Raw genomic sequence first — 85,850 nt, 5'->3', positions numbered from 1 at the left:
CCGGCCGACGGCTCGGCCACAAGCCTCCCACCAACCCGCACGAGTCGAGAGTGAGACCTGCACCCCCATTAGGCTGGTGCGGGTGAGCGTGCGCAGCGGGCAGGACGAGCAGCAGGCGACGACCCCGACGGGGGAGAGCGCCCTTGCGCGGACCAGGCGGGCGCGTCGGATGTACCGCCTGCTGCACGAGCGCTACCCGGACGCGGACTGCGAGCTCGACTTCGGCGATGCCTACCAGCTGCTGGTGGCCACGGTGCTGTCCGCGCAGACGACGGACGTCCGGGTCAACAGGGTCACCCCGGCGCTCTTCGCCCGCTATCCGGACGCCCGCTCGCTGGCGGGCGCCGACCGGGCCGACGTCGAGGGCATCATCGCGCCGACGGGCTTCTTCCGCGCCAAGACCGAGTCCCTGCTGAAGCTGGGCGCGGCGCTCGTGGAGCGCTTCGACGGCGAGGTGCCCGGTCGCCTGACGGACCTGGTGAGCCTGCCGGGAGTCGGTCGCAAGACGGCCAACGTGGTGCTCGGCAACGCCTTCGGCGTGCCCGGGATCACGGTGGACACGCACTTCGGCCGCCTGGTCCGCCGGTTCGGCTGGACGGCGGAGGAGGACCCGGTGAAGGTCGAGCGAGAGATCGGCGAGCTCTTCCCGCGACGTGACTGGACCCAGCTCTCGCACGTGCTGATCTTCCACGGCCGCCGGACCTGCCACGCGCGGCGTCCGGCCTGCGGGGTATGCCCGGTGTCGCGTCAGTGCCCGTCCTTCGGTGCGGGGGAGACGGACCCGGAGCGGGCCGCCGGCCTGGTCCGCACCGGGCCCAGGGCGTGAGCGGTGACCATGGGCGGCCGGCCGCGCCACCGACCTGGCTGACCGACCTGGCGGCCCTGCTCCCCACCCTGCCGGGGGAGCGGTTCAGCCGGTTCCTCCCGCCGCCGGAGGGCGGGCGCCGCCACTCTGCGGTGCTGGTGCTCTTCGCCCCGGGTGCGGCGAGCCAGGGAGAGGACGACACGGCCGGCACGACGGTGGTCATCACCGAGCGCGCGCACTCGATGCGCTCGCACGCCGGGCAGCCGGCCTTCCCCGGCGGGGGGACCGAGCCCTCCGACGACGACGCGACGGCGACGGCGCTGCGGGAGGCCGAGGAGGAGGTCGGCCTGGACCCCGCGACGGTCGACGTGCTGGGACACCTGCCCACGCTGCACATCCCGGTGTCCGGCTACGACGTCACGCCGGTGCTGGCCTGGTGGCGCGAGCCGGAGCCGTCAGCGCTGTGGGCGAAGGACGAGCGGGAGGTCGCCCGGGTGGTCCAGCCCGCGGTCCGTGACCTCACCGACCCGGCGCAGCGGTTCTGGGTGCATCACCCCTCCGGCTTCGTGGGTCCGGCCTGGGAGGTGGAGGGACTGCTGGTGTGGGGCTTCACCGCCGGCATCCTGGACCGGGTGCTGGACCTGGCGGGGATCGCGCCGGCGTGGCCGGATGCACCCACCCGGGAGCTGCGGCTCTGACTCAGGAGTGCGAGGACTCGATCGCGGTGGCCCGCTGCTGGCCCTGGGCGGCCGCCTTGATCGTCTTGACGGTCTCCTTGCCCTCACGGATGGCCCGGTCCGGCTTGCCGTGGACCTTCTGCCGCTCGCTGTTGCCGATGAGGGCGAGGATGCCGGCCACGAGGAAGAGCACCCCGGCCATGATGAGCAGACCGGCCCACCACGGCAGCCAGATCGCGATGACCCCCGCCAGACCCAGCCACAGCAGCCCGAGACCGTAGAGGCCGAAGAAGGCGGCCCCGGCGAACATCCCCGCGCCCTTGCCCGCGTGGGTCACGTCCTGCTTGATCTCGGCCTTGGCCAGTTCGATCTCGCCGCGCATGATCTGCGAGACGTCCAGGGAGACGTCCGACACGAGTTGGCCCAACGACCGCTTCCCGGTCTCGCCCGTCAGCGACGTGGTGTCAGTCTTCGCAGGAGTTGCCATGCCCGCGATGGTATCCCCTGACCACCTCGGTCGCAGCCGTTGCCCGCCGCGGCGTGCGTGCCGGTCCTTCGGCCGACGTCGTCGGCGTGGTGGCCATGAGCGGAGGACAGTTCCCGGACAGCACGGTGCCCGCCCGGCACCCCCTGTTCAGTGCCGAGCGGGCACCCGTGTCGACGAACCGGTCCCGTGACAGCCGGCGGAGCCGCGCCCTCCGGAGAGGGGGCTCCTTGAGTCGATGAGTCAAGTCTGCCAGCCGCTCCGGGGTGCTCTGCGCCATTTTTGGCAAAGATTTGTTAAAGACTTCTGGGTAACCACGGTCGGCCGGCCGCGCGGTCGGGCGGTGCCCTGCGGAGCCTGCGCGGCCGCACCCTAGGGTGGGGTCGATGAGCAGGGCGGTGGAGCACGCGGTGAGTGGCCTCGCCGACCTCCCCGGGGTGCGGGAGGCCGTGGACGCCGCGCGCGCCGCGTGCACCGAGCTCCGGTGGCACGAGGGGCTGCGGCGCCGCACCCCGGAGGCCGCGGCCGAGTCGCGGGTGCGGGGCGCGACCGCCACCGCGCTCCTCGAGGGTGCCGAGCCCGCAGGCTCGGTCGGCAGTGTCGACCTGGTCAGGGATGTCATGCGCGGTGCGCTCCCCTGGGACGTGCACGAGGCGGATCCCCTGCGCCGCACCGTGGTCGCCGCGGCCCGCGTCACCGCGGCGACCGAGCGGGTGCCTGCCGCGCAGCTGAGGGCCCCGGCCCAGCTGCTCGCCCGGTTGCACACCGCGGCGGCGGCGGGCCTGGTCCCGCACGACCAGCTGGGACGCCCCCGCCGTGACGCGGAACCCACCGTGGGCGACGAGGTGCTCGGCCCGGCCCCACCGGCGGCGACGGCCTTCGCCCGGCTCGGCCTGGTCCACGAGCTGCTCCAGGAGGTGCCGACGGGCCGGGTGCCGGCCCTCGTCGTCGCGGCCGTCGCGCATGCGGAGATCGCGGTGGCGCGCCCGTTCGTCGGGGCCAACGGTCTGGTCGCCCGGGCCCTGGAGCGGATCGTGCTCCAGGTGTGCGGTGTCGACCCGACCGGCGTGGCCGTGCCGGAGGTCGGTCACGCCGATCGTGCCGGCACCGACTACCGGGGCGCCCTCGGCGCCTACGCCACGGGAGGTGGCGACGGTGTGCGGCTCTGGCTGCAGCACTGCGCCGACGCCGTGGTCCGCGGGGCGGCCGAGGGTGGGCGCGTGGCCGACGCGGTGCGTGCCGGGCGGCTCGACGCGGGGTCGGCAGCGGCTCCCGAGAGGCCCCCGGGATAGCCTCGCCGGGGCGCCGGATTCCGGGCCCTGCGTCGCCGGGACGGGTGCTCTCCCGGTGCCCGGAATGTCCAGCACCCGGGGTGTCGGGTATCGCTTGCATTGCCCCCGGCGAGTGGGGCATACTTGATGACCAGCGCTCCTCGAAAGAGTTGTAGCGCGGGTGTTCAGGGTCATCCCCCCCTGATCCTGGACACCGACGGCCCCGGCTTCCCCCCCCGCCGGGGCCGTCCCCTTTTCTGGACCGTTCACACGGTCGCCGCGTCCGGGTGCCGGACCGTGTCCACATCCCGCCAGCGGAGCGTGTGGTCGTCCACAGATCGCGCGGCGGCTCTGGTGCGGTGGTGGGCGACCGGGTCACCGTCGTCGTCATGACCACCTCATCCGCCGACTCGGCTCTGGACCAGCCTGACCTGAGAGCCGCCTTCGGTCCGTTGGCGTCCTTGATCGAGGACCCCGCCGTCACCGACGTGCTGGTCAACGGACCGGACAGCGTCTGGTGCGACCGTGGGGCGGGAGCGCACCGCACCCAGGTCCGGCTCGCCGACGACCGCAGCGTGCGACGGCTCGCGGTGCGGCTGGCCGCCCTGGCGGGTCAGCGTCTCGACGAGTCCAGCCCGTGGGTGGACGGCCTGCTCCCGCGGGGGCTCCGGCTGCACGCGGTCCTGCCCCCACTGGTGGAGGGCGGGGCTCACGTCAGCCTGCGGGTGCCGCGCCAGCGGGTGCCGTCCCTCGACGACCTCGCGGAGTGGGGCGTGGTGGACCGGCTCGGCCTCACGGTCCTCGACGCCGTCGTGGCGTCCCGTGCCTCCTTCGTGGTCAGTGGGGGGACCGGCACCGGCAAGACGACCCTCCTCGGTGCGCTGCTGTCGCGGTGCGATCCCGGTCAGCGCATCCTCGTCGTCGAGGACGTCAGGGAGCTGCGGGTGGTCCACCCGCACGTCGTCCACCTGCAGGGTCGCGCCCGCAACGTGGAGGGGCGCGGCGAGGTGACGATGACCACCCTGGTGCGCCAGTCCCTGCGCATGCGTCCGGACCGGGTCGTCGTGGGCGAGGTCCGCGGGGCCGAGGTGAGGGAGCTGCTGACAGCGCTCAACACCGGTCACGAAGGTGGCTGCGGCACGGTCCATGCCAACACCGCAGGCGACGTCGTCCCGCGCTTCGAGGCGCTGGGTGCCCTGGCGGACATGTCACGCCACGCCGTCCACGCCCAGCTGAGCAGTGCCATCGAGGTGGTGCTGCACCTCGCCCGGGACGCCCAGGGGAGGCGACGGCTGCGCGAGGTGGCACTGCTCGGGGCGGTGGCCGACCGGGGCGTCGTCGTGCGACCGGCGCTGTCCGGCGGGCCCGGCGCGTGGAGCGCGGGGGGAGCGCTGCCCGACCTGCTGGAGCGCATCGGGCTGTCACCAGAGGCCCTGCCGTGGTGACGACGCTCGAGCAGATCGGCACCGGGTGGTTGGTCCCCGCCCTGGCGGTCACCGCGGGTGCCGCCGTGCTGGTGCTGCTGCGGGGTGCGCCGGACCTGGCTCGGGAGCAGGCGGGCGCCTCCGGCCGCCCCGGCGCTCCCGGCCGCCCTAGGGCTGGCGCCGGCGCTCTCCTGCGGCGGGTGCTGCCCGGGACCGCCGCACGGGCTGGCCTCGACCGGCGCACCGCCGAGGAGCTCGACGTCGTGGACACCATCGCGGCCGCTCTCGAGACGGGCCTCCCGGTGCCACGAGCCGTGGCGCTCGCCACGGACGGTCGGCCACGCGCGCACCCTGGGCGGGCGACGGACTGGGAGGCCCTCGCCCGCGCCTCGCTCGACGGACAGAGCCTGGTCCCGACGTGGGAGCGGGTCGCCCGGAGCAGCGACAGCCCCACGCTGTCCAGCGTGGCACGGGCGTGGCAGGTCGCCTCGCGGACGGGTGCTCCGCTGGCGGCGGCCCTGCGGGTCAGTGCGCATGCCGCCCGGGAGAGACAGCGGCTCGAGCGTGCTGTCGACACGGCCAGCGCGGGGGCGCGGGCCACCGCCACCGTGCTGACCTGGCTCCCGCTGGCGGGCATCGGTCTGTCGGCAGTGGTGGGCATCGGCCCGGCCTCGCTCTACGCCACACCCGTCGCGTGGGCCTGCCTCGCGGCCGGAGCGACGTTGCTGCTGGTCGGGCAGGTCATGGTCCGCCGCCTCATGGTCACCGTCCTGCAGGACGTGCGATGAGAGGGTGCCACCTGCGCCGAGGTCGACGATGAGCTCCGGGATGCTGCTGACCCTGGTGACGCTGACGGCGGCCCTGATCCCGCTCGCCGGGTGGGGCGCCCCGGAGCGCGGGTGGACGCCGCGGCCCCGGAGCGCACGCGGGCGACGGGGCGTGGGGTCGAGCGCCGCCGGGGTCGCCGAGGCGATGGACCTGCTGGCGCTCTCGCTGGAGGGCGGCGCCGGTCTCGGCGCCGCGACCCGCACCGTCGCGGCGACCTTGGAGGGTCCGCTCCGCGAGGAGCTCGACGGGGTCGGGAGGTCGCTGCAGGAGGGCGTCGACGCGGGGCCGAGCTGGGAGGCCGCCGGGCCACGATGGTCGCCGGCCCGACGCTCCCTGGAGCTGGCTGCGCTCGCCGGGGTGCCGCCCGGCCCGGCCCTGCGACAGGCTGCCACCGATCTTCGCCGGGAGACCGTCGCGCGGGTCGAGGCCGCCACGGCCCGCCTCGGCGTCCGCCTGGTCGTGCCGCTCGGGCTGGCCTTCCTGCCGGCCTTCGTGCTGACCACCGTGGCGCCGCTCGTCCTCGCCTTGGTCCAGGACCTGTCCTGGTGAGGCCCCAGACCCGGTCGCGACGCGGCCGTGACGCGTGCCCCCGACCGGGGGTGCGCCCATCCACAAGGAGGGGAAACATGAAGAAGTCCACCATCCACCTGCGCCGAGCCGTGCGCGAGCTGCGCGAGCGGGGCGACGCCGGGATGACGACGGCGGAGTATGCCGTCGGCACCATCGCGGCCTGCGCCTTCGCGGCGGTGCTGCTGGCGATCCTGAAGTCTGGTGCGATCAAGGGCGTGGTGACGTCGGTGATCACGACAGCGCTGTCGGTCTCGCTGTGAGGGCTCGCGGGCGCCTGACGCGGGAGGGCGGCATGGTGAGCGCCGAGCTGGCCCTGACCATCCCGTCGATCCTGCTGGTGCTCGCGATCTGCCTGACCGCGCTCAGCCTGGGCGTGGACCAGGTCCGGTGCGAGGATGCGGCGCGCGTCGCGGCGCGCGCCGCATCCCGTGGCGAGCCGACGGAGACGGTCCAGGACCTCGCGAGGTCCAGAGCCCCCGTCGGGGCACGGGTCAGCGTGCTCGCGGACGACGAAGGAGCACGGGTCGAGGTCCGGGCCAGGCCGCGCGTCCGCCTGCTGCCGGCTCTGCCCGGTGCGCGGGCCAGCGCCAGGGCGCTGTGGGAGCCGGGGGTCGGTCCGTGAGGAGGTCGGGGGAGGCCGGCTCGGCCACCGTGCTCGCCGTCGGGGTCATCGCCGCGGTGATGACCGTCCTGCTCGGAGGCCTGGCGGTGGTGGCGGTCCTCGTGGCCGGCCAGCAGGCCAGGACCGCGGCGGACCTGTCCGCGCTGGCGGCTGCCGGCGCGGTGGTCGAGGGTGCGGACGAGGCGGGTGCGTGCGCCACGGCCCGGCGGGTCGCAGACCGGCACGGAGCGCAGATCGTGACCTGCGCGCTCACCCGCGCCTCGGACCGACCCTGGCCCGAGGTGGCGCTCGAGGCGGCCCGACCGGTAGCGGACACACCGTGGACCCTCACCGCCCGGTCCCGTGCAGGGATGGTCCCTGCTCGGACCACTCCCAGGAGATCTCGAGCCGCCTCGCGGCAGTCCGCTGGTCCACCATGTGGGCGGCGTGCTCGGCGTTGACGGTCAGCCCCCGCTGCGGCTCGTCCCCGGCCCGCCCGAAGCATCGAGCGGGCACCCTGGACCGGTCGAAGACCGCGGTGATCAGTGCCGTCGTCGCGCCCTGCGGGATGAACCTTCCGTGGCGGTGCCGCACCGCAGCGGTCCGGTCGACGACCTCGTACTCCACGACGTGGTGCTGACCGAGGAGCAACGGTGCGGTGAAGAGCAGCTCGGCCACGATGACCGGTGCCGACGGGTGCCGCCGCACCCGGCCGACCCGACAGCCCCAGACGGCCCGCAGGCCGAGCAGGCTGCTCGAGGTCCCGTCAGGACCCACGTAGACGGCGGTGTAGCGGTCGGGGAACCCGGCGCTGGCCTCCACCACGATGCGGGTGCGGATCGACTGGAGGTGACCGCGGGCGTCCACGGTGACCGTCTCGTCGACAGCCCGGGTCGTCAGCACCCCCGCCGACCGCTGCATGAGCGGCATCAGGGTCTCGGCCACGCTGCCCGACGTCGGCCGTCCGACCGCCGCCAGCAGGGCGGCCGCTCCCGGGTGCGTCCACCTGCCCCGCGGTCGGTGCGGCCCGAGCAACGAGACCAGGCTGCCGGGTGCCAGCCCGGCCATGCGCTCGATCTCCCGGACGGCCTGCAGGGAGGTGGCCCGCTCCGGCCGGCTGCGCCCGGTCTGCCAGTGGCTGAGCGTCGACAGACTCACGGACAGGCCACGTCGGCGGAGCCGCTCGCGCACGCGCTCCAACGTCAGTCCGCTGCTGACGAGGGCGTCGCGCAGGGCCGCGTCGAACGGACCCGTGTGCCCGACGCCGCGCGCCGGTGGTGGTTGCGTCCCTGTCATCCCCGACCTCCTCCCAGTGAGGGGCCATCGTGGCGCTCATCTGCGAGTGCCGCCAACGCTCAGCCGTGAACTTTCACAGTTGGCGGGGAGGTGCCGGGCGAACCGCCGAGTCCCGGAACGGCTCGGCGTTCGAGCGTGCGGCCCTGCGGCGTGCCCGAGAAGTTTCACAGTTTGCTGGCGGGCGGATGGCATCTCCTGAGCGCGCGAGGTCTCGTGGCTTGACCTCACCCCGGAGGGTGGGGTGAAGTCAGGTCGTCACCGGAGGCACGGGTGGGACGTTCCAGGGGCGGGGCGATCCCGACGCGTGGGACTCGACTGCAGGGGGGTTGAGTCCGCCACCTCTGGTTCCACCGTGGCCGGCGCCGCCGCCGAGGGCAGTCTCGACCCCCGCCGGTGCTGACTGGCGTCAGTCAGCCGTGGTCGGGGGACTGCCCACCCGGTCCGGCGCCGGCCGCGCCACCCTGGCCGCGGCTGCCGGTCCTGGGCAGCAACGGCCCGTCCTGGGTGCTGGTGCTCGCGGCCGGGCGGTCCGTCGACCCGGACGTCGTCGCCGAGCCGCCGGAGCTGGACTGACCCAGGCGGGCGGCGTCCCGGTCCCGCTCGGCACGACGGTCGGAGTCCTTCGCCTGGCGGCGCAGGTCGCGCACCTCCCGTGCCCTCCGCGCCTTGGCGCGGGTGCCGACGGCCAGCAGCCAGAGGCCGCAGGTGGCCGCGGCCAGCGTGATCCCGCCGACGGTGAACAGCCAGATCGGCGTGATCTCGACATTCAGCACGCCGTAGGAGATGGCGATCGGGTCCATGCCGCGGGTCGCGAGCCACATGTAGACGACCACGGCGGCGGCGACGATCAGCAGGATCAGGGCGAAGACGACCATGGTGGACCTTTCTGAGCTGCGGTGCTCCGCACCGACGGCCGACGTGGACGGGGAGGCCAGCCCCTCGGGCCGAGACTAGCGCAGAAGGGGACCCTCGTCGCCGCACCTAGCCCGTCGGCACGACGACGTGGCGCTCGCTGAGCAGGTGCTCCAGCACGGCGACCGCACCCGGCTTGTCGAGCGGCTCGTTGCCGTTGCCGCACTTGGGGGACTGGACGCAGGCCGGGCACCCCGCCGCGCACGGACAGCGCTGCACCAGGTCGCGGGTCGCCGCCAGCCAGCGGACCACCTCCTGGAAACCCCGGCGGCTGAAGCCCGCGCCGCCCGGGTAGCCGTCGTAGACCATCACGGTCGGCGCTGCCGTGTCCGGGTGCGCCGGCGTCGAGACCCCGCCGAGGTCCCACCGGTCGCACGTGGCCAGCAGCGGCAGCATCCCGATCGAGGCGTGCTCCGCGGCGTGCAGCGCCCCGGGAACGTCCTGCTCGCCGACCCCGGCCAGGGCGAGCTCCTCGAGCGGAAGGGTCCACCAGACGGCCTGCGTGAGCAGGGTGCGCTCGGGCAGTGCCAGGGGGTGCGTGCCGATGACGGTGCCGTCCGGGAGCACGCGCTGGAAGGAGGTGACCCGGGTGGTCACCTCCACCCGACCGCACGCCACCGTCGCGGCGCCCCACCTGAGCTGCTCCCGGGTGTCGCGGATCGTGAACGTGCTCTCGCTCCGTGCGCGGGTGGTCCACCCCGGGTCCCCCGCCACGACCAGGGCGGTGGCCCCCTCGACGTCCAGCTCGGTGACCACGTGGGGCTGGCCCTGGTGGACGTAGACGGCCCCCTCGTGCACGGTGCTGTGCGCCCGCGACTCGTCCACCGTGCCCAGCACCCGCCCGCTGCGCGCGTCGACGATCTGCACCGTCGTGCCCACCCCGCGCAGCTGCACGTGGTCGCCGGCCCGGTCCGGCCGGGCCCAGTACCACCCGGTGGGTCTGGCCCGCAGCACACCGCCGACGACCAGCTGCTCGGCGATCCCGGGCAGACCCGGCCCGAACCACCGCTCGTCCTCCCTGGTCAGCGGCAGCTCGGCCGCGGCGGCGGCCAGCTGCGGACCGAGGACGTAGGGGTTCTCCGGGTCCACCGCGCAGGTCTCGACCGGCGCGTCGAAGATCAGCTCCGGGTGAGCCAGCAGATAGCTGTCCAACGGGTCGTCCGCCGGCACGAAGACGGCCAGCGACGGTGCCCCGCTCCGACCCGCACGACCCACCTGCTGCCAGAACGAGGCCCGGGTGCCGGGCCACCCGGCGATGACCACCGCGTCCAGACCGGCGATGTCGATCCCGAGCTCCAGGGCGCTCGTCGCCGCCAGCCCCATGACGGACCGGGACCGCAGACCGGACTCCAGCGCGCGGCGCTCCTCCGGGAGGTAGCCACCGCGGTAGCCGGCCACCCTCGGTGCCGGGGCGGAGGGATCTGCCGGGTGGGCCTCCAGCGCCTCCCGCGCCCGGGAGGCGACCTGCTCGACGCCGACGCGCGACCTCGCGAAGGCGACGGTCTGGACCCCGGACCGGACCAGGTCGGTCAGCAGGTCGGCCGCCTCGCCCACGGTGCTGCGTCGGCGCCCGTCACCGGTCTCGCCGGGCTGCCAGAGCGCGACCAGCGTCTCCCGCCGGGGCGAGCCGTCCCTGGTGACCGCGACGACGTGCTGCCCGACCAGCGCCCGGCCCAGCGCCTCGGGCTCGGCCACCGTCGCGGACGCGAGGATGACCGTAGGGGTGGCGCCGTAGCGCGCCGCGACCCGCAGCAGCCGGCGCAGGACGGCCGAGACGTGAGCGCCGAAGACACCGCGGTAGACATGGCACTCGTCGACGACGACATAGCGCAGGGCCCGCAGGAAGGGTGCCCAGCGTGCGTGGCCCGGCAGCAGGGTGTGGTGCAGCAGGTCCGGGTTGGTCAGGACGTAGTGGGCGTGCTCCCGGATCCACCGGCGCTCCTCACCAGGGGTGTCCCCGTCCAGCCTCGCCACGCGGATGCCCGGCACGGCGAGGGAGCGCAGCCGCGTCTCCTGGTCGGCCCCCAGCGCCTTGGTCGGGGCGAGGTAGAGCGCCGTGGCGCCCCTGCCGGTGAGCGCCTCCCCGCCCTCGCAGAGGGCGGTCAGGACCGGGAGCAGGTAGCCCAGCGACTTGCCCGAGGCGGTCCCGGTGGCGACCAGCACGTGCTGGCCCGAGCGCGCGAGCTCGGCGACGGTGGCCTGGTGCTCCCACAGGGCGTCGATGCCCTCCCCGGACAGGGCGGCCGCGACCGGTGGCGCGCACCAGGACGGCCACGGGACCACGCTGCCCTCGCGCGCCGGGACGGTCCGGGCATACCGCAGCCGGTCGCCCCGCGGCCCTCGGGCCAGGCGGTCGAGGGCGGCCTGCGGGTCGAACGGGGCGGCCTGGGTGTCGTCCATCTCGCGCCCACGCTACGCCGGGCGACCGACGGACCCGGCAGCACGCGCTGGGCGGGGCGGGCTAGGTCTGGACGCCGCGCATCACTACAGTGACGTCATCCGACCGATGTCCCGCGGCTCGTCCGCGCCGTCGCCCGCAAGGACGCGGGCAGCCCCAGGAGGCACACATGTCCCCAGTCGCCGCCGCGAGCGAGGCCTCGCTCTCCGGAGCTGACACCTCGATCGTCATCGTGGTGCTGTGCATCGCCCTCGTCGCCCTCGTCATGGGCTTCATGTTCCGCAAGGAGGTGCTGGCGGCCTCTCCGGGCACCGACTCGATGCGCGAGATCGGCGGCGCCGTGCAGGAGGGCGCGTCGGCCTACCTCGGCCGGCAGTTCCGCACCCTGGGCATCTTCGCGGTGGTGGCGTTCTTCCTCCTCATGGCCCTCCCGGCCGACGACCTGATGATCCGGATCGGGCGGTCGGTGGCCTTCATCTTCGGCGCCGGCTTCTCCGCCTTCATCGGCTGGCTGGGGATGAACCTCGCCACCGCGGCCAACATGCGCGTGGCGGAGGCGGCCCGCACGACCGGTCGGGACGACGGCATGCGGATCGCCTTCCGGACCGGCGGCACGGTGGGTATGGCCACGGTCGGGCTCGGTCTGCTCGGTGCCGCCATGGTGGTGCTGGTCTACCAGGGTGACGCGGCCAAGGTGCTCGAGGGCTTCGGCTTCGGCGCCGCCCTGCTGGCGATGTTCATGCGTGTCGGCGGTGGCATCTTCACCAAGGCGGCCGACGTGGGCGCCGACCTGGTCGGCAAGGTCGAGGCGGGGATCCCCGAGGACGACCCACGCAACGCCGCGACCATCGCCGACAACGTGGGGGACAACGTCGGCGACTGCGCCGGCATGGCCGCCGACCTGTTCGAGTCGTATGCCGTCACCCTCGTCGCGGCCCTCATCCTCGGCACCGCGGCGCTCGGCTCCGAGGGCGGGCTGACCTTCCCGCTCGTCATCCCGGCGATCGGCGTGCTGACCGCCATCCTCGGCGTGTTCATCACCAAGGCCCGCGCGGGCGAGAACGGCCTGCGCGCCATCAACCGCAGCTTCTACATCTCCGCCGGCATCGCGGCGGTCGCCTCGGTCGTCGCGGCGTTCGTCTTCCTGCCGGGCGAGCTGTCGGTCGACAGCGGCTTCGAGCTGGGCCTCGGCACCGAGGCCGGCACGGTGAACGCCGCCATGGGGGCGGCCACGGCCGTCGTCATCGGCATCGTGCTCGCGGCCTTCATCCTCTGGCTGACCGGCTACTTCACCGGCACCGAGACCAAGCCCACCAACGACGTGGCGCGCACCTCGCTCACCGGCCCGGCGACCGTGGTGCTCTCCGGGATCGGCGTCGGTCTGGAGTCGGCGGTCTACACCGCGGTGACCATCGCGGCGGCGATCTTCGCGATCTTCACCCTGGGCGGCGGCTCGCTCATCCTGTCCCTGTTCTACGTCGCGCTCGCCGGCTGCGGGCTGCTGACCACGGTCGGCGTCATCGTGGCCATGGACACCTTCGGCCCGGTCTCCGACAACGCGCAGGGCATCGCCGAGATGTCCGGCGACGTCGACGGCGACGCCGCCCAGATCCTCACCGAGCTGGACGCCGTCGGCAACACGACCAAGGCGATCACCAAGGGCATCGCCATCGCGACGGCGGTGCTCGCCGCCACGGCGCTGTTCGGCTCCTACCTGGACGCCATCCTGCAGGCCCTGGAGCAGGCCGGGGACGTCAGCGGCGACGTCCTGCAGTCCTTCCTCGTCTTCGACCCGCGGGCGCTGGTCGGCGTCCTCATCGGCGGCTCGGTCGTCTTCCTCTTCTCCGGGCTGGCGATCAACGCGGTCACCCGCGCGGCCGGGGCCATCGTCTTCGAGGTGCGGCGGCAGTTCCGCGACAAGCCGGGGATCATGGACTACACGGAGAAGCCGGAGTATGCCCGGGTCGTGGACATCTGCACCCGCGACTCGCTGCGTGAGCTCGCCACCCCGGGCCTGCTGGCCGTCTTCGCCCCGATCGCGGTCGGCTTCGGTCTCGGGGTCGGCGCGCTGGCCGGCTACCTGGCCGGCGCGATCGGCACCGGCGTCCTCATGGCCGTCTTCCTCGCCAACGCCGGTGGCGCCTGGGACAACGCGAAGAAGATCGTCGAGGACGGCAACTTCGGCGGCAAGGGCACCGCGGCGCACGAGGCGACCGTCATCGGTGACACCGTCGGCGACCCGTTCAAGGACACCGCGGGCCCGGCCATCAACCCGCTGATCAAGGTCATGAACCTGGTGGCCCTGCTCATCGCCCCCGCCATCATCGGGCTCACCTACGGCGAGGGCGCCAACGACGTCATCCGGTGGGGCATCGCGATCGTGGCCTTCGCCGTGATCGTGGCCGCCGTGGTGGTCTCCAAGCGCCGGGACATCGCGATCGGTGACAGCGAGCCGGTGGCGGCGGTGGAGAGCTGAGCCTTCCGCCGCCGGCCTCCGGGCCGGAGCACGCGGCAGCGCTCGCGGGGCTGCGGGCCGACCTGACGCAGGTCGACTACACCGTCGACCGGCTCGCGCAGGTGCTCGGTCCGGTGGCGGTGGCCGCCCTGCACCGGGAGCAGCCGCTGCCGGCGCTGCGCGCCACGGCCGACGCGACCGATCCGGTGGCGGTGCTGTGCCGGCTCTTCGCCCTCGGTGTGCCGGTGCAGCCCGCGCTCCTCGACGCCGCGCTCCCGCGCACCGGGGCCGCGGGACTGCGTCGGCTGGGCCTCGTGGCCGAGCGGGAGGGCGCGGTCGTCGCCGCCTGCGACCTGCGCCCCTATGCCACCGAGCAGGACGGCTGGTGGGTGGTGTCGGACCGCTCCGAGCTCGCGACCGCGGGCCCGTTGCCGACCGACCACGTCCTGGGGATCGGCGGTGCCTCCGCCACCCTGGCCAGCTGGACCCCCAGGCCCCGGGTCGAGCGGGCGCTGGACGTCGGCACCGGCAGCGGCGTGCAGGTGCTGCACCTGGCCGGGCACGCGGCATACCTCGTCGCCTCCGACCTGTCCGAGCGCGCCCTGGACTTCGCCCGGTTCACGCTGGCGCTCAACGAGATCGACGCCGACCTGCGGTCCGGCAGCCTGCTCGAGCCGGTCGCCGGGGAGCGGTTCGACCTCGTGGTCAGCAACCCGCCCTTCGTCATCACCCCCCGCCGGCCGGGGGTGCCGCGCTACGAGTACCGCGACGGGGGTCGCGCGGGTGACGCCCTCGTGGCCGGGCTGGTCCGCGACCTGGCCGCGCACCTGCGGCCCGGCGGGATCGGCCAGCTGCTGGCCAACTGGGAGCTCAGGGCCGACGAGGAGTGGACCGAGCACGTGGCGACGTGGTTCGACGGGACCGGCCTGGACGTCTGGGTGGTGCAGCGGGAGGAGCAGGACGTCGCCGACTACGCCGAGACGTGGGCGCGGGACGGCGGGCACCAACCCGACACCCCCGAGTTCGAGGCGCTGTATGCCGCGTGGCTGGACGACTTCGCCGAGCGCGGGGTGGAGCGGCTCGGCTTCGGCGTGGTGACGGTGCAGCGGCCGTCCACCGACCGCGAGCCGTGGACCGACCTGGTGGACGTGCGCTCCCCGGTCGCCTCGCCCATGGGTCCGGCCGTGCTGGCCGGCCTGCGCGCCCGGACCTGGTTGGCCGAGCACGACGACGAGGCGTTGCTGGACACCCCGTGGCAGGTCGCCGACGACGTCACCGAGGAGCGGATCGGTGCGCCGGGCGCCGCGCACCCGAACGTCATCCAGGTGCGCCAGGGGACGGGTCTGCGTCGCACCGTGACGCTGGACACCCTCGGCGCCGGGTTCGTCGGGGCCTGCGACGGAGAGCTGACCGCGCGGCAGCTGTGCGCCGGGCTCGCCGTGCTGACCGAGCAGGAGCCGCAGGCCGTCGCGCAGGTGGTGCTCCCGGTGCTTCGGGACCTGGTCAAGGACGGTCTGCTGCGGTGAGCGGGCGCCTCACTGCAGGGCACCGAAGCGGTAGGCCGCCCGGGCGATGAAGATCTGACGGCCGAGGTCCGTGCTGCGGCAGGTGACACCGTCCTCCGCCGAGAGGCAGGTGGTGCCGCCGACCTGGAGGGTCAGGCCGTACTCCAGCACGGAGGCGTCGACGTCGCCGACCCCCGTGGTCGGTGCGTCCACCTGCTCCCCCCACCAGCCGCCGCTGCTCGCGGCGGCCGTCGGGGCGAGCGGCTCCGGCGGGCAGGTCCAGGCCCCGCCGGCATCGCTGATCACCATCGCGTCGGCGGCGTCGATGCCGCAGTCCCCGGTGGTGCTGTCCAGCAGGTGGTCCGGGTTCGCCGTGTAGGTCTTGTCCAGCAGCTGGCAGGTGGCGCTCGGGCCGTTCATGACGCAGACGATGTTGCCCGAGGGCGTCACGAACGCGGCGCGGCGCTCGCCCTCGACGGTGATGGTGCCCCCGTCCTGACTGGCGCTGCGGTCCCCGACGGCGAGGTCGATGTCAGCAGGCTCGGTGGGCGGCGGGGCCGGCTCCGCCGGGCTGCCACCCCCGTCGTCGCCCCCGCCGGCGTCGCCGGTGCTGGCGCCGACGTCCTCGGTCCCGTCGGTCGGGCTCGAGGTCGCCGCGGTGTCGGGCTGCTCACCCCCGCCGTCGCACCCGGCGAGGAGGACGGCCGCCAGCACCAGCAGCGGGGCAGCCGACCGTGCCCACCGGGCCCGGGGCATACCTGCCGTCCGTGTCTGCGTGCGCGCCGCCATAGGTGGTCAGCGTAGCCGTCCCGCGGTCATGGGCTACGGTGACGCCCGAGGTCCCCGTGTCGGAGGTCGCGACGAATCCGCGGCACACGGGGCGAAGGAGCGCATCCCGTGGCAGCAGGCAGCAAGTTGGTCATCGTCGAGTCCCCCGGAAAGGTCGGGACGATCGGGGGATATCTGGGCCCGGAGTACCGGGTCGAGGCCAGCGTGGGCCACATCCGGGACCTCCCCAACCCCTCCGAGCTCCCGGCGGACATGAAGAAGGGGCCGTACGGCAAGTTCGCGATCAACGTCGAGGACGGCTTCGACCCCTACTACGTCGTCGATGCCGACAAGAAGAAGAAGGTCACCGAGCTCAAGCGGGCGCTCAAGGACGCCGACGAGCTCTACCTCGCGACCGACGAGGACCGCGAGGGCGAGGCCATCGCCTGGCACCTGCTCGAGGTGCTCAAGCCGAAGGTCCCGGTGCGCCGGATGGTCTTCCACGAGATCACCAAGGAGGCGATCCAGCGGGCCGTCGGTGACACCCGCGAGCTGGACACCGACAAGGTCGACGCCCAGGAGAGCCGGCGGATCCTCGACCGGCTCTACGGCTACGAGGTGTCGCCGGTGCTGTGGCGCAAGGTCCGGCAGGGCCTGTCCGCGGGGCGGGTGCAGTCGGTCGCGACCCGGATGGTCGTGGAGCGCGAGCGCGAGCGGATGGCCTTCAGGGTGGCCTCCTACTGGGACGTGGAGGGCGAGTTCGCCCCGGGCGGGCACAGCGGGCAGGCCTTCGAGGCCAAGCTCACCGCGGTCGACGGCGCGAAGGTCGCGAGCGGGCGCGACTTCGCCGACGACGGCACGCTGAAGACGACGAACGCGGTGCAGCTGGACGCGGGCGCGGCCGAGGCGATCGCCGACGGCACCCGCGAGGCGCAGGTCGCGGTCCGCGAGGTGTCGGAGAAGCCCTACACCCGGCGCCCGTCCGCACCGTTCACGACGTCGACGCTGCAGCAGGAGGCGTCGCGCAAGCTGCGGATGAACAGCCAGACCACGATGCGCACCGCGCAGCGGCTCTACGAGGGCGGCTACATCACCTACATGCGGACCGACTCGACCAGCCTGTCGAGCGAGGCGGTGGGCGCGGCCCGGCGCCAGGCCCGGGACATGTACGGCGCGGACTACGTGCCGGAGAGCCCGCGGGTCTACGGGAAGAAGTCGAAGAACGCGCAGGAGGCGCACGAGGCGGTGCGCCCGGCGGGCGACTCGTTCCGCACCCCGGCCCAGGTCGCCGGGGAGCTGCGGGGCCAGGAGTATGCCCTCTACGAGCTGATCTGGAAGCGCACCGTGGCCTCCCAGATGGCTGACGCGAAGGGCTCCACCGCCAGCGTCAAGCTGACCGCGACGCTGCCTGAGGGCACCGGGGCAGGAGGCACGGCCTACTCCAGCGCCGAGTACTCCGCCTCCGGCACCGTCATCACCTTCCGCGGGTTCCTCGCGGCCTACGAGGAGGGGCGCGATGAGAGCCGCTACGGCGAGGACTCGCAGATGGGTATGCGGCTGCCCAGGCTGAGCGAGGGCGTCTCCCTGGAGACGCTGCGCGCCGAGGCGCAGGGTCACCAGACCAGCCCGCCGGCCCGCTACACCGAGGCCACCCTGGTCAAGGCGCTCGAGGAGCGGGGGATCGGACGGCCGTCGACGTATGCCGCCACGGTCGGGACGATCCAGGACCGGGGCTACGTGCGGACCAAGGGGTCGGCGCTCGTGCCGACCTGGCTGGCCTTCGCCGTCACCCAGCTGCTCGAGCAGCACTTCCCCCGGCTGGTGGACTACGACTTCACCGCGAGCATGGAGGAGGACCTGGACAAGATCGCCCGGGGCGACGAGCAGCGGGTGGCCTGGCTGCAACGGTTCTACTTCGGTGACCAGGCGGCGTCCGGAGAGGGGCTGCGCGACCTCGTCGCCGACCTGGGCGAGATCGACGCCCGGGCCGTCTCCGCGGTGCAGACGTCGGACGGCACGATCGTGCGGGTCGGCCGGTACGGCCCCTACGTCGAGCTGCCCGGTGAGGACGGCGAGACCCCGCGCCGGGCCACCGTGCCGGACGACATCGCCCCGGACGAGATGACCGGTGCCAAGGCGCAGGAGCTGCTCGCGGCCGCCGCCGACGACGGCCGGGTCCTCGGGACCGACCCGGAGACCGGCCGGGAGGTCGTGGCCAAGAACGGCCGCTACGGCCCGTACGTCACCGAGGTCATCGAGGAGGACCCCGGCGACACGGCGAAGGGTGCGAAGAAGAAGGCCAAGGTCAAGCCGCGCACCGGCTCGCTCTTCCAGGACATGGATCTGGCGACCATCGAGCTGGACACCGCGCTGCGCCTGCTGTCGCTGCCCCGCGTGGTCGGGCAGGACGCGGAGGGGGTCGACATCACGGCGCAGAACGGCCGCTACGGCCCCTATCTGAAGAAGGGCACCGACAGCCGCTCGCTCGAGACCGAGGCGCAGATCTTCGACATCACCCTGGACGAGGCACTCGCGATCTACGCCCAGCCCAAGCAGCGCGGCCGTGGTGCGGCCAAGCCGCCGCTCGCCGAGTTCGGAGAGGACCCGGTGTCCGGCAAGAAGGTCGTCGTCAAGGACGGCCGCTTCGGTCCGTACGTCACCGACGGGGAGACCAATGCCACCCTGCGCAAGGGTGACGAACCGGAGTCGCTCACCGAGGAGCGGGCCTTCGAGCTGATCGCCGAGAAGCGGGCCAAGGGCCCGACGACCCGCAAGCGGACCACCCGGAAGGCACCCGCGAAGAAGGGCCGGAGCAGCGCCAAGAAGGCCTGAGGGCCGGCGGCCCCACGGGCCGCGCGGTCACCGGTGGGCCGGCTCCAGCAGCTGCGACGTAGCCGTGCCCGCTCCTCGACCTTCGGGCACCAGCCCGCCCGTGGTGGCGGCCGCCTCCAGCAGGGCGGCGTCCAGGTCGGCGATGAGGTCCTCCGGGGCCTCCAGGCCCACGGACAGCCGCAGGATGCCGGCGCCCGGCTTGGCCTCGTCGGCCACCGGGCGGTGGGTGAGGGCGGCCGGGTGCTGCAGCAGGGAGTCCACCCCGCCGAGCGAGACGGCGTGGGTGATCAGCCGGCAGGATCCCGCCACTGCGGCGGCCCGCTCGTAGCTGCCCACGTCGAAGGCCAGCACCGCACCGGGCCCGGCCATCTGACGGCCGATCAGCCGGCGCGGGTCGCCGTCGGTGCCGGGGTAGTGGACCCGCTCGACGCCGGGGTGGCCCCGCAGCCAGCGCGCCAGCACCTGCGCGCCCTCCTGCTGCGCACGCACCCGCAGCGGCAGCGTCTGCAGCCCCCGGTGGGCGAGGTAGGCCGAGAGCGGGTGCAGGACCGCGCCGGTGATCGCCCGCACCGGCCGGATCCGCTGCGCCCACGCCTCGCACGTGACGACCGCCCCCGCGAGCACGTCGCCGTGCCCGGCGAGGAACTTGGTCACCGAGTGCAGGACGATGGTCGCGCCGAGCTCGAGCGGCCGCTGCAGCACCGGGGTCGCGAAGGTGTTGTCCACCAGGACGGGGACGTCGCCCGCGGCGGCCACGACCTCCTGGAGGTCGACCAGGTCGAGGGTCGGGTTGGCCGGGGTCTCGACGATCACCAGGCCCGTGTCGGCCGTCAGTGCCTCGGCCACGCCGTCGGCGTCGGTCCAGGTGACGCGCGTGCCGAGCATCCCCGTCGCCAGCAGGTGGTCCGAGCCGCCGTAGAGCGGGCGCACGGCCACGACGTGCGGTGTGCCCGCCCCCACGCAGGCGAGGAGCACCGCGCTGAGCGCAGCCATCCCGGACGCGAAGGCCACGCCGGCCGCTCCGCCCTCCAGCTCGGCCAGCGCCTCCTCGAAGCGGGCCACGCCGGGGCTCCAGAGCCGCTGGTAGACGGCCGTCTGACCCTCCTGCCGCGGGCCGCCGCCCGCCATCTGGTCGTAGGCCTCACCCCCGGCCTCGACGTCCGGCAGCGGGTAGGTGCTGGACAGGTCGATCGGGGGGACGTGCACCCCGAGGGCGGTCAGGTCGGCGCGTCCGGCGTGGACCGCGCGGGTGTCGAGATCGGGATGCTGCGACGTCATCCACCCATGATGCAGAACCTGCGGTCGGGAATCAAGAAAGACTCAGAATCACCGGGGAAAAGTGGCTTTGACGACGGGTCGTGCAACGACGACGGCCTGCTGCCGCACCGCTGGTGCTGCAGCCTCACCTCGCCCTAGAGTCAGGGCCACGCGGGCAGGGGACACAGAGGAACAGGGCAGGGGACATGAGCGATGTCGACGACCTAGCGCGGACCACCGGACGCACCGTGGTGATCGTGGTGGCCGCCACGCGGTGCGAGCAGGAGCGGTTGCTGGGCCTGCTGCCCGACGACGTGTGCGTGGTGCTGGCCGGGACCCGTGAGCGTGCGCGAGAGCTGCTGGACTCCGGCGCCGCCGACTCGGTCTGCGCCGCGGTCGGTCCCGGGGTCGACCTGGACCCGGAGGCCCGCGTCCTGCGCTGGCGGGGGCGCAGCCTGCGCCTGACCCCGCTGGAGTTCGAGACCCTCACCCTGCTCAGCTCGGACCAGAAGCACGTGTGGTCCATCCCCGAGCTCACCCGGGACGTGTGGGCGACCGGCTTCGTCGGTGACGGCGCGCAGGTCCGGTCGGTGATCAAGCGGCTCCGGCGCAAGCTGGCCGAGGCGGGTATGCCGGTGGACATCCGGACGATCCGCGGCGTGGGGTTCCAGGCGACGGACCGGCCCGACGTCGCCACGGTGCTCACCCGCATTGCCCCATAACTGCCCCATCCAGGCCCTGTCGGCCGTGCGTGGGCCTCCCTAGGGTTTCGTCCTACCCGACGGTGGGTGGACCGAGGCCGGGAGGCGGACGACATGGTTGCAGGGGCATGGCGCAGGGTGGTCGCCGGGGTGTGCGGCGTCGGGCTGGTGGTCACCGGGGCCGTGGTGGCCGCCCCGGTGCAGGCCGCCCCCGGGCCGGAGGCGCGGGAGAAGATCCAGCAGGGTCTGTCGGCCGAGTTCGACGAGGTCGGTCGCACCGACTTCTGGGTGCGGCTGGGGGAACGACCCGATCTGAGCGCCTTCGAGGGGGTGCGCGACTGGGGCGCGCGCGGGCAGGGCGTCTACGACGCGCTCACCAGCACCGCCGAGGCGAGCCAGCGGGAGGTCGTCGCCGAGCTCGAGGCGGCGGGTGCGACCTACCGGAGCTTCTGGATCACCAACGCCGTGCACGTCACCGGTGGCACCGAGTCCCTCGCGCTGGAGCTGGCGGGGCAGGACGAGGTGGAGGGGATCTATCCCACCATCAGCTACGAGACGCCCGAGGTGGAGCCGGTCACCTCGGACCTGGTGGGGCCGGCGGCGGTCGAGTGGGGCGTCTCCGACGTCAACGCGGACGACGTCTGGTCCGAGTTCGGCATCACCGGTGAGGGCATCGTGGTGGCGACCATCGACACGGGGGTGCAGTACGACCACCCGGCCCTGGTGGGGGCATACCGCGGCAACAACGGTGACGGGTCCTTCGACCACGACTACAACTGGTTCGACGCCGCGGGCTTCTCGCCGGAGGAGCCGGCGGACTTCGACGCCCACGGGTCGCACGTCACCGGCACCATGGTCGGCGACGACGGTGGCGACAACCAGATCGGTGTGGCCCCCGGGGCGCGGTGGATCGCGGCGAACGGCTGCTGCCCGAGCGACCAGGCGCTGATCTCCTCGGGCGAGTGGATGCTCGCCCCGACCCGGATCGACGGCTCCGACCCGGACCCGGCGATGCGGCCGCACGTCATCAACAACTCGTGGGGCACGGGGCTGCCGTCGAACGACCCCTTCATGGAGGACGTGTCGCTGGCCTGGGCGGCCGCGGGCCAGTTCGGGGTCTGGGCCAACGGCAACATCGGTCCCGGGTGCGAGACGTCGGGCTCGCCGGGCAGCCGGATCGTCAACTACTCGGTCGGCAACTACGACGCGGCGCACGAGATCAACCCGGACTCCAGCCGTGGCGCCGGGCAGGACGGCGAGACCAAGCCGAACATCTCCGCCCCCGGCACGGCGGTGCGCTCGTCGGTCCCCGGCAACGACTACGCCTACTTCTCCGGCACCTCGATGGCGTCCCCGCACGTGGCGGGGGCGATCGCGCTCGTGTGGGCCAGCTCCCCCCAGCTGGTCGGTGACATCGAGGGCACCCGCGCCCTCCTGGACGGGACGGCGACGGACAACCCGGACGACCAGTGCGGCGGCACGGACGAGGACAACAACGTCTTCGGGGAGGGCAGGCTCGACGCCCTGGCGCTGGTGCAGGCCGCACCCCGGGGAGACGTGGGGTATGTCGAGGGCACGGTCACCGACGCCGCGTCCGGCGACCCGCTGGCGGGGGCCAGCGTCGAGCTGGCCGGACCGCTGGAGCGGGTGCTCTCCACCGGTGCCGACGGCACCTACCGCGCGCTGGTGAGCTCGGGCGACTACACCGTGACCGCGTCCCGGTTCGGCTGGGTCTCGGCCTCGGCGGCGGTCAGCGTGCCGGTCGACGACACGGTCACCCAGGACTTCGCCCTGGATCCCGCGGAGACCGGGACGGTCAGCGGGACCGTCACCGACGGCTCGGGTCACGGCTTCCCGCTGTATGCGCAGGTGGCGGTCGCCGGGGAGTCGCTGCTCACCTTCACCGACCCGGTGGACGGCAGCTACTCCATCGACGTGCCGGTCGGCGCCGACGTGACCATGGAGGTCGTGGTGCAGTACCCCGGCTACCTCGTGGTCGAGGAGGCGGTGACGGTGACCGGCGACGCGGTCGTGGACGTGGCCGTGCCGGTCGACGCCGCGTCCTGCCTGGCACCCGGGTACGAGGCGACCGCCGACGCCGTGCTCGCCGAGAGCTTCGACGGCGGGGTGCTCCCGGCCGGCTGGGAGGTCGACGACAACCTGGACAACGGCCAGGTGTGGACCATCGACGAGGGCGACGCCGACCCGCCGAACCTCACCGGGGGCGAGGGCCCGTTCGCCATCGTCAACTCCGACTCCTACGGGCCGGAGGGGGAGCAGGACACCTCGCTGGTCTCGCCCGTGCTGGATCTCAGCGCCTACGCGGACCCCAGCCTGAGCTTCAACCACTTCTACCTCCCGCTGGGCGAGAGCGCCGACCTGGACGTCAGCGTCGACGGTGGTGCCAGCTGGACCACGGTGACCACCTACACCACCCCGGTCGAGGGCGCCGAGGCCGTCGTGCCGCTGCCGATGGCGGCGGGGGAGAGCCAGGTCCGGGTGCGGTGGCACTACTACGACGCCTTCTACGCCTGGTTCTGGGAGGTGGACGACGTCTTCGTCGGCAGCCGCTCCTGCGTGCCCGTCGGTGACGGGGGGTATGTCGTGGGCAACGTCTCCGCCACCGCCGACGGGTCTGCCGTCACCGGTGCGACGATCACCAGCCTCGACGTCCCGGAGGACACCGGGGTCAGCCGGGCGACCCCGGCCGACGAGGGCCAGGAGGACGGCTTCTACTGGCTGTTCAGCAGCGTGTCCGGGGACCACCCGTTCGAGGCCTCCGCCCGCGGGTTCGCGCCGGCCGCCCAGGACGTCGCCGTGGTCGGTGGCGGCGCCGTGCGGGCCGACTTCGTCCTCGACGGGGGCCTGCTCGAGCTGGACCCGCAGCGGATCGAGACCGAGGTCACGCTCGGCGACGACGCGGAGACCGCGGAGCTGACCGTGACCAACACCGGCACCGGTCCCGCCGAGGTGACCCTGGAGGAGGTGCGCGGCGGCGTGGAGCTGCTGCGCGCCGACGGGAGCCGCGTCACGACCCTGGGCGAGGGGCAGGCCGCAGGGGCCCCCACCCGGACGGCGGACGTCGACCCGTTCGTGGGCGCATACCTGTCGCCGCAGCGGTCCGAGGACGGGCCCGCCGACCGCCGGCCGCACGAGGAGCCGTGGACCGAGCTCACGCCGCTGCCGACGCCGATCGTGGACAACGGCGTGGTGAACCTCGACGGCACCTGGTACACCTTCGGCGGCTTCGACGGCAACGAACCCACGCCGGCCACCCACCGCTACGACCCGGCGACGATGGAGTGGGTGCAGGTCGCGGACCTGCCGCTGCCGCTGATGGCGCCCACCGTCGGAGCGCTCGACGGGAGGATCGTGGCCGCCGGTGGGTGGGACAGCAGCGGGGTCGCGCAGACCGGGACCTACGCCTACGCGCCGGAGGCGGACGAGTGGACCCAGCTGGCGGACGCGCCCGTCGCGGTGACGTGGGCCGGTCAGGCGACCCTCGGCGGTCTGCTCTACTCGGTCGGCGGGTGCACCACCGACATGTGCGACCCGACCTCGGCGACCACGGCCGCCTACGACCCGGCGACCGACTCCTGGACGACGCTCGCCGACTACCCGCAGCCGATCGCCTACCCCTCCTGCGCCGGGATCGACGGCCGGGTGATCTGCGCCGGCGGCGTGGGTGACGGCGAGGTCTCCACCTCCGCGACCTACGCCTACGACCCGGACGCCGACTCGTGGACCCAGGTCGCCGACGCCCCCGTGGACGCGTGGGGCGCGGCCTACGCCGGAGCCAACGACCAGCTCGTCCTCACCGGCGGGCTGCAGGCGGGTGCCGTGACGAACGACGCCTTCGCCTACGACCCGGCGGCCGACACGTGGAGCGACCTGCCCAACCCCAACACTCCGTCCTTCCGCGGTGCGGGCGCCTGCGGATTCGCCCTCGTCGGAGGCCAGAGCGACCAGGGCTTCAGCGACGTGGTCGAGCTGCTGCCGGGCTACGACCTCTGCGACGACGCGGGCGCGGACGTGCCCTGGCTCTCGCTGAGCCAGACCGAGCTGTCCCTCGCCGCCGGTGAGTCGGCGACGGTGGAGGTCACCACGTCCGGCGAGGTGGCGCAGCCGGGCACCTACACCGCCGGGATCGAGGCCGGGGGCGGCATGCCCGGCACGGCTCCGACCACCGAGGTGGAGATGACCGTGCTCCCGCCCGCCACGTGGGGCAAGCTGACCGGCCTGGTCACCGGTGCGGACTGCGAGGGTGCCGGATCGCCGCTGCCGGGCGCCACGGTCGACGCGGCGCCGACGCGGATGGAGGACCCCCGGTGGCGCTGGGTCACCGACGTCGAGGGCCGGTATGCCCGGTGGATCGACACCCGTGTCGGTGAGCTGGAGCTGATCGCGTCGGCGGGTGGCTACCGGCCGGAGCAGGCCCTGGTGGACCCGCTGCGCGGCCAGGTGGTGGAGACCGACTTCGCCCTGCTGGACGCCGGGTGCGAGCCGGACCCCGGCCCGATCCACCCGGAGGTGGTGCGGATCGCCGGGGAGGACCGCTACGGCACGGCCGTCGAGCTCTCCCAGCGGTATGCACCCGGTGTCGAGTCGGTGCTGCTGTCCACCGGGGCGGACTTCCCGGACGCGCTCGCCGGCGCGGCGCTCGCCGGGAGCGTGGAGGTCCCGGTGCTGCTGACCGAGCCGGACGTGCTCCCGGCCGTGACCTCCGCCGAGCTGCAACGGCTCAACCCGGCCGAGGTCGTCGTGCTGGGCGGCGACGGCGCGGTCGAGGACGCGGTCGTGGAGGCTGCCGCGGACGCGGCGCAGGCCCCGGCGAGACGGTTGGCCGGCACCGACCGGTACGGCACGGCGGCCCGTGTGGCGGCCGAGTTCGGGTCCGCCGGGACGGCCTACGTCGCGACCGGGCTGAACTACCCGGACGCCCTGGCGGGTGCCGCCCGCGCGGGTGCCGTGGACGCACCCGTGCTGCTGGTCCGCCCGGGCTCGGTGCCCGCGGCGACGGCGCAGGCCCTCACCGACCTGGGCGTCGAGCAGATCGTGCTGCTCGGGGGCACGGGGGCCGTCGAGGAGAGCGTCGCCATCGCGTTGGGCGCCTACGGCGAGGTGACCCGGGTCGCCGGTGACGACCGCTTCCACACCGCCGCGCTCCTCGCGGAGGACCACCCGACGGCGGCGGACGTGTTCGTCGCGAGCGGGCAGAACTGGCCGGACGCCCTCGCCGGCGCCGCCGTGGCGGGCGCGCAGGACGCGCCCATGCTGCTGGTTCGGCAGGACTCTGTGCCCCCCGTGACGTGGACCGCGCTGGAGCGGCTCGAGCCCGGGGTGGTCCACGTGCTCGGAGGGGACGCGGCCATCGACGACGACGTGCTCGACCTGCTGCGCACGCTGGAGTAGCCCCAGGCCCGCAGCCCGGTCGCGATCCCCTGCGCGGCCGGGCTGCGTCATCTGCGGCGGGTGCGGGCATACTGTCTGTCGTGCCGAAGAATCCTCGTGACGAGAAGCCGCTGGACGAGACCGACCTGGCGCTGGTGCGGTTGCTCGAGGTCGACGGGCGGATGTCGAACGCCATGCTCGCGCGGGAGGTGGGGATCGCCGAGTCCACCTGCCTGGTGCGGGTGCGTTCGCTCCGTGAGCGGGGCGTCGTCCGCGGGATCCATGCGGACATCGACCCGGTGGCGGTCGGTCGACCCGTCGAGGCCATGATCGCCATCCGGTTCGGCGGCCACCGGCGGACCAACTTCGAGGAGTTCACCCGTGAGGTGCCGGAGCTCCCGGGAGTCCTGGGGGCGTTCCACGTGTCCGGCGCGATCGACTACTACGTGCACGTCGCCGTGCCGAGTGCCGACGCGCTGCGCGACTTCGTGCTCGACCACCTGACCAACCGGCCGGGCGTGCTGCACGCCGAGACCTCGCTCATCTTCGAGTCGCTGCGGGGCAGGGGCACGATGACGTCCGCCGAGGGCGGAGGTCCCGAACAGGCTTGACCCTCACGCGCCGTGAGGCTCCATGCTCGGGAGCGTGATCGAGATGACGGATCTGCAGCGCTCGACCGTCGGCCAGGTGGCCGAGCAGGTCGGCGTCAGCGTGCGCACCCTGCACCACTACGACGAGATCGGACTCGTGGTGCCCAGCGAGCGCAGCTTCGCCGGCTACCGCCTCTACACCGAGGACGACCTGATGCGGCTGCAGCACGTCGTCGTCTACCGCCGGCTCGGCTTCGGGCTGGACCAGGTGGCCGAGCTGCTGGAGCAGGATGCCGACGTCGTCGAGCACCTGCGCCGTCAGCGGGACACGATCACGGACCGGATCGGCGAGCTCACCGAGCTCGTGCGGTCGATCGACGCAGCGATGGAGAGTGAGATGAGCGGATACAGGATCACCCACGAGGAGCAACGAGAGATCTTCGGTGACAGCTTCACCGACAACTTCGACGACTACCAGGCCGAGGCCGAGCAGCGGTGGGGCGAGACCGACGCCTGGAAGGAGTCGAACCGGCGGACCAAGGGCTACACCAAGGAGCAGTGGGAGCAGATCAAGGTCGAGCAGGACCAGGTCAACGCCCGCTTCGTGGAGCTGCTCCAGGGCGACGTGGACGCCACGTCGGTGGCCGCGATGGACGCCGCCGAGGAGGCGCGGCAGCAGATCTGCCGGTGGTTCTACGACTGCCCGCGGGAGATGCACGCCAACATCGCGCAGATGTACGTCGACGACCCGCGGTTCTCCCAGACCTACGAGGACATCGCGCCCGGTCTGGCGCAGTTCGTGCGGGACGCCGTCGTCGCCAACGCCGCACGGGCGTGAGCCGCGGACACCATCCCTGACGGCCCTGACCCACCGGGGGCAGGGCCGTCAGGTGCGGCTGTGGAAGGGCCGCGGCCACCGTCACACCCGTCCCGTAGGCTGCCCACGTGACCGACCAGCCGCCCGCCGACGCCCCCCGAGGTGGCAGGCGGGGGCTGTTCCTCGCGGTCGAGGGCGGGGACGGGGCGGGGAAGTCGACCCAGGCCGACGCGCTGGCGCGCTGGCTGGGAGAGCAGGGGTATGCCGTCCGCCGCACCCGGGAGCCCGGCGGGACCGGGCTGGGGCGCTCGCTGCGCGAGCTGGTGCTCCACGGGGAGGACGGGTCGGTCACCGCGCGGGCGGAGGCGCTGATCTTCGCCGCGGACCGCGCGCACCACGTCGCCACCGTGGTCCGGCCGGCGCTCGAGGCGGGCGAGATCGTCATCACGGACCGCTACCTCGACTCCTCCGTGGCCTACCAGGGCGCCGCCCGGGAGCTCGGCCACGGGGAGGTGCGGGATCTCTCGCTCTGGGCCGTGGAGGGGCTGCTCCCCGACCTGACCGTGGTGCTCGACGTCAGTCCCGAGCAGGGCCGGCTGCGTCGTGGCGCGACGCACGACCGGGTGGAGCGGGAGGGCGACGACTTCCACCTCCGGGTGCGCCGCGGCTTCCTGGACCTGGCCGGGCAGCAGCCGGAGCGCTACCTCGTCCTCGACGCGCAGGAGCCGCAGCCGGCGATCGAGTCGGCCGTCCGGGAGCGCGTCCGCGAGCTGCTGGAGCGCCGATGAGCGTCTTCGACCAGCTGGTCGGGCAGCCCCGCGTGGTGTCCACGCTGCGGCGGGCGTCGACGGAGCCGGCAGCGATGACCCATGCCTGGTTGTTCACCGGACCACCGGGCTCGGGCAGGTCGGTCGCGGCCCGCACCTTCGCCGCCGCCCTGCAGTGCGAGGGGGCGGGCGGCGTCCAGGTCGGCTGCGGGGAGTGCCAGCCGTGCCGGATGGTGATGGCCGGCAGTCATCCCGACGTCCGCGTCGTCGACACCGACCAGACCTTCATCAAGGTCGGCGAGGCGCGGGAGCTGGTCCTGGAGGCGCAGGCACGACCCAGCCTGGGACGCTGGCGGGTGATGGTCGTCGAGGACGCCGACCGGCTCAACGACCACTCGGCCAACACCCTGCTGAAGTCGCTGGAGGAGCCCACCGCCCGCACGGTCTGGATGCTGTGCGCACCCTCGCTGGAGGACGTGCTCGTGACCGTCCGGTCCCGGTGCCGTCACGTGCGGCTGGGCACCCCCTCGCCGCACGCCGTCGCCGACCTGCTCATCTCACGGGACGGGATCGACCCGTCCATGGCGCACTACGCCGCCCGCGCCGCGCAGAGCCACATCGGGATCGCCAGGAGGCTGGCCACCGACGAGCACGCCCGCGCGCGGCGCCGCGAGATCACCTCGATCCCGACCGGCCTGGCCTCGCTCGGTGACGCCCTGCGCGCGGCGCAGGACCTGGTGGACGAGGCCGGCGAGGGGGCCAAGGCCACGTCCGCGGACCACGCCGAGGAGCAGCGTCGCGAGCTGCTGACCCAGCTCGGTGCCGACCTCACCGCCCGCACCCAGCCTCCCTCGGTGCGGGCCCACCTGCGCCGGCTGGACGACCGGCTCAAGGCGGAGGCCAGGCGGCAGCAGCACGACAGCATCGACGCCGCCCTGACCGACCTCGCCTCGGTCTACCGGGACGCCCTGCTCGTCACCGCCGGGTCGGGGCTGGACCGGGTCAACGCGAGCGAGCCGGAGCAGATCCAGCTGCTCGCTCGTTCCTTCTCTGCGGAGCAGCTGTTGCTCGCGCTGGAGACGATCGGCGAGGCGCGGCAGCGGCTCATCGCCAACGGCGCGCCGCTGCTGGTCCTGGAAGCGATGATGATTGGGTTGCTCTTGCCCCGGGGGTGAGACGACGAGCGAGGGAGGACATCCGACGTGCGGATCTCGACGACGGCCAGGCTGGTGGCCGGCCTGAGTGCGCTCTCGGTGGTGGTGGCCTGCACGCCCGGGGCTCCGGACACCGACGAGCCGGCGGACGGGCAGGCGACGTCGGAGGGCGGGTCGGCCGGGCCGACCGCGACCTCGACCCCGTTGGCCGACGGTGCGCCCGAGGGGCTCGAGGACTACTACTCGCAGCGTCTGACGTGGAGCAGCTGCCAGGGCGACTTCGAGTGTGCCTCGCTCACCGTCCCGATGGACTACGCGGAGCCGGACGGGCAGACCATCGACCTGGCGCTGCTGCGCTCGCCGGCCTCGGGTGAGGCCACCGGCTCCCTGGTGGTCAACCCCGGGGGCCCGGGGGCCTCGGGCGTGGACTACGCGATGATGTCGGGGATGGCCATCTCGGGCGAGGTCCGGGAGGCCTACGACGTCGTCGGCTTCGACCCGCGCGGCGTCGGGCGCTCGGCGCCGGTGACCTGCTTCGAGGACGAGCAGATGGATGAGTTCCTCTCCTCCGACCCCTCGCCGGACGACGCCGCCGAGGAGGAGGCCTCGACCCAGCTGGTCGAGGACTTCGCCCAGGCCTGCGGCGAGAGCGCACCGGACCTGCTGGGTCACGTCTCGACGGTGGAGGCCGCCCGCGACATCGACGTCCTGCGCGCCGCGCTGGGCGAGGAGCAGCTCGATTACTACGGCGCGTCCTACGGCACCTTCCTGGGCACCACCTATGCCTCGCTCTTCCCCGACCGGGTCGGAGCCCTGGTGCTGGACGGTGCGATCGAGCCGGACCTGAGCGAGCTGGAGATGGGGCTGGGCCAGGCGGCGGGGTTCGAGCGGGCCACCCGGGCCTACGTCGAGAACTGCGTCGCGAGCGGCGAGTGCCCGCTCGGCAGTGACGTGGAGTCGGCCATGGCGCGCATCCCGGCCTTCCTGGACGAGCTGGACACCGCGCCCCTCCCGGTCGAGGGCGACGCCGCGCCGGAGCTGACCGAGGGCTGGGGCATGTACGGCATCATCGCGGCGATGTACACCGAGCAGTACTGGCCGCTGCTGACGCAGGCCTTCGAGCGGGCCTTCGACGGGGACGGGACGATCATGATGTTCCTGGCGAACCTCTACGCCAGCCGCGGCAGCGACGGCAGCTACGACGGCAACACCATGCAGGCGATCTACGCGGTCAACTGCCTGGACCGGCCCGTGGACGCCGACGGGGAGGACCTCGACTCCGCCGCGGTGGAGCAGCAGTTCGAGGAGGCGTCCCGGACGTGGGGCCGGTACCTCGCGGGTGAGGGGGCGTGCGCGTTCTGGCCGGCCGAGGCGGTGGAGACCGTGGAGGACTACTCCGCGGCGGGCGCGGACCCGATCCTGGTCATCGGCACGACCCGTGACCCGGCGACCCCCTACGAGTGGGCCGAGGGTCTCGCCGAGACCCTGGACTCCGGCGTGCTGCTGACCTACGACGGTGACGGGCACACGGCCTACGGTCGCTCCAACGACTGCATCGACGACGTGGTCGACGCCTATCTGCTCGAGGGCACCGTGCCCGAGGAGGGCACCACCTGCTGAGAGAAGCACCGACGCCCCCGCGGGATGCGAGGGCGTCGGTGTGCTGCTGTGGGAGCCGCCTGGGGGAATCGAACCCCCGACCTATTCATTACGAGTGAATCGCTCTGGCCGACTGAGCTAAGGCGGCGCGCTGCCCGGAGGGCAACCCGACGAGGATACCGAACGAGGTGGGCCCGCCCCAAACCTGCGTCGGACCGGAACGGGCGAGCGGCCCCCGGCACAGGTGCCGGGGACCGCTCGCGGACGTGCGCGGCGCTGCGGACCGTGCCGCAGCGCCTCGTCCTCACTCCTCGTCGGCCACCATCCGCATGGTGAAGCGGCCGTCGCCACCCTCCTCGACGACGTTCGAGACGCCGATCGCGGCGAGCTTCTCCAGCGCGGTCCGCGCCTTCTCGTCGGTGACCTGGGGCAGGTAGAACTCCTCGAACGGTGCCACGTCGACGTAGAAGGTCGACTGGGCGTCCGCCGCGTCGGCGACCGCCCGGGTGAACAGGTCGCTGTCGCCCAGGGTGTCACCCCCGCCCTCGGCGACCCGGTCGACGTAGGACTGATCGGTGCCGAGGGTCAGGGTGCCGTCGTCCTCGCGGGTGACGAGCACACCGGCGCCCATGCCGTTGTCGTTGAGCAGCTGCTGTGCCCGCTCGGTGTCGGTGGTGACCCGGTAGGCCAGCGGCAGGGCCGGCACGCTCGGGTCGGTCTGCGACATGTTCATGACCGCGCCGACGATGTCGGGGCCGACGGCCAGGCTCATCGACTCACCGAGCGCGACCTTGAGGTCGTCCGGCAGGGAGAAGCCCTCCGCCTCGGCGGCGGCCGCGGCCTCCTGCAGCTGCTCGGAGTAGTCCTCGGAGTAGTAGTCCCACATCGACTGCACCATGCTGCTGCCGCTCTCCAGCGAGAGCGCCACGGCGGTGTCCGCCGGGAGCTGGGTGATGAGGGAGTCGGTCTCGCCCGCGGGGCTCATCTCCACCCCGGCGACGTCCCGGCTGACGCCGTGCATCTCGATCGCGTCCGGCGTGAGCCGCACGGTGGCGGCCACCCGACCGGTGATCTCGGGCTGCTCCGCGCCCATCCCGAGCTGCTCCTCGGTCATCTCCAGGCTGGGGTTGAGGCTGCTCGGGTCGATGTCGTCGAGCATCGACATGTCGGCCCACATGGCCATGATCCCGGCCTCGCCGAGCGCCTCCATGTCGGAGGTGAAGGACTCGTTGTCCGCGAGGCTGCCGGCCTCGGCGGCCGAGCGCACCGCATCCAGGGTGCTCGCCTGGCTGAAGACGACGTAGTCACCCTCGAGGTAGTAGCCGACCTCGTCGGCCTCCTCGCTCAGGTGCTCGTCGAGGAAGGCGATCGCGGCGTCGCCGTCCTTGACCTGGAGCGCCACCGCCATGGCCGGCTCCTCGCCCTCGCCGGCGGGCAGCATCGCCAGGCCGGCCCGGTCGCCGAGCCAGGGCTCGATGTCCTCCTCGAAGGACAGGTCCGCGGGGACCTCGCCCTCGGCCTCGATCTGCTCCCAGACCCACTCGCGCCACTCGCCGTCGGCCAGGCGCTGCTCCAAGTCGCTGTCCAGGCCCTGGAAGAAGCGGACCGCAGCCACCTTCTGTCCCGCGGCCGGGTCGAGGTCGATCTGGGCGTAGGCCGCCACCTCACCCGGCAGCACGCTGTCCGGTCGGTCCCCGCCGCCGCCCATCATCAGGGCGGCCGCGGTGCCGCCCCCGATCACGGCAGCAGCGGCGACACCGCCGCCGATGAGCAGCCACGGCGTCTTGCGACCCCCCTCGGTCACGTCGTCGGCGGTCGTCTCGGTCGCGCTCGTCATATCGGTTCCCCTTGCTTGTGGCGCGTCGTCCCGCGCCCGTCGTCACCACCTCGGCCGGTGGCCCTGCGCCCTCAAGCCTAGCGCGGTGGCGGCGGGGCACGTGTCCCCGCTCACCAGTTACGACGGCGACCTGCCCCGTCCGGTTCCCGGGCGCCGAGGTCACGGCGCCGCGGGAGGAGCGAGGTCAGTGCTTGGGCATCGGCCAGCGCGCGGTGGAGACGCCGTGCTCCTGCGCCCGCCTGACCGCCTCCTGGTAGCACTGCTCGGCCTCCTCGCGGCCGGCCCAGTGGGCCCCCTCCACGGACTTGCCCGGCTCCAGGTCCTTGTAGACCTCGAAGAAGTGCTGGATCTCCAGCCGGGTGTGGGTGCCGATGTCGTCCAGGCTCTGGATCGCCATCTTGCGCGGGTCCTCGGCGGGGACGCAGATGATCTTGTCGTCGCCACCCGCCTCGTCCCGCATGTGGAACATGCCGATCGGTCGCGCCAGCACGAGGCAGCCGGGCCAGGTCGGCTCGTCCAGCAGCACCAACGCGTCCAGCGGGTCGCCGTCCTCGCCGAGGGTCTCCTCGATGTAGCCGTAGTCGGCCGGGTAGCGGGTGGCGGTGAACAGCATGCGGTCCAGCCGGATGCGCCCGGTCTCGTGGTCGACCTCGTACTTGTTGCGGCTGCCCTGCGGGATCTCGATCGTCACGTCGAACTGCATCTGCTGCTCTCTCTGGCTCGGGGACGGCATAGGCTCGACCCTCAGTGTCCCTCATCCTGGAGGGTCTTGACGACGGAGGTCGAGCACGCCCGTGACGCACCCGCGCCGCACGCACCGACGCCGACCACGGTATGCCCTGGCGGCGGTCTCCGCGGTGGCGCTGCTGAGCGGGGCCGCGGTGCCCTCGGTCGCCGTCCCGCGCGCGGTCGACGACGACGCGACCACCTCCACCTCGGACGCGGTGGAGAGCACCGCCGAGGCGCCCACCAGCCCGGCGGAGGTGCGTCCCCGCGTGTCCGCCCCGACGGGTGTGCTGGGTCCGGTGTCCGCCGGCCCGGTGCCCGACCCGGAGCGCCTCGCCGACGAGATCGACGACGAGCTCGCCAGCACCTGGCTCGGGGGTACCAACCGCCGTGCCGTCGCCATCCGGGACGCGCTGACGGGGGAGGCGCTGGCCGACCGCAACGCGGGGCGACTGGTGACGCCGGCCTCGACGACCAAGCTGCTGGCGGCCGCCGCGATCGTCACCGGTCTGGACGGCGACCACACCTTCACCACGAGGGTGGTGTCCGGCGCGGAGCCGGACGAGGTGGTCCTCGTCGCGGGCGGCGACATGCTGCTCGCCGACGGGGCGGGGGACCCCGAGGCCGTCGCCGGGCACGCCGGGATCGCCGACCTGGCGGCACAGACCGCGGCGGCGCTGACCGACGCCGAGACCCCGGTGCGGGTGAGCCTCGACCTGTCCCACGTGCCCGGCCCGCACGAGATGCCGACCTGGTCCGAGCACTGGGTGCGCGAGGGGTGGAGCGGTCGGATCGTGCAGCTCGGGCGGTCCGGCGACCGGGCCACCCCGTTCAACCCCTCGCCGACCTCGCCGGAGCAGCAGGTGGCGCGGGTCTTCCGGGACGCGCTGGCCGAGGAGGGTGTCGAGGTCGTCGGCGCCGGGGACGGGGACACCCGGGCGGACGAGGTGCAGGCGCCGCAGGACGCGACCGAGCTGGCCAGCGTCGAGTCCGCGGCGGCCCGCGACGTGCTGGCCCTGGCCCTCGCGACCAGCGACAACGCGATGGTGGAGCAGCTCGCCCGGCAGGCCGCGACCGCCGACGGCGGGAGCGCCGACCAGGAGGCGGTCACGACGTGGATCCGGCAGACCATCGCCGAGGACTACGGGATGGACATGGCCGGGGTGCAGATCGTGGACGCCAGCGGCCTGTCCGACGGCACGCTCATCCCGGTGCAGGTCGTCGCCGACGTGCTCGTGGCGGGCGCGGACGGGTCCCACCCGGAGCTGCAGGAGGTGCTGGCCGCGGGAGGGCTGCCGATCGCCGGCTACACCGGCACCCTCGCGACCCGCTTCCACCTGGACCGGCACGACCCCGCGGTGGGCACCGCTCGCGCCAAGACCGGCTCCCTGCCCGGGGTCAGCTCGCTCGCCGGGACGGTGGTCAGCCGGGACGGCCGGCTGCTGGTGTATGCCCTCACCGCCGACGACATCGAGGAGGGTTCGGCCGCGATCGAGGCGGCGTCGGTGCTGGACGAGGTCGTCGCCGAGCTCGCCCGGTGCGGGTGCTAGCCGGGACGGACGTGGCGGGGTGACCACCCGCCGTCGCCCGCCGGACGGCCCGGGTCGCCGCAGCGGCGGGCCACGGCATACCGTCGGGGGATGAGCGAGGACGTGACGCGGGCCGCCGACGAGCCGCTGGACGAGGTGCGCGGCAGCGCGCTGGTCGACTGGGACTTCGCGGCCGCTGCCGCGTCCCGCCTGGCGCCGGCCGGGCCGAGGGCGAGCCGGGCTGAGATCGCCGGGCTCGTGGCCGACCTGCGGTCCGCGGCCGCGCGGGCCGTGGACCCGGTCGCGCGGACCGCCCGGCTGTCGACGCCACCGGGTACCCCGGACGCGCTGGTCGTGGACCGTGCCGGCTGGATCCGGGCGAACTCCGCCTCGATGGGGGCGATGCTGGCACCCGTCCTCGACGAGGTGGTGGCCAAGAAGCGGGTCGCCGACCGCGCCCGCGCCGAGCGGGCCGGGCGGGAGCTGCCCGAGCTCGGTGCCACCTCGCAGTCGATCTCGGCGAAGGTGACGGGCACCGAGGTGGCCGGGCTGCTGTCCTGGATCTCCACCAAGGTCCTGGGGCAGTACGACCTGGCGCCGCAGGGCACGCCCGCGCTGATGTTCGTGGCCCCCAACATCCTCGCGGCCGAGCGGGAGCTCGAGGTCGACCCGGGCGACTTCCGGCTGTGGGTCGCGGTCCACGAGGAGACCCACCGGGTGCAGTTCACGGCGGTGCCCTGGCTGCGGGAGCACCTGATCGAGCGGGTGCGCGGCATGGGGGCGCGGGTCATGCCGGAGCCGGAGGAGCTGGGGCAGCGGATGGCCGAGATCGTGTCCGCGCTGCCGGGCGTGATCCGCGGCGAGCAGGACATCACCCAGGTGGTGGCCACGCCGGAGCAGCGGGAGAAGCTGGCCGAGGTGACCGCGATCATGTCCCTCCTCGAGGGGCACGCGGACGTGGTGATGGACGAGGTCGGTCCGGAGGTCATCCCGACGGTGGCGGACATCCGTCGGCGCTTCACCGAGCGCCGCAAGGGGGCGGGCAACGTCGACAAGGTGCTGCGCCGCCTGCTGGGCATGGAGGCCAAGATGCGGCAGTACAAGGACGGCGCGGCCTTCGTGCGCGGGGTCGTGGACCAGGTGGGGGTGGACGGCTTCAACCGGGTCTGGACCGCGCCGGAGACCCTGCCCCGACCCACCGAGATCGCCGACCCGCAGGCGTGGGTCGCCCGCGTGCACGGCTGAGGCCGACGTCGCATGCCGGGGCCGGCACCTGCGGTGGCGGCGGCACGGGTCGCCGTCCGTCGCTGGGTCGACCGGGCCGGGCTGGGTCCCGACGCCCTGGTGCTGGTGGCCTGCTCCGGGGGTGCGGACTCGCTCGCCCTGGCGGCGGCCACCGGGTTCGAGGGCCCGCGGCGGGGGCTGCGGGTCGGGGCCGTCGTCGTCGACCACGACCTGCAGCCGGGCTCGGCCGAGGTCGCGCAGGTCGCGGCCGACCGGTGCCGGTCGCTGCTGCCTGCCGGCGCCTCGGTCGAGGTGACCCGGGTCGGGGTGCGGGCGACCTCGGCCGGCCCGGAGGCCGACGCGCGCGAGGCCAGGTATGCCGCACTCGCCTTCTGGGCGGACCGGCTGGGGGCGGCCGCGGTGCTGCTCGGCCACACGCGGGACGACCAGGCCGAGCAGGTGCTGCTCGGCCTGGCGCGCGGGTCCGGCGCGCGCTCCCTGGCCGGGATGCCGGACCACCGGGTGCTGACCGGTGACGTCGTCCTCGGCCGCCCTCTGCTGGGGCTCACCCGGGTCCAGACGGCCGCCTGCTGCGACGCGCTCGGGGTCACGCCGTTCGCCGACCCGCACAACCAGGACGAGCACTTCGCCCGGGTGCGGGCGCGCCGTGCGCTGACCGAGCTCGACAGCGTGCTCGGCCCCGGCCTGGTGGCCAACCTGGCGCGCTCGGCCGACCTGCTCCGCGGCGACGCCGACGCCCTCGACGACCTGGCGGAGCAGGCATACCGGGAGATGGGGGATCAGCCGTGGGACGTCCACGCGCTGCGCCGGCTCGCCCCGGCCGTGCGGACCCGGCTGTGGCGACGGCTGGCGCGGGAGGCGGGCAGCCCGGGGACGGACCTGTCCAGCGAGCACCTCCTGGCCGTCGACGCGCTGGTGTCCGACTGGTCCGGGCAGGGCCCGCTGCACCTGCCCGGCGGGGTCCGCGCGGGGCGGGCCGGAGACCGGGTGTGGCTGCGGCGCGAGGCGTAGTTGAATGGGGGCCGTAGAGCAGGGCGCGGCGGGGAGCCGTCGCGCCGGACGAGTCGCCGGACGATCGATGAGGAGCAGGCTGCGTGGACGCCGAGCACATGGGTGAGGACCTGGCCACCGTGCTGTACACCGAGGAGGACATCCAAGGACGGCTGGCCGAGCTGGCCGAGCAGGTGTGGGCCGACTACCACGACAAGGACGTGCTGCTGATCGGCGTGCTCAAGGGAGCGATCCTCGTCATGGCCGACTTCATGCGCGCCCTCCCGGGGTCGGCGGAGATGGACTGGATGGCCGTGTCGAGCTATGGCTCGGGCACCAAGAGCAGCGGGGTGGTGCGGATCCTCAAGGACCTCGACACCGACATCACCGGGCGCCACGTGCTCATCGTCGAGGACATCATCGACTCCGGTCTGACCCTGTCGTGGATCAGCGCCAACCTGCGCTCACGGGGGCCGGCCAGCCTGGAGATCTGCACCCTGCTGCGCAAGCCGACGGCGGCGAAGGTGGAGATCGACACGCGCTACGTCGGGTTCGACATCCCGGACGAGTTCGTCGTGGGCTACGGACTCGACTACGACGAGAAGTACCGCAACCTGCGGGTCATCGGCACCCTGGCCCCGCACGTCTACAGCTGAGCGCCCGCCCCGGACCTGACCAGCTCGGCGGCCCGCCCCAGGAGGGGGACCGCGTCCAGCAGCGCGGGTCCGCCCTCCGGTGGCGCGCCGCGGCTCGGCACCACCGTCAACGCCACCCGGTGGGCGCCTCCCCGGGAGAGCCGGCGGACGAGGTCGGCGATCTCCTCGGCGTCCGTCTCCGGGGTGACCGTCCCGAAGACGAGCACCTCGGGCTCTCCACCCCGGCCGCTCGCCTCCCTCCCGGCGCGGACCTGCGGGACCGCGTCCAGGAGGTTCTCGGGCTGGTCGACGACGACGCCGTCACCCAGCTCGCCGGCCAGCGCCAGGGTCTTCGGCCGGTAGGCACCGACCAGGACGGGCGGGACCTGCTCCGGCGGCCAGTCGAGGGCCACGGAGTCCAGCTGCACGTAGCGCCCGGACACGGTCACCTCCTCCCCGGCGAGGAGCGCCTGCAGCGCGTGGAGGTACTCGCGGAGCAGGGTCATCGGCGACTCCACCCGCGCCCCGGCCTGCCCCATCCAGTCCAGGACGCCGTGCCCGACGGCCGGCAGGAAACGTCCGGGGAAGAGGCGGGCCAGCGTCGCGACCTCCATCGCGGTCAGGGTGACGTTGCGCAGCGGCACCGGCAGCAGCGCCACCCCGACCCGCAGCCGTGAGGTCCAGGCCAGGGCGGCGGACGCCGCGGAGATGCCCGCCTCCTTGAAGCAGTCCTCCCAGAGCCACAGCTCGTCCAGGCCGGCAGCCTCGGCCGCCTGCGCCACCTCGCGGAGCCGCTCCGGCGGCTGGTCGGGCGGGAAGATCACCCCGATGTGCGTCATACCGGCCAACCTAGCCGCCACCGCTGACACGTGCGTCGGACGGCGGGGGAGGGCCGCAGCAGACGCCTCGACCTCTCGAATTCGACGACGGGTTCTCTCGCCATGGCGACGGAAAGCACAGTCGAAATCCGGCGGGACGGGTCCCCTGCGGGGGTGCCGTGGGGCGCAGGCCCCTGGTGAGGTGGAACACTGACCTTCTGCCGCGCGTTGAGCGGCAGGAAGAACCACTGCCGGATCACCGACCAGGAGGACCGGGGGAGTCCCGTGCGCCCCCCGAACGTCACTGACATGAGCACCGCCCCGAACAACAGGCCCAAGTCCAAGCAGCGGCCCAAGCCCAGCCCGTGGATGTGGGTCTTCCTCTTCCTGGGCCTGGGCATCCTCTGGTACTCCCTGCTGGCGCAGAGCCCGTACAGCCGCATCGACACGGCCGACGCGCTGCAGCTCATCGAGGACGGCCAGGTCGCGGAGGCCGTGGTGACACCGGACCGGCTCGACCTCACGCTGACCGAGCCCTACTCCAGCGACGAGGTCCGGGAGACCGACCAGGTGCAGGCCTTCTACGTCGACGCCCGAGGACCGCAGGTCATCGCCGCGCTGGACGAGAACCCGCCCTCGGAGCGGTGGACCGACGACCCGGCCCGGCAGAACGTCTTCGTCTCGATGCTGCTCAACTTCCTGCCGCTGCTGCTCATCCTCGCGCTCTTCCTCTGGCTGATGACGCGGATGCAGGGCGGGGGCCGCGGCGTGGCGCAGTTCGGCAAGTCCAAGGCCAAGCTCGCCACCAAGGACATGCCCAAGGTCACCTTCGCCGACGTGGCGGGCTCGGACGAGGCGGTCGAGGAGCTGCACGAGATCAAGGAGTTCCTCTCCGAGCCCCGGAAGTTCCTCGAGGTCGGTGCCAAGATCCCCAAGGGCGTGCTGCTCTACGGCCCGCCCGGCACCGGCAAGACCTTGCTGGCCCGCGCCGTGGCCGGCGAGGCCGGGGTGCCGTTCTACTCGATCTCCGGCTCGGACTTCGTCGAGATGTTCGTCGGTGTCGGCGCCTCGCGGGTGCGTGACCTCTTCGAGCAGGCGAAGGAGAACGCCCCGGCCATCATCTTCGTGGACGAGATCGACGCCGTCGGCCGTCACCGTGGCGCCGGCCTTGGCGGCGGCCACGACGAGCGGGAGCAGACGCTGAACCAGCTGCTCGTCGAGATGGACGGCTTCGACGTCAAGACCAACGTCATCCTCATCGCGGCGACCAACCGCCCGGACATCCTCGACCCGGCCCTGCTGCGCCCCGGCCGGTTCGACCGGCAGATCGCGGTCGAGGCGCCGGACATGCTCGGCCGGCTGCACATCCTGCAGGTGCACGGCAAGGGCAAGCCGCTGGACGACGGCGTCGACCTGATGGCCGTGGCACGCCGGACGCCGGGCTTCTCCGGTGCCGACCTCGCCAACGTGCTCAACGAGGCCGCGCTGCTGGCCGCGCGCAAGAACCAGCAGGTGATCATCGACGGCGACCTGGACGAGGCGATCGACCGCGTCATGGCCGGGCCGCAGAAGCGCACCCGGGTGATGAGCGCCAAGGAGAAGAAGATCACCGCCTACCACGAGGGCGGGCACGCCCTGGTCGCCGCGGCGATGAACCACACCGACCCGGTGAGCAAGGTGACCATCCTGCCCCGTGGCCGCGCCCTGGGCTACACGATGGTGCTGCCCTCGGACGACAAGTACTCCACGACCCGCAACGAGCTGCTGGACCAGCTCGCCTACGCCCTCGGTGGCCGGGTGGCGGAGGAGCTCGTCTTCCACGACCCCACCACCGGTGCCGCCAACGACATCGAGAAGGCCACCGGTCTGGCGCGCAAGATGGTGACCCAGTTCGGTATGTCGGAGCGCGTGGGGGCGGTCAAGCTCGGCAGCGGCGGGGGCGAGGTCTTCCTCGGTCGCGACATGGGGCACGAGCGGGACTACTCCGAGAACCTCGCGGGGGTGGTGGACCAGGAGGTGCGCCGGCTCATCGAGGCGGCCCACGACGAGGCCTGGCACGCCCTCAACGACAACCGCGACATCCTCGACGCGCTCGTGCTCGAGCTGCTGGAGAAGGAGACGCTCAACGCCGAGGCGATCGCCGAGGTCTTCCAGGACATCCGCAAGCGCCCGGTCCGGCCGGTCTGGCTGTCCTCGGACGCCCGCACCATCCACGAGGCGGGCCCGGTGCTGACCGACGCGGAGAAGCGGGCCATGTCCAACGGACACCACCCGCTGACCGAGACCGAGGACGACAATCCGCCCGCCGAGGTGGTCCAGGTGCCGGAGGGCGGCCATGTCGACCCCGGGCACGCCTGACGCCGACGCGGGCGAGGCGCCCGTGGTGCGCACCATCGACCATGCCCGCGTGGAGGCGGCGGTGCGGGAGATCCTGCTCGCCGTCGGTGAGGACCCCGACCGTGACGGCCTGCAGCTCACGCCCGCGCGGGTGGCCCGCTCCTACGCCGAGATCTTCGGCGGCCTGGGGCAGGACCCGTCCGAGGTGCTGGGGACCACCTTCGACGTCGACCACGACGAGATGATCCTGGTCAAGGACATCGAGCTCTACAGCGTCTGCGAGCACCACCTGGTGCCCTTCCACGGGTCGGCGCACGTGGCCTACATCCCTGGCCCGGGAGGTCACGTCGTGGGACTGTCCAAGCTGGCCCGCCTGGTCGACGTCTACGCCCGCCGCCCGCAGGTCCAGGAACGCCTCACGACGCAGGTCGCGGACGCCCTGGTCGACCACCTGGCGCCGCGGGGCGTGCTCGTGGTGGTGGAGGCCGAGCACCTGTGCATGTCGATGCGCGGGGTGCGCCGGCCGGGGGCGCGGACGATCACCTCGACGGTCCGGGGTCAGCTGCGCAACCAGGCGACCCGGGCCGAGGCGATGAGCCTGATCACCGGTCGATAGGAGCGACGTGCCCGGCGCTGCGCATACCGCGATCATGGGGGTGGTCAACGTCACCCCCGACTCGTTCAGCGACGGTGGCCGCTGGTTGGACGCGGACGCCGCGGTCGCGCGGGGGCAGGAGCTGGTGGCGCAGGGCGCCGAGCTGGTCGACGTCGGCGGTGAGTCCACCCGGCCGGGCAGCACGCGCCCGACGGAGCAGGAGGAGCTGGACCGGGTGCTGCCCGTCGTCTCCGCCCTCGCGCAGCGCGGGTATGCCGTCTCCGTCGACACGATGCGCGCCGGTGTGGCCGAGGCCGCCGTCGAGGCGGGCGCCGCGCTCGTCAACGACGTGTCCGGCGGCCTGGGCGACGCACGGATGGGCCCGATGATCGCCGCGACCGGCGCCCGCTACGTCGTCATGCACTGGCGCGGGCTGCTGACCGACGCCACGGCGACCCATCACTACGACGACGTGGTCGCCGAGGTGTGCAGCGAGCTGTCCGCCCGGGTGGATGCGCTGCTGCACCAGGGCGTGGCGACCGAGCAGCTGGTGCTGGACCCCGGCTTCGGCTTCTCCAAGGACGCGGACCACAACTGGAGCCTGCTGGCCGGTCTGGACCGGGTCGTCGCCCTGGGGCTGCCGGTGCTGGTCGGCACCTCCCGCAAGCGCTTCCTGGGCCGGCTGTCCTCCCGCCCCGGCGTGGCGCCACCCGGGGCCGAGCTGACACCGCCGGAGCAGCGGGACGCCGCCACCGCCGCCACCAGCCTGCTCGCCGCGCAGGCAGGCGCCTGGGCGGTGCGGGTGCACGAGGTGCCGCCCACCCGGGACGCGCTCGCGGTGTGGCAGCTGACCCAGGGGGCCGGACGATGAGCGGCACCACGCCCACCGGGCCGAGCCGTCGCGACCGGCGCGGCGACGAGATCCGACTCGTCGGGGTGCGCGCCCAGGGGCACCACGGGGTCTTCGAGCACGAGCGGCGGGAGGGTCAGGAGTTCGTCGTGGACGTCACGATGACCCTCGACCTGGGTCCCGCGGGCGCCAGCGACGACCTGGACCGGACCGTGAACTACGGCGAGGTCGCGGCGGACGTCGTGGCCGTGGTGGGTGGCGAGCCGCGAGACCTGATCGAGACCGTCGCGGAGCAGATCGCCGCCCGCGTGCTCGCCCGGCCGCTGGTCGAGGCGGTCGAGGTGACCGTGCACAAGCCGCAGGCGCCGGTCGGCGTGCCCTTCGGCGACGTGGCGGTCGTCGTGCGCCGGCGCACGGACGTCCCGGTGGTGATCGCGCTCGGCGCCAACCTGGCCGGCCTCGACGGGGAGGAGCCGGCAGCGACCGTGCGGGCGGCGCTCCAGCGGCTGCGACGGCTGCCCGGTCTGCGGCGCCTGCAGGCCTCCAGGACCTTCGTCACCGCACCGGTCGGGGGCGAGGCGGTCACCGGTCAGCCGGACTACGTCAACGCCGTGGCGCTCGCGCGCACGAGCCGGTCGCCGTCGTCCCTGCTGGCCGCCCTGCACCGCCTTGAGGACGACTTCGGTCGGACCCGTGAGGCGCGGTGGGGTGCCCGCACCCTCGACCTGGACCTGGTGCAGTACGGCGACCCCGCGTCCGGGACCGACGTGGTGAGCGAGGATCCGGCGCTGCTGCTGCCGCACCCGCGCAGCCACGAGCGTGCTTTCGTCCTCGTGCCCTGGGCCGAGGTCGACGCCGCGGCGACCCTGCGGGTCGGCGACCGGGTGGTGCCGGTGCGCGAGCTCATACCCTCGGTCCAGGAGCAGGACGTCCGGCCGGTCGAGGAGGCCCGATGAGGGGCGTGGACGGGGTGCGCGTCGGGACCGGCGCGATCGTGGCGGTGCTGGCCGGCATGGCCAGCTGGTTGCTGCTCCAGGTGGTGCGCTCGCTCGGCGGCGGCTACCCGGTGATCTCCTGGATCGGCCTGGTGCCGCTCGTGGCGGTGACCCTGCTGGTGCTGGTCATGTGCTGGCAGATCCGGCGCTACCTGCTCGGCAGGGGGACCCTGCGACCCAGCCCGCAGCGGGGTCGCGGCACGGTCGTGGGTGCCCAGGCCGCGGCGCTGGGTGGCGCCGCCCTGCTCGGGTGGTATGCCGCGAACGCGCTGGTCCACCTGCCGAACGCGGACGTGGCCAGCGAGCGGGTGCAGCTGGTGTGGGGCGTGGTGCACGCGGTGGCGGCCCTGGTGCTGTCCGTGGCGGGCTACGTCGGGCAGGACTGGTGCCGGATCCCCCCGACCGAGCACGACGACGATGACGACGGCGTCGCCGACGGGGACCTGGCCTACGGCTGACGCCGGTCGGGCCGGCGCTGGCGCGGGCGACCTACAGTGACCGGCATGAGCGAGCGCGACCCGCACGTCCCGATCGAGCCGACGCAGGGGTCACGGGACACCACCCTGTGGCCCGGGCTCGAGGACCCGGAGCACTCGCGGTGGTACGTCGACCGGTTCCGGGCGATGGCGGCCGGAGGGCAGGACCTGGAGGGCGAGTCCCGGCTGGTGGACGTGCTGGCGCCTCGCGGGGCCCGGCTGCTGGACGCGGGGTGCGGGCCCGGCCGGCACGGCGGCCACCTGGCCCGCCTGGGCCACGAGGTCGTCGGTGTCGACATCGACCCGGCGCTGGTCCGGGCCGCGCGCCAGGACCACCCCGGGGCGACCTGGCTGGTCGGTGACCTGGCCGCCCTCGACCTGGCCGCGCTCGGCCAGCCCGAGCCGTTCGACGGGGCGCTGGTCGCGGGGAACGTCATGGACTTCGTGGCCGAGCGGCATCGCGCCACGGTCGTCGCGCGGCTGCGGGACCACCTGCGCGACGACGGCTTCCTGGTCGTCGGGTGCCGGGTGGTCCGGGGATTCACCCCGGCCGACCTGGACGACGCCGCACAGCGGGCCGGGCTGCGGCTCGAGCACCGTTTCGCGACGTGGGACCTGCGGCCCTGGCGCGACGACGCCGTCTTCTGCGTGAGCGTCCTGCGGGCCTGACCACCGAGATGGACCTCGGTTCCTGGGGGACGGCACCAGGACGCGAGGTCCACGTCCGGCTACTTGTCGATGTCGCCGACGACGAAGAACATCGAGCCCAGGATCGCGACCATGTCGGCGACCACCGTCCCGGGCAGCATCTCGCGCAGCACCTGCACGTTGTTGAACGACGCGGAGCGCAGCTTGAGGCGGTGCGGCACCGTGTCGCCCCGGCTGACCAGGTAGTAGCCGTTGAGACCGAGCGGGTTCTCGCTGGCGCAGTAGTGCTCGCCGGCGGGCACCTTGAGCTTCTTCGGCAGCCGGCTGCTGATCGGCCCCGGGCCGAGGTCGCGCAGCCTCGCCGTGCAGGCCTCGACGAGGTCGAGGCTCACCTGGATCTGCTCGACCAGGACGTCCAGCCGCGCGTAGCAGTCACCCGCCTCCCGGGTGACGACCCGCCCCGGCCCGTCCTCGCCGAACAGCTCGCCGTAGGCGAGGTAGGGCTCGTCCCGGCGCAGGTCGACGTCCAGTCCGGAGGCGCGGGCGATGGGGCCGGAGACGCCGTAGGCCAGCACCGTGTCGAGGTCGAGCACCCCGATCCCACGGGTGCGGCCCTGGAGGATCTCGTTGCCCAGGACCAGCCCGGTCAGGTCGGGGAGGCGGGAGCGCACCGTGGACACGGCCGCGTCCACCCGGTCCAACCAGCCCTCCGGCAGGTCGTGCAGCAACCCGCCCACGCGGGTCGCCATGAAGTGCATCCGCCCGCCGGAGTACTCCTCCATGACGGCCTGGATCTCCTCCCGCTCCCGGAAGGAGTAGAACATCGGCGTGATCGCCCCGAGCTCGTGCGGGTAGGAGCCGAGGAACATCAGGTGGTTGAGCACCCGGCCCAGCTCGCACAGCAGCGTGCGCGCCCAGGTGGCCCGCTCCGGGACCTCCATCTCCAGCAGGTGCTCGACGGTGAGCGCGACGCCGACCTCGTTGTTGAAGGCGGACAGCCAGTCGTGCCGGTTGGCCAGCACCATGATCTGCCGGTAGTCGCGCACCTCGAACAGCTTCTCCGCCCCCCGGTGCATGTAGCCGATGACCGGCTCGGCCGCGGTGATCCGCTCGCCGTCCGCCGTGATGCGCAGTCGGAGCACCCCGTGGGTCGCCGGGTGCTGGGGCCCGATGTTCAGCACCATCTCGGTGGTCGAGAGGCCGCCGACGCCCGCGGCGCCCAGGGTCACGTCGACGTCACGGCTGCTCACCCGGCCACCCTATGCCCCGGCACTGCCCGCGCCGTCGACCGCGACCATCAGCCACCAGAAGTCGCCGAGGGTGCCGCTGGTCACCGCCTGCAGCGCCGCACGGCGGGCCACCGCGCCCAGGTATGCCCGGGGGTCCCGCCGCGCGAGGTCGTGCGGCACGGGGGTCGACGGGTCGCCGAGGAGGTCGCGCAGCAGGTCCCGCTGGGTGGCGAGGCGGACCGCGGGGTGGGTCGTCGGCACCTCCCCGGAGGCCGGTCCGGTCGGGGAGAGGTGAGCGGCTGCGGACGCGGCCAGCGCGTCGACGGCGACGTGCGCGGTGAGGTCGCAGCTGCCGTCCGGCACGGGCTCCACCTCGCGGCCGTCGCGGAAGCCGGTCAGCGTCCCCCGCGGTGGCCGCTCGGTGCCCGTGTGGCCGTAGTCGACGGCGACCACCAGCCCGGACCGGACCCGGCCCAGCAGGTCGGCGAGGGCCAGGTCGCGGGAGAGGCCGACCTCCGCCCGCTGCACCTGCGGCCCGAGCCACCGCCGCGTCCAGTCGAGCATCGGCCCCGACAGGGGTGCGCCGGTGCTCTCGCGCCAGGTCCCGTCCGCCGCTGCCGACACCTGGACCGCACGCCATACCTGCTGCTCGTCCCGCTGCACCACCGGGCACGGCACCACGTCGAGCCACTCGTGGGCGAGGACGAGCGTCTGCCGCAGGTCGCGCAGCCCCTCCGGCAACCGACCGCCGCCGGGCGAGACCAGCCAGTCGTCGACCGGTGCCTGTTCCGGGCGCTGGACCACGTCGACGCCGACGAGCCGCAGCCGTGGGTCGACCTCGCGCAGCCGGCCCAGCAGCTCGCCCCGTCCGGCACCCACTTCCAGGACGGTGCGGCATCCGTGCCGCGCGCACAGGCCGGCGATCGCCTCGGCCAGCACCCGCCCGGATCCGGGTATGCCCTGGGCCGAGGTGGCGAAGTGGGCCGCCGGCGCGGAGCGGCGGTAGAAGCCGGCCGGACCGTAGAGCGCCTCCTGCCACGCCTCGTCCCAGTCCCGTGGTGCCGCCCGGGCGCCGCGTGACGGCACCGCCCGGGTCACGGGGACAGCCCCGTGGCGCCCGACGGCGGGCCGTCCCCGCCGGCCGCGCGGCGCCGCTCGATGCCCTCCAGCAGGATGTCGAGGCCGAACTCGAACTCGGCCTGGTCGTCGCACCATCCGAGGGTGGTGGAGGCGTCGTGCGCGATCTCGGCGACCATCCGGGTGATCGCGGGATAGGTCTCGGACATGGCCGACATCGCCGAGAGCATCTCCTCGCCGTCCTGCTCCGCGCCGGTGGGGGTGACGTCGAGCAGCTCGGCGTTGTAGCCGATCGCCCTGGTGCCGAGGGCGTGCATCGCGTGGTGCACGAGGTCCGCCGAGCACCCCCCAGTGAAGAGCACCGCGCTCAGGTCGTCGAACCAGCGCAGGGTCGCCGGCCCCATGGTCCCCCGCTCGTGCACCAGGCGCGGGGCCCACGGGTGCCGGAGGAGCACCTCCCGGGCGACGAGCACCCGCTCCCGCGCCACGGCGGTCCACGGCGTCCCGGGCGCCGGCCCCGGCAGCTGCGCCGCCGCGTCGTTGAGCCGGTCCAGGACGCGCTCGGCCAGGGCGTCGAGCAGGTCGTCCTTGTCCGCCACGTGGCGGTAGAGGGCCATCGCCTCCACGTCGAGCCGGTCGGCCACCAGGCGCATCGTCAGCCGCTGCGTCCCGACGGCATCGGCGACGTCCGAGGCCGCGGCCACCACCCGGTCGCGGGTCAGCGGCGCACGGCCGGCGCGGGTGCGTGGCATGCCGGTCTCCTTTCGCTCGGCAGCCTAGAGGAAAGATGGTGTTTACAAGATAAACAACATTCTGCCATGATCGTGCGAGAGAAAGGACGAACCCATGACCCTCTCGCGCAGCACCACCGCCTCCGACGCCACCGCAGCCGTGGACCAGCGGCCTCCCGGGCGTCGGGCAGCCGTCGTCACGGGGGCGGCGCTGCTGCTCATGGCACTGGTGGCGATCCCGGCCAACCTCGTCGTGCAGTCGGCCCTGACCGGGGAGGCCCCCGCCGTCGCCCAGGCCCTCACGGCGCAGGAGGCGGCGTTGCGCCTCGGGGTGCTCGGACTCCTGACCGTCGCCGTGCTCGACGTCGTCGTCGCCTGGGGGCTGGGGCGGGTGCTGGCGACGCCGGCCCCCGGGCTCGCCACGCTCGTGGTCACCCTGCGGCTGGTCTACGTCGCGGTCTTCGTCGTCGCGATCGCCCTGCTGCTGGTGGCGGTCGAGACCGCCTCGTCGTCAACCGGGGACGCCCCGGCCGCCGTGCTCGCCGCGTCCGCCTTCAGCGCCTGCTGGCGGCTCGGTCTCGTGGTCTTCGCCACCCACCTGGCCGTGCTGGCGGCGGCCTTCGTCGGGGCCCCGCAGCTGCCGACCTGGCTGGGTCTGCTGCTGGGTCTGGGCGCCACGGCCTACGCGGTGGACGGGGTGGTCCGCACCGCCCTCGGAGCCGATGCCGCGCTCGCCACCGGCCTGGTCCCGGTGGTGTCGGCCTGCGCCGCCGTGGGAGAGCTCGTCCTCGCCGGCTGGCTGCTCACGCGCGGTGGTCGCCGATGAGCACCTCCCGCCGCCTCGCCGTGGTGGCCGTGGGGGCCGGGGCGCTCGGCACCGCGGCGCTGGTGCGGGGGTTCCGCACGCGGGACCCGCGCCTGCTCGGCCCGCTGCTGGCCTGGCAGCGACGCAGCATGAACCCGCGCAACCTGCGGACCGCCGGACAGCCGGGCGCGCCCTGGGCCGTGGTGCGGCACACCGGACGGGTGAGCGGGCGTGCCTACGCGACACCGGTGGGAGCGACCCGCGTCCCCGACGGTTTCGCGGTGATGCTGCCCTACGGGCCGGGCACCGACTGGGTCCGCAACATCCTCGCCGCCGGTCGTGCCGAGCTGGAGCTCGACGGCCGGCGGTATGCCGTGACCGCTGGCCCGGACGACGTGGTCCCGGCCGGCACGGTGTCCGCCCGGGCGGGGGTCGGGGACCTGCTGGCCATGCGGGTGCTCGGCGTCCGGGAGGCGCTGCTGCTGCGCGTCGAGGGGTGAGCGGCGCCCGTCCAGGTGGCGCCGGCTCGGCCGAGCCGAGGCCGTAGGGTGCCGTCGTGGACCTTCTCGATCTCGCCCGCATCCTCGGTGGCCTGGTCCTGCTCGTGGGCGGTGGGGAGCTGCTCGTGCGCGGGGCGAGCAACCTGGCCGCCCGGTTGGGCATCAGCCCCCTGGTCGTGGGCCTGACGGTCGTCTCCGTGGCGACGTCCGCCCCGGAGCTGGCGGTCACCGTGGGGGCGGTGCTCGACGGCCAGCCCGATCTCGCGGTCGGCAACGTCGTCGGCTCCAACATCGCCAACGTGCTGCTCATCCTCGGCATCGCCGCCCTCGTGCTCCCCCTGGCCGTCCGCGAGCAGCTGATCAAGATCGACGTGCCGGTCATGGTGGGCCTGTCGGTCGCCCTGCTGCTCGTGGCCCACGACGGTCAGATCTCCACCCTGGAGGGGTTGCTGCTGCTCGGGGCGATGGTCGCCCACACCGTGGTCACCGTCGTGGTGAGCCGACGCGCGCACCGTCGGGAGCTGCGCAAGCGCCGCGCGCCGGCGCCGCGGGACGGCGAGCCGATGGGTGTGCCGCTCGCCCTGGCCCTCGTGCTGGGCGGTGTCGCCCTGCTGGTCGTCGGGGCCAACCTCCTGGTCACGGGTGCGGTCAACATCGCCGAGGGACTGGGCATCAGCAGCCTGGTGGTGGGCCTGACCGTGGTGGCCGTCGGCACCTCGCTGCCGGAGCTGGCGGCCTCGGTCATCGCGGCAGCACGCGGGCAGCGCGACCTCGCCGTGGGCAATGTCGTCGGGAGCTGCATCGCCAACATCGGGCTGGTCCTCGGGGTCCCGGCGATCATCTCCTCGGGTGGTCTGCCCGTGCCGCATCCCGCCATCGCCCTCGACATCCCCTTCATGATCGCCACCGCCGTGGCGCTGGCTCCGGTCGTCTTCACCGGCTTCTCGGTGGCGCGGTGGGAGGGCGGGCTGTTCGTCCTGCTCTATGCCGCCTACACCGCCTTCGTCGTCCTCAACGCCACCCGGCACGAGGCGCTGCAGGGCTTCGAGCTGGTGATGGTCCTCTTCGTCCTCCCGCTCGTGGCCCTGACGCTGCTCGTCACCACGACCTTCGAGATGGGCGTCCTCGCCGAGCGACGTCGGGTCCGGGACCGGGTGTCCGCCGGGGAGCCCGTGCCGTGATGTCGTTTTTCTGCTAGATCCCCGGCCGCCGGTGCCGCACCATGGAGATGTGAGCACCTCGGCCATCCACCTCGACCACGACCGCTGCGCGGCGCTCGTGCGCAGCAAGGACCCCCGGTTCGACGGGTGGTTCGTGACCGGCGTCCTCAGCACGAGGATCTACTGCCGCCCCAGCTGCCCGGCGATCACGCCGAAGGTGCGCAACATGCGCTTCTACCCCAGTGCCGCCGCGGCGCAGGGAGCGGGGTTCCGTGCCTGCAAGCGGTGCCTGCCGGATGCCACACCCGGCTCTCCCCTGTGGCACGTGCGCGGCGACGTGGTGGCCCGGGCGGTGCGCCTGATCGCCGACGGCGTCGTGGACCGGGAGGGGGTGGGCGGTCTCGCCGCGCAGCTGGGCTACAGCACCCGGCAGCTCGAGCGGCTGGTGCGGGCCGAGCTCGGGGCGGGTCCGCTCGCCCTGGCCCGCGCGCAGCGCGCCCAGGCCGCGCGGCTGCTGGTGGAGGGCACGACGCTGAGCATGGCGGAGATCGCCCACGCTGCCGGCTTCTCCAGCATCCGGTCGTTCAACGCCACGGTACAGGACGTGTATGCCGTCACGCCGTCCGCGCTCCGGTCCGGGGCGCGGGGTGCGGGAGCGCGCCACGGCGGCCCGGCGTCGACGCCGGACCTGCTCCGCGCCGGGGTGCCCCCGGGCGCTCCCACCACCTTGTCGCTCCGGCTGCCGTTCCGGGCCCCGTTGCACGTGCCCAGCCTGTTCGGGCACCTGGCCGCGACCGCCGTGCCCGGCGTGGAGTCCTGGGTGGACGGCGCCCTGGTCCGCTCCGTGCGGCTCCCCGCCGGACCCGCGGTGATCGAGCTGCAGCCGGGCGCCGCCGACGAGCGCCACGTGCACCTCACCCTCAGGCTCACCGACGTGGGTGACCTGGGCGCGGCGATCGAGCGGTGCCGGCGGCTGCTGGACCTGGACGCCGACCCGGCCGCCGTGGACGACCACCTCGCCGGCGACCCCGCCCTGACGGCGGTGGTCGCGACGCATCCCGGGGTGCGGCTGCCCGGGACCCCCGACCCCGAGGAGCTGGCGCTGCGGGTCGTCCTCAGCCAGCAGGTGTCGACCGTGGCCGCCGGCACCCTGACCGGGCGGCTCGTGCAGGCGCTCGGCGCGCCGCTCCCGGAGCCGCTGTCCGGCACGGTCACGCACCTGTTCCCCACGTCGGCGCAGATCGTCGACGCCGCCGAGGACGCCCTCCCGGGCATGCCCGCCTCACGTCGGCGGACGCTGCGGACCGTGGCGGCCGTCCTCGCCGCCGGGGACCTGGACCTCGGTCCCGGGGCGGACTGGCAGCAGGCGCGCGAGCGCCTGCTGACCCTCCCCGGCGTCGGGCCCTGGACCGCAGAGATGGTGCTGCTGCGCGGCCTGGGGGACCCGGACGCCTTCCCCGCGACCGACCTCGGCATCGCCAGCACCGCGGCGAGGCTGGGGCTGCCGTCCGGACGTGACCTCGTCGCGCACGCCACCCGCTGGACCCCCTGGCGCGGCTACGCCGCCGCCCTGCTCTGGGCGGCCTCCGACCATGCCGCGGCCGACCTCCCGGCCGACCGACCCGCCTCCGGCACGCCGAGCACACGTCGTGCCCGGCATACCCGACAACCCGAGGAGACAGCATGACCGTCCACCTGATGATCGACTCGCCGCTCGGACCGCTCCGTCTGACCAGCGACGGGGAGCACCTGACCGGCGTCTACTTCACCGAGCACCGGCACGCGCCGGACGACCTCGGCGAGGAGGTCGGCGAGGGCGAGGCGCCCGACGTGCTGGTCCAGGCCTCGCGTCAGCTCGCCGACTACTTCGCCGGGGTGCGCACCGACTTCGACCTGCCGCTGGCGTCGGTCGGCACCGACTTCCAGCGCCGCGTCTGGGACCTGCTGCGCACGATCCCCTACGGCCAGACCTGGTCCTACGGCCAGCTGGCACAGGCCCTGGGGCAGCCGGGAGCCTCGCGGGCGGTCGGGCTGGCCAACGGGCGCAACCCGATCTCCATCGTCGTGCCCTGCCACCGGGTGATCGGCAGCAGCGGGGACATCACCGGCTACGGCGGCGGAGTCCAGCGCAAGCAGGCGTTGCTCGACCTGGAGAGCCGGGCCACCGCCCCGTCCCTCTTCTCCTGACCAGGCGGCCGGCCCGGCACCCGGACCCACACGGTGCCGGGCCGGCGTCTGCGGCCGACTACGCTGGGAGGGTGAGCGATCCCCGTGCCCTGACCGTCCCCGAGACCGACCTGCCCGAGCAGATCGCGGTCCGCCAGGGCAAGCGCCAGGCCATGCTGGACGCCGGGGTCGACCCCTACCCCGTGCACCTGCCGGTCACCCACACGCTGCCGCAGGTGCGGGAGCAGTGGGGCGGCCTCGAGACCGGTGAGGAGACGCAGGACGTGGTCGGGGTCGCCGGTCGCGTGGTCTTCGTCCGCAACACCGGCAAGCTCTGCTTCGCCTCGTTGCAGGCCGGTGACGGCACCCGGTTGCAGGCCATGATCTCGCTGGCCGAGGTCGGGCAGGAGTCGCTGGACCGGTGGAAGAGCTGGGTGGACCTGGGGGACCACGTCTTCGTCGAGGGTCGGGTGATCAGCTCACGACGCGGCGAGCTGTCCGTCATGGCGAGCAGGTGGGAGATGGCCGCCAAGGCGCTGCGGCCGCTCCCGGTGCTGCACAAGGACCTGTCCGAGGAGCAGCGGGTCCGCCAGCGCTACGTCGACCTGATCGTGCGCGACGAGGCCCGGCAGATGGTGGCGGACCGTGCGGCGATGACCCGGGCGCTGCGCCGCGTCCTCGAGGCGGACGGCTACCTCGAGGTCGAGACCCCGGTCCTCCAGGCGATCCACGGCGGAGCCAACGCCCGGCCCTTCAACACCCACCTGAATGCCTTCGACCTTCCGATGTCGATGCGCATCGCGCTGGAGCTCTATCTCAAGCGGGCCGTCGTCGGCGGTGTGGACCGGGTCTACGAGATCGGTCGGATATTCCGCAACGAAGGCATTGACTCCACCCATTCCCCGGAATTCACCATGCTGGAGTGCTACCAGGCCTACGGTGATCAGTTCACCATGGCCGATCTCATGCGGCGAATGATCCTGGCGGCCGCCGACGAGCTGGGTGGCCGCACCCTCGAGAGCCCTGCGGGTGTCATCGACCTCGACGCGGAATGGCGTTGGCTGCCCTTCTACGAGGGTCTGTCGGACGCGGTCGGACGACCCGTCGGCGTGCACTCGTCCGTGGAGGAGCTGGCCGAGCTCGCGGCCGCGCTCGACGTGCCCGTCGCCCCGGGGTGGGGCGCGGACAAGATCGCGATGGAGATCTTCGGCGACGTCGTCGAGCCGACGCTCGTCCAGCCGACCTTCGTCTGCGACTATCCCGCGATCGCCCAGCCGCTGGCCCGGCCGCACCGCGAGACGCCGGGCCTGATCGAGGCGTGGGACCTCGTCATCGGTGGGGTCGAGCGGGGGACCGCCTTCTCCGAGCTGGTCGACCCGGAGATCCAGCGGGCGCGGCTGACCGAGCAGTCGCTGCTCGCGGCCGGCGGCGACGCCGACGCGATGCAGCTGGACGAGGACTTCCTGCGAGCGCTGGAGTATGCCGCGCCCCCGATGGGTGGTCTGGGGATGGGCCTGGACCGTGTGCTCATGCTGCTGACCGGCAAGGGCATCCGGGAGACCATCCTCTTTCCCTTCCTCAAGCCGGAGGCCTGATGGGCTGGCTGCACGAGGGGTGGATGATCCTGGCGGCGCTGCTCCCGTCCGCGGGGCTGCTCTACCTGTTCTACGTCGTCATGAAGCACATGGTCGAGGGAGACCGCCGCGAGCGCGCCGCCCTCCGGGCAGCCGAGCTGGCCGAGGACGGCCGGCAGGACGCCGCTGAGGAGTCGGCTCCGCACGAGCCCACGCCGTGACTCGACGCGGCGCACAGCGGTGTCGATCCCGGGTCGCCGGCAGAATCTTCGTGATTGTTCTGTGACCTGCACCACCATTGAGAACCGGTTTCCCGGTCGCAGGGAAAAGCGCTATCATTCTGGCGCGCCGCTTCCTGTAGCGGCGATGGTCTCGAAAAGGAGAAGAAATGGCACAGCGAGTGCAGGTCATCCTGGTGGATGATCTCAGTGGTGGGGAAGCGAACCAGACCGTGGAGTTCGCCTTGGACGGGGTGCATTACGAGATCGACCTGAGCGACGAGAACGCGGCGAAGCTGCGTGAGGACCTCGCCAGCTGGATCGGGCAGGCGCGGCGCGCCGGCGGTCGTCGGCAGACGCGCCGTCGGGGTTCCTCCTCGAGCAGCGGGCGCAGCGACGAGCTCGCCAAGGTTCGTGAGTGGGGCCGGGAGAACGGCTACAAGGTCAGCTCTCGGGGGCGCGTCTCCCGCGAGCTCCAGGACGCCTACGCCGCGGCCAACTAGAGGCTCGACACCCACATCGGTCGGCACGGGGCCGGCGCCTCCGACAGCTCGGAGGCGCCGGCCCCGTGCCGTTGCCTGCGGACCGCGCACCCGCGGGGGTCTCAGACCTCGTCGATGAGCACCTGGGTGAGCTCGAGCTCCCCGGACGCGGCGGCCGCCACGTCGTCCCACTCGCGGGGGGAGGCGACCTGGGGGCGCTCCCGACCGCGCAGCGACCAGGGGCAGATCGTGGTCTTCGCCCCGTTGTTCTGGCTCCAGTCCAGGAAGACCTTGCCAGGCCGCACCGCCTTGGTCATCCGGGCCGTGACCAGGTCCGGGTGCTGCTCCGCGAGGCTCTCGGCCAGTGCCTTGGTGACCGCGCTGACCTCGTCCGAGGTCCGCGTGCCCTCGAGGTCGGCATACAGCTGCATCCCCTTGGACCCGCTGGTCACCGCACGTGCCTCGAGGCCGACGGCCGCCAGCCGGTCGCGCACCATGAGGGCGACGCGGGAGCACTCGGCCAGGCCGGCGCCGGGCCCGGGGTCCAGGTCGACGACCAACCGGTCCGGGTGCTGCGGGACGCCCTCGTCGTCGATCCGCCACTGGGGGACGTGCAGCTCCAGGCTGCCGAGGTTCACCAGGTAGACGAGCGCCGCCAGATCGGTGACCAGCGGGAAGGTCAGGTGGGTGTGCCCACGCGACGAGCCCGGCGTCGGGACCACCACCCGCGGCAGCCACGCGGGTGCGCCGGAGGGGAGGTTCTTCTCGAAGAAGTGCGCCTGCGCCACGCCCTCGGGCCAGCGGATGCGGGTGACCGGTCGGTCGGCCAGCTCGGGGAGGATGCGGTCGGCCTGGGTGACGTAGTAGTTCAGGACCTCGCCCTTGGTGGTGCCGGTGGCGGGGTAGAGGACCTTGTCCAGGTTGCTCACCTTGAGGGTGCGACCCGCGACGCTGACCTGCTGGCTGCTCACGCCGGGCCCTCCGGCAGCAGGTCCGCGGGCGACAGGTCCGCCCGCACCCCGTGGAAGGACGGCTGGCGCAGCCTGTCCTGCGAGCCGAGCCCGAGCGAGGCCACGTCGATCACGACGCGCGGCTCGACCCAGGAGGACCCCCGCGCCTCGACCGCGGGGATCGGTGCGTCGAACGGGTAGTCGACCTCCGCCACGCCGGCGAGCAGCTGCCGCAGCTGTTCACCGGCCCGGCCGGCCAGGCCGCTGCCCACCCGGCCGCGGTAGCGCAGCAGCATCGTCCCGTCCGGCCTGAGCAACGGCATACCGTCCGGTCCGGGGACGGGGAGCCCCACGTGCACCGCGCCCAGTCTGCTCTGCCGGCCGGTCTCGGGGCGCCAGCCACCGATCACCACCGAGCGCCGGTCGCGGTGCGGGAACTTCACCCAGTCCGCGCTGCGCTGACCGGCGCGGTATGCCGAGGCCCGGCGCTTGCTCACCACGCCCTCGAGCTCCTGCTCGCGGGTCGCGGCGAGCAGCATCGCGCCGTCGTCGAAGACGGGGGAGAGCTGCGTGGCGGCCACGCCGTCCAGCAGGTCCTCGAGCGCGGCCCGGCGGGCGGTCCACGGCAGCGAGGTCAGGTCCAGCCCGTCCAGGCGGAGCAGGTCGAAGGCGACGTAGGTCGCCGGTCGCGCGGCGGCGAGCCGCTGCGCCGCGGCCGCGGTGGAGGTGTGCACCCGCTCCACGACGTTGCCGAAGGACGGGTGACCGTCGACCAGCACGACCGCCTCACCGTCCAGCAGCAGGTCCTGCGCGACGTCGGCCAGGCCGGCCAGCTCGGGGAAGGCGACCGCGATGTCGCGCTCGCCACGGGTGTGCAGCCGCAGCCGTCCGTCGTGGACGTCCGCGAGCAGCCGGATGCCGTCCCACTTGATCTCGTGCACCCACGACGGACCCGTCGGCGGCCCGGCCTGCGGCCGGCCCGGAGTGGCGAGCATGGGGCGCATGGGTCCATCCTGGGGTGCGTGAGAGCGATCTGGAAGGGTGCCGTGTCGTTCGGGCTGGTCAACGTGCCCGTGCGGCTCTACTCGGCGACCGAGAACCACGACCTGAAGTTCCACCAGGTGCGTGAGTCCGACGGCAGCCGCATCCGCTACAAGCGCGTGGCGCAGGCCGACGGCGAGGAGGTGGCCTACAAGGACATCGCCAAAGCCTACGAGACCGACGACGGCAAGACGGTCGTCCTCACCGAGGACGACCTGGCCGCCCTGCCCAACCGGAGCAGCAAGGAGATCACGGTCGAGAGCTTCGTCCCCCGGGAGCAGATCGACCCGATCCTGTTCGACAAGGCCTACTTCCTGGAGCCGGACGCGATGGGGGCCAAGGCCTACGGCCTGCTCCGGGAGGCGCTGCGCGAGTCGGACCGCGTCGCCGTCGTCACGGTCTCGGTGCGCAGCCGGATGACGATGGCCGTGCTGCGCGTGCGGGACGACGACGACGCCATCGTCATGCAGACCCTGCTGTGGCCGGACGAGATCCGCGCCTCCGACCAGCTGGACCACCTGGACGAGGTGAGCGAGCCGAAGAAGGCCGAGGTCTCGATGGCCCGGATGCTCGTCGACTCGATGTCCGGAGACTTCGAGCCCGAGGGTCACGTGGACGACTTCAAGGAGGCCGTGGACGCCCTGGTGGAGAAGAAGATCAGCGGCGGCGAGGTGACCGAGAGCCCGGACGAGGAGGACGAGGCCGACTCGGGCGAGGTCGTCGACCTGCTGGCGGCGCTGCAGCGATCGGTGGACCGGGCGAAGAAGGGCCGCGGGGAGGACGGCGACTCCTCCGAGGCGAAGGCGTCGAGCACGAAGAAGTCGTCGGCGAAGAAGCCGGCGGCCAAGAAGACGTCGAAGCGGTCGACCACCAAGAAGGCCGGCTGAGGGCATACCGGTCGCTCCGGACGTGCACCTCGCCGGTGCCTCCCGCACGACGCGGCTTGTATGCCCGCTCGTGCACGTCCGGCGCACCCCCTGTGGACAGGTTCTGCGCGCGGCTCGGGATTCGGGTCAGGCTGCGGTATGCCCGCCCCGGATCCTGCCACGCTCATCGCGCAGCGCGGCGGGCTGGCGACCACGCGTGAGCTGAGGCGCGCTGGTGCGCGATGGCGGGACCTCACGCAGGCCGTGAGGGACGGACGGCTGGTGCGCGGGCGTCGCGGCCGCTACCACCTCGCCTCGGTGGAGACGCACGCCGTCGCGGCCTATCGGATGAGCGGGGTGCTGTCGCACCGGAGCGCAGCGGTGCACCACGGGTGGCCGGTCAAGCACGAGCCCGACCGACCGGAGATCATCGTCCCGCGCAACCGCAAGGTGTCCGCGTCGGACCAGCGGGACCACCACGTGCGGTGGCGAAGGCTGGAGGAGGGCGAGAGCGGCTCCGGTGTCACCAGCCACCTGCGGACGGTCGTCGACTGTGCGCGGGACCTGCCCTTCGACGAGGCACTCGCGGTGGCGGACTCGGCGCTGCGGGCAGGCCAGGTGGGGAAGCAGCAGCTGGCCGTGGCGGCGGCTGGTGCCCGGGGATCCGGGGCCGTGCAGCTACGCCGGATCGCCCGGGTCGCCGACGGTCGCGCCGCCAACCCCTTCGAGTCGGTGCTGCGCGCGATCTGTCTGGACGAAGGGCTGGACGTCGTCGCTCAGGAGCAGGTGGTCGATCATGGCCTGTGGGCCATGGCCGACCTCGTCGACGCCTCCCGCAGGCTCGTGGTCGAGGCGGACGGCTATGAGGTCCACGGCACGAGGCGAGGGTTCCGGAAGGATGTCCGGCGCTACACCGAGATGGTCGTCTTCGGGTGGACGGTGCTGCGGTTCACCTGGGAGGACGTCATGCTCCAGCCGGACTTCGTGCGTTGGGCGCTGAGGTCGTGGCGACGTGCTCGCGACGGGCGCCCGGTGCCGGCCCCGCCGCGCATGCTCGCGCGGCTGCGCTGAGGACACCAGGGGCATACCGGTCGCTCCGGACGTGCACCACACCGGCACGTCCCGCACGATGCGCCGGGTATGCCCGATCCTGCACGTCGGACGCGACGGCGGGGACGGCATTCCGCCGGGGGCGAACACGGAACATCGGCGATGGATCTCGGCGTTGACTTGGATCAGACGCACGTAGAGTGGGCAGCAGCCCACAGTGGAGGAGAAGAGCATGTTCGAACGGTTCACCGACCGGGCTCGACGTGTGGTGGTGCTCGCGCAGGAAGAGGCGCGCATGCTCAACCACAACTACATCGGCACCGAGCACCTGCTGCTGGGCCTGATCCACGAGGGTGAGGGCGTGGCGGCCAAGGCGCTGGAGTCGCTGGACATCTCGCTGGACGCGGTGCGCCAGCAGGTGCAGGAGATCATCGGCCAGGGGCAGCAGAGCCCGACGGGGCACATCCCGTTCACCCCCCGTGCCAAGAAGGTCCTGGAGCTGTCGCTGCGCGAGGGCCTGCAGCTGGGGCACAACTACATCGGCACCGAGCACCTGCTGCTGGGCCTCATCCGCGAGGGTGAGGGCGTGGCGGCGCAGGTCCTCGTGAAGCTGGGCGCCGACCTGAACCGGGTCCGTCAGCAGGTGATCACGCTGCTGTCCGGCTACCAGGGCAAGGAGGCCGCGACCGCCGGCGTCGGTGCCAGCAGCCAGCAGGAGGGCCAGCAGTCCGGGTCCCTCGTGCTGGACCAGTTCGGCCGCAACCTGACGCAGGCCGCCCGCGAGGGCAAGCTCGACCCGGTGATCGGGCGTGAGGCCGAGATCGAGCGGGTCATGCAGGTGCTGTCCCGCCGGACCAAGAACAACCCCGTCCTCATCGGCGAGCCCGGCGTCGGCAAGACCGCCGTCGTGGAGGGACTGGCCCAGGACATCGTCCGGGGCGACGTGCCGGAGACGCTGAAGGAGAAGCAGCTCTACACGCTCGACCTCGGCGCCCTGGTGGCAGGCTCCCGCTACCGCGGTGACTTCGAGGAGCGCCTGAAGAAGGTGCTCAAGGAGATCCGCACCCGCGGCGACATCATCCTGTTCATCGACGAGATCCACACCCTCGTGGGTGCGGGTGCGGCCGAGGGCGCGATCGACGCCGCCAGCATCCTCAAGCCGATGCTGGCCCGCGGTGAGCTGCAGACCATCGGTGCGACGACGCTGGACGAGTACCGCAAGCACATCGAGAAGGACGCCGCCCTCGAGCGCCGCTTCCAGCCGATCCAGGTGGCCGAGCCCACGCTGAAGCACGCCATCGAGATCCTCAAGGGCCTGCGCGACCGCTACGAGGCCCACCACCGGGTGACGATCACCGACGCGGCGCTGGTGGGTGCTGCCACGATGGCCGACCGTTACATCAACGACCGGTTCCTTCCGGACAAGGCGATCGACCTGATCGACGAGGCGGGCGCCCGGTTGCGGATCCGCCGGATGACCGCACCGCCGGACCTGCGCGAGTTCGACGAGAAGATCGCGCACGCCAAGCGCGAGAAGGAGTCGGCCATCGACGGCCAGGACTTCGAGAAGGCGGCCCGGTTGCGCGACGAGGAGCACAAGCTCACCCAGGCGCGCGCTGAGCGGGAGAAGGAGTGGAAGAACGGTGACATGGACGTCGTCGCCGAGGTCGACGAGGAGCTGATCGCCGAGGTCCTCGCCGCCGCCACCGGGATCCCCGTCTTCAAGCTGAGCGAGGAGGAGTCCTCCAGGCTGCTCAACATGGAGGACGAGCTGCACAAGCGGATCATCGGCATGAACGACGCCATCAAGGCGCTGTCCCAGGCGATCCGGCGCACCCGCGCCGGGCTGAAGGACCCGCGTCGACCGGGCGGGTCGTTCATCTTCGCGGGCCCCACCGGCGTCGGCAAGACCGAGCTGGCCAAGGCGCTGGCCGAGTTCCTCTTCGGCGACGAGGACAGCCTCATCACCCTGGACATGTCGGAGTACTCCGAGAAGCACACGGTGTCGCGCATGTTCGGCTCGCCCCCCGGCTACGTGGGCTACGAGGAGGGTGGCCAGCTGACTGAGAAGGTGCGGCGCAAGCCGTTCTCGGTCGTGCTCTTCGACGAGATCGAGAAGGCGCACCCGGACATTTTCAACAGCCTGCTGCAGATCCTGGAGGACGGCCGCCTGACCGACTCCCAGGGCCGGGTGGTCGACTTCAAGAACACCGTCATCATCATGACCACCAACCTGGGCACCCGGGACATCGCCAAGGGCGTCTCGCTCGGCTTCTCGGCCGGACCGGAGACCCGCAGCGACTACGACCGGATGAAGAACAAGGTCACCGACGAGCTCAAGCAGCACTTCCGGCCCGAGTTCCTCAACCGCGTCGACGACACGATCGTCTTCCCGCAGCTCACGCCGGAGGAGATCGTCTCGATCGTGGACCTGATGGTCGCCCGCCTGGACGAGCGGCTCAAGGACAAGGACATGGCGATCGAGCTCACCTCGGCCGCCAAGGAGCTCCTGGCCAAGCGCGGCTACGACCCCGTGCTGGGTGCGCGGCCGCTGCGCCGCGCCATCCAGCGCGAGATCGAGGACCAGCTCTCGGAGAAGATCCTCTTCGGCGAGCTGGGCACCGGCCAGATCGTCATCGTGGATGTCGAGGACCCGGTCGGCGAGGACAAGAACCGCGACAAGGTCTTCACCTTCGTCGGGCAGGACAAGCCCGCCGAGGTGCCGGACACGGTGCCGGTCGAGGAGCAGGCCGGCTAGGCGCAGGCATACCTCGCACCCGGGCGGGGCGTGGCACTCGAGTGCAGCGCCCCGCCCGTGCTGTGTCCGCCGGGCACACCCTCCCTCGCCGGGCTCATGGTGGGCCCACAGCGGTCACTCGGATTCCCTGTGTTCACAGCCGTCACGTGGTCCCAGAGACGCCCGAGATCCGTGTGAAAAGCGAGAAAAGTGCAGGTCAGCGAACTACACCGGTGTCATATCCGGGCTGACCTGCGAAAACCCTGAGAGCGTGTGACCAACATCACGAATTACAGGCTTGTCGTGCCCCCGGGAAACGTACTCATGCAGGTCACAGGGGGGTTGCGCGGCGTCTCAGAGGTGGGTTGTATGTCTCCTGGCTCGCTCGCGGGCCTGTCCCAGAAGCACCCGGTCCAACCGTCGTTGGACGTCCTTGTGTCCTGCCCCCAACCCCGATGGATCACTGATGACCCTGAGCCCTCGTCGCCTGTCGCGTGCCATGATCGCTGTCACCGCAGCGGCTGCCCCCGTGGTCTCGCTCGCGCCGTCCGCCCACGCCGCCCCGTCCACCACGCCCCAGCTGCCGCAGCAGCCGATGCTGCCTGCCGCGCCGACCACACCGCGGATCCTGCCGACGCCGGCCCCGACGTCGACCGTCACCATGACCGTCGACACCTCGAAGGGCGTCAACGTGCGCAGCGGCCCGTCCACCTCCTACCGGGTCGTCGGTGGCTACCGCGACGGTGCCCGGCTGACCGGGACCCTGACGTCCAACAACTGGCTCAAGATCGGCAACAACCGCTTCGTCGCCGCCTGGAACCTCACCCGCGGTGACGGCGGCGGTGGTGGCGGTGGTGGCGCCGAGCGGGTCACCCAGTGGATGGAGGCCTCGGTGGGCAACGTCCGCTCCGGCCCGGGTCTGGGTCACTCCGTGGTGACGACGATGCGCCGCGGTACCAAGGTCACCGGCACCTGGACCGGCAACGGCTGGCTCAACATCGGTGGCGGCAAGTACATCTCCGGCACCATCCTCACCGGGTCGAACCCCGGCGGCGGTGGCGGCGGTGAGCAGCCCGACCCGTCGCCGACAGAGGTGACCCGGTGGGTCAGCGCCACGGTCGCCAACGTCCGCTCCGGCCCGTCGACGTCCTACTCGGTCGTCGGCAGCAAGACCGCGGGCACGAGGGTCACCGGCACCATGACGAGCAACGGCTGGCTCAAGCTGTCTGGGTCGCAGTTCATGGCCGGCTCGGTGCTCACGGCGGACGAACCGGGCGGCGGTGGTGCGCCGGAACCGGCGCCCAGCCCGGCACCGTCGCCGACGCGGCAACTCATCATCAACACGGCGGCCAAGTACCTGGGGACGCCCTACAAGTGGGGCGGCAACAGCCCAGAGGAGGGCTTCGACTGCTCCGGCTACACGACCTACGTCTTCGCCGAGGTGGGGATCACCCTGCCGCGCACCGCGGCGACGCAACAGGCCGCCACCACGCCGACCAGCAACCCGCAGCCGGGTGACTTGGTGTTTCATGGGTCGCCTGCCTATCACGTCGGCATCTACGCCGGCGACGGCATGATGTACGACACCGGTCGCCCGGGCGTTCCGACGCAGCTCCGAAAGATCTTCCCCGGCGTCTCCGGGTACGGCAAGGTCGACGGCGTCGGCTGAGCCGCGGAGGTCCCGCCAGGCATACCGAGGGTGACGTAGCATCCTCGGTATGCCTGCGGATGTCGCCCCGGTCCCCCCTGCCGCCGGAGTGAGATTCAGGCCCGTCTTCCTCGGCACCGACGCCGGGACCTACGGTCTGGCGCGCGCCCTCCACGAGCGCCACGGCGTGCAGACGACGCTCGTGTCCCGGGTGCGGACCGGTGCCGTCGCGAACTCCCGGATCCTGCGGGTCGTCGAGTCCGGGGAGGGCACCGGGCGGGCTGACCTGCTGCAGACGCTGCTGGACGAGGGTCGGGCCCTCAAGGAGCGCGAGCCCGACGTGCTGCTGCTGCTCGGCTGCAACCTGGACTCGCACACCGAGCTGGTCGCCGAGCACGCGGACGAGCTCGGCGCCTACTTCGAGTTCCCCCGGATGTCGCCGCAGACGCTGGAGCAGATCGCCGACAAGCAGCAGTTCGCCCAGATCTGCGAGCGGCTGGGACTGCCGACCCCGCGGACCACGGTGGTGCGGTTCGGTGACGCCGACGAGCCGGGGTGGACCCCCGAGCCGATCGAGGTGACCTTCCCGGTCGTCGCCAAGCCGGCCAACAGCGCCCATTTCGAGAACCTGAAGTTTCCCGGGGCGCAGAAGGTGTGGTTCCTGCAGACCCCGCAGGAGTGGGACGAGCTGGTGCAGACGCTGAAGGCGGGCGGGGTCCGGCAGGACTTCCTCGTGCAGGAGCACATTCCCGGCGACGACACGCACCAGCTGTCCATCGTGGGCTACGTCGACCGGTCCGGTCGGATGACCGCGTGCGCCACCGCCCAGGTGCTGCTGGGCGAGCACGACCCCACCACCCTCGGCAACCCCATCGCCATGATCACGACGCCGATGCACGAGCTGATGGACGCCGCCGAGCGCATCCTCGGGGAGGTCGACTACTGGGGCTTCGCCAACATCGACGCCAAGCGCGACCCTCGCACGGGCACGATCTACTACATGGAGGTGAACCCGCGGATGGGCCGCAACAGCTTCTACGCCACCGCCGCGGGTGCCGACCTGGCCGGTGCCGTGGTGGACGACGTGATCCGCGGGGTCGAGCGCGACCCGGTGCGCGGGACCGACGAGGTCCTCTACAGCATCGTCAGTCCGCTGCTGCTGCCGTACTACGTCCGGGACGGGGCGCTGCGGCGCACGGTGCTGCGGGCGGCCCGTCGCGGGGTCGTCCACCCGCTGCTCTACGAACGCGGCAACTGGCGGCGGCGCAGCTACGTCGCCGCCAACCGCCTGAACCACACGAGGAAGCTGGCGAAGTTCTACCGGCGGCCCTCGCCCTCCGGCTTCTAGTCCGGTCACTCTCCGCCCCTGATGGGCTCCCTTCGGATGATCACGCTACGGCGCACTCAGGACAGCCGAAGATCGGTGATGCACGTCGGGGCGTCGTCGCTCGTCGTCGAGATGGTTGTGCTCCCCGACAACCCTTCATGCTCCATCGTGAGCGTTGCCTCGATACCGCGAGGGACCCAGAGGCCGACGAAGCCGTTGTCGTAGGTCTGGCGAGCCTCGTCGACGAGGACGTCGCCGTCCGCCGTGTCAACGAGGGTGACCTGGACGTCGGTCCTGCGGAGTTCACCGAGGCATGTGGTGAGACTGTGGTAGTAGCAGTCGTGCGTCTGCTTGACGAAGGGTGCCACCGAGACGTAGACATCATTCCCCGAGAGTGGTAGCTCGGCCTCGCGTCCGCGGTCGTCGGTGAGGACCAGAGCCTGGGGTTGCACTGATGCCAAGAGGTCTGTCGGGCGGTCGTCGACGGGTGTCGACTCCAGCCTTTCTATGACATCGGCGGCGTCGAGGCCACCCAGGCCCTGCGCGCTGAGCAGCTCAGCGGTGGCCGGCGATTCATCGTTCGGCGAGAGGCCCGGGTCGGGCGCAGTGCTCGTGCATCCGGCGAGCACCAGACCGATGGCCAGGACACCGGCAGCACAGAACGGTCGTCGTATCAGGGGACGGACAAAGGGCATAGGTTCTCCAGTCAGAGGGGTGACGCTCGGTGTCGGGGCGAGCTCCGCCCCGCCCCGACACCGAGCGTGCAGGGTGGTCAGGAGGAAGCGAGCAACCCTCGCATCTCCTCGATCTCTGCCGTCTGCGCGTCGATGATGGTCTGTGCCAGTTCTATCGCGTCAGGGTTGCTGCCTTGGTCGACCTGGGTCTCTGCCATGTCGACCGCGCCCTCGTGGTGCACGATCATCTGTTCCAGGAACAGGTGCGTCGCCTCGGGTCCGTCGGCTTCCTCGAGCGCTGTGAGCTCATCCTCGCTCATCATCCCGCCACCGTGGCCCATGTCGTCCATCTGCAGCTCTCCGGGGCCGACGCCCCACGCTTCGAGCCAGGATCGCAGCTGCTCGATCTCAGGCGTCTGTGCAGCCTTGATGTCCTCGGCAAGGCTGGTGACCCGGGGGTCGACGCCCTCCTGGTTGAGGACGATGTCGCTCATCTCGATGGCCTGCTCGTGGTGCACGATCATCATCGAAGCGAACATGACGTCGGCCTCGTTGAAGTCGGCGGATGTCTCAGACGAGGTGTCCACGCTCGGCGTGGTGCTCTCCTCGCTGGAACCTGTGCAGGCCCCCACCGTCAGGACGGCAGAGAGTGTGATCACGGCAGTGGCCGCGGTCCGGAAGGTCATAGTTCTCCTAGTGCAAGGTCGTATGGGTTGGGCGCGGTTGCTACGGGAGCACCGCGGAAGGCTTCGGAACGCGGGCAACGTCCGCGTTCGTCGACTTCTTACGTACGACTGATGCAGAGAACGTGCAACGACGGCGCTGGGGAGATCACCCTGCGCAGGGCATGGATGCGGGGTAGGGCGGACTGCAGCGTCAGCGGCAAGAGAGGGCGACGTGGCGGTGCGAGAACGAGGAGGACCAGGGCGAGCGCCAGAACGCATGCCATCGCCACGGCTGCGTGATCGAGGGGGTCGCAGTGGTGACAGTTGGCGACGGGCGAGCCATCCTCACCGGTGTCGTCCAGCGGCGCGAGTTCGACGTGACCGTCGGCCATTCCTGGGGCGGACGTGGTGAGGGGGCTCGTGACGTTGGGGGAGGCATCGCTGTGGAGGTTCAGTGTGTGCATGGCCAGCAGCCCGATGATGACCGCGGCCGTGAGCCACCGGCTCAGAAACACCCATGAGAACAGCCGTCGGCGCTCTGGCCGACCTGATGCTCTGGCCAACCGATTCACACGGAGCACTGTACCGGCGTCCTGTGGGCGACGTCCCAAGTATCTGACACCGACATCACCGTCAGTCATCCAAGGACACGCGGCGGAGCTCACTGTGCCCTTCCGGAAGCCAGCTGACCTCGAGCGCGACCAGCTCGTCCAGGTGGAGGCGCGTCGTCGTCACGGTCAGCTCGGTCGCGGTGGTGTCGTCGGTGGCGAGCTGCTCCCACGGGTCGGTCGACACCCCGTCCACGACCAGCTCCCCCGGGCCCGGGGTGAGGACCACGAGGTCGACGGACGAGGGGTCGCCGTGCTCGAAGAGGAAGCCGCGGGGCGACGACGAGGGCGCGAACGGTCCGCGGACCTCGCCGCCGTGCATCACCCACTGCTGGCCCTGGGCGTCCTGCGCCACCCAGGTGTCGGTGAGGTAGGGGTCCTCCCCGCTCCAGGCCCGAGGAGCCGGTGACCCGACGTCGAGCCAGTCGGTCCGCAGCAGCCCGTCGCCGCCGCGGCGCAGCAGCGCCAGCGGCCGGTCCGCCATCGTCGCGCCCTCGATCGCGGCGGCCTCCAACCCGGTGCCGGGCACCGGCCGCGGGTCCACGGCGGGGGTGCGGACCTCGCCCGGGCCGATGAGCATCAGGTCGTCGGAGGCTCGCGGCAGTACCAGGCCCAGCGCCTGGCCGTCGTCCGAGGGGAGGTCGACGAAGCCGGCTCCCTGGTGCTCGGTGCCGGCGTCCCGCTCGATCAGCAGCCGGGTCCGCAGCCGGGTGGGGTCCTCGGCGGTTCCATCGGAGGAGAGGGCCATGACGAGCGCGTCGAAGGGGCACCCGGTGGCCAGCCCGGCGATCACATGGTCCCCGGTGGACAGGGGGATGCTCACGCCTGCGAGCTCGTCCACGTCGACGACCGGCTCGCTGTGCCACCCGCTCACCGGACAGGTCCAGGGGGAGGCCGGCAGCACGCGGGCGGTGGGGTCCGGCAGGTCGCCCGCCGCCCAGGCCAGGGTCGCCGGCACGAGCAGCACCGCCGCACCCGCCGCGACGACCTGGACCGCCCTGCGCCGTCGGTATGCGCGTGCGGCCGCCCGGGTCGTCGTCGCGGCCTCGAGCTGCAGTCCTGGCGGGGTGGGAGAGGTGGCGAGCTCGCGGCGCACCTGCTCCTCGATGTCGATGCTCATGACGTGACCTCCTCGTGGGTCAGGTGCTCGCGCAGCCGGGCGAGTCCCCGTGAGGCCGCACTCTTGACGGCCCCGGTGCTGATGCCCAGCTCGTCGGCGCAGTCGCGCTCCGACAGGTCGCAGTAGTAGCGCAGCACCACGACGGCGCGCTGCTGCGGTGGCAGGCGGCGCAGCAGCCGCACGACCCGGTCCTGCTCGGCGGTGGTGGTGGCGTGGTCCGGTGTCGCGGGCTGGTGCTCGCCGGCGTCCGGCCGGGCGCTCACCCGTCCCGCCCCGCGCCGGCGCCAGTCGTCGCGGGACTGGTTGACCATGACCGTGCGGGTGTAGGCGACCGCCCGGGGCGGGTCGATCCGGTGCCAGCGCCGGTAGGTGCGCAGCAGGGCGGACTGGACCAGGTCCTGGGCGGCGTGGACCTCGCCCGTCAGGAACCAGCCGACCCGCAGGAGCTCGGGGCTGGCCTGCTCCACGAAGTCGGTGAACTCCTCGTCGCGCTCACGCCTGCGGCGTGCTCCCACGGCATACCTCCTCGGTTCCTCACCTGCCCCTACCGGACCGACCCCGGCAAAGGTTGCCTGGCGCTCGGGCTAGGTGCCGGGGAGGCGGAAGCGGTCGCCGGGCAGCGGCTCGACCAGGCCCTCGGCCACGAGGGCGTCCAGGCAGCGGTCGCGCTGCAGGGCCGTGCCCTCCGTGCCCGTGTCGTCCGATCCCGCGGCGGGCCAGGCCGCCCGCAGGACGGTGCCGAGGACCGGTCCTCCGGCGTCACGCAGCACCTGCACGAGCGTGCCCCGGCACTGGCGGTCCGTGCCGGCCCAGGCCTGCCCCCGTCGCGTCGGGCCGGTGTAGGGCGGTGAGCCGGCCAGCCGCCACGCGCACAGGTCGGCCACCGGGCACTCACCGCAGCGGGGCGCGCGGGCGGTGCAGACCAGTGCGCCCAGCTCCATCACCGCGACGCTCCACGTCGCGGCCTCGCCGTCGTCGGTCGGGAGCAGCCCGGTGGCCAGGTCGACCTCCGCCCGGGTGAGGGACGGCGAGGGGAGCGCGGTGCCGGTGACCGCGCGCGCCTGGACCCGGCGGACGTTGGTGTCCACCACCGTCGCCCTCCGACCGAACGCGAAGGCCGCGACGGCGGCGGCCGTGTAGTCACCGATCCCGGGCAGCGTCCGCAGCGTTTCCTCGTCCGCCGGCACCTCACCCCGGTGGTGCTCCCGGATCGCGGTCGCGGCGGCGTGGAGCCGCAGCGCGCGGCGTGGGTACCCCAGCCTGCCCCACTCCCGCACGGCCACGCCCGACGGCACCTCGGCCAGCAGGCTCGGGGTGGGCCACCAGTCCATCCAGCGTTCCCACACCGGCAGGACGCGCGCCACCGGTGTCTGCTGCAGCATCACCTCCGAGACCAGCACCCCCCACGGGGTGCGGTCCGGCCGGCGCCACGGCAGGTCCCGCTGGTGCCCGGCATACCACTCGAGCACCCTGGACCGGAGGACCTCGGCGTGGCCGCCCCCGCCGTGCCGTCTCACGCCCGGGGTCGTGGGTCGCACTCAGACATAACGCTCGAGGATCGAGCTCTCCGCCAGTCGGGACAGGCCCTCGCGGACCGCGCGGGCGCGTGCCTCGCCCACCCCGTCGACCTGCATCAGGTCCTCCAGCCCGGCCGACAGCAGCTGCTGGAAGCTCCCGAAGTGGGTGACGAGGCGGTCGACGATCGCCCCGGGCAGCCGCGGGATGCGGTGCAGCAGGCGGTAGCCGGACGGGCTCAGCTGCTGGTGGTCCATGCCGTCGCCGACCACGGTGATCCCCAGGCACCTGGCCACGGCGGCCAGGTCGAGCAGCTCGGTGCTGTCGAGCGCCGCCAGCGCGGCCTGCACCTGGGCCGGCACGCGCGCCGCCTCCGAGGCGCCGATGTAGTCGCGGACGACCAGCTCCCGCTCGCGCTCGATGCCGCCGGTCATCTCCTCCAGCTGCAGGCCGATCAGCCGGCCGTCCACCCCCAGCTCGACGACGTACTGCTCGATCTCGGCGCTGATCCGGCGCACCATCTCCAGCCGTTGCAGGACCGAGGCCAGGTCGCGCACGGTCACCAGGTCCTCGATCTCCAGGGCCGACAGGCTGGCCCCCACCTCGTCCAGGCGGGCGCGGTAGCGCTCCAGGGTCTGCAGCGCCTGGTTGGCCTGGGCCTGCAGCTGCCCGCGGTCCTCCAGGACGTGCCGGATCTGGCCGACGTAGAGCGCGATGATGGACATCGACTGGCTCACCGAGATGACCGGGAAGCCGGTCTGCTTGGCGGTCCGTTCGGCGGTGCGGTGGCGGGTCCCGCTCTCCCGGGTCTCGATCGTGCGGTCCGGCGCCAGCTGGGTGGCGGCGCGCACGATCCGGCTGCCGTCCCTGGTCAGGACGATCCCCCCGTCCATCTTGGCCAGTTCGCGCAGCCGGGTGGCGGAGAACTCCACGTCCAGCTCGAAGCCGCCGGTGCTGATCGAGTCCACGACCCGGTCGCTGCCCAGGACGATCAGCGCGCCGGTGCGCCCGCGCAGGATGCGCTCCAGCCCGTCCCGCAGGTCCGTGCCGGGGGCGACGGCGCCCAGCGTCGCGCGCAACAGCTCGTCGTCGTTGCGCTCCGACACCCTGGTCTCCCTCACCTGTCCCTGCTCGCCGAACTGCTCACGCGGCGACCGCTGCCGCCGATGATAGGTGCCGCAGGAGCGCACGCAGCGACGGGCCGAGGATCTTTATGGATTCTTGACCAGGGGGGCGCCGGCGCCCGCCTGGCGGGCGGTCGCACCGGCCGCGGCGAGGACGAGCGCGACGGCATCGCTCAGGGTGGCGACCTCGTGCACCCGCATCGTCTCCGGTGGGCGACCCTCGCTGAGCGAGCCGACCGGGATGACCGCCTCGGTGAAGCCGATGCGGGCCGCCTCGGCCAACCGGCGCGGGGCGCCGGTGACCGGGCGGAGATCGCCGGACAGGCCGACCTCGCCGACCGCGATCGTGCTCACCGGCAGGGCGAGGTCGGCCTTGGCGCTGGCGAGGGCGAGCGCCAGGGCCAGGTCGGCGGCCGGCTCGGACAGCCGGACCCCTCCCACGGTCGCGGCGTAGCAGTCGTCCCTGGCCAGCGGCACGCCACCGCGCTGGCCGAGCACGGCCAGCACCATCGCCAGCCGGGACGGGTCGATCCCGCTGGTGGTCCGCCGCGCCGAGCCGCCGACGGCCTCGCTGACCAGGGCCTGCACCTCGGCGACCAAGGGCCGACGGCCCTCGAGCGTCACCGTGACGCAGGTGCCGGGGACGGGGCGGTCCCGGCTCGACAGGAACAAGCCGCTCGGGTCCGCGAGACCGGTGATGCCGGAGTCACCCAGGTCGAAGCAGCCGACCTCGTCGGTCGGGCCGAAGCGGTTCTTCACCGCGCGCACCAGGCGGAGCCGGCTGTGCTGCTCGCCCTCGAAGCCCACCACGACGTCCACCAGGTGCTCCAGCAGCCGCGGCCCGGCGATGCCGCCGTCCTTGGTGACGTGGCCGATGAGGATCGCCGACGTCCCCCGGGTCTTGGCCGCCTGGATCAGCGCCGCCGCCACCTCGCGCACCTGGCTCACGTTGCCGGGCGCACCCTCGACGTCCGCGCTCGCGACGGTCTGGACCGAGTCGACCACCAGCAGGTCGGGGTCGGTCTGCTCGACCTGTCCCAGGATCGTCGCCAGGTCGGTCTCGGCGGCGAGGAAGAGGGTGTCGGCCACCGCGCCGATGCGCTCGGCGCGCAGCTTCACCTGGGCCGCGGACTCCTCCCCGGAGACGTAGAGCACCGAGCTGCCCTCGCGGGCCGCGCGGGCGGCGACGTCGAGGGCCAGCGTCGACTTGCCGATCCCGGGCTCCCCGGCCATGAGCACGACGGCACCCGGCACGATGCCGCCGCCCAGCACCCGGTCGAACTCGGCGACCCCGGTCCGGCGCGCCTGCGCGGCCTCCGCGTCGACCGCCTCGATCGGCACCGCCGGGCGGCTCGGGGAGACCGCGCTGGTGCGCACCCCCGTGCGGGACCCGACCTCCGAGACCGTGCCCCACGCCTGGCACTCGGGGCAGCGACCCACCCACTTGATCCCCTGCCAGCCGCACTCCGTGCAGCGGTATGCCGCTCTGCTCGCCTTTGCCACGTGGCCAGCGTAGGCGGGCCGGCGGACAGACCGTGGGCCCCCACTGCCGAGGTCGGGGACAGGACGGTAGGGCATCATGGCCGCCATGCGCCTCGGTGTCATCGACGTGGGATCGAACACGGTCCACCTGCTCGTCGTCGACGCACACCCCGGTGGCCACCCGATGTCGGACTACTCGCACAAGGTCGGGCTGCGGCTGGCCGAGCACCTGACGCCGGACGGGGACATCAGCGCCGAGGGGGCGCGGACGCTGGCCGGCTTCGTGGCGGACTGCGTCGAGGTCGCGGAGAGCAGGGGAGCGACCGAGCTGCTGCCGTTCGCGACCAGCGCCATCCGCGAGGCGGGCAACACCGAGGAGGTGCTCGGCCTGGTCCGGGAGACCTCGGGCGTCGACCTCGACATCCTCCCCGGCGAGGAGGAGGCGCGCGTCACCTTCCTGGCGGTGCGTCGCTGGTTCGGGTGGTCGGCGGGCCGGCTGCTCAACGTGGACATCGGGGGTGGCTCGCTGGAGCTGGCGGCGGGGCTGGACGAGCACCCGGACGCCGCGATCTCGCTCCCGCTCGGCGCGGGTCGGCTCAGCCGCGAGCTGACCGAGGACCCGCCGGGGCAGGCCGAGATCAGGTCGCTGCGCAAGCGGATCCGGTCCGAGATCGCCGCGGCCCAGCCGGCCCTGACCAAGGTCGGCGAGCCGCAGCTGGTCGCGGGGAGCAGCAAGACCGTGCGCTCGCTGGCCCGGGCCTGCGGTGCGGCACCCCGTGGGGACGGCCTCTACGTCCCCCGCGTGCTCCGGTTCGAGGACCTGGCCGAGCTCACACCCCGGCTGCTGACGATGACCGCGGCCGAGCGTGCCGCGCTCCCCGGCGTCTCGGCGTCCCGGGCGCGACAGCTGGCCGCCGGGGCCCTCGTCCTGGAGGCGGTGCTGGAGCTCAGTGGCGTCGACGAGCTGTCGGTGAGCCCGTGGGCGCTGCGCGAGGGGCTGATCCTGCGCTTCCTGGACGGGCTCGGTCGATGAGCGAGCGCATCCCGGTCCACCTGTCGACGTCCTCGGTCTACCCCGAGAACGCCGCCTACGCCTTCGACCTCGCGGAGCGTCTGGGCTACGACGGCGTCGAGATCATGGTCTGGACCGACCCGGTCACCCAGGAGAGCGGGGCGCTGAGCGCGCTGGCCCGGCTGCACGGGCTGGAGATCGGTGCCATCCACGCCCCGACCCTGCTGCTGGCGCAGCGGCTGTGGGGGTGGGAGCCGTGGGGCAAGATCGAGCGGGCGCTGGATCTCGCGGTGGAGGTCGACGCCCAGTGCGTGGTCGTGCACCCGCCGTTCCGGTGGCAGCGCGGGTATGCCGAGGGCTTCGTCGAGGGGGTCGCCGAGCGGCAGGAGCGGTGGGGTGTCCCGATCGCGGTGGAGAACATGTTCCCCTGGCGCGCGGGGTCGTCCGCCTCCGCGATGCAGGCCTACCTGCCGGGGCCGGACCCGCGCGAGTTCCCCTACACCGACGTCACCTTCGACATCAGCCACGCCGCGACCGCCGGTGAGGACGCCCTGCAGATGGCCCGCGACCTGGGCCCGCGCATCCGGCACGTGCATCTCGGGGACTCCTTCGGCTCGTTCAAGGACGAGCACCTGGTGCCCGGGCGGGGGAACCAGCGCTGCCGGGAGGTGCTGGAGCACCTGGTCGAGACGGACTTCCACGGCGTCGTCAGCCTCGAGGTCGGCACGCGCAAGATGAAGCCCGAGGCGCGTGAGGAGGCGCTCGCCGAGTCGCTGGCCTTCGCCCGTGAGCACCTCGGACAGCACGACCGACCAGGTGCCCGCCCGGCGTGAGCCGCCGCGTGGTCCGGGCGTAGCCTTGCGACATGGAGCTCGCTGACCTCAATCCCTCGGCCCTGATGCGCCAGACCCTGCTCGGCATGAGTCGCAACACCACGCTGCGTCAGGTGATCGAGCAGGCCCCGGTGAGTCGCGACGTCGTGAAGCGCTTCGTCGCAGGGGACGCCACGCGGGACGCGGTGCGGGTGGCGGGGGAGCTGGTCGACACCCGGCGCCAGGTGACCATCGACTACCTCGGCGAGGACACGCTCGACCCGTCCCAGGCGGCCGCGACGCGCGACGCCTACCTGGAGCTCCTCACGGCGCTGTCCGAGTCGGGGCTCACCCAGGACGGTGCCGTCGAGGTGAGCCTGAAGCTGTCCGCCCTCGGCCAGTTCCTGGGCCGCGACGGCCACGCGATCGCGCTGGAGAACGCCCGGGCCATCTGCCAGGCGGCCGCCAACGCGGGCACGACGGTCACCCTGGACATGGAGGACCACACGACGACCGACCCCACGCTCTCGGCGCTGGCCGAGCTGCGCCAGGACTGGCCCTGGGTGGGGGTGGCGCTGCAGGCATACCTGCACCGGACCGAGCAGGACTGCCGGGACCTCGCGCACGAGGGGTCCCGGATCCGGCTGTGCAAGGGCGCCTACAAGCAGCCCGAGTCCGTCGCCTTCCAGGACAAGGAGGACGTCGACAAGGCCTACGTCCGCTGCCTGAAGATCCTGCTCGGCGGCGAGGGCTACCCGATGATCGCCACGCACGACCCGCGGCTGGTCGAGATCGCGACGGTCCTGGCGGACAAGGCGCAGCGGGAGAGCGACTCCTACGAGTTCCAGATGCTGCTCGGGATCCGCCCGGACGAGCAGCGCCGGCTGGCGGGGGCCGGTGCGCGGATGCGCGTCTACCTGCCCTACGGCGAGGACTGGTACGGCTACCTGGTGCGTCGGATGGCCGAGCGGCCGGCCAACCTGTCCTTCTTCCTGCGCGGCCTGGCGACCAAGGGCTGAGGCCATGACGATCGCTCTGCTGGGAGCCGGGGTCATGGGCGGGACGCTCGCCGCAGCGCTCATCCGGTCGGGGCACCAGCCGGAGGACCTGGTCCTCAGCGACAAGGTGGTGGCCCGGGCCGAGCAGGTGGCCGGACAGCACGGCACCCGGCACGCCGACCCGGAGGCTGCCGTGGCGTCCGCGGAGGTGGTGGTGCTCGCGGTCAAGCCGCAGGACATGGCCGCGCTGGTGCAGCAGATCCACGACCACGTCCGGCCGCAGACCCTCGTGGTGTCGATCGCGGCCGGGATCACCACCGACTTCCTGGAGCGCCGGCTGCCCGAGGGGACCTCGGTGGTGCGGGTCATGCCGAACACCCCGGCCCTGGTCGATCAGGGGATGTCGGCGATGAGCCCGGGCCGGCACTGCACCGACGACCACGTGGAGCAGGCGCGCGCCCTGATGGGGCACGTCGGCCGGGTCGTGGTCCTGGACGAGAGCCACCAGGACGCCGTGACCGCCATCAGCGGCAGCGGTCCGTCCTACATCTTCTACGTCGTCGAGGCGATGATCGAGGCCGGGGTGCTGCTCGGGCTGCCCAGGGACACGTCCACCGAGCTCGTGGTGCAGACGTTGTATGGTGCCGCCACGATGATCCGCGAGACCGGGACCCACCCGACCGTCTTGCGCGAGCAGGTCTCGAGCCCGGGCGGCACCAGCGTCGCCGCACTGCGGGCGCTGGAGGACCACAAGGTCAGGGCCGCCTTCCTCACCGCGATGGAGGCGGCCGCCAGGAGGTCGCACGAGCTCTCGCCTCGCGAGGAGTGAGCAGACCGGTGCCGCGTCACCGACTGTTCACCCGAGCCGGTGCAGCACGCGCGACCCGTGTGAAAGAGTAGGAAGTATGAGCGAGATTCACGTACGCGTCCTCGACCCGGACGAGTGGCCGTCCTACAAGGACGTCCGGCTGCGTGCCCTGCGTGAGTCCCCCGAGGCCTTCGTCGCCTCCGCCGAGGAGGAGGCCGCCTTCCCCGACTCCCGCTGGCAGGAGCGGATGGAGCGGTCGCGTCGCGTGCTCGCCGCGGACGGCGAGGAGGTCGTCGGCGTGGTCAGTGTCGGCACCGGTCACCGCACCAACATCCCCGGCGCGGGGGAGCTCTTCGGGCTCTGGGTCGCGCCCTCGCGGCGAGGCACCGGGGTCGCCCGCCGGCTGCTCGAGAAGGCTGCCAAGGTGGGCCGTGAGGTCGGCCTCAAGCAGCTCGTCTACTGGGTGGGCACGGACAACGGCCGCGCGGTGGCCTTTGCCTCCAGCTTCGGCTTCCGCCCCACCGACGACCGGCGTCCCATGCGGATCCGCGGCGTCGACGAGGAGGACGCGGAGTCCGAGGAGATGATGATGGTGTATCCGCTGGGTGACGCCGCAGGGGTGCCCACCTCGCTCTGAGCCGACCGTGGTCTAGCGTGAGCCCATGACGTCCTCCTGGGTGATGTGGGACGAGCGGTACTCCACCTACGACTTCGGCCCCGGCCACCCGATGCACCCGAGCCGGCTCGACCTCACCCACCGCCTGTCCCGGGACCTGGGTCTGCTGGACCACGACGACGTCCAGGTCCGGCCGGCGAGGGCCGCGACCGAGGCCGAGCTGCTGTCGGTCCACACCCGCGACCTGGTCGAGACGGTGCGCGCGGTGTCCGCCGACCCGCGGTCGGCCACCGGACGGCACGGGGTCGGCACCGAGGACACCCCCGCCTTCGCCGGTATGCACGAGGCCACCTCGCTCGCGGTCGGCGCGACGGTCGACGCCTGCCGGGCGGTGTGGACGGGGGAGGTCGACCGCGCGTGCAACATCGCCGGGGGGCTGCACCACGCCATGCCCCAGACGGCCTCCGGCTTCTGCGTCTACAACGACGTCGCCGTGGGGATCCAGCACCTGCTGGACTCCGGGGCCGAGCGGGTGCTCTACCTCGACCTGGACGTCCACCACGGGGACGGCGTCGAGCGGTGCTTCTGGAACGAGCCCCGGGTGATGACGGTCTCCGTGCACGAGACCGGTCGGGCGCTGTTCCCCGGCACCGGCTTCCCGGGGGACACCGGTGGCCCGAAGGCGCCGGACACCGCGGTCAACATCGCGCTGCCTCCCGGCACCGGGGACGAGGGGTGGCTGCGGGCATACCAGGCCGTCGTGCCGACCCTCGCCCGCGCGTTCGACCCGCAGATCGTGGTGAGCCAGCACGGCTGCGACTGCCACTACGCCGACCCGCTGGCCCACCTGTCCGTGTCGATGGACGCGCTGGCCGTCGCCTACGGCTGGGTGCGTGAGCTGGCCGACGACCTGGCCGGCGGTCGCTGGGTCAGTCTGGGGGGCGGCGGTTACGAGCTCATCGAGGTGGTCCCGCGCGCCTGGACCCACCTCATCGGCGTCGTCACCGGGCGTCCGGTCGACCCGCTGCTGGAGACGCCGGGCTCCTGGCAGCAGCACGTCGAGCAGAGCTACGGCGCGCCGGCGCCGCGGCGCATGGGCGACCGGGACGGGCGGGAGATCCGGTACGGCCGCTGGGACGACGGCTACGACCTGGACGACCCGGTGGACGGCGCGATCATGGCCACGCGGCGGGCGTGCTTCCCGGGGTGGGGCCTCGACCCGTACCTCGACTGACCAGGTAAAGCGCCACTTCAGCCCCACGGCAGCGATCCTGGCTCGACCATCACGTTGGTCACACCCCGCGTGTCGCACTGGACTTTTTTCGTCCCACGACTTTCGCAACCACCACTTGTACCCCTATCGTTGGCCCGACAACCAACGCAGGCCGCATGCCGGAGGGGAAGCCGTGCGCGCTGCCTGTACATATTCAAGAGACGGGATGCGTCCTATGGCAGATGAGCGCCAGCTCGCAGAGATGACGTTCATGACCGTGGCCGAGGTGGCTGCCGTCATGCGTGTATCGAAGATGACCGTGTACCGACTGGTGCACTCCGGTGAGCTCCCGGCCGTGCGGGTCGGCAGGTCCTTCCGGGTCCCCGAGAAGGCCGTGCACGCCTACCTCGAGGACTCCTACCACGGCACCGCCTGACCGGGCGCCCGCGCCCTGCGTGACCAGGACGCTTTTGGGCCCCCGCCGCCGCCCGCGTTAGGGTGGACGGGCCGTGCAGCGCCTCGTGCCCGCTTCCGGGCCGGCCAGCGCACGACCACGACCGACGACGACGAAGGATGGCCCCATGGGCTCTGTGATCAAGAAGCGCCGCAAGCGGATGGCGAAGAAGAAGCACCGCAAGCTGCTGCGCAAGACGCGTCACCAGCGTCGCAACAAGAAGTGACCGGCTCGGCGATCCCGCCGAAGCCCTGACCATGGCGCCCGCCCCGTAGGGAGGGCGCCATCGTCGTCCCCGAGAGGAGCCGGTATGCCGTGGTGGAGCAGGCATGTGCCGCAGGTGGAGATGCTGTCCCGGCCCGGGTGCCACCTGTGCGACGAGATGCTGCAGGTGCTGCAGGGTCAGCGGCTCGAGGTGACCGTGCGCGACATCGACGCCGAACGCGTCGCGGGCGCCATGAGCGAGGCGGAGCACGCCCGTTGGTCGACCGAGGTCCCGGTGCTCCTGATGGACGGTGAGGCCGTGGCGAGGTGGCGGACCGACGCCGGGGAGGTGCGGGCGGCGCTCGCCGCGCGACGGGGTGCCGCGCGGCGACGTTGAGCCTGGGGGGCTCCGGCCGTTTTGGAGGAACGAGGGTTGCGAGCCTAGAGTTGGGGGGTCCGCGCCGACCGGTCGGCGGGGGTCTGATATAAGCCCCCTGCGTCGTCGGCGCCACCCATCTGAAAGGAGCCGGTGCCGCCGTGATGGCCGAGTCGAACCGGCGCGGGGTGCCAGAGGCCACCGTCGGCAGGCTCCCGGGCTATCTCCAGGCCCTGACGCTGCTCGCCGACGCGGGTCGCGGGTCGATCTCCAGCGAGGAGCTGGCGGAGCTGGCCGGGGTGCGCTCGGCCCAGGTGCGCAAGGACCTCTCCTACCTCGGCTCCTACGGTGTCCGCGGCGTGGGCTACGACGTCGTGCGGCTCGCCGAGCAGGTGTCCGCCGAGCTCGGGCTCAGCCGTGACTGGCCGGTCGTCATCGTCGGCATGGGCAACCTGGGCACGGCGCTGGCCAGCTACGACGGCCTGGCGACCCGTGGTTTCCAGGTCGTCGCCCTCGCCGACAACGACCCGGCCGTGGTCGGCAGCGTCGTGGAGGGTATGCCGGTGCAGCCGCTGAGCGAGCTGCGCACCGACGGCCCGGTCTCGGTCGGCGTCATCACCACCCCGCCCGAGGCGGCGCAGGAGGTGGCCGACGTCTTGGTGAGCCTCGGGGTCCGGTCGATCCTGACCTTCAGCCCCGGCGTGCTCCAGGTCCCGCCGGACGTGGACGTGCGGCGGGTGGACCTCGCCACCGAGCTGCAGATCCTCACCTTCCACCAGCACCAGCGGGAGGTCGCGGTCTCGGACGCGCGTGTGGAAGGGGTCTCGTGAGCGTCCTGGTGGTGGGTCTGTCCCACCGGTCCGCCCCGATCGACCTGCTCGAGCGGGTCAGCCTGGACGTCCGCGCCGGTCAGCGCTTCGCGAGCCGGCTGCACGGTGGTGACCACGTGCACGAGGTGCTGGTCCTGTCCACCTGCAACCGGCTCGAGGTGGTCGTCGAGGCCGGCACCTTCCACGGTGCCCTCGAGGAGATCGGCGCCGCCCTGGGGGAGCTCGGCGGGTTGACCCGGGAGCAGCTCACCGACCACCTCTTCGTGCACTACGACGACCGGGCGGTGGCGCACCTGTTCGAGCTCGCCTGCGGGCTGGACTCGATGGCCGTCGGGGAGAGCCAGGTGCTCGGCCAGCTCCGCGACGCGCTGGCCCTGGCCCAGCGCAACGGCCACCTGGGTCCCTCGCTCAACCCGCTGGTGCAGCAGGCGCTGCGGGTCGGCAAACGGGCCCACGCGGAGACGGCCATCGACGAGGTGTCGCGGTCCCTGGTCGAGCTCGGCCTGGGGCAGGCCCGGGGCGTGCTGGGCGACCTCGCGGGAGCGCGGACCGTCGTGGTCGGCGCCGGTGCCATGTCGGGCCTGGCGGTCGCGACCCTGGTGCGGGAGGGGGTCGAGGACGTCGTCGTCGTCAACCGCACCCCGGAGCGGGCGCGGCGACTGGCGGCGCAGCACGGTGCGCGGACCGCCCCGTGGTCCGACCTGTCCGGTGCGGTGGGGTCCGCCGACCTGGTCCTCACCTGCACCGGCGCGGTGGGCCACGTCCTGGACGAGGCCGGCCTGGCGCAGGCCCGCAGCGCCGCCGGGCGCAGCGGCGCCCCTGTCGTGCTGCTGGACCTGGCGCTGCCCCGTGACGTCGCGCCCGAGGTGGCGCGGCTGCGCGGCGTGCACCTGTGGGGGCTCGCCGAGCTGCAGGACGCGACGCGGCCCGACGACGCGGAGGCCACCGAGCCGGCCGCGGTGACCGCGGCCCGTGGGCTGGTCGCGGGTGAGGTCGCGGGATATCTCACCGAGCGGCACGCCGCTCGCCTCGGCCCCACGCTGGCCGCGCTCCGGACCAGTGCCGGCAGGGTGGTCGACGCCGAGATGGCGCGGCTGGACCAGCGCCTCCCGCACCTGCCGGACGACGAGCGGTCCGAGGTGCGGCACACCGTGCAGCGGGTCGTCGACAAGCTGCTGCACACGCCGACCACCCGGGTCAAGCAGCTGCACGCGGGCTACGACGAGGTCCCCGCCGACTACGCGCACGCGCTGCGTGAGCTCTTCGACCTGGACAGCCGCGAGGTCGCGGCGCTGTCCACCCCGCCCCTCGGTGTCGTCGACCCGGCACCCGAGGCCCGCTCCGAGGGACACCACGATGACTGACGTCACCGGTGTGCCCGCCGCCCGCCCGCCGCTGCGTCTCGGCACCCGCCGCAGCGCGCTGGCGCAGAGCCAGTCCGGCTGGGTGGCCGACCGGCTGCGGGCCGCTGGCCTGCAGGTCGAGCTCGTCCTGGTCACCACCGAGGGCGACACCTCGGCCCGGAGCCTCACCGAGATCGGCGGGGCCGGGGTCTTCGCCTCCGCCCTGCGCGGCGCCCTGCTGGAGGACCGGATCGACCTGGCGGTGCACTCGCTCAAGGATCTCCCCACCGCCCCCTCTCCGGAGCTGGTGGTGGCCGCGGTCCCCGAGCGCGAGGACCCGCGGGACGTGCTCGTCGCCCGCGACGGCCTCACGCTGGCCGCGCTGCCCGGCGGCGCGGTGCTGGGCACGGGTTCCCCCCGCCGCGCGGCCCAGCTGCGGCTGGTCCGTCCCGACCTGGAGGTCAGGGACATCCGCGGCAACGTGGACTCCCGCATCCAGATGGTCCGCGACGGCGCCCTGGACGGTGTCGTGCTGGCCCGGGCAGGTCTGTCCCGGCTCGGACGCCTCGACGAGGTGACCGAGACGCTCGAGGCCGACGTGATGCTCCCCGCCGCCGGCCAGGGGGCGCTGGCGGTCGAGTGCCGGTCGGAGGACGCGGCGCTCGCCGAGGAGCTGGCCGGGATCCTGGACGATCCGGACACCCGGGCGGCCGTGACCGCCGAGCGCTCGGCCCTGGCCGGCCTCGAGGCGGGGTGCACCGCCCCGGTCGGCGCCCTGGCCCTGCTCGAACGTCCCAGCGAGGACGACCCACCCGGCGGGCACGCGCCCGCCCCCATGAACCTTCACGTGTTCGCCGCCCTGGAGGACAGGGCGCAGCGGCGCGTGGTGACCGGCGCGACCGACGCGCCGGACGAGCTCGGCCGGAGCGCGGCCGAGCTGCTGTTGAACCGTCCCGACCCGGTCGGCCTCGTGGCCGTGCACGGGTCACACACACCGGAGTCCGACCTGTGAGCACTGACGCCGCCCCTATCCACCTGACCCCTGTCGCCGGGCCTGCCGCCGCGCGCGTCGCCTTCGTGGGCGCCGGCCCCGGTGACCCGGGGCTCCTGACCGTCCGGGCACGGGACTATCTGGCGATCGCCGACGTCGTGGTGGTCGACGCCGCCCACAGCGAGGCGGACGTGCGCGCGTGGGCCCGGGACGAGGTCGAGGTCGTGCGCACCGTGCGCGGTGAGGACGGCCCCGCACTGAGCGCCGCGGCGCGGGCGAAGCTCCTCGTCCGGACGGCCTCGAAGTTCGACGACGCCACCCACCTGGTCGTGCGCCTGATCGCGGACGACGCCTCCGGGAGCACCATGGCCGAGGAGGCCCGCGCCTGCCACGACGCGGGTGTGGCCTTCGAGATCGTGCCCGGCGTCAGCGCCGCCTGGGCGATCCCCGCCTACGCCGGGATGCTGCCGGACGGTCACAGCGGCCAGGTCCACGTCGTCAGCGCGACCGACACCGGGGTGGACTGGTCGCACTCGGTCTCCGAGGACGTCACCGTCGTGGTGCTCGGGGAGCACGACCGCATCCACCGCGCGCTGCGCCAGCTCGCGGACGCCGGCCGGCAGGCCGACACCCCCACCGCGCTCACCGGGAAGGGCACGACCAACGCCCAGGAGACGCTGGTCACCACCCTGCACGAGGCCCTCGAGCACGACTCCGGGGCCCTGGCCGCGGTCACCGTGGCCGTCGTCGGGCGCCCGGTCCAGATGCGCGCCGAGCTGTCCTGGTGGGAGTCGAAACCGCTGTTCGGCTGGTCCATCCTGGTGCCGCGGACCAAGGAGCAGTCCGGCCCGATGACCGACCGGATCGCCGGCTACGGCGCCACCGGCTCGGTCGTCCCGACGATCAGCGTCGAGCCTCCGCGCACCCCCCAGCAGATGGACCGGGCGGTCCGGGGGCTGGTCACCGGGCGCTACGAGTGGATCGGCTTCACGTCGGTCAACGCCGTGCGCGCGGTGCGTGAGAAGTTCGAGGCGCTCGGGCTGGACGCGCGTGCCTTCGCGGGGCTGAAGCTGGCCGCCGTCGGCGGGGTCACGGCCGACGCCCTGCGGGAGTGGGGCCTCGAGCCGGACCTGGTCCCCGACGGCGAGCAGTCCGCTCGCGGGCTGCTCGACTCCTGGCCCCCCTTCGACGAGGTGCTCGACCCGATCAACCGGGTCTTCCTGCCGCGTGCGGACATCGCCACCGACACCCTGGTGGCCGGCCTGCAGGACATGGGCTGGGAGGTGGACGACGTGACGGCATACCGCACGGTCCGGGCCGCGCCCCCGGCCGCCGAGGTGCGGGAGGCGATCAAGGGCGGTGCCTTCGACGCCGTCTGCTTCACCTCCTCCTCCACCGTCCGCAACCTGGTCGGCATCGCCGGCAAGCCGCACCCCAACACGGTGGTCGCCTGCATCGGCCCGGCGACCGCCAAGGCCGCCGAGGAGCACGGTCTGCGGGTCGACGTGGTGGCGCCCGAGCCCAGCTCGACCAGCCTGGTGGATGCCCTGGCCGAGCACGCCCGCGGCCTGGCCGAGCAGGCGCGGTCCGACGACGAGGAGTTCGTGCGCCCGAGCCAGCGCAAGCCGGCACCGCGGCGCCCGCGGTCGCGCCGGTGACGGTCCGCACCGGCCCGCACGAGCGCCCGCGTCGGCTGCGGACCACCCCCGCGCTGCGCCGCCTGGTGGCCCAGACGCGGTTGCACCCGGCCGAGCTGGTCCTCCCGATCTTCGTCCGGGACGGGATCGCGGAACCGCAGCCGATCGGGTCGATGCCTGGTGTCGTGCAGCACACGACCTCCAGCGCGGTCCGGGCGGTGCGGGACGCGGTGGCCGCCGGGGTCGGTGGCGTCATGGTCTTCGGCGTGCCGCGGGCCGAGGACAAGGACTCGTCCGGGAGCGTCGGGCTGCGGCCCGACGGGGTGCTCAACGCCGCGCTGCGGTCGTTGCGCGACGAGGTCGGGGACCAGACCGTGCTCATGAGCGACCTCTGCCTCGACGAGTTCACCGACCACGGCCACTGCGGGGTGCTCGACCAGGCGGGGCGGGTCGACAACGACGCCACCCTGGAGGTCTACGCGCAGCTGGCCGTGGCCCAGGCCGAGGCCGGCGCGCACGTCGTCGGGCCCAGCGGCATGATGGACGGCCAGGTCCGGGTGGTGCGCGAGGCCCTGGACTCCGCGGGCCACCAGGACGTCGCCGTGCTCGCCTACACCGCCAAGTACGCCAGCGGCTTCTACGGGCCGTTCCGCGAGGCCGTCGCCTCCACCCTCGTCGGGGACCGCCAGACCTACCAGCAGGACCCGGCGAACCGCACGGAGAGCCTGCGCGAGCTCCGCCTCGACCTCGAGGAGGGGGCGGACCTGGTGATGGTCAAGCCGGCGCTGCCCTACCTCGACGTGCTCTCCGACGTGGCCGCCGTCGCCGACGTGCCGGTCGCGGCATACCAGGTCAGTGGCGAGTACGCCATGATCGAGGCGGCCGCCTCCCAGGGTCTGCTCGACCGGGACCGTATGGTGATGGAGACATTGACGTCGATCCGCCGGGCCGGCGCGCAGGTGCTGCTCACCTACTACGCGACCGCCGCCGCCCGGCTGCTGGGAGGGTGAGGGGATGGTCCGCTGGCTCGACGACGAGGAGCAGCGCGCCTGGCGCTCGATCCTGCGGGCCTCGCACCTCATCACCCTGGTGATGGAGGAGGCGCTGGACGCCTACGGCGTCTCGCTGGGGGAGTACGAGCTGATGAGCATGGTCTCCGAGGCTCCTGGCGGGCGGATGCGGATGGCCGAGCTCGCGCACCTGGTGGTGCAGTCGCGCAGCCGGGTCAGCCACACCGCCACCCGGCTGGAGAAGCGCGGCTGGGTGGAGCGGGTGCGCACCCCGCAGGACCGACGTGGGGTGGTGCTCCAGCTGACGGCGACCGGTCGGCAGGAGCTGGAGCGGCTCGCGCCGGTGCACGTGGAGAGCGTGCGGCAGGCCCTGCTGGACCACCTGAGCCGGGAGGAGCTGGTCGAGCACGGCGCCGCCCTGCGCCGGGTGATCCTGGCGACGCGGCACCGCGACGACGAGGCGACGGACGCGCTCTGACCGGGCCCCGCGGCCGACCGCAGGGGTGCACCTAGGCTGGGTCGCATGAGCATCCCTGACCCTGCCTACCCCGACGACGCCGCCGCCTCCGACCAGCTGCTGGGTCGGGCCAGGCAGGTCATCCCGGGCGGGGTGAACTCACCGGTGCGGGCGTTCCGGTCGGTCGGGGGCACACCGCGGTTCATGGAGCGGGCGCAGGGGCCGTGGCTCTGGGACGCGGACGGCCGCCGCTACCTCGACCTGGTGTGCTCCTGGGGGCCGATGATCCTGGGGCACGGGCACCCGGACGTGCGCGCGGCCGTGGACGCGGCGGCCGACGACGGCTTCTCCTTCGGTATGCCCACCGCGCGGGAGGTCCTCCTGGCCGAGGAGATCGTGCGTCGGGTGGATCCGGTCGAGCAGGTGCGTCTGGTCAGCTCCGGGACGGAGGCGACGATGAGCGCGATCCGGCTGGCCCGAGGGGTCACCGGCCGATCGGTGGTGGTGAAGTTCGCCGGCTGCTACCACGGGCACGTCGACGCCCTGCTCGCCTCCGCCGGGTCCGGGGTCGCGACCTTCGGCCTGCCCGACAGCCCCGGTGTCCCCGCCAGCGCGGCGGGGGAGACGATCGTGCTCCCCTACAACGACGAGGCCGCGCTGGAGGCGACCTTCGCCGAGCGGGGCGGCGAGATCGCGGCGGTGATCACCGAGGCCGCGGCCGGCAACATGGGGGTGGTGCCTCCGGCGCCCGGCTTCACCGACGCGTTGCGCCGGGTGACCGCGGAGCACGGCGCCCTGCTCGTCAGCGACGAGGTGATGACGGGGTTCCGCTGCTCACCGTCCGGCTGGTTCGGGCTGGAGGGCGAGCCGGCCGGCGGCGCGCCCGACCTCTTCACCTTCGGCAAGGTCATGGGTGGTGGCTTCCCCGCCGCGGCGTTCGGCGGCCGCGCCGAGCTGATGGCCCAGCTGGCCCCGGAGGGTCCGGTCTACCAGGCGGGCACGCTGTCGGGGAACCCGATCGCCGCGGCGGCCGGGCTGGCGACGCTCCAGGGCTGCACGGACGAGGTGTACGCACGCCTGGACGAGGTCAGCGAGGCGCTCGCCGCCGCCGTCACCGACGCCTTCACGGCCCACGGCATACCGCACCGGATCCAGTGGGCGGGGTCGATGTTCAGCGTCTTCTTCCGCGAGGGTGCCGTCACCTCCTACGCCGACGCGAAGGACCAGGACGCCGCCACCTTCGGCCGCTTCTTCCACGCCATGCTCCGCCGGGGGGTGCACCTGCCCCCGAGCTGCTTCGAGGCGTGGTTCGTCTCCGCGGCCCACGACGACGAGGCGGTGGAGCACGCGGTGGCGGCGATCGAGCAGAGCGCGGCCGAGATCGCCTGACCACCCACCGCGGTGGGGAGGTGCTCCCCTGACGACTGATGCCCACCGCGGTCGGTAGGTGTTCCCCTGGCGACACGTCCCCACCGCGGTGGGTAGGTGTTCCCCTGGCGACACGTCCCCACCGCGGTGGGTAGGTGTTCCCCTGGCGACACGTCCCCACCGCGGTGG

Annotated in this window: 80 protein-coding genes and 1 tRNA gene; 58 read left to right on the top strand and 23 right to left on the bottom strand. The window is 73.1% G+C overall.

The genetic code is table 11. The annotated features are described in order from the left end of the window. Positions 1-169 precede the first annotated feature (169 nt). Positions 170-826, top strand: coding sequence for an endonuclease III (gene nth / locus FXF60_RS09715; protein ID WP_151525779.1), 657 nt, complete (start codon positions 170-172; stop codon positions 824-826). Continuing rightward, the gene (locus FXF60_RS09710; RefSeq protein WP_238335796.1) at positions 823-1,503 is read left to right on the top strand and encodes an NUDIX hydrolase; all 681 of its coding nucleotides are present in this window, start codon (positions 823-825) and stop codon (positions 1,501-1,503) included. Before nth ends, FXF60_RS09710 begins: the two co-directional genes overlap by 4 nt. Position 1,504: 1 nt before the next feature. Here FXF60_RS09710 and FXF60_RS09705 read toward each other — a convergent pair whose 3' ends face one another. Further along, entirely contained in the window at positions 1,505-1,969 is a 465-nt protein-coding gene (locus tag FXF60_RS09705; protein WP_151525758.1) for a phage holin family protein, read from the bottom strand. A 383-nt stretch (positions 1,970-2,352) separates the two neighbouring features. Here FXF60_RS09705 and FXF60_RS09700 point away from each other — a divergent pair, with 383 nt between their 5' ends. The 7 genes from FXF60_RS09700 to FXF60_RS16975 all read left to right on the top strand — a co-directional run bounded on the left by FXF60_RS09700 (position 2,353) and on the right by FXF60_RS16975 (position 7,121). Beyond that, entirely contained in the window at positions 2,353-3,258 is a 906-nt protein-coding gene (locus tag FXF60_RS09700) for a Fic family protein (RefSeq protein WP_151525757.1), read from the top strand. Positions 3,259-3,626: 368 nt separating this feature from the next. Next, positions 3,627-4,682: a TadA family conjugal transfer-associated ATPase gene (locus FXF60_RS09695; protein WP_151525756.1), complete on the top strand. Its 1,056-nt coding sequence runs from the start codon at positions 3,627-3,629 to the stop codon at positions 4,680-4,682. After that, positions 4,676-5,449: a type II secretion system F family protein gene (locus FXF60_RS09690; RefSeq protein ID WP_151525755.1), complete on the top strand. Its 774-nt coding sequence runs from the start codon at positions 4,676-4,678 to the stop codon at positions 5,447-5,449. The genes FXF60_RS09695 and FXF60_RS09690 overlap by 7 nt, the downstream gene beginning before the upstream one ends. Positions 5,450-5,477: 28 nt before the next feature. Then, a complete protein-coding gene (locus tag FXF60_RS09685) occupies positions 5,478-6,038 on the top strand; it encodes a type II secretion system F family protein (protein WP_151525754.1) in 561 nt (186 codons plus the stop codon). 77 nt (positions 6,039-6,115) lie between these two features. Next, the gene (locus tag FXF60_RS09680) at positions 6,116-6,319 is read left to right on the top strand and encodes a DUF4244 domain-containing protein (RefSeq protein WP_151525753.1); all 204 of its coding nucleotides are present in this window, start codon (positions 6,116-6,118) and stop codon (positions 6,317-6,319) included. A 32-nt stretch (positions 6,320-6,351) separates the two neighbouring features. Continuing rightward, positions 6,352-6,681: a TadE family type IV pilus minor pilin gene (locus FXF60_RS09675; protein ID WP_151525752.1), complete on the top strand. Its 330-nt coding sequence runs from the start codon at positions 6,352-6,354 to the stop codon at positions 6,679-6,681. Positions 6,682-6,740: 59 nt separating this feature from the next. Next, positions 6,741-7,121 (top strand): hypothetical protein, encoded by a 381-nt coding sequence (locus FXF60_RS16975; protein ID WP_367889962.1) that lies wholly within the window; start codon positions 6,741-6,743, stop codon positions 7,119-7,121. Here the strand turns inward: FXF60_RS16975 and FXF60_RS09665 are convergent. The 3 genes from FXF60_RS09665 to FXF60_RS09655 all read right to left on the bottom strand — a co-directional run bounded on the left by FXF60_RS09665 (position 7,009) and on the right by FXF60_RS09655 (position 11,268). After that, positions 7,009-7,956: a hypothetical protein gene (locus tag FXF60_RS09665; protein WP_151525750.1), complete on the bottom strand. Its 948-nt coding sequence runs from the start codon at positions 7,954-7,956 to the stop codon at positions 7,009-7,011. The genes FXF60_RS16975 and FXF60_RS09665 overlap by 113 nt on opposite strands. Positions 7,957-8,366: 410 nt before the next feature. Beyond that, positions 8,367-8,831, bottom strand: coding sequence for a hypothetical protein (locus FXF60_RS09660; RefSeq protein WP_151525749.1), 465 nt, complete (start codon positions 8,829-8,831; stop codon positions 8,367-8,369). Positions 8,832-8,937: 106 nt separating this feature from the next. After that, positions 8,938-11,268: a DEAD/DEAH box helicase gene (locus FXF60_RS09655; protein WP_151525748.1), complete on the bottom strand. Its 2,331-nt coding sequence runs from the start codon at positions 11,266-11,268 to the stop codon at positions 8,938-8,940. A gap of 167 nt (positions 11,269-11,435) precedes the next feature. On the opposite strand from FXF60_RS09655, the gene FXF60_RS09650 reads away from it, so the two are divergent. Continuing rightward, positions 11,436-13,742 (top strand): sodium-translocating pyrophosphatase, encoded by a 2,307-nt coding sequence (locus tag FXF60_RS09650; RefSeq protein WP_151525747.1) that lies wholly within the window; start codon positions 11,436-11,438, stop codon positions 13,740-13,742. Continuing rightward, positions 13,739-15,247: a DUF7059 domain-containing protein gene (locus tag FXF60_RS09645; protein ID WP_192796680.1), complete on the top strand. Its 1,509-nt coding sequence runs from the start codon at positions 13,739-13,741 to the stop codon at positions 15,245-15,247. Before FXF60_RS09650 ends, FXF60_RS09645 begins: the two co-directional genes overlap by 4 nt. Before the next feature lie 9 nt (positions 15,248-15,256). Here the strand turns inward: FXF60_RS09645 and FXF60_RS09640 are convergent, their stop codons facing one another. Continuing rightward, positions 15,257-16,015 carry a hypothetical protein gene (locus FXF60_RS09640; RefSeq protein ID WP_151525745.1) on the bottom strand — a complete coding sequence of 253 codons (759 nt, stop codon included), beginning with the start codon at positions 16,013-16,015 and terminating at the stop codon, positions 15,257-15,259. Positions 16,016-16,123: 108 nt separating this feature from the next. On the opposite strand from FXF60_RS09640, the gene topA reads away from it, so the two are divergent. Continuing rightward, positions 16,124-18,826, top strand: coding sequence for a type I DNA topoisomerase (gene topA, locus FXF60_RS09635; protein ID WP_151525744.1), 2,703 nt, complete (start codon positions 16,124-16,126; stop codon positions 18,824-18,826). A gap of 27 nt (positions 18,827-18,853) precedes the next feature. On the opposite strand, the gene FXF60_RS09630 is transcribed toward topA, so the two are convergent. Next, complete coding sequence (locus tag FXF60_RS09630) at positions 18,854-20,104, bottom strand: trans-sulfuration enzyme family protein (protein ID WP_151525743.1); 1,251 nt, start codon at positions 20,102-20,104, stop codon at positions 18,854-18,856. A gap of 185 nt (positions 20,105-20,289) precedes the next feature. On the opposite strand from FXF60_RS09630, the gene FXF60_RS09625 reads away from it, so the two are divergent. From FXF60_RS09625 to FXF60_RS09595, 7 genes are all read left to right on the top strand, one after another. Next, positions 20,290-20,805, top strand: a complete 516-nt coding sequence (locus FXF60_RS09625) for a winged helix-turn-helix domain-containing protein (protein ID WP_151525742.1) — start codon at positions 20,290-20,292, stop codon at positions 20,803-20,805. A gap of 93 nt (positions 20,806-20,898) precedes the next feature. Continuing rightward, positions 20,899-26,196 carry a cell wall-binding repeat-containing protein gene (locus tag FXF60_RS09620; RefSeq protein ID WP_151525741.1) on the top strand — a complete coding sequence of 1,766 codons (5,298 nt, stop codon included), beginning with the start codon at positions 20,899-20,901 and terminating at the stop codon, positions 26,194-26,196. Between the two features lie 80 nt (positions 26,197-26,276). Further along, on the top strand, positions 26,277-26,786 hold the full coding sequence (locus FXF60_RS09615) for an Lrp/AsnC family transcriptional regulator (protein ID WP_151525740.1): 510 nt from the start codon (positions 26,277-26,279) through the stop codon (positions 26,784-26,786). A 43-nt stretch (positions 26,787-26,829) separates the two neighbouring features. Next, positions 26,830-27,603 carry a MerR family transcriptional regulator gene (locus FXF60_RS09610; RefSeq protein ID WP_151525778.1) on the top strand — a complete coding sequence of 258 codons (774 nt, stop codon included), beginning with the start codon at positions 26,830-26,832 and terminating at the stop codon, positions 27,601-27,603. Between the two features lie 107 nt (positions 27,604-27,710). Continuing rightward, entirely contained in the window at positions 27,711-28,370 is a 660-nt protein-coding gene (tmk, locus tag FXF60_RS09605; protein WP_151525739.1) for a dTMP kinase, read from the top strand. Further along, positions 28,367-29,524, top strand: coding sequence for a DNA polymerase III subunit delta' (locus FXF60_RS09600; RefSeq protein WP_151525738.1), 1,158 nt, complete (start codon positions 28,367-28,369; stop codon positions 29,522-29,524). Before tmk ends, FXF60_RS09600 begins: the two co-directional genes overlap by 4 nt. Before the next feature lie 27 nt (positions 29,525-29,551). Next, positions 29,552-31,123, top strand: coding sequence for an alpha/beta hydrolase (locus FXF60_RS09595; protein WP_238335794.1), 1,572 nt, complete (start codon positions 29,552-29,554; stop codon positions 31,121-31,123). Between the two features lie 53 nt (positions 31,124-31,176). Here FXF60_RS09595 and FXF60_RS09590 read toward each other — a convergent pair. From FXF60_RS09590 to FXF60_RS09580, 3 genes are all read right to left on the bottom strand, one after another. Further along, positions 31,177-31,250 (bottom strand) — tRNA-Thr (locus FXF60_RS09590). A 156-nt stretch (positions 31,251-31,406) separates the two neighbouring features. Next, positions 31,407-32,939, bottom strand: a complete 1,533-nt coding sequence (locus FXF60_RS09585; protein WP_151525737.1) for a DUF3352 domain-containing protein — start codon at positions 32,937-32,939, stop codon at positions 31,407-31,409. Between the two features lie 184 nt (positions 32,940-33,123). After that, the gene (locus FXF60_RS09580; protein ID WP_151525776.1) at positions 33,124-33,642 is read right to left on the bottom strand and encodes an inorganic diphosphatase; all 519 of its coding nucleotides are present in this window, start codon (positions 33,640-33,642) and stop codon (positions 33,124-33,126) included. 91 nt (positions 33,643-33,733) lie between these two features. Between FXF60_RS09580 and FXF60_RS09575 the strand changes: the two genes are divergently transcribed. The 4 genes from FXF60_RS09575 to hpt all read left to right on the top strand — a co-directional run bounded on the left by FXF60_RS09575 (position 33,734) and on the right by hpt (position 38,085). After that, a complete protein-coding gene (locus tag FXF60_RS09575) occupies positions 33,734-35,215 on the top strand; it encodes a D-alanyl-D-alanine carboxypeptidase/D-alanyl-D-alanine-endopeptidase (protein ID WP_151525736.1) in 1,482 nt (493 codons plus the stop codon). A 90-nt stretch (positions 35,216-35,305) separates the two neighbouring features. Next, entirely contained in the window at positions 35,306-36,439 is a 1,134-nt protein-coding gene (locus FXF60_RS09570; RefSeq protein WP_151525735.1) for a zinc-dependent metalloprotease, read from the top strand. A 12-nt stretch (positions 36,440-36,451) separates the two neighbouring features. Beyond that, entirely contained in the window at positions 36,452-37,450 is a 999-nt protein-coding gene (tilS, locus tag FXF60_RS09565) for a tRNA lysidine(34) synthetase TilS (RefSeq protein ID WP_151525734.1), read from the top strand. Between the two features lie 83 nt (positions 37,451-37,533). Then, positions 37,534-38,085 carry a hypoxanthine phosphoribosyltransferase gene (gene hpt / locus FXF60_RS09560; RefSeq protein ID WP_151525733.1) on the top strand — a complete coding sequence of 184 codons (552 nt, stop codon included), beginning with the start codon at positions 37,534-37,536 and terminating at the stop codon, positions 38,083-38,085. Here hpt and FXF60_RS09555 read toward each other — a convergent pair. Next, positions 38,076-38,903, bottom strand: coding sequence for an LLM class flavin-dependent oxidoreductase (locus FXF60_RS09555; RefSeq protein WP_151525732.1), 828 nt, complete (start codon positions 38,901-38,903; stop codon positions 38,076-38,078). The genes hpt and FXF60_RS09555 overlap by 10 nt on opposite strands. Before the next feature lie 288 nt (positions 38,904-39,191). On the opposite strand from FXF60_RS09555, the gene ftsH reads away from it, so the two are divergent. Genes ftsH through FXF60_RS09525 form a run of 6 tightly spaced genes read left to right on the top strand, consistent with a single transcriptional unit; the run spans position 39,192 to position 44,804 of the window. Next, positions 39,192-41,240, top strand: a complete 2,049-nt coding sequence (ftsH, locus tag FXF60_RS09550) for an ATP-dependent zinc metalloprotease FtsH (protein WP_437440858.1) — start codon at positions 39,192-39,194, stop codon at positions 41,238-41,240. Beyond that, complete coding sequence (folE, locus tag FXF60_RS09545; RefSeq protein WP_151525731.1) at positions 41,218-41,835, top strand: GTP cyclohydrolase I FolE; 618 nt, start codon at positions 41,218-41,220, stop codon at positions 41,833-41,835. The genes ftsH and folE overlap by 23 nt, the downstream gene beginning before the upstream one ends. A 34-nt stretch (positions 41,836-41,869) precedes the next feature. Further along, entirely contained in the window at positions 41,870-42,685 is an 816-nt protein-coding gene (gene folP / locus FXF60_RS09540; protein ID WP_151525774.1) for a dihydropteroate synthase, read from the top strand. Next, a complete protein-coding gene (folB, locus tag FXF60_RS09535) occupies positions 42,682-43,620 on the top strand; it encodes a dihydroneopterin aldolase (protein WP_151525730.1) in 939 nt (312 codons plus the stop codon). Before folP ends, folB begins: the two co-directional genes overlap by 4 nt. Then, entirely contained in the window at positions 43,617-44,117 is a 501-nt protein-coding gene (locus tag FXF60_RS09530) for a DUF3180 domain-containing protein (RefSeq protein ID WP_151525729.1), read from the top strand. Before folB ends, FXF60_RS09530 begins: the two co-directional genes overlap by 4 nt. A gap of 45 nt (positions 44,118-44,162) precedes the next feature. Beyond that, entirely contained in the window at positions 44,163-44,804 is a 642-nt protein-coding gene (locus FXF60_RS09525) for a class I SAM-dependent methyltransferase (RefSeq protein ID WP_151525728.1), read from the top strand. Positions 44,805-44,863: 59 nt separating this feature from the next. On the opposite strand, the gene FXF60_RS09520 is transcribed toward FXF60_RS09525, so the two are convergent. The 3 genes from FXF60_RS09520 to FXF60_RS09510 are packed head-to-tail and all read right to left on the bottom strand — an operon-like array spanning position 44,864 to position 47,841. Beyond that, positions 44,864-46,033 (bottom strand): NADH-quinone oxidoreductase subunit D, encoded by a 1,170-nt coding sequence (locus FXF60_RS09520; protein ID WP_151525727.1) that lies wholly within the window; start codon positions 46,031-46,033, stop codon positions 44,864-44,866. Between the two features lie 9 nt (positions 46,034-46,042). After that, the gene (locus tag FXF60_RS09515) at positions 46,043-47,110 is read right to left on the bottom strand and encodes an SAM-dependent methyltransferase (protein WP_192796681.1); all 1,068 of its coding nucleotides are present in this window, start codon (positions 47,108-47,110) and stop codon (positions 46,043-46,045) included. Then, complete coding sequence (locus tag FXF60_RS09510) at positions 47,107-47,841, bottom strand: TetR/AcrR family transcriptional regulator C-terminal domain-containing protein (RefSeq protein WP_151525725.1); 735 nt, start codon at positions 47,839-47,841, stop codon at positions 47,107-47,109. The genes FXF60_RS09515 and FXF60_RS09510 overlap by 4 nt, the downstream gene beginning before the upstream one ends. Positions 47,842-47,935: 94 nt before the next feature. Here FXF60_RS09510 and FXF60_RS09505 point away from each other — a divergent pair, with 94 nt between their 5' ends. The 8 genes from FXF60_RS09505 to FXF60_RS09470 all read left to right on the top strand — a co-directional run bounded on the left by FXF60_RS09505 (position 47,936) and on the right by FXF60_RS09470 (position 54,746). Further along, the gene (locus FXF60_RS09505) at positions 47,936-48,646 is read left to right on the top strand and encodes a DUF4386 domain-containing protein (RefSeq protein ID WP_151525724.1); all 711 of its coding nucleotides are present in this window, start codon (positions 47,936-47,938) and stop codon (positions 48,644-48,646) included. Then, a complete protein-coding gene (locus FXF60_RS16835; RefSeq protein ID WP_238335793.1) occupies positions 48,643-49,125 on the top strand; it encodes a nitroreductase family deazaflavin-dependent oxidoreductase in 483 nt (160 codons plus the stop codon). Before FXF60_RS09505 ends, FXF60_RS16835 begins: the two co-directional genes overlap by 4 nt. A 56-nt stretch (positions 49,126-49,181) precedes the next feature. Beyond that, a complete protein-coding gene (locus FXF60_RS09495; RefSeq protein WP_151525723.1) occupies positions 49,182-50,306 on the top strand; it encodes a calcium/sodium antiporter in 1,125 nt (374 codons plus the stop codon). Between the two features lie 49 nt (positions 50,307-50,355). Further along, positions 50,356-51,972 (top strand): DNA-3-methyladenine glycosylase 2 family protein, encoded by a 1,617-nt coding sequence (locus FXF60_RS09490; RefSeq protein WP_238335792.1) that lies wholly within the window; start codon positions 50,356-50,358, stop codon positions 51,970-51,972. Further along, complete coding sequence (locus FXF60_RS09485; protein ID WP_151525722.1) at positions 51,969-52,472, top strand: methylated-DNA--[protein]-cysteine S-methyltransferase; 504 nt, start codon at positions 51,969-51,971, stop codon at positions 52,470-52,472. Before FXF60_RS09490 ends, FXF60_RS09485 begins: the two co-directional genes overlap by 4 nt. A gap of 71 nt (positions 52,473-52,543) precedes the next feature. Then, the gene (gene lysS / locus FXF60_RS09480) at positions 52,544-54,046 is read left to right on the top strand and encodes a lysine--tRNA ligase (RefSeq protein ID WP_238335791.1); all 1,503 of its coding nucleotides are present in this window, start codon (positions 52,544-52,546) and stop codon (positions 54,044-54,046) included. Further along, positions 54,046-54,246 (top strand): hypothetical protein, encoded by a 201-nt coding sequence (locus FXF60_RS09475; protein ID WP_151525721.1) that lies wholly within the window; start codon positions 54,046-54,048, stop codon positions 54,244-54,246. Before lysS ends, FXF60_RS09475 begins: the two co-directional genes overlap by 1 nt. 167 nt (positions 54,247-54,413) lie before the next feature. Further along, positions 54,414-54,746 (top strand): histone-like nucleoid-structuring protein Lsr2, encoded by a 333-nt coding sequence (locus FXF60_RS09470; protein WP_151525720.1) that lies wholly within the window; start codon positions 54,414-54,416, stop codon positions 54,744-54,746. A 101-nt stretch (positions 54,747-54,847) separates the two neighbouring features. On the opposite strand, the gene ligD (FXF60_RS09465) is transcribed toward FXF60_RS09470, so the two are convergent. Together ligD (FXF60_RS09465) and ligD (FXF60_RS09460) are read right to left on the bottom strand one after the other, a co-directional pair. Beyond that, complete coding sequence (gene ligD, locus FXF60_RS09465; RefSeq protein ID WP_151525719.1) at positions 54,848-55,696, bottom strand: non-homologous end-joining DNA ligase; 849 nt, start codon at positions 55,694-55,696, stop codon at positions 54,848-54,850. Next, on the bottom strand, positions 55,693-56,679 hold the full coding sequence (ligD, locus tag FXF60_RS09460) for a non-homologous end-joining DNA ligase (RefSeq protein ID WP_151525718.1): 987 nt from the start codon (positions 56,677-56,679) through the stop codon (positions 55,693-55,695). Before ligD (FXF60_RS09460) ends, ligD (FXF60_RS09465) begins: the two co-directional genes overlap by 4 nt. A gap of 18 nt (positions 56,680-56,697) precedes the next feature. On the opposite strand from ligD (FXF60_RS09460), the gene ku reads away from it, so the two are divergent. From ku to FXF60_RS09435, 5 genes are all read left to right on the top strand, one after another. Continuing rightward, positions 56,698-57,603: a non-homologous end joining protein Ku gene (gene ku / locus FXF60_RS09455; RefSeq protein WP_151525717.1), complete on the top strand. Its 906-nt coding sequence runs from the start codon at positions 56,698-56,700 to the stop codon at positions 57,601-57,603. A gap of 138 nt (positions 57,604-57,741) precedes the next feature. Beyond that, complete coding sequence (locus FXF60_RS09450; RefSeq protein ID WP_151525716.1) at positions 57,742-58,653, top strand: DUF559 domain-containing protein; 912 nt, start codon at positions 57,742-57,744, stop codon at positions 58,651-58,653. 211 nt (positions 58,654-58,864) lie between these two features. After that, positions 58,865-61,390, top strand: a complete 2,526-nt coding sequence (locus FXF60_RS09445; RefSeq protein ID WP_151525715.1) for an ATP-dependent Clp protease ATP-binding subunit — start codon at positions 58,865-58,867, stop codon at positions 61,388-61,390. Between the two features lie 478 nt (positions 61,391-61,868). Beyond that, positions 61,869-63,038 carry a C40 family peptidase gene (locus FXF60_RS16945; protein ID WP_302849025.1) on the top strand — a complete coding sequence of 390 codons (1,170 nt, stop codon included), beginning with the start codon at positions 61,869-61,871 and terminating at the stop codon, positions 63,036-63,038. Between the two features lie 49 nt (positions 63,039-63,087). Then, entirely contained in the window at positions 63,088-64,365 is a 1,278-nt protein-coding gene (locus FXF60_RS09435) for a carboxylate--amine ligase (RefSeq protein WP_151525714.1), read from the top strand. A gap of 56 nt (positions 64,366-64,421) precedes the next feature. On the opposite strand, the gene FXF60_RS09430 is transcribed toward FXF60_RS09435, so the two are convergent. The 8 genes from FXF60_RS09430 to radA form a co-directional block, all read right to left on the bottom strand. Further along, positions 64,422-65,039 (bottom strand): CueP family metal-binding protein, encoded by a 618-nt coding sequence (locus FXF60_RS09430; RefSeq protein ID WP_151525713.1) that lies wholly within the window; start codon positions 65,037-65,039, stop codon positions 64,422-64,424. Positions 65,040-65,116: 77 nt separating this feature from the next. Further along, positions 65,117-65,704: a DUF305 domain-containing protein gene (locus FXF60_RS09425; protein WP_151525712.1), complete on the bottom strand. Its 588-nt coding sequence runs from the start codon at positions 65,702-65,704 to the stop codon at positions 65,117-65,119. Positions 65,705-65,802: 98 nt separating this feature from the next. Then, positions 65,803-66,324 (bottom strand): DUF6153 family protein, encoded by a 522-nt coding sequence (locus FXF60_RS17035; protein ID WP_496559991.1) that lies wholly within the window; start codon positions 66,322-66,324, stop codon positions 65,803-65,805. Further along, positions 66,317-67,411, bottom strand: coding sequence for a hypothetical protein (locus FXF60_RS09420; protein WP_151525711.1), 1,095 nt, complete (start codon positions 67,409-67,411; stop codon positions 66,317-66,319). The genes FXF60_RS17035 and FXF60_RS09420 overlap by 8 nt, the downstream gene beginning before the upstream one ends. After that, entirely contained in the window at positions 67,408-67,926 is a 519-nt protein-coding gene (locus FXF60_RS09415; protein ID WP_151525710.1) for a SigE family RNA polymerase sigma factor, read from the bottom strand. The genes FXF60_RS09420 and FXF60_RS09415 overlap by 4 nt, the downstream gene beginning before the upstream one ends. Positions 67,927-67,995: 69 nt before the next feature. Next, positions 67,996-68,928 (bottom strand): HhH-GPD family protein, encoded by a 933-nt coding sequence (locus FXF60_RS09410; protein ID WP_151525709.1) that lies wholly within the window; start codon positions 68,926-68,928, stop codon positions 67,996-67,998. Positions 68,929-68,949: 21 nt separating this feature from the next. After that, complete coding sequence (disA, locus tag FXF60_RS09405) at positions 68,950-70,032, bottom strand: DNA integrity scanning diadenylate cyclase DisA (protein ID WP_151525769.1); 1,083 nt, start codon at positions 70,030-70,032, stop codon at positions 68,950-68,952. Between the two features lie 105 nt (positions 70,033-70,137). Next, positions 70,138-71,553 (bottom strand): DNA repair protein RadA, encoded by a 1,416-nt coding sequence (radA, locus tag FXF60_RS09400; protein WP_151525708.1) that lies wholly within the window; start codon positions 71,551-71,553, stop codon positions 70,138-70,140. A gap of 85 nt (positions 71,554-71,638) precedes the next feature. Here radA and FXF60_RS09395 point away from each other — a divergent pair, with 85 nt between their 5' ends. The 16 genes from FXF60_RS09395 to hemL all read left to right on the top strand — a co-directional run bounded on the left by FXF60_RS09395 (position 71,639) and on the right by hemL (position 85,682). After that, positions 71,639-72,565 carry a Ppx/GppA family phosphatase gene (locus tag FXF60_RS09395; protein WP_151525768.1) on the top strand — a complete coding sequence of 309 codons (927 nt, stop codon included), beginning with the start codon at positions 71,639-71,641 and terminating at the stop codon, positions 72,563-72,565. Next, a complete protein-coding gene (locus FXF60_RS09390) occupies positions 72,562-73,377 on the top strand; it encodes a sugar phosphate isomerase/epimerase family protein (protein WP_151525707.1) in 816 nt (271 codons plus the stop codon). Before FXF60_RS09395 ends, FXF60_RS09390 begins: the two co-directional genes overlap by 4 nt. 32 nt (positions 73,378-73,409) lie before the next feature. Beyond that, positions 73,410-74,375 carry a proline dehydrogenase family protein gene (locus FXF60_RS09385; RefSeq protein WP_151525706.1) on the top strand — a complete coding sequence of 322 codons (966 nt, stop codon included), beginning with the start codon at positions 73,410-73,412 and terminating at the stop codon, positions 74,373-74,375. A gap of 4 nt (positions 74,376-74,379) precedes the next feature. Continuing rightward, positions 74,380-75,183: a pyrroline-5-carboxylate reductase gene (gene proC / locus FXF60_RS09380; RefSeq protein ID WP_151525705.1), complete on the top strand. Its 804-nt coding sequence runs from the start codon at positions 74,380-74,382 to the stop codon at positions 75,181-75,183. Between the two features lie 76 nt (positions 75,184-75,259). Next, positions 75,260-75,799 carry a GNAT family N-acetyltransferase gene (locus FXF60_RS09375; RefSeq protein WP_151525704.1) on the top strand — a complete coding sequence of 180 codons (540 nt, stop codon included), beginning with the start codon at positions 75,260-75,262 and terminating at the stop codon, positions 75,797-75,799. Positions 75,800-75,824: 25 nt separating this feature from the next. After that, on the top strand, positions 75,825-77,012 hold the full coding sequence (locus FXF60_RS09370) for an acetoin utilization protein AcuC (RefSeq protein ID WP_151525703.1): 1,188 nt from the start codon (positions 75,825-75,827) through the stop codon (positions 77,010-77,012). A gap of 214 nt (positions 77,013-77,226) precedes the next feature. Further along, on the top strand, positions 77,227-77,427 hold the full coding sequence (locus FXF60_RS09365; RefSeq protein ID WP_028131110.1) for a helix-turn-helix domain-containing protein: 201 nt from the start codon (positions 77,227-77,229) through the stop codon (positions 77,425-77,427). 145 nt (positions 77,428-77,572) lie between these two features. Then, positions 77,573-77,671, top strand: coding sequence for a 30S ribosomal protein bS22 (locus FXF60_RS09360; RefSeq protein WP_003792170.1), 99 nt, complete (start codon positions 77,573-77,575; stop codon positions 77,669-77,671). Positions 77,672-77,755: 84 nt separating this feature from the next. Further along, positions 77,756-78,046 (top strand): glutaredoxin family protein, encoded by a 291-nt coding sequence (locus FXF60_RS09355; RefSeq protein ID WP_151525702.1) that lies wholly within the window; start codon positions 77,756-77,758, stop codon positions 78,044-78,046. A 143-nt stretch (positions 78,047-78,189) separates the two neighbouring features. Then, positions 78,190-78,855: a redox-sensing transcriptional repressor Rex gene (locus tag FXF60_RS09350; RefSeq protein WP_151525701.1), complete on the top strand. Its 666-nt coding sequence runs from the start codon at positions 78,190-78,192 to the stop codon at positions 78,853-78,855. Next, positions 78,852-80,219, top strand: a complete 1,368-nt coding sequence (locus tag FXF60_RS09345) for a glutamyl-tRNA reductase (RefSeq protein WP_151525700.1) — start codon at positions 78,852-78,854, stop codon at positions 80,217-80,219. Before FXF60_RS09350 ends, FXF60_RS09345 begins: the two co-directional genes overlap by 4 nt. Further along, complete coding sequence (hemC, locus tag FXF60_RS09340) at positions 80,212-81,210, top strand: hydroxymethylbilane synthase (protein ID WP_151525699.1); 999 nt, start codon at positions 80,212-80,214, stop codon at positions 81,208-81,210. Before FXF60_RS09345 ends, hemC begins: the two co-directional genes overlap by 8 nt. Then, on the top strand, positions 81,207-82,847 hold the full coding sequence (locus FXF60_RS09335) for a bifunctional uroporphyrinogen-III C-methyltransferase/uroporphyrinogen-III synthase (RefSeq protein ID WP_151525698.1): 1,641 nt from the start codon (positions 81,207-81,209) through the stop codon (positions 82,845-82,847). Before hemC ends, FXF60_RS09335 begins: the two co-directional genes overlap by 4 nt. Further along, positions 82,844-83,836, top strand: coding sequence for a porphobilinogen synthase (hemB, locus tag FXF60_RS09330; RefSeq protein ID WP_151525697.1), 993 nt, complete (start codon positions 82,844-82,846; stop codon positions 83,834-83,836). Before FXF60_RS09335 ends, hemB begins: the two co-directional genes overlap by 4 nt. 4 nt (positions 83,837-83,840) lie before the next feature. Next, positions 83,841-84,314: a MarR family winged helix-turn-helix transcriptional regulator gene (locus FXF60_RS09325; protein ID WP_151525696.1), complete on the top strand. Its 474-nt coding sequence runs from the start codon at positions 83,841-83,843 to the stop codon at positions 84,312-84,314. 45 nt (positions 84,315-84,359) lie between these two features. After that, positions 84,360-85,682, top strand: coding sequence for a glutamate-1-semialdehyde 2,1-aminomutase (gene hemL, locus FXF60_RS09320; RefSeq protein WP_151525695.1), 1,323 nt, complete (start codon positions 84,360-84,362; stop codon positions 85,680-85,682). Positions 85,683-85,850: the final 168 nt, after the last annotated feature.

The organism is Serinicoccus kebangsaanensis (genome assembly GCF_008919445.1).
In the GTDB taxonomy this organism is placed as follows: domain Bacteria; phylum Actinomycetota; class Actinomycetes; order Actinomycetales; family Dermatophilaceae; genus Ornithinicoccus; species Ornithinicoccus kebangsaanensis.
The sequence above is the reverse complement of the archived record's forward strand: the minus strand, read 5'-3'. Positions and strand labels throughout refer to the sequence as shown.

What these genes read in the sequence shown, in the direction of transcription:
- nth (WP_151525779.1), top strand. Translation starts at nt 170, where the DNA reads ATGTACCGCCTGCTGCACGAGCGCTACCCGGACGCGGACTGCGAGCTC.
- FXF60_RS09705 (WP_151525758.1), bottom strand. Translation starts at nt 1,969, where the DNA reads ATGGCAACTCCTGCGAAGACTGACACCACGTCGCTGACGGGCGAGACC.
- FXF60_RS09700 (WP_151525757.1), top strand. Translation starts at nt 2,353, where the DNA reads ATGAGCAGGGCGGTGGAGCACGCGGTGAGTGGCCTCGCCGACCTCCCC.
- FXF60_RS09695 (WP_151525756.1), top strand. Translation starts at nt 3,627, where the DNA reads ATGACCACCTCATCCGCCGACTCGGCTCTGGACCAGCCTGACCTGAGA.
- FXF60_RS09685 (WP_151525754.1), top strand. Translation starts at nt 5,478, where the DNA reads ATGAGCTCCGGGATGCTGCTGACCCTGGTGACGCTGACGGCGGCCCTG.
- FXF60_RS09680 (WP_151525753.1), top strand. Translation starts at nt 6,116, where the DNA reads ATGAAGAAGTCCACCATCCACCTGCGCCGAGCCGTGCGCGAGCTGCGC.
- FXF60_RS09675 (WP_151525752.1), top strand. Translation starts at nt 6,352, where the DNA reads ATGGTGAGCGCCGAGCTGGCCCTGACCATCCCGTCGATCCTGCTGGTG.
- FXF60_RS16975 (WP_367889962.1), top strand. Translation starts at nt 6,741, where the DNA reads ATGACCGTCCTGCTCGGAGGCCTGGCGGTGGTGGCGGTCCTCGTGGCC.
- FXF60_RS09665 (WP_151525750.1), bottom strand. Translation starts at nt 7,956, where the DNA reads ATGACAGGGACGCAACCACCACCGGCGCGCGGCGTCGGGCACACGGGT.
- FXF60_RS09660 (WP_151525749.1), bottom strand. Translation starts at nt 8,831, where the DNA reads ATGGTCGTCTTCGCCCTGATCCTGCTGATCGTCGCCGCCGCCGTGGTC.
- FXF60_RS09655 (WP_151525748.1), bottom strand. Translation starts at nt 11,268, where the DNA reads ATGGACGACACCCAGGCCGCCCCGTTCGACCCGCAGGCCGCCCTCGAC.
- FXF60_RS09650 (WP_151525747.1), top strand. Translation starts at nt 11,436, where the DNA reads ATGTCCCCAGTCGCCGCCGCGAGCGAGGCCTCGCTCTCCGGAGCTGAC.
- FXF60_RS09640 (WP_151525745.1), bottom strand. Translation starts at nt 16,015, where the DNA reads ATGGCGGCGCGCACGCAGACACGGACGGCAGGTATGCCCCGGGCCCGG.
- FXF60_RS09630 (WP_151525743.1), bottom strand. Translation starts at nt 20,104, where the DNA reads ATGACGTCGCAGCATCCCGATCTCGACACCCGCGCGGTCCACGCCGGA.
- FXF60_RS09625 (WP_151525742.1), top strand. Translation starts at nt 20,290, where the DNA reads ATGAGCGATGTCGACGACCTAGCGCGGACCACCGGACGCACCGTGGTG.
- FXF60_RS09620 (WP_151525741.1), top strand. Translation starts at nt 20,899, where the DNA reads ATGGTTGCAGGGGCATGGCGCAGGGTGGTCGCCGGGGTGTGCGGCGTC.
- FXF60_RS09610 (WP_151525778.1), top strand. Translation starts at nt 26,830, where the DNA reads ATGACGGATCTGCAGCGCTCGACCGTCGGCCAGGTGGCCGAGCAGGTC.
- FXF60_RS09600 (WP_151525738.1), top strand. Translation starts at nt 28,367, where the DNA reads ATGAGCGTCTTCGACCAGCTGGTCGGGCAGCCCCGCGTGGTGTCCACG.
- FXF60_RS09585 (WP_151525737.1), bottom strand. Translation starts at nt 32,939, where the DNA reads ATGACGAGCGCGACCGAGACGACCGCCGACGACGTGACCGAGGGGGGT.
- FXF60_RS09580 (WP_151525776.1), bottom strand. Translation starts at nt 33,642, where the DNA reads ATGCAGTTCGACGTGACGATCGAGATCCCGCAGGGCAGCCGCAACAAG.
- FXF60_RS09570 (WP_151525735.1), top strand. Translation starts at nt 35,306, where the DNA reads ATGAGCGAGGACGTGACGCGGGCCGCCGACGAGCCGCTGGACGAGGTG.
- tilS (WP_151525734.1), top strand. Translation starts at nt 36,452, where the DNA reads ATGCCGGGGCCGGCACCTGCGGTGGCGGCGGCACGGGTCGCCGTCCGT.
- FXF60_RS09555 (WP_151525732.1), bottom strand. Translation starts at nt 38,903, where the DNA reads ATGACGCACATCGGGGTGATCTTCCCGCCCGACCAGCCGCCGGAGCGG.
- ftsH (WP_437440858.1), top strand. Translation starts at nt 39,192, where the DNA reads ATGAGCACCGCCCCGAACAACAGGCCCAAGTCCAAGCAGCGGCCCAAG.
- folE (WP_151525731.1), top strand. Translation starts at nt 41,218, where the DNA reads ATGTCGACCCCGGGCACGCCTGACGCCGACGCGGGCGAGGCGCCCGTG.
- folP (WP_151525774.1), top strand. Translation starts at nt 41,870, where the DNA reads ATGGGGGTGGTCAACGTCACCCCCGACTCGTTCAGCGACGGTGGCCGC.
- folB (WP_151525730.1), top strand. Translation starts at nt 42,682, where the DNA reads ATGAGCGGCACCACGCCCACCGGGCCGAGCCGTCGCGACCGGCGCGGC.
- FXF60_RS09530 (WP_151525729.1), top strand. Translation starts at nt 43,617, where the DNA reads ATGAGGGGCGTGGACGGGGTGCGCGTCGGGACCGGCGCGATCGTGGCG.
- FXF60_RS09525 (WP_151525728.1), top strand. Translation starts at nt 44,163, where the DNA reads ATGAGCGAGCGCGACCCGCACGTCCCGATCGAGCCGACGCAGGGGTCA.
- FXF60_RS09510 (WP_151525725.1), bottom strand. Translation starts at nt 47,841, where the DNA reads ATGCCACGCACCCGCGCCGGCCGTGCGCCGCTGACCCGCGACCGGGTG.
- FXF60_RS09505 (WP_151525724.1), top strand. Translation starts at nt 47,936, where the DNA reads ATGACCCTCTCGCGCAGCACCACCGCCTCCGACGCCACCGCAGCCGTG.
- FXF60_RS16835 (WP_238335793.1), top strand. Translation starts at nt 48,643, where the DNA reads ATGAGCACCTCCCGCCGCCTCGCCGTGGTGGCCGTGGGGGCCGGGGCG.
- FXF60_RS09485 (WP_151525722.1), top strand. Translation starts at nt 51,969, where the DNA reads ATGACCGTCCACCTGATGATCGACTCGCCGCTCGGACCGCTCCGTCTG.
- FXF60_RS09475 (WP_151525721.1), top strand. Translation starts at nt 54,046, where the DNA reads ATGGGCTGGCTGCACGAGGGGTGGATGATCCTGGCGGCGCTGCTCCCG.
- FXF60_RS09470 (WP_151525720.1), top strand. Translation starts at nt 54,414, where the DNA reads ATGGCACAGCGAGTGCAGGTCATCCTGGTGGATGATCTCAGTGGTGGG.
- ligD (WP_151525718.1), bottom strand. Translation starts at nt 56,679, where the DNA reads ATGCGCCCCATGCTCGCCACTCCGGGCCGGCCGCAGGCCGGGCCGCCG.
- FXF60_RS09450 (WP_151525716.1), top strand. Translation starts at nt 57,742, where the DNA reads ATGCCCGCCCCGGATCCTGCCACGCTCATCGCGCAGCGCGGCGGGCTG.
- FXF60_RS09445 (WP_151525715.1), top strand. Translation starts at nt 58,865, where the DNA reads ATGTTCGAACGGTTCACCGACCGGGCTCGACGTGTGGTGGTGCTCGCG.
- FXF60_RS16945 (WP_302849025.1), top strand. Translation starts at nt 61,869, where the DNA reads ATGATCGCTGTCACCGCAGCGGCTGCCCCCGTGGTCTCGCTCGCGCCG.
- FXF60_RS09435 (WP_151525714.1), top strand. Translation starts at nt 63,088, where the DNA reads ATGCCTGCGGATGTCGCCCCGGTCCCCCCTGCCGCCGGAGTGAGATTC.
- FXF60_RS09430 (WP_151525713.1), bottom strand. Translation starts at nt 65,039, where the DNA reads ATGCCCTTTGTCCGTCCCCTGATACGACGACCGTTCTGTGCTGCCGGT.
- FXF60_RS09425 (WP_151525712.1), bottom strand. Translation starts at nt 65,704, where the DNA reads ATGACCTTCCGGACCGCGGCCACTGCCGTGATCACACTCTCTGCCGTC.
- FXF60_RS17035 (WP_496559991.1), bottom strand. Translation starts at nt 66,324, where the DNA reads ATGACTGACGGTGATGTCGGTGTCAGATACTTGGGACGTCGCCCACAG.
- FXF60_RS09420 (WP_151525711.1), bottom strand. Translation starts at nt 67,411, where the DNA reads ATGAGCATCGACATCGAGGAGCAGGTGCGCCGCGAGCTCGCCACCTCT.
- FXF60_RS09395 (WP_151525768.1), top strand. Translation starts at nt 71,639, where the DNA reads ATGCGCCTCGGTGTCATCGACGTGGGATCGAACACGGTCCACCTGCTC.
- FXF60_RS09390 (WP_151525707.1), top strand. Translation starts at nt 72,562, where the DNA reads ATGAGCGAGCGCATCCCGGTCCACCTGTCGACGTCCTCGGTCTACCCC.
- FXF60_RS09385 (WP_151525706.1), top strand. Translation starts at nt 73,410, where the DNA reads ATGGAGCTCGCTGACCTCAATCCCTCGGCCCTGATGCGCCAGACCCTG.
- proC (WP_151525705.1), top strand. Translation starts at nt 74,380, where the DNA reads ATGACGATCGCTCTGCTGGGAGCCGGGGTCATGGGCGGGACGCTCGCC.
- FXF60_RS09375 (WP_151525704.1), top strand. Translation starts at nt 75,260, where the DNA reads ATGAGCGAGATTCACGTACGCGTCCTCGACCCGGACGAGTGGCCGTCC.
- FXF60_RS09370 (WP_151525703.1), top strand. Translation starts at nt 75,825, where the DNA reads ATGACGTCCTCCTGGGTGATGTGGGACGAGCGGTACTCCACCTACGAC.
- FXF60_RS09365 (WP_028131110.1), top strand. Translation starts at nt 77,227, where the DNA reads ATGGCAGATGAGCGCCAGCTCGCAGAGATGACGTTCATGACCGTGGCC.
- FXF60_RS09360 (WP_003792170.1), top strand. Translation starts at nt 77,573, where the DNA reads ATGGGCTCTGTGATCAAGAAGCGCCGCAAGCGGATGGCGAAGAAGAAG.
- FXF60_RS09355 (WP_151525702.1), top strand. Translation starts at nt 77,756, where the DNA reads ATGCCGTGGTGGAGCAGGCATGTGCCGCAGGTGGAGATGCTGTCCCGG.
- FXF60_RS09350 (WP_151525701.1), top strand. Translation starts at nt 78,190, where the DNA reads ATGGCCGAGTCGAACCGGCGCGGGGTGCCAGAGGCCACCGTCGGCAGG.
- hemC (WP_151525699.1), top strand. Translation starts at nt 80,212, where the DNA reads ATGACTGACGTCACCGGTGTGCCCGCCGCCCGCCCGCCGCTGCGTCTC.
- FXF60_RS09325 (WP_151525696.1), top strand. Translation starts at nt 83,841, where the DNA reads ATGGTCCGCTGGCTCGACGACGAGGAGCAGCGCGCCTGGCGCTCGATC.
- hemL (WP_151525695.1), top strand. Translation starts at nt 84,360, where the DNA reads ATGAGCATCCCTGACCCTGCCTACCCCGACGACGCCGCCGCCTCCGAC.